General features: G+C 63.8%; 98 protein-coding genes (1 of these 98 running past the window's edge). 61 read left to right on the forward strand and 37 right to left on the reverse strand.

Annotation, left to right across the window (positions count from 1 at the left end):
- The first annotated feature begins 344 nt into the window (after positions 1-344).
- Positions 345-1,241, forward strand: a complete 897-nt coding sequence (locus CAG44_RS12540; RefSeq protein ID WP_085692245.1) for a formate/nitrite transporter family protein — start codon at positions 345-347, stop codon at positions 1,239-1,241.
- A 3-nt stretch (positions 1,242-1,244) separates the two neighbouring features.
- Here CAG44_RS12540 and CAG44_RS12545 read toward each other — a convergent pair whose 3' ends face one another.
- Positions 1,245-2,336 carry an MBL fold metallo-hydrolase gene (locus tag CAG44_RS12545; protein WP_085692246.1) on the reverse strand — a complete coding sequence of 364 codons (1,092 nt, stop codon included), beginning with the start codon at positions 2,334-2,336 and terminating at the stop codon, positions 1,245-1,247.
- Between the two features lie 130 nt (positions 2,337-2,466).
- Here CAG44_RS12545 and CAG44_RS12550 point away from each other — a divergent pair, with 130 nt between their 5' ends.
- Both CAG44_RS12550 and CAG44_RS12555 read left to right on the forward strand, forming a co-directional pair.
- Positions 2,467-3,540, forward strand: a complete 1,074-nt coding sequence (locus tag CAG44_RS12550; protein WP_085692311.1) for a diguanylate cyclase — start codon at positions 2,467-2,469, stop codon at positions 3,538-3,540.
- Positions 3,541-3,591: 51 nt separating this feature from the next.
- Positions 3,592-6,177, forward strand: coding sequence for an EAL domain-containing protein (locus CAG44_RS12555; protein ID WP_085692247.1), 2,586 nt, complete (start codon positions 3,592-3,594; stop codon positions 6,175-6,177).
- 134 nt (positions 6,178-6,311) lie between these two features.
- Here CAG44_RS12555 and CAG44_RS12560 read toward each other — a convergent pair whose 3' ends face one another.
- On the reverse strand, positions 6,312-6,641 hold the full coding sequence (locus CAG44_RS12560; protein WP_085692248.1) for a DUF2025 family protein: 330 nt from the start codon (positions 6,639-6,641) through the stop codon (positions 6,312-6,314).
- A gap of 121 nt (positions 6,642-6,762) precedes the next feature.
- Positions 6,763-7,671 carry a LysR family transcriptional regulator gene (locus tag CAG44_RS12565; RefSeq protein WP_085590170.1) on the reverse strand — a complete coding sequence of 303 codons (909 nt, stop codon included), beginning with the start codon at positions 7,669-7,671 and terminating at the stop codon, positions 6,763-6,765.
- Positions 7,672-7,783: 112 nt separating this feature from the next.
- Between CAG44_RS12565 and CAG44_RS12570 the strand changes: the two genes are divergently transcribed.
- Positions 7,784-8,542: an SDR family NAD(P)-dependent oxidoreductase gene (locus CAG44_RS12570; protein ID WP_085692249.1), complete on the forward strand. Its 759-nt coding sequence runs from the start codon at positions 7,784-7,786 to the stop codon at positions 8,540-8,542.
- Between the two features lie 202 nt (positions 8,543-8,744).
- On the opposite strand, the gene CAG44_RS12575 is transcribed toward CAG44_RS12570, so the two are convergent.
- The 7 genes from CAG44_RS12575 to CAG44_RS12595 form a co-directional block, all read right to left on the reverse strand.
- On the reverse strand, positions 8,745-9,602 hold the full coding sequence (locus tag CAG44_RS12575; protein WP_085692250.1) for an HlyD family secretion protein: 858 nt from the start codon (positions 9,600-9,602) through the stop codon (positions 8,745-8,747).
- Positions 9,603-9,614: 12 nt separating this feature from the next.
- Entirely contained in the window at positions 9,615-9,821 is a 207-nt protein-coding gene (locus CAG44_RS12580; RefSeq protein WP_025340345.1) for a DUF1656 domain-containing protein, read from the reverse strand.
- Complete coding sequence (locus CAG44_RS12585; protein ID WP_085692251.1) at positions 9,808-11,796, reverse strand: FUSC family protein; 1,989 nt, start codon at positions 11,794-11,796, stop codon at positions 9,808-9,810. The genes CAG44_RS12580 and CAG44_RS12585 overlap by 14 nt, the downstream gene beginning before the upstream one ends.
- Before the next feature lie 295 nt (positions 11,797-12,091).
- Positions 12,092-12,208 carry a cytochrome c oxidase subunit CcoM gene (gene ccoM, locus CAG44_RS29220; RefSeq protein ID WP_025340347.1) on the reverse strand — a complete coding sequence of 39 codons (117 nt, stop codon included), beginning with the start codon at positions 12,206-12,208 and terminating at the stop codon, positions 12,092-12,094.
- A 135-nt stretch (positions 12,209-12,343) separates the two neighbouring features.
- The gene (locus CAG44_RS28925) at positions 12,344-12,505 is read right to left on the reverse strand and encodes a hypothetical protein (protein ID WP_075046112.1); all 162 of its coding nucleotides are present in this window, start codon (positions 12,503-12,505) and stop codon (positions 12,344-12,346) included.
- A 67-nt stretch (positions 12,506-12,572) separates the two neighbouring features.
- Positions 12,573-12,902 carry an aspartate-semialdehyde dehydrogenase gene (locus tag CAG44_RS12590; protein WP_085692252.1) on the reverse strand — a complete coding sequence of 110 codons (330 nt, stop codon included), beginning with the start codon at positions 12,900-12,902 and terminating at the stop codon, positions 12,573-12,575.
- A gap of 63 nt (positions 12,903-12,965) precedes the next feature.
- Positions 12,966-13,661: a M949_RS01915 family surface polysaccharide biosynthesis protein gene (locus CAG44_RS12595; protein WP_025340349.1), complete on the reverse strand. Its 696-nt coding sequence runs from the start codon at positions 13,659-13,661 to the stop codon at positions 12,966-12,968.
- Between the two features lie 161 nt (positions 13,662-13,822).
- Here CAG44_RS12595 and rapA point away from each other — a divergent pair, with 161 nt between their 5' ends.
- Positions 13,823-16,669 (forward strand): RNA polymerase-associated protein RapA, encoded by a 2,847-nt coding sequence (rapA, locus tag CAG44_RS12600; protein WP_085692253.1) that lies wholly within the window; start codon positions 13,823-13,825, stop codon positions 16,667-16,669.
- A 319-nt stretch (positions 16,670-16,988) separates the two neighbouring features.
- Positions 16,989-19,253: a bifunctional diguanylate cyclase/phosphodiesterase gene (locus tag CAG44_RS12605; protein ID WP_085614179.1), complete on the forward strand. Its 2,265-nt coding sequence runs from the start codon at positions 16,989-16,991 to the stop codon at positions 19,251-19,253.
- Here the strand turns inward: CAG44_RS12605 and CAG44_RS12610 are convergent.
- A complete protein-coding gene (locus tag CAG44_RS12610) occupies positions 19,153-20,040 on the reverse strand; it encodes an NAD(P)-dependent oxidoreductase (protein WP_085692254.1) in 888 nt (295 codons plus the stop codon). The two genes, CAG44_RS12605 and CAG44_RS12610, sit on opposite strands and share 101 nt — an antisense overlap.
- A 263-nt stretch (positions 20,041-20,303) precedes the next feature.
- Positions 20,304-20,615 carry a DUF2288 domain-containing protein gene (locus tag CAG44_RS12615; RefSeq protein WP_025340353.1) on the reverse strand — a complete coding sequence of 104 codons (312 nt, stop codon included), beginning with the start codon at positions 20,613-20,615 and terminating at the stop codon, positions 20,304-20,306.
- Between the two features lie 359 nt (positions 20,616-20,974).
- Between CAG44_RS12615 and CAG44_RS12625 the strand changes: the two genes are divergently transcribed.
- The 8 genes from CAG44_RS12625 to nhaA all read left to right on the forward strand — a co-directional run bounded on the left by CAG44_RS12625 (position 20,975) and on the right by nhaA (position 29,814).
- Complete coding sequence (locus CAG44_RS12625; protein ID WP_085692255.1) at positions 20,975-22,090, forward strand: branched-chain amino acid ABC transporter substrate-binding protein; 1,116 nt, start codon at positions 20,975-20,977, stop codon at positions 22,088-22,090.
- A gap of 185 nt (positions 22,091-22,275) precedes the next feature.
- Positions 22,276-23,199, forward strand: a complete 924-nt coding sequence (livH, locus tag CAG44_RS12630; RefSeq protein WP_025340356.1) for a high-affinity branched-chain amino acid ABC transporter permease LivH — start codon at positions 22,276-22,278, stop codon at positions 23,197-23,199.
- Positions 23,196-24,452: a high-affinity branched-chain amino acid ABC transporter permease LivM gene (locus tag CAG44_RS12635; RefSeq protein WP_025340357.1), complete on the forward strand. Its 1,257-nt coding sequence runs from the start codon at positions 23,196-23,198 to the stop codon at positions 24,450-24,452. The genes livH and CAG44_RS12635 overlap by 4 nt, the downstream gene beginning before the upstream one ends.
- Positions 24,449-25,216 carry a high-affinity branched-chain amino acid ABC transporter ATP-binding protein LivG gene (gene livG / locus CAG44_RS12640; RefSeq protein ID WP_025340358.1) on the forward strand — a complete coding sequence of 256 codons (768 nt, stop codon included), beginning with the start codon at positions 24,449-24,451 and terminating at the stop codon, positions 25,214-25,216. The genes CAG44_RS12635 and livG overlap by 4 nt, the downstream gene beginning before the upstream one ends.
- Complete coding sequence (locus CAG44_RS12645) at positions 25,217-25,918, forward strand: ABC transporter ATP-binding protein (RefSeq protein WP_013973921.1); 702 nt, start codon at positions 25,217-25,219, stop codon at positions 25,916-25,918.
- A 49-nt stretch (positions 25,919-25,967) separates the two neighbouring features.
- A complete protein-coding gene (locus tag CAG44_RS12650; protein WP_371916771.1) occupies positions 25,968-26,615 on the forward strand; it encodes a COG3650 family protein in 648 nt (215 codons plus the stop codon).
- A gap of 103 nt (positions 26,616-26,718) precedes the next feature.
- On the forward strand, positions 26,719-28,326 hold the full coding sequence (locus tag CAG44_RS12655; protein ID WP_046614721.1) for an NAD(P)/FAD-dependent oxidoreductase: 1,608 nt from the start codon (positions 26,719-26,721) through the stop codon (positions 28,324-28,326).
- 312 nt (positions 28,327-28,638) lie between these two features.
- A complete protein-coding gene (gene nhaA, locus CAG44_RS12660) occupies positions 28,639-29,814 on the forward strand; it encodes a Na+/H+ antiporter NhaA (RefSeq protein ID WP_085590187.1) in 1,176 nt (391 codons plus the stop codon).
- A 69-nt stretch (positions 29,815-29,883) separates the two neighbouring features.
- Here the strand turns inward: nhaA and CAG44_RS12665 are convergent, their stop codons facing one another.
- Entirely contained in the window at positions 29,884-30,348 is a 465-nt protein-coding gene (locus tag CAG44_RS12665; protein WP_013973925.1) for a glycine zipper 2TM domain-containing protein, read from the reverse strand.
- A gap of 146 nt (positions 30,349-30,494) precedes the next feature.
- Between CAG44_RS12665 and CAG44_RS12670 the strand changes: the two genes are divergently transcribed.
- The gene (locus CAG44_RS12670) at positions 30,495-30,728 is read left to right on the forward strand and encodes a hypothetical protein (RefSeq protein ID WP_085590189.1); all 234 of its coding nucleotides are present in this window, start codon (positions 30,495-30,497) and stop codon (positions 30,726-30,728) included.
- 128 nt (positions 30,729-30,856) lie between these two features.
- Here CAG44_RS12670 and pdxH read toward each other — a convergent pair whose 3' ends face one another.
- The 5 genes from pdxH to dinG form a co-directional block, all read right to left on the reverse strand.
- Complete coding sequence (pdxH, locus tag CAG44_RS12675; protein ID WP_025340364.1) at positions 30,857-31,504, reverse strand: pyridoxamine 5'-phosphate oxidase; 648 nt, start codon at positions 31,502-31,504, stop codon at positions 30,857-30,859.
- 18 nt (positions 31,505-31,522) lie between these two features.
- Positions 31,523-32,500: an OmpA family protein gene (locus CAG44_RS12680; protein WP_085614187.1), complete on the reverse strand. Its 978-nt coding sequence runs from the start codon at positions 32,498-32,500 to the stop codon at positions 31,523-31,525.
- A 99-nt stretch (positions 32,501-32,599) separates the two neighbouring features.
- A complete protein-coding gene (locus CAG44_RS12685) occupies positions 32,600-33,745 on the reverse strand; it encodes a serine hydrolase domain-containing protein (protein ID WP_085692257.1) in 1,146 nt (381 codons plus the stop codon).
- A 257-nt stretch (positions 33,746-34,002) separates the two neighbouring features.
- Positions 34,003-36,237, reverse strand: a complete 2,235-nt coding sequence (locus tag CAG44_RS12690; RefSeq protein ID WP_085692258.1) for a beta-galactosidase — start codon at positions 36,235-36,237, stop codon at positions 34,003-34,005.
- A gap of 81 nt (positions 36,238-36,318) precedes the next feature.
- Complete coding sequence (gene dinG, locus CAG44_RS12695) at positions 36,319-38,463, reverse strand: ATP-dependent DNA helicase DinG (RefSeq protein ID WP_013973931.1); 2,145 nt, start codon at positions 38,461-38,463, stop codon at positions 36,319-36,321.
- A gap of 98 nt (positions 38,464-38,561) precedes the next feature.
- Here dinG and CAG44_RS12700 point away from each other — a divergent pair, with 98 nt between their 5' ends.
- A complete protein-coding gene (locus CAG44_RS12700) occupies positions 38,562-39,026 on the forward strand; it encodes a CopD family protein (protein WP_085692259.1) in 465 nt (154 codons plus the stop codon).
- Between the two features lie 150 nt (positions 39,027-39,176).
- Here CAG44_RS12700 and CAG44_RS12705 read toward each other — a convergent pair whose 3' ends face one another.
- The 4 genes from CAG44_RS12705 to CAG44_RS12720 all read right to left on the reverse strand — a co-directional run bounded on the left by CAG44_RS12705 (position 39,177) and on the right by CAG44_RS12720 (position 41,803).
- A complete protein-coding gene (locus tag CAG44_RS12705) occupies positions 39,177-39,935 on the reverse strand; it encodes a hypothetical protein (RefSeq protein WP_024087646.1) in 759 nt (252 codons plus the stop codon).
- Complete coding sequence (locus CAG44_RS12710; protein WP_025340369.1) at positions 39,928-40,203, reverse strand: DUF1145 domain-containing protein; 276 nt, start codon at positions 40,201-40,203, stop codon at positions 39,928-39,930. Before CAG44_RS12710 ends, CAG44_RS12705 begins: the two co-directional genes overlap by 8 nt.
- Before the next feature lie 98 nt (positions 40,204-40,301).
- The gene (locus CAG44_RS12715; protein ID WP_085692260.1) at positions 40,302-41,021 is read right to left on the reverse strand and encodes an OmpA family protein; all 720 of its coding nucleotides are present in this window, start codon (positions 41,019-41,021) and stop codon (positions 40,302-40,304) included.
- Positions 41,022-41,110: 89 nt separating this feature from the next.
- The gene (locus CAG44_RS12720) at positions 41,111-41,803 is read right to left on the reverse strand and encodes an OmpA family protein (protein ID WP_025340371.1); all 693 of its coding nucleotides are present in this window, start codon (positions 41,801-41,803) and stop codon (positions 41,111-41,113) included.
- A gap of 159 nt (positions 41,804-41,962) precedes the next feature.
- Between CAG44_RS12720 and CAG44_RS12725 the strand changes: the two genes are divergently transcribed.
- Genes CAG44_RS12725 through CAG44_RS12740 form a run of 4 tightly spaced genes read left to right on the forward strand, consistent with a single transcriptional unit; the run spans position 41,963 to position 43,629 of the window.
- Complete coding sequence (locus CAG44_RS12725; RefSeq protein ID WP_085692261.1) at positions 41,963-42,457, forward strand: DUF6231 family protein; 495 nt, start codon at positions 41,963-41,965, stop codon at positions 42,455-42,457.
- A gap of 2 nt (positions 42,458-42,459) precedes the next feature.
- Positions 42,460-42,936 (forward strand): YchJ family protein, encoded by a 477-nt coding sequence (locus tag CAG44_RS12730; RefSeq protein ID WP_085692262.1) that lies wholly within the window; start codon positions 42,460-42,462, stop codon positions 42,934-42,936.
- Between the two features lie 2 nt (positions 42,937-42,938).
- Positions 42,939-43,424, forward strand: coding sequence for an LEA type 2 family protein (locus tag CAG44_RS12735; RefSeq protein ID WP_085692263.1), 486 nt, complete (start codon positions 42,939-42,941; stop codon positions 43,422-43,424).
- A 7-nt stretch (positions 43,425-43,431) separates the two neighbouring features.
- Positions 43,432-43,629, forward strand: a complete 198-nt coding sequence (locus CAG44_RS12740; RefSeq protein WP_003258907.1) for an SEC-C metal-binding domain-containing protein — start codon at positions 43,432-43,434, stop codon at positions 43,627-43,629.
- 54 nt (positions 43,630-43,683) lie between these two features.
- Here CAG44_RS12740 and CAG44_RS12745 read toward each other — a convergent pair whose 3' ends face one another.
- Entirely contained in the window at positions 43,684-44,880 is a 1,197-nt protein-coding gene (locus CAG44_RS12745; RefSeq protein WP_085590197.1) for an MFS transporter, read from the reverse strand.
- Positions 44,881-45,035: 155 nt separating this feature from the next.
- On the opposite strand from CAG44_RS12745, the gene CAG44_RS12750 reads away from it, so the two are divergent.
- The 8 genes from CAG44_RS12750 (at position 45,036) to pdeM (ending at position 56,647) form a co-directional block, all read left to right on the forward strand.
- A complete protein-coding gene (locus CAG44_RS12750; RefSeq protein ID WP_085590199.1) occupies positions 45,036-46,376 on the forward strand; it encodes a PLP-dependent aminotransferase family protein in 1,341 nt (446 codons plus the stop codon).
- A gap of 103 nt (positions 46,377-46,479) precedes the next feature.
- Positions 46,480-48,921, forward strand: a complete 2,442-nt coding sequence (locus CAG44_RS12755; RefSeq protein WP_085692264.1) for a penicillin acylase family protein — start codon at positions 46,480-46,482, stop codon at positions 48,919-48,921.
- 105 nt (positions 48,922-49,026) lie between these two features.
- Positions 49,027-49,368: a hypothetical protein gene (locus CAG44_RS12760; protein ID WP_085692265.1), complete on the forward strand. Its 342-nt coding sequence runs from the start codon at positions 49,027-49,029 to the stop codon at positions 49,366-49,368.
- Between the two features lie 98 nt (positions 49,369-49,466).
- On the forward strand, positions 49,467-50,483 hold the full coding sequence (locus tag CAG44_RS12765) for a ligase-associated DNA damage response exonuclease (RefSeq protein WP_085692266.1): 1,017 nt from the start codon (positions 49,467-49,469) through the stop codon (positions 50,481-50,483).
- The gene (locus CAG44_RS12770) at positions 50,480-52,138 is read left to right on the forward strand and encodes an ATP-dependent DNA ligase (RefSeq protein WP_085692267.1); all 1,659 of its coding nucleotides are present in this window, start codon (positions 50,480-50,482) and stop codon (positions 52,136-52,138) included. The genes CAG44_RS12765 and CAG44_RS12770 overlap by 4 nt, the downstream gene beginning before the upstream one ends.
- A gap of 222 nt (positions 52,139-52,360) precedes the next feature.
- Positions 52,361-53,476: a succinylglutamate desuccinylase/aspartoacylase family protein gene (locus CAG44_RS12775; protein ID WP_085590209.1), complete on the forward strand. Its 1,116-nt coding sequence runs from the start codon at positions 52,361-52,363 to the stop codon at positions 53,474-53,476.
- Positions 53,477-53,543: 67 nt separating this feature from the next.
- Positions 53,544-55,997, forward strand: a complete 2,454-nt coding sequence (locus tag CAG44_RS12780; protein WP_085692268.1) for a ligase-associated DNA damage response DEXH box helicase — start codon at positions 53,544-53,546, stop codon at positions 55,995-55,997.
- Entirely contained in the window at positions 55,994-56,647 is a 654-nt protein-coding gene (gene pdeM, locus CAG44_RS12785) for a ligase-associated DNA damage response endonuclease PdeM (RefSeq protein WP_085590213.1), read from the forward strand. Before CAG44_RS12780 ends, pdeM begins: the two co-directional genes overlap by 4 nt.
- 10 nt (positions 56,648-56,657) lie before the next feature.
- On the opposite strand, the gene CAG44_RS12790 is transcribed toward pdeM, so the two are convergent.
- Together CAG44_RS12790 and dcd are read right to left on the reverse strand one after the other, a co-directional pair.
- On the reverse strand, positions 56,658-56,885 hold the full coding sequence (locus CAG44_RS12790) for a hypothetical protein (protein WP_046614742.1): 228 nt from the start codon (positions 56,883-56,885) through the stop codon (positions 56,658-56,660).
- Between the two features lie 93 nt (positions 56,886-56,978).
- Complete coding sequence (gene dcd / locus CAG44_RS12795; protein WP_003258001.1) at positions 56,979-57,545, reverse strand: dCTP deaminase; 567 nt, start codon at positions 57,543-57,545, stop codon at positions 56,979-56,981.
- Between the two features lie 328 nt (positions 57,546-57,873).
- Between dcd and CAG44_RS12800 the strand changes: the two genes are divergently transcribed.
- Positions 57,874-58,083 (forward strand): cold-shock protein, encoded by a 210-nt coding sequence (locus tag CAG44_RS12800; protein WP_003254922.1) that lies wholly within the window; start codon positions 57,874-57,876, stop codon positions 58,081-58,083.
- A gap of 185 nt (positions 58,084-58,268) precedes the next feature.
- Here the strand turns inward: CAG44_RS12800 and apbC are convergent, their stop codons facing one another.
- A complete protein-coding gene (apbC, locus tag CAG44_RS12805; RefSeq protein ID WP_016713757.1) occupies positions 58,269-59,363 on the reverse strand; it encodes an iron-sulfur cluster carrier protein ApbC in 1,095 nt (364 codons plus the stop codon).
- A 158-nt stretch (positions 59,364-59,521) separates the two neighbouring features.
- On the opposite strand from apbC, the gene metG reads away from it, so the two are divergent.
- The 7 genes from metG to CAG44_RS28930 all read left to right on the forward strand — a co-directional run bounded on the left by metG (position 59,522) and on the right by CAG44_RS28930 (position 65,283).
- A complete protein-coding gene (metG, locus tag CAG44_RS12810) occupies positions 59,522-61,561 on the forward strand; it encodes a methionine--tRNA ligase (protein WP_085590215.1) in 2,040 nt (679 codons plus the stop codon).
- A gap of 165 nt (positions 61,562-61,726) precedes the next feature.
- Complete coding sequence (locus tag CAG44_RS12815) at positions 61,727-62,275, forward strand: Rnf-Nqr domain containing protein (RefSeq protein WP_085692269.1); 549 nt, start codon at positions 61,727-61,729, stop codon at positions 62,273-62,275.
- Entirely contained in the window at positions 62,272-63,246 is a 975-nt protein-coding gene (locus CAG44_RS12820; RefSeq protein ID WP_085590219.1) for an RnfABCDGE type electron transport complex subunit D, read from the forward strand. Before CAG44_RS12815 ends, CAG44_RS12820 begins: the two co-directional genes overlap by 4 nt.
- Positions 63,243-63,842, forward strand: coding sequence for an RnfABCDGE type electron transport complex subunit G (locus CAG44_RS12825; RefSeq protein WP_085590221.1), 600 nt, complete (start codon positions 63,243-63,245; stop codon positions 63,840-63,842). The genes CAG44_RS12820 and CAG44_RS12825 overlap by 4 nt, the downstream gene beginning before the upstream one ends.
- A complete protein-coding gene (locus CAG44_RS12830; protein WP_025340387.1) occupies positions 63,835-64,359 on the forward strand; it encodes an NADH:quinone oxidoreductase in 525 nt (174 codons plus the stop codon). Before CAG44_RS12825 ends, CAG44_RS12830 begins: the two co-directional genes overlap by 8 nt.
- A 4-nt stretch (positions 64,360-64,363) precedes the next feature.
- Positions 64,364-65,002 (forward strand): endonuclease III, encoded by a 639-nt coding sequence (gene nth / locus CAG44_RS12835; protein WP_025340388.1) that lies wholly within the window; start codon positions 64,364-64,366, stop codon positions 65,000-65,002.
- 104 nt (positions 65,003-65,106) lie between these two features.
- Positions 65,107-65,283, forward strand: coding sequence for a PA3496 family putative envelope integrity protein (locus tag CAG44_RS28930; protein ID WP_003258006.1), 177 nt, complete (start codon positions 65,107-65,109; stop codon positions 65,281-65,283).
- A 43-nt stretch (positions 65,284-65,326) separates the two neighbouring features.
- Here CAG44_RS28930 and CAG44_RS12840 read toward each other — a convergent pair whose 3' ends face one another.
- On the reverse strand, positions 65,327-65,947 hold the full coding sequence (locus tag CAG44_RS12840) for a response regulator transcription factor (protein WP_023660944.1): 621 nt from the start codon (positions 65,945-65,947) through the stop codon (positions 65,327-65,329).
- A 365-nt stretch (positions 65,948-66,312) separates the two neighbouring features.
- Here CAG44_RS12840 and CAG44_RS12845 point away from each other — a divergent pair, with 365 nt between their 5' ends.
- Positions 66,313-66,795: a hypothetical protein gene (locus tag CAG44_RS12845; RefSeq protein ID WP_085590228.1), complete on the forward strand. Its 483-nt coding sequence runs from the start codon at positions 66,313-66,315 to the stop codon at positions 66,793-66,795.
- A 58-nt stretch (positions 66,796-66,853) separates the two neighbouring features.
- Here the strand turns inward: CAG44_RS12845 and CAG44_RS12850 are convergent, their stop codons facing one another.
- The gene (locus CAG44_RS12850; protein WP_013973956.1) at positions 66,854-68,071 is read right to left on the reverse strand and encodes an argininosuccinate synthase; all 1,218 of its coding nucleotides are present in this window, start codon (positions 68,069-68,071) and stop codon (positions 66,854-66,856) included.
- A 504-nt stretch (positions 68,072-68,575) separates the two neighbouring features.
- A complete protein-coding gene (locus tag CAG44_RS12855) occupies positions 68,576-69,535 on the reverse strand; it encodes an OmpA family protein (protein ID WP_085692270.1) in 960 nt (319 codons plus the stop codon).
- 130 nt (positions 69,536-69,665) lie between these two features.
- Between CAG44_RS12855 and pyrC the strand changes: the two genes are divergently transcribed.
- Positions 69,666-70,712: a dihydroorotase gene (gene pyrC / locus CAG44_RS12860; protein ID WP_085692271.1), complete on the forward strand. Its 1,047-nt coding sequence runs from the start codon at positions 69,666-69,668 to the stop codon at positions 70,710-70,712.
- Positions 70,713-70,771: 59 nt separating this feature from the next.
- On the forward strand, positions 70,772-71,383 hold the full coding sequence (gene rnt / locus CAG44_RS12865) for a ribonuclease T (RefSeq protein WP_230388460.1): 612 nt from the start codon (positions 70,772-70,774) through the stop codon (positions 71,381-71,383).
- A 159-nt stretch (positions 71,384-71,542) separates the two neighbouring features.
- Here the strand turns inward: rnt and CAG44_RS12870 are convergent, their stop codons facing one another.
- Positions 71,543-72,145, reverse strand: coding sequence for a peroxiredoxin (locus CAG44_RS12870; RefSeq protein ID WP_003254945.1), 603 nt, complete (start codon positions 72,143-72,145; stop codon positions 71,543-71,545).
- Positions 72,146-72,369: 224 nt separating this feature from the next.
- Between CAG44_RS12870 and CAG44_RS12880 the strand changes: the two genes are divergently transcribed.
- Together CAG44_RS12880 and bfr are read left to right on the forward strand one after the other, a co-directional pair.
- Positions 72,370-72,588, forward strand: coding sequence for a bacterioferritin-associated ferredoxin (locus tag CAG44_RS12880; RefSeq protein WP_003254947.1), 219 nt, complete (start codon positions 72,370-72,372; stop codon positions 72,586-72,588).
- Between the two features lie 201 nt (positions 72,589-72,789).
- Entirely contained in the window at positions 72,790-73,263 is a 474-nt protein-coding gene (bfr, locus tag CAG44_RS12885) for a bacterioferritin (RefSeq protein ID WP_003258014.1), read from the forward strand.
- A gap of 57 nt (positions 73,264-73,320) precedes the next feature.
- Here bfr and grxD read toward each other — a convergent pair whose 3' ends face one another.
- Complete coding sequence (grxD, locus tag CAG44_RS12890; protein ID WP_003254949.1) at positions 73,321-73,656, reverse strand: Grx4 family monothiol glutaredoxin; 336 nt, start codon at positions 73,654-73,656, stop codon at positions 73,321-73,323.
- A gap of 91 nt (positions 73,657-73,747) precedes the next feature.
- On the reverse strand, positions 73,748-75,856 hold the full coding sequence (locus tag CAG44_RS12895) for a molybdopterin-dependent oxidoreductase (protein ID WP_085692272.1): 2,109 nt from the start codon (positions 75,854-75,856) through the stop codon (positions 73,748-73,750).
- A gap of 394 nt (positions 75,857-76,250) precedes the next feature.
- Here CAG44_RS12895 and argF point away from each other — a divergent pair, with 394 nt between their 5' ends.
- Both argF and CAG44_RS12905 read left to right on the forward strand, forming a co-directional pair.
- Entirely contained in the window at positions 76,251-77,171 is a 921-nt protein-coding gene (argF, locus tag CAG44_RS12900) for an ornithine carbamoyltransferase (RefSeq protein ID WP_013973960.1), read from the forward strand.
- Positions 77,168-78,277: an ABC transporter ATP-binding protein gene (locus CAG44_RS12905; RefSeq protein ID WP_025340392.1), complete on the forward strand. Its 1,110-nt coding sequence runs from the start codon at positions 77,168-77,170 to the stop codon at positions 78,275-78,277. Before argF ends, CAG44_RS12905 begins: the two co-directional genes overlap by 4 nt.
- Before the next feature lie 138 nt (positions 78,278-78,415).
- Here CAG44_RS12905 and ybaK read toward each other — a convergent pair whose 3' ends face one another.
- Positions 78,416-78,886, reverse strand: a complete 471-nt coding sequence (gene ybaK, locus CAG44_RS12910; protein WP_085590236.1) for a Cys-tRNA(Pro) deacylase — start codon at positions 78,884-78,886, stop codon at positions 78,416-78,418.
- Positions 78,887-79,189: 303 nt separating this feature from the next.
- Between ybaK and CAG44_RS12915 the strand changes: the two genes are divergently transcribed.
- The 4 genes from CAG44_RS12915 (at position 79,190) to glpD (ending at position 84,451) form a co-directional block, all read left to right on the forward strand.
- On the forward strand, positions 79,190-80,041 hold the full coding sequence (locus CAG44_RS12915) for an MIP/aquaporin family protein (RefSeq protein ID WP_075046148.1): 852 nt from the start codon (positions 79,190-79,192) through the stop codon (positions 80,039-80,041).
- A gap of 51 nt (positions 80,042-80,092) precedes the next feature.
- Entirely contained in the window at positions 80,093-81,592 is a 1,500-nt protein-coding gene (gene glpK, locus CAG44_RS12920; protein ID WP_015271569.1) for a glycerol kinase GlpK, read from the forward strand.
- Positions 81,593-81,910: 318 nt separating this feature from the next.
- Positions 81,911-82,666: a DNA-binding transcriptional repressor GlpR gene (glpR, locus tag CAG44_RS12925; protein WP_025340394.1), complete on the forward strand. Its 756-nt coding sequence runs from the start codon at positions 81,911-81,913 to the stop codon at positions 82,664-82,666.
- Positions 82,667-82,918: 252 nt separating this feature from the next.
- A complete protein-coding gene (gene glpD / locus CAG44_RS12930; protein WP_025340395.1) occupies positions 82,919-84,451 on the forward strand; it encodes a glycerol-3-phosphate dehydrogenase in 1,533 nt (510 codons plus the stop codon).
- Between the two features lie 74 nt (positions 84,452-84,525).
- Here the strand turns inward: glpD and CAG44_RS12935 are convergent, their stop codons facing one another.
- A complete protein-coding gene (locus tag CAG44_RS12935) occupies positions 84,526-88,854 on the reverse strand; it encodes an NEL-type E3 ubiquitin ligase domain-containing protein (RefSeq protein WP_085692273.1) in 4,329 nt (1,442 codons plus the stop codon).
- 210 nt (positions 88,855-89,064) lie between these two features.
- Here CAG44_RS12935 and CAG44_RS12940 point away from each other — a divergent pair, with 210 nt between their 5' ends.
- The 8 genes from CAG44_RS12940 to CAG44_RS12975 all read left to right on the forward strand — a co-directional run bounded on the left by CAG44_RS12940 (position 89,065) and on the right by CAG44_RS12975 (position 100,412).
- The gene (locus tag CAG44_RS12940) at positions 89,065-93,219 is read left to right on the forward strand and encodes an NEL-type E3 ubiquitin ligase domain-containing protein (protein ID WP_085692274.1); all 4,155 of its coding nucleotides are present in this window, start codon (positions 89,065-89,067) and stop codon (positions 93,217-93,219) included.
- Between the two features lie 318 nt (positions 93,220-93,537).
- Positions 93,538-94,455 carry a glutamate/aspartate ABC transporter substrate-binding protein gene (locus CAG44_RS12945; RefSeq protein WP_013973968.1) on the forward strand — a complete coding sequence of 306 codons (918 nt, stop codon included), beginning with the start codon at positions 93,538-93,540 and terminating at the stop codon, positions 94,453-94,455.
- Positions 94,456-94,597: 142 nt separating this feature from the next.
- A complete protein-coding gene (locus tag CAG44_RS12950; RefSeq protein ID WP_025340399.1) occupies positions 94,598-95,344 on the forward strand; it encodes an amino acid ABC transporter permease in 747 nt (248 codons plus the stop codon).
- On the forward strand, positions 95,345-96,016 hold the full coding sequence (locus tag CAG44_RS12955) for an amino acid ABC transporter permease (RefSeq protein ID WP_075046155.1): 672 nt from the start codon (positions 95,345-95,347) through the stop codon (positions 96,014-96,016).
- On the forward strand, positions 96,013-96,747 hold the full coding sequence (locus CAG44_RS12960) for an amino acid ABC transporter ATP-binding protein (protein ID WP_003258023.1): 735 nt from the start codon (positions 96,013-96,015) through the stop codon (positions 96,745-96,747). Before CAG44_RS12955 ends, CAG44_RS12960 begins: the two co-directional genes overlap by 4 nt.
- 73 nt (positions 96,748-96,820) lie before the next feature.
- Positions 96,821-98,725, forward strand: coding sequence for an ATP-binding protein (locus CAG44_RS12965; protein ID WP_025340401.1), 1,905 nt, complete (start codon positions 96,821-96,823; stop codon positions 98,723-98,725).
- Positions 98,722-100,050, forward strand: a complete 1,329-nt coding sequence (locus tag CAG44_RS12970) for a sigma-54 dependent transcriptional regulator (protein WP_046614764.1) — start codon at positions 98,722-98,724, stop codon at positions 100,048-100,050. Before CAG44_RS12965 ends, CAG44_RS12970 begins: the two co-directional genes overlap by 4 nt.
- Before the next feature lie 26 nt (positions 100,051-100,076).
- A complete protein-coding gene (locus CAG44_RS12975; protein WP_013973973.1) occupies positions 100,077-100,412 on the forward strand; it encodes a GlpM family protein in 336 nt (111 codons plus the stop codon).
- A gap of 117 nt (positions 100,413-100,529) precedes the next feature.
- Here CAG44_RS12975 and CAG44_RS12980 read toward each other — a convergent pair whose 3' ends face one another.
- Positions 100,530-101,525 (reverse strand): alpha/beta fold hydrolase, encoded by a 996-nt coding sequence (locus tag CAG44_RS12980; RefSeq protein WP_085590245.1) that lies wholly within the window; start codon positions 101,523-101,525, stop codon positions 100,530-100,532.
- Positions 101,526-101,721: 196 nt separating this feature from the next.
- Here CAG44_RS12980 and metR point away from each other — a divergent pair, with 196 nt between their 5' ends.
- On the forward strand, positions 101,722-102,639 hold the full coding sequence (gene metR, locus CAG44_RS12985) for a transcriptional regulator MetR (RefSeq protein ID WP_003258025.1): 918 nt from the start codon (positions 101,722-101,724) through the stop codon (positions 102,637-102,639).
- On the opposite strand, the gene CAG44_RS12990 is transcribed toward metR, so the two are convergent.
- Positions 102,623-103,036 (reverse strand): NUDIX domain-containing protein, encoded by a 414-nt coding sequence (locus CAG44_RS12990; RefSeq protein WP_003258026.1) that lies wholly within the window; start codon positions 103,034-103,036, stop codon positions 102,623-102,625. The genes metR and CAG44_RS12990 overlap by 17 nt on opposite strands.
- Before the next feature lie 247 nt (positions 103,037-103,283).
- Here CAG44_RS12990 and CAG44_RS13000 point away from each other — a divergent pair, with 247 nt between their 5' ends.
- Both CAG44_RS13000 and CAG44_RS13005 read left to right on the forward strand, forming a co-directional pair.
- Positions 103,284-107,552, forward strand: a complete 4,269-nt coding sequence (locus CAG44_RS13000; protein WP_085692275.1) for a DEAD/DEAH box helicase — start codon at positions 103,284-103,286, stop codon at positions 107,550-107,552.
- A 245-nt stretch (positions 107,553-107,797) separates the two neighbouring features.
- Positions 107,798-109,417 (forward strand): FMN-binding glutamate synthase family protein, encoded by a 1,620-nt coding sequence (locus CAG44_RS13005; protein WP_085665438.1) that lies wholly within the window; start codon positions 107,798-107,800, stop codon positions 109,415-109,417.
- A 142-nt stretch (positions 109,418-109,559) separates the two neighbouring features.
- On the opposite strand, the gene CAG44_RS13010 is transcribed toward CAG44_RS13005, so the two are convergent.
- On the reverse strand, positions 109,560-110,978 hold the full coding sequence (locus tag CAG44_RS13010; RefSeq protein ID WP_075046161.1) for an amino acid permease: 1,419 nt from the start codon (positions 110,976-110,978) through the stop codon (positions 109,560-109,562).
- Between the two features lie 419 nt (positions 110,979-111,397).
- Here CAG44_RS13010 and CAG44_RS13015 point away from each other — a divergent pair, with 419 nt between their 5' ends.
- The 3 genes from CAG44_RS13015 to CAG44_RS13025 form a co-directional block, all read left to right on the forward strand.
- The gene (locus tag CAG44_RS13015; protein ID WP_085692276.1) at positions 111,398-114,547 is read left to right on the forward strand and encodes a transglycosylase domain-containing protein; all 3,150 of its coding nucleotides are present in this window, start codon (positions 111,398-111,400) and stop codon (positions 114,545-114,547) included.
- An 89-nt stretch (positions 114,548-114,636) separates the two neighbouring features.
- Positions 114,637-115,182, forward strand: coding sequence for a PadR family transcriptional regulator (locus CAG44_RS13020; protein WP_046614772.1), 546 nt, complete (start codon positions 114,637-114,639; stop codon positions 115,180-115,182).
- Positions 115,175-115,343 carry the 5' portion of a siderophore-interacting protein gene (locus CAG44_RS13025; protein WP_085692277.1) on the forward strand. Its footprint extends 593 nt past the window's final position, so 169 of the gene's 762 nt are visible here — the first part of the coding sequence; the start codon lies at positions 115,175-115,177; its stop codon lies beyond the right edge, outside the window. The genes CAG44_RS13020 and CAG44_RS13025 overlap by 8 nt, the downstream gene beginning before the upstream one ends.

Genomic DNA, 115,343 nt, shown 5'->3' on the forward strand with positions numbered 1-115,343 from the left:
ACTCACAAGCACCCACACGAATTGCTTGATTCGATTTGTTAAAGAGCGTTTGGTTAAGAGCTTTTCGTCTCAACCGAGGCGCGCATTCTACGCTTTCCTCATTTGCTGTCAAGCGTTTATTTTGAAGTTTTTTACAACCGGTTTCTTTCGAAACCCTTCAACCTCAACAACTTACCGCTTGCCTCGAAGCGTTCATCGCTGCGAGGAGGCGAATAATACGCGCTTTGAAATCAGAGTCAACACCTTGATCTGAAAAAACTTTCTGCCGGCGTTTGTCTCCTCGCCGGCAACTAATGAAAGCGCCGCGAATCTGTAGAGAAACACCACCACGGAGCGTAGCGGCCATGAGCGATGCGCAAAGCGAGAAAACCCCGGGCCTGTCGGCGGACGAGGAGCAGGAAGTCAGCCTTAGCCAGCCGCCCCGCGCGGCAGTACTGCACGAGATCATTCGGTACCAGGGCGACCAGGAACTGGAACGTACACTCGCCGCACTGTGGTGGTCGGCACTGGCCGCAGGCTTGTCCATGGGGCTGTCGCTCATGGCCATGGGCCTGTTCTACGCTCGTCTGCCGGAGGGGGACAGTGCTCAGGTGGTCGCCAGCATCGGCTACAGCGCTGGCTTCCTTGCAGTGATACTGGCGCGTCAGCAGTTGTTCACCGAAAACACCCTGACCGCCGTGTTGCCGGTAATGACCGCCCCCACCCTGGCCAACTTCGGGCGCCTGCTGCGCCTTTGGAGCGTTGTACTGCTTGGCAACCTCGCCGGCACCTTGCTGGTGGCCTGGGTAATGCTGGAACTGCCGATCTTCGACAGCAAGACCGACGTGGCCTTCCTGGAGGTGGGCCGCAAGGTCATGAAGAACGATATCAGCCAGATGTTCGCCAAAGGCATCGTATCGGGGTGGATGATCGCCACCATGGTCTGGATGATCCCGTCGATGGAACACGCCAAGATCTGGATCATCCTGATGATCACCTACCTGATGGCCCTGGGCGACTTCACCCATATCGTGGTCGGCTCGGTCGAGGTGTCCTATCTGGTCTGGGCCGGCGATGAAACCTGGAGCAGCTTCTGGCTGGAGTTCGCCCTGCCGACACTGGCGGGCAACATCATCGGCGGCAGCTTCATCTTCGGCTTGATCAGCCATGCACAGGTGCGCAGCGACAGCGGCAAACCGCCCTCACGGCTACTGAAAGAGGACCGGCCACCCTCCCCGCGCCGCAACAACGGCAACAAATGAACTTCAGCGTGCCGCTACCACGCGCTCGTTCGCCTGGCCGCGCTGACGCACGGGCCGCGGCTGCCACCAGTTCTGCCCGGCGTGCGGAGAGTCGAGGCTGACCCGCTCCCCCATCTGCGGCGTGCTCAGACGCACCTGCGCCTGGTTGGCCAACGCCAGGATGCGCTCGAACGGCTCCTGCCAGCCATGCATGGACAGGTCGAAGGTGCCGTTGTGAATCGGCAACAGCCAGCGCCCGCGTAGATCCAGATGGGCCTGCAGGCTCTGCTCCGGCTGCATGTGCACATCGGGCCAGGCGACGTTGTAGGCCCCGGTCTCGATCAGGGTCAGGTCGAACGGCCCGAAGCGCTCGCCAATCTGCTTGAACCCATCGAAGTAGCCGGTATCGCCACTGAAGAATACCCGCACATCCTCGTCGACGATCACCCACGACGCCCACAAGGTCCGGTTGCTGTCCAGCAGCCCACGCCCGGAAAAGTGCTGAGCCGGGGTGGCGACAAATCGCACACCCTCGACCTCGCTTTCCTGCCACCAGTCCAGCTGCCGCACCTTTGCCGGTGCTACGCCCCAGGTCATCAGCAGGTTGCCTACGCCCAGCGGCGCCAGGAACACACTGGTGCGCGGTGCAAGTTGGCGAATCGCCTGTTCGTCAAGATGATCGAAGTGATCGTGGGACAGTACCACCGCAGCCAACGGCGGCAACTGGTCCAGCGCCAGGGGCGGCGCATGGAAGCGCAGTGGGCCGGCCCACTGCACCGGCGAGGCGCGCTCGGCGAATACCGGGTCGGTAATAAAGAAGCGCCCGCGCAGCTTGAGCAATACCGTGGAATGGCCCAGGCGCCACAGGCTGCGGTCGGGCGCATCGAGCACCTGCTGGCGGGTCATGGGCTGGAGGCTGACCGGTGTGACCGGCCGGGTTTCCGGCGGTTTGCGCAGGAACAGGTACTTGAGCCCGATGCGCAGCTTCTTCAATACGCCATCCTGTGGCAACGACGCCTGATTGTGAAAGCGCCCTTCCCGCTGAGGCGCCGGCTCGCCGGCAGGGTTGGCCAAAGGGACCATCAGCAACACTCCGAGCAACAGGAATGCCTTCATGTTACCCCACAGTGATCGGATCAACCGTGAATTGGCTTGTAAGGTCATTTTTCGTCGATGAAACACTGTTCAACAATATTCATGCGAGTTATGCGATAAACGGTGCTTCAGCAGAAGAACGATGACCAAGATGGATAAACGCAGCGGCAAAGGCCTTTCATTCGCCAAACGCATCTACCTGCCGCGGGTCATCGGCCTGGGGATTGGCCTGTTCAGCGTCATGGCCGCCATGGCGCCGCTGTCACCGCCCACCTGGGCATGGCTGCTGGTACTGTTCAACGGCCTGGTGTGGCCGCATGTGGCCTACCTGTGGGCCGCCCGTTCGGCCATGCCCTACCAGGCAGAACAGCGCAACCTGGTGCTGGACTCCCTGATGGGTGGGTTCTGGACCGCCGCCATGCATTTCAATCCATTGCCCAGCGTGACCGTGCTGTCGATGATGACCATGAACAACGTCGCCGCCGGCGGCAAACGCATGGTCGTTCGCGGGATGCTGGCCCAGCTGACGGGCATGCTCGTCGCCATCCTGCTGCTGGGCCCCGGCCTGCAACTGAACGCGACGCCCCTGCAGGTCTACGCCTGCCTGCCGATGCTGACGCTCTACCCGCTGGCGCTGGGCTGGGTCTGCTACCAGTTGGCGATCAAGCTGGCCGACCACAAGCGCCGGCTGAGCACCCTGAGCCTCACCGACAGCCTGACCGGGCTGCTCAACCACGGCGCCTGGAAAGACCTGCTGCTGCTGAAGTTTCAGGCTTGCCAGCAGCAACAGGGGCACGCGGTGATTGCCCTGATCGACATCGACCACTTCAAGACCATCAACGACACCTTCGGCCACGTGGTCGGCGACTGTGTGCTGCGCCAGCTCGGCGCCGAGCTGCGGCGCAATCTGCGCGAAGGCGACCAGGCCGGGCGTTACGGTGGTGACGAATTCTGCGTGATCCTGCCGGACACCAGCGAGGCCCAAGCCTGCCAGGCCATGGAGCGCCTGCGCGAGCAGGTCGCCAGCTACCGTAACCCGCAGTTGCCGCACCTGCGCATCAGCCTGAGCATCGGCCTTTCGGCATTCGAGGCCGACCTGGAGTCACCCGAACACTGGCTCGAACAGGCGGACAAGGCGCTGTACACCGCCAAGCATGCCGGGCGCGACCAGGTCAATTTTGCCCACAGAGACGCTGCGGCGCTCAGGCTGGCCTATCCTGATTGAACCTCCTTCCTGACCAACTGGCGGGAGGCTGCCTGAAGGAGCCGCTCGCGCATGGCCAGGACCGCCAACCTTCCACCCGCCAGCCCCACACCACGCTTCCAGGTGCGTCGCCTGATTGCCGGCTTCAGCGCAGTTTTCGGCCTGGCCTGCCTGATCATCCTCGGCGCCCTGTTCAATATCGCGGGTACTCTTGACCATCAGGAACGCCAGCGCAGTGCCTCGCAGGCAACCAAGGCGCTGGAGCAACGGCTGCTCGCCTCGCGCCAGTTCCTGTCCAGCTATGCCGTGTGGGATGCTGCCTTCGAACACCTGGCGGGCCAGGCCGACTGGAAATGGGCCTACGAAGAAAAGAACGTGGGCGAGTCGCTGTACAGCGCCAGCGGCTATGAAGGGGTGTTCGTGGTGGAGGACGCTCGCACCACCTACGGTTTGTTCAAAGGCCAGCCTACCCAGGCAGCGGCCAATACCTATATTGATGCAGCGCTGCAGCCAATCATCGACCAGGCTCGGGCGGCGGCCATCCCACGTGAACAGATCACCCGTTTCGTCCTGTTCAACGGTTGGCCGGCAGTGCTCAGTGCCGCGGCGGTGCGCCCGGACCGGGATGTCACCGATAGCGAGGTGCGCCAGGCGCCGGTGATGCTGTTCGTCGACCAGCTCACCGAGGAAAAGCTGGCACAGCTGAGCAGCGGTGCCGGCCTGACCGGCATGCATGTGGAAAACGATGATGTGCGGGAGCATGGCCACCTGCGCATCGACCTCGGCGATACCGGCTACCACCTGTCCTGGAGCAGCCCGCTGCCAGGACACCAGTTGCTGCGCGCGGTGTTGCCGCCGCTGGCGGGTGCCTTGCTGATACTCGGCCTGGTCATGCTGTACCTGTTCCGCCATGCCTTGCGCAGTTCGCGGGCGATCGACCTCACGCTCGCCGATCTGCAGCAGAGCAACCAGGCCCTGGAGGCCAGCGAGCAGCGTTTTCGCGCGGTGGCCGAGTCGGCCTCCGACTGGATCTGGGAAACCGATCGGCAACAACGCCTGACCTACCTTTCGCAACGCTTCGTCAATGTCACTGGCTACCCGGTGGACGACTGGCTCGGCCACCCGCTCAATCAGTTGCTGGCCTGCGATACCACGCCGCTCTCGCCGTGGCTGGATGCCCTGGCCGCGGCCGACCCGCAACAACTGGCCAACCTGCGCTGCACCTACCGCGACCAGAATGGCCAGAACCGCTACTGCCGGATATCGGCCCGCGCCATCTGGTACGACGGCAAGCCCGTCGGTTTTCGCGGCACCGCCAGCGACATCACCGACGAAGTCGACGCTCATGCGCGCATCCAGCACCTGTCGCTGCACGACCCGCTGACCGGGCTGGCCAACCGCAACAAGCTCGCCCGGCACCTCGAGCAGGCCTTGTTGCGCGGCAGTGATTCGCCGCCACTGACCTTGCTGCTGCTGGACCTGGACAACTTCAAGCCGATCAACGACTCCCTCGGCCATGCCGCCGGTGACGCCGTGCTGCAGGAGGTAGCAACACGCCTGCGCGACAGCACCCGCGATGGCGACCTGGTCGCGCGCCTGGGCGGCGACGAGTTCCTCCTGGTACTTGGCGGCATGGACAACCGCAGCGAGATCGACCGCTTCTGTGCGCGCCTGATCAGCCTGCTGCAGCAACCGATCATCTTCGATAACCAGCCCCTGCACGTTGGCGCCAGTATCGGTGTCGCCCAGACCCGTACCCAGGGCTTCGATGCCGGCGAGCTGATTCGCTGCGCCGATATCGCCCTGTACCAGGCCAAGGCCGACGGCAAGTGCACCTGGCGCTATTTCGCTGCCGAAATGAACCAGCAGATCCAGTACCGCCGCCAACTGGAGAACGACATGCGGCGGGCCCTGCGCAACCAGGAATTCGAGCTGCACTACCAGCCGCGCTATCGCCTCAGCGACCTGCGCATCGTCGCGGTCGAGGCTTTGCTGCGCTGGCAGCACCCGCAGGAGGGGTTGCTGGGGCCGGACACCTTCATTCCGTTGGCCGAACAGAGTGACATCATTGTTGCGCTGGGCCGCTGGGTGCTGCGCGAAGCCTGCCGCACCGCCCATGACTGGCCCGCCGATGTACTGGTTTCCGTGAACCTGTCACCGGCGCAGTTCCTGCGCAGCGATGTGGTGGCCGATGTACGCGAGATCCTGCTGGAAACCGCCTTCCCTGCCCAGCGCCTGGAGCTGGAAATTACCGAGAACGTGATGCTCAATGACATCGAAGGCGCGCTGGGCACCATGCTGTCGCTCAAGGAGCTGGGCGTGCGCCTGAACATGGACGACTTCGGCACCGGCTACTCGTCGTTGGGCTACCTGCGCACCTACCCGTTCGACAGCATCAAGATCGACAAACGCTTCATCGGCGGGCTGAACAGCACCGCTGGCAGCGACCGCGCCGTGGTCCAGGCCATCATCAACCTGGGCGAAGCGATGGGGCTGACGGTGACGGCCGAAGGGGTGGAGAGCGAGCAGCAGCTCAAGGCATTGCAGAAGGACCGCTGCCATGAAGTGCAGGGCTATTACCTGAGCAGGCCGCTGGACAGTGCCGGGCTCGAGGCGTTGTTGCAGCAGGCATCCCAGCGTTCGGCGCCCTACCTGTAGCGTAAGTTTGAAAGCTTGCGCAGTCCTTGTGGGAGCGGGCGCGTCGAGGCGTCGAACCGCCGCGAACACCGGCGAAGCCGGTGCCATACACCGCGTTGCATTCTTCGCGGGCACGCCCGCTCCCACAGGGATTTTCAGCACGGCTGCTGCAAGCTGCGCTCTGCCACGATTTCCGGCAGGTCACGCCGGCGCAGGTAGGTGCGCAGCGGTTCACCGATGTTCAAACGGTCATCCACATGCTGCTCCAGCAACAGCGCCAGCCGTTCGCGGCACAGGGCCATGCGCTGCCCTTGCTCGGGCCGCCAGACAAACTCGCTGCAGGGCGTGATGCTGGCGTCGGCCACGTCCATGCCGAACGAATCTTCGGAAAAACGCACAATGTGCACACCGCGCTTGCCATGAAAACCGACGAAGCCCTTGAGCTGGTCGGCAGCGTTGCAGATGTCCTGGGAAGTGATGGCCATGACGTAACCTCGCAATGAAATCGGAAGATACGCACGCCAGGCGGGGTGGTTGCCTCTGCCGGGCAACTCGTGACTGGCAGCCTAACGCAAGCCGTCGCACAGGCGCCACGCTTTTCATCGATCAGCGGCCACCGTCGACCTGCGAATGCAGCACCTCGCCCAGCCACTGCATGAAGGCCTGCACCCGGCGTGGCACATGCCGTTGCCGGGCATACAACAATGATACTGGCATGGCCGGGGCCTGCCAGCCTTCCAGTACCGAAACCAGCTCACCGCGCTGCAGGTGCTCGGCCACGCCCACCGCCGGCACCTGGATCAACCCCAGCCCGGCCAGGCAGGCCGCCGAGTAGGCCTCGGCATTGTTGACCGTGACCACTCCGGCCATGGCCTGGAAGTGCAGTTCACCGCCCTGCAGGTATTCGAAACCAGCACTGCGCCCCCCAAGGGTGCGCACGTAATGCACCAGGTGGTGCTCGGCCAGGTCCTGCAGCGTGCGCGGCACGCCATGGCGGGCCAGGTAGGCAGGGCTGGCACAGTTGCGCATGCTCAGTTGCCCGACCGGGCGCGCCACCACGTCCAGGTCATGCAGGGCACCAATGCGCATCACACAATCGAAGCCTTCACGCAGCAGGTCGACCTGGCGGTCGGTGCAACTGAGCTCCACCTCCAGGCGCGGGAAGCGCTGCAGAAACTGCGGCAGCGCCGGGATGATGACCCGACGGGCCATCATGGTCGGCAGGTCGACCCGCAGGCGCCCGGCCAGCTCGGCATCGTCGGCGCAGAACAGGCTCTCGATCTCGTCCATGCCCGACAGCAGGTCCTTGCTGCGCTCGTACAGCAAGGCGCCATCCTGGGTTGCCTGCACCCGGCGGGTGGTGCGGTTGAACAGCTGCGTACCCAGCAAACGCTCCAGCGCCCTGACCTGCTCCGACACGGTAGAACGGGGTAGCCCCAGGCTCTCGGCAGCCAAGGTGAAACTGCTGACCTCACTGACCCGCACAAAGGTGCGCAACAACTCCAGCTTGTTCAATTCAGGCCTCATCTATCCGGTTTTACCGAACAGTATTTCCATATTTGCTGGATTTAACAGCACAACACCGACCAATAACCTGTGCTCATCAGCCCACCATGAGGTTTTCACCATGACCCGCAAGATTGCCCTGATCACTGGCGCCAGCCGCGGCCTGGGCCGCAACACTGCCGAACACCTGGCCGCACGCGGCATCGATGTCATCGGCACTTACCACAGCAAGGCCGAGGAAGCCCAGGCCGTGGCCGCGCGGCTGGAGCAGGCGGGGGTCAAGGCCGCCATGCTGCAACTGGACGTCAGCGACAGCGCCAGCTTTGCCGGCTTCGCCGAACGCCTGGGGGCAACCTTGCAGCAACACTTCGGTCGCGAGCGTTTCGACTTTCTGGTGAACAATGCCGGGATCGGCTTGAACGTGCCATACACCGAAACCAGCGAGGCACAGTTCGACCAGTTGCTGAACATCCAGCTGAAAGGACCGTTCTTCCTCACCCAGCGCCTACTGCCGCTGCTGGTCGACAATGGCCGCATCGTCAACATTTCCACTGGCCTGGCGCGCTTTGCGCTGCCGGGGTATGCCGCCTATGCCGCGATGAAGGGGGCGATGGAGGTACTGACCCGCTACCAGGCCAAGGAACTGGGGGCGCGTGGTATTCGCGTGAACATTCTGGCGCCGGGGGCGATCGAGACGGACTTTGGCGGCGGCGTGGTGCGGGATAACCGTCAGGTGAATGAATACATTGCCGGCAACACGGCGCTGGGGCGCGTGGGCTTGCCGGATGATATCGGGGCAGCGATTGCGCTGTTGCTGGAAGATGGCAATGGCTGGATCAACGGGCAACGGCTGGAGGTGTCGGGCGGGATGTTCCTCTGAATTCGGTTTTTCTGGGGCCGCTTTGCGGCCCATCGCCGGCAAGCCAGCTCCCACCTCGACTGCATCGACCTCAAGCATTGTGCAGTACCTGTGGGAGCTGGCTTGCCGGCGATGAGGCCAGGACAGGCAACACAGGACAGTTGCTCCCACCACCGCATGAGCCTGGCTTGCCAGCGATCGGGCCACAGAGTAGTCCCCTGCCTCATTGCTCATGCACCTGCACACTAGCCGTCATTCCCGCACTCAGGGTCACCCCCTCCGGCACCCGGTCCAGGCGGATCCTCACCGGTATCCGCTGCGCCAGGCGTACCCAGTTGAAGGTCGGCTCAACCTCCGGCAGCAACTGGCTGTCGGGGTTACTGTTGCGGTCGGTGATACCACGGCTGATGCTCTCCACATGCCCTTGCATCGGCTCGCCCGCGCCCATCAGCCAGACCTTCACCGCATCCCCCACACGAATGCGCGGCAGCTTGGTTTCCTCGAAGTAGGCCTGGATATAGAAGGTTGAATCGTCCACCAGGGCCATCACCGATTCCCCGGTGTTCACATAGTTGCCCTCGGCCAGGCGCAGGTTGGTGATTTGCCCGCTGCGCGGTGCCCGCACTTCACTGCGCGCCAGGTTGATTTTGGCAACCTGCAACTGTGCCTCGGCCTCATGCAGCTCACCGCGGGCGATGGCCGCATTGATCTGGGCGTTTTCCCGCAATTCGGCACTGATCGCCTCCGGCCCCAGGGCGGTACGCCGGGCCGCTTCACGCTCGCGCAGGCGCAGTTGCTGGGTGCGGGTCTCGGTCACCGCGCTGGCCTGGTCGAAGGCCGCCTGGAAGCGTTCGCGGTCGATGCTCATCAGCAGGTCGCCGGCCTTGACCTGCTGGTTGTCACGGGCCTTCAGCTCGCGCACCCAGCCGGACACATCAGGGGCGATCACCACCACATCGGCGCGCACACGGGCATCGCGGGTCCAGGGGGTGAGCATGTAGTACTGCCACAGCTGATAGCCGGCGAACACGGCAAGGGCCACCACACACAAGGTGACCAGGGTACGTACGGCCGCACGCATCGAAACACTCCTTTATAAAGCTCCCAGCAGTCGCACCACCAGGAACAACACACAAACGAACAACGCCGCGTCGAACAGCGCTTCATGCCAGATCCAGCGCCCCAACGGCGTGGCCTGCACCACCAGACGCAGCAACCCGGTAAGCACCAGCGCCAGCAACACATAAACAAGGAAGGGGCTGAACAGCACGCCGCCCACTTCCCACTCACGCAACCCCATGGGCTTCCTCCTGCCAGCGGCACCACTTGCCCCAGCTTTTCTGCAGTTGCAGCACCGCCCCTTCGGCCAACCGCAGCGGATCGCTGGAGGGTAGACGGCGCAAGGCGCCAATGAACTGTTCGCTGGCGGCATCCAGGCGCTGACCGCGCCCGGGCGCCGGCCCCTTGGCCAGCACGGCCTCTACCTGCTGCAGGTATTCGCGCTCGGCCCGCCCCAACGGGGCTTGGGCAACCGCCAGGCACATGCGCAGGTGCACCAGTTCGTCGCCGATATCCAGGCCGTGCAGGCCGTCGTCCCAGCGCTTGCGTTCGCTCTCGGGCAGTTCGCCGGCATGCCGCGCCAGTTGCATCAAGCGGTCAGCCATGCGCCCGCCAAACCAGCTGTCGGCCCCGCGCAGGTCGCGCCGGGTCAGGCGCACCAGGTCGTTCTGGGTCGCCGCACGCAGGCGCCGGCCCAGCCAGGCCGGGTGGCGGAACACCAACAAACGGAAGGCCATCACCGCCGCCGACACCCCCACCAGCATGGCCAAGGCACTGTTGAGCATGGTGGCCACGCCGAACTGCATGGCGTTGAGCGGCGACACCAGCACGATGAAGTGCAGGCAATAGGAGGTGGCCGTGGCCCCGGTCCGCGGGTGAGCCATGCCCAGCGCACCAAGAAACAGCGGCACGCCCATGCCCAGGCAGAGCATGGCGAAGCTGCTCCATTGCGGCAGCAAAATCTGCCCGACCAGAAACGCCGCAGGTATCGCCAGAAAGATCCCGCGCAAGAAGCTCAGGCCGATCTGCGCGCCGTTCTCGCGGCTGGCGAACAGGCTGCAGACCACGCAGGTCAGCACCAGGCCACCTGGTGCCGAAGGCCAGGCGGTGGCCAGCCAGAAGCCACTCATTACCAGAAAGGCCAGCGCACTGCGTGAGCCGAACAGCAAGGCCAGCGACCAGTCGCGGTGCGCGGCCAGGCCTTGGGACACATCTTTGGGCGCCCTGCCCGCCTCCACATCGTCCAGCGCCTGGCTGGCAGCCATGGCGTAATCCAGCAGCAGCGCCATGCGCGCCAGGCAGAAGTGCTCCGCCGGGCTGATCTGTTCATCGTGGGCAGCATCCCAGATGCGCTGGCGCAGCAACAACAGGCTCGGCTGGTCGGGCTTGCCCAGCAGTGCACGCACTTCCTCCAGCCAGGGTGCCAGGCGTTCGGCCTCGCGCTCATCAAGTTGCCGCCACTGCCGGCGCACCGAACGGGAAATGCGCAACAGCACCATCAGTTTCTGGCTCAGGCCACGAATGGCACGAGCGCGCTGGCGCCCGCGGTTGCCTTCGAACCAGGCGTGTTCGCGTTGGCTGTCGATGGCAACGATGCGCCCAAGGCTTTCCAGCAGGCCTTTGCGCGCCTCGTCTTCGCCGCCCAGCATGGCACTGGCGGCCTGCAGGCCGTTCTGCCAGGCCTGGCGGGCCTGCCCGCCCAGTTGCTGCTCTACCCGCATGGGCCAGAGCAAGGCACTGCTGGCGGTGGCACAGAAGATACCCAGGCAGATCTCGGTGCAGCGCGCCACGGCCTGGTCGAACACCTGCAATGGGTGGTCGATGGCCGGCAGGGCAATGATCGCCGCGGTGTAGCCTGCCAGCACGAAGGCATAGGCCCAGGCGCTGCGCAGTTGGGTGGAGGCGGCGGTGCACAGGGCCAGCCACAGGGCCAAGGTGAGCAGGAACAGCCATGGGGTCTGGGCAAACAGGCCGATGAACAGCACCGACGCAAACGTGCCGACCAAGGTACCGGCCAACCGCGCCAGGCCCTTCTGCACCACCATGCCTGACAACGGCTGGGCGACGATGAAAGCGGTCATCAGGGCCCAGGACGGTTGCTCCAGGCCCCAGCGCATCGCCAGCCACAGCGCCAGGCCGCCACCGAGCAGGGTCTTGATGGCGAACTTGAGGGCGAGGCTGCTGGGGGCGAACAGGGCCTGGAGGGTGATGGGCACGAGACGGACCTTGCGGGGATGGTCTTGTAGAAAGATAGACAATGGGGGAAAGGATAAAGCGGAAACGATTAATTAGCTAGCTAATCATCTTTGTTGTGGACAGGCTCTCCTGTGCTGCCCTCTTCGCAGGCATGCCCGCTCCCACATGGGACCGCGCACAGTCCAATCCTGTGAAGTCATTGTGGGAGCGGGCGTGCCCGCGAAGAGGCCAGTACAGGCAACACCAAAATTGCAGGCAAAAAAATGGGCGACCGAAGTCGCCCTAAATGCCTTGCGTGCTCGTGTACCCGGAAGGTCAGCGCGGCTTGCGCTTGTTCGAGTCCTTCCAGATGAAAATGCCCAGACCGGCAAAGAAGACGACCATCAACCCGACCGTTACCACTCCGGCGATAACCACGTTGTCGAAGAACATGCTGGCCTCCCCATTCGTTTGCCGTTGTCCGATGGGTGCAAGTTAACCAATGTGGGGGCGGGGAAAATTGATCGGTGTCAATGGTGCCCGGGGCCGGGCACGCGAGGCGGGTGCAGGGTTGACCTGCGTCAAGTTTCAGCGCTTCTTCGGCTTGCCCTTGGGCTTCTTTTTCTTGGCGGTGTTCAACGGCAGGGCCTGCTCGAACGCATTGCGCATCTCGTTCAGGCGCTTTTCCTTGAGGTCGTGGACGCGCTTGGCGCGTTCGGCATCGAAATCGATGAGGTTGTCTTGGCTCATGGGTGGGCTCGACGATCAACTGAGACTTGCATGATGAAGCCAGGCGCTGGCGCTGACCAGCCCCATGTCAGACTTCGATGTCCACCAGCAGCCCCTGGCGTACATGCTCGCCCATCAACGGCGCCACCGGCACGGTGTTGTCGGCGTTGACCTCGTCACCCGGCATTGCACTGTAGCGTTCGTCGTCGCCCTTCTGCCGACGTTGCTGCTGGCGGCGCTGCTCGTCGCGCAGCAGCAGCGCCTGCGCCTGCGGGTCACGCTGGTGCTTGAGATCGATGGCACTTTCACCGGATGCAGGCTGCGTCGGCACCACCGGCTTGATGTCGGGTGTCGGCTTGACCGGGTCCTGTTGCGAGGTCACCGGCGCGGCACTGAGCGGAATGATCGGTGGCAGCATGGACGTTCTCCTATGCCCTCTGTATCGGCAGGCGCGGGCTTACCTTGATGGCAGGCACAACACTTATTCGGCTTCGTCGTCAGGGTCGTCGTCGCTTGGCGGGCTGGCCTCGCTCCAGGGCCGCTTGTACACCTGCTGCCAGACCGCGTCCATGTGCTCGCGCAGCACCTGCGGCGCGGCCTTGAGCGAAGCGCTGTCCTCACGCTCACCGCCGATCGGCTCTTCACCCGCCGGGGTGATCAGCGACTGGCCGGTGATGCTGTAGCTGGCCTGCCCTTCGCGCATCTCGATGGCGATGTCGTGCGGGTCGATGCCACCGCCGCAGAAGGCATGGCTGGCGACCGTCACCTCGGCGACACCGTCCTTGTTCAGGTCGCCGACATCGCTTACGTCGTTATAGAAGTCCACGTCCAGGTCCAGGCCCGGGCAGGTGGTTTCCTGTTCGATCTGCCAGCGCGCCTTGAACGCGTCGTTTTCGGCGGTGCGCCCGTACAGCGTGGCCTTGAGTACCACCTTGTCCACTTCCTGCTCGCTTTCCGGGTCGCTGGCCTGGCCATCGCTGCGGCTCAATACCAGCAGGCCTTCACCGTCGCGGTCACGAAAGTGCACGCTCTTGATCGGTGTCTGCACGCCCAGTACCTCGAGCTGCTCGATCGGGATGGCGGGCAAGGTCTCGAAGTTTTTCTGCTCGCAGGCGGCCAGCAGCAACAGGCTGCCCACGGCCATCGAAGTGCTGATCCAGCGGTGCTTGGCAGACATGTTGATCCGGGGCCCTCGTCGGCAGCACGGTGGGGGGCGATGAAGCGGCTAGACTGTTGCTACCTATCGCACTTCGGCACCTTTCGATGCGCTCGGCACTTTGGTCTGACCGGCCGATCCGTTAACATAACCGGCTTTTTCATCGCGGGAGTTCAGGCAGTATGGCGCAGCAGTATCAACCGGGGCAACGCTGGATCAGCGACAGCGAAGCCGAGCTCGGCCTGGGTACCATCCTGGCGCAGGATGGCCGCCTGTTGACCGTGCTCTACCCGGCCACTGGCGACACCCGCCAGTATTCCCTGCGCAATGCGCCGCTGACCCGCGTGCGCTTCTCGCCAGGTGACCAGATCACCCACTTCGAAGGCTGGAAGCTGACCGTGCGCGAGGTCGAGGACATCGACGGGCTGATGGTCTACCACGGCCTGGACGGGCAGAACCAGCCGCGCACCCTGCCGGAAACCCAGTTGTCGAACTTCATCCAGTTCCGCCTGGCCAGCGACCGCCTGTTCGCCGGGCAGATCGACCCGCTGTCGTGGTTCAGCCTGCGCTACAACACCCTGCAGCACACCAGCAAGCAGATGCAGTCGGCACTGTGGGGCCTGGGCGGCTGCCGTGCCCAACCCATCGCCCACCAGTTGCACATCGCCCGCGAAGTCGCCGACCGCAGCGCGCCGCGCGTCTTGCTGGCCGACGAAGTGGGCCTGGGCAAAACCATCGAAGCCGGCCTGGTGATCCACCGCCAGCTGCTGTCGGGCCGCGCCAGCCGCGTTCTGATCCTGGTACCGGAAAACCTCCAGCACCAGTGGCTGGTGGAAATGCGCCGCCGCTTCAACCTGCAGGTGGCCCTGTTCGACGCCGAGCGTTTCATCGAAAGCGACGCCAGCAACCCGTTCGAGGATGCCCAGCTGGCGCTGGTGGCCCTGGAGTGGCTGGTCGACGACGAAAAGGCCCAGGATGCGCTGTTCGCCGCCGGCTGGGACCTGATGGTGGTGGACGAAGCCCACCACCTGGTCTGGCACGAAGACCAGGTCAGCGCCGAATATGGCCTGGTCGAACAGCTGGCCCAGGTGATCCCGGGCGTGCTGCTGCTCACGGCCACCCCCGAGCAGCTCGGCCAGGACAGCCACTTCGCCCGCCTGCGCCTGCTCGACCCCAACCGTTTCCACGACCTGGCCGCCTTCCGCGCCGAGAGCGAGCACTATCGCCCGGTGGCTGAAGCCGTACAGGAACTGCTCGACGAAGGGCGCCTGTCGCCCAAGGCCCACGCCACCATCCAGGGCTTCCTGGGTGCCGAAGGCGAAGCCCTGCTGGCCGCGGTCAGCGACGGCGATACCCAGGCCAGCGCGCGCCTGATCCGTGAGCTGCTCGACCGCCACGGCACCGGCCGCGTGCTGTTCCGTAACACCCGCGCGGCGATCCAGGGCTTCCCTGAGCGCCAGCTGCACCCTTACCCACTGGCCACACCCGAGCAGTACCGTGACCTGCCAGCCGGCGAACATGCCGAGCTATACCCGGAAGTCGCCTTCCAGGCCCAGAGCGAGGTGGCCGATGACGAGCGCTGGTGGCGTTTCGACCCGCGCGTCGACTGGCTGATCGACACCCTGAAGATGCTCAAGCGCACCAAGGTGCTGGTTATCTGCGCCCATGCCGAAACCGCGATGGACCTGGAAGACGCCCTGCGCGTGCGCTCCGGCATCCCGGCCTCGGTGTTCCATGAAGGCATGAGCATCCTCGAACGCGACCGCGCCGCCGCCTATTTCGCCGACGAAGAGTTCGGCGCACAGGTGCTGATCTGCTCCGAGATCGGCAGCGAAGGCCGCAACTTCCAGTTTGCCCACCATCTGGTGATGTTCGACCTGCCGGCGCACCCCGACCTGCTCGAACAGCGCATCGGCCGCCTCGACCGTATCGGCCAGAAGCACACCATCCAGCTGCATATCCCGTACCTGCAGGACAGCCCGCAAGAGCGCCTGTTCCAGTGGTACCACGAAGGCCTCAACGCCTTCCTCAACACCTGCCCTACCGGCAACGCCCTGCAGCATCAGTTCGGCCCACGCCTGCTGCCGCTGCTCGAAGGTGGCGAAAGCAAGGCCTGGGAAGCCCTGGTGGCCGATGCCCGCAGCGAGCGCGAACGCCTGGAAGCCGAACTGCATACCGGCCGTGACCGCCTGCTGGAACTCAACTCCGGCGGTGCCGGCGAAGGCCAGGCGCTGGTCGAGGACATTCTCGAACAGGACGACCAGTTCGCCCTGCCGATCTACATGGAAACCCTGTTCGACGCCTTCGGCATCGACAGCGAAGACCATTCCGAGAACGCCCTGATCCTCAAGCCGAGCGAGAAGATGCTCGACGCCAGCTTCCCGCTGGGCGACGACGAAGGCGTGACCATCACCTACGACCGTGGCCAGGCGCTGTCGCGCGAGGACATGCAGTTCCTCACCTGGGAGCACCCGATGGTGCAAGGCGGCATGGACCTGGTGCTGTCCGGCTCGATGGGCAACACCGCCGTGGCGCTGATCAAGAACAAGGCGCTCAAACCCGGCACCGTGCTGCTTGAACTGCTGTTCGTCAGCGAGGTGGTGGCACCGCGCAGCCTGCAACTGGGCCGTTACCTGCCACCGGCGGCATTGCGCTGCCTGCTCGACGCCAACGGCAACGACCTGGCGTCCCGCGTGGCCTTCGAAACCCTCAACGACCAGCTGGAAAGCGTGCCACGCGCCAGCGCCAACAAGTTCGTCCAGGCGCAGCGCGACGTGCTTGCCCAGCGCATCAGCAGTGGCGAGGCCAAGGTCATGCCGGCCCACGTCGAGCGCGTGGCCGAGGCCCAGCGTCGCCTGACAGCGGAAGCCGACGAAGAACTGGCGCGTCTGGTCGCGCTGCAAGCGGTCAACCCGAGCGTGCGCGACAGCGAGATCGAAGCGCTGCGCAAGCAGCGCGAAGAGGGCCTGGCGATGCTGGAAAAGGCCGCCCTGCGCCTGGAAGCCATTCGCGTGCTGGTGGCTGGCTAATACAGGTCAGACACCGCCGCCTTTGTGGGAGCGGCCTTGTGTCGCGAAAGGGCCGCAACGCGGCCCCAGAATTGACGCGCAATAGTTGAAATTGCTGGGGCTGCTTTGCAGCCCTTTCGCGACACAAGGCCGCTCCCACAGGCGGCCAATTTTCAGACCCCATTTACATATTCCAGGCTGCGATCAGGTTCATAACCAAATCGTAGGAATCAATGTGCCATTAGTCAGGAAGGGTTAAACACCTCTTCCTATACTGCCTCTGGACAGTCTGCACAGGGTTGTAGCGCAGACGAGTGAAAACTCGATCATGAGGCATTCCATGGAATGGCTGGGGCTGCAACTGTTCGCCGACCTGCCGGCAACCGGGCGCATCGTCATTGATTGCCGGCATGAACCGTTCCTGGTTCTGCTCGCCTACTTCGTCGCCTGTGCGGCCTGCTTCGCCACCCTGGACATGGCCGAGCGCCAATCCCACAGCGAAGACCCCACCGCCCACCGACAATGGAACATGCTCGGTGCCTGCTGCCTTGCTGGTGGCATCTGGGCCATGCACTTCATCAGCATGCTGGCCTTCCAGGCGCCAGTTGAAGTGCATTACGACGCGTCCCTGACCATCCTTTCGCTGCTCATCGCTCTGGCCGTCGCCTGGCTGGCCATGCACAGCCTCGACCGCAGCCAGATGCAAACACACCATTACCTGCAAAGTGCGGTACTGATCGGCCTGGGTATCATCGTGATGCACTTCGTAGGCATGGCCGCCCTGGAAACCGGCGCCCGCCAGTACTACCAGTCCGGCCTGCTGCTGGCCTCGGCCACCATTGCCCTGCTCACCAGCCTGACCGCGCTGTACCTGGCCCGCTACTTCCGCCATGGCAGCGGTACCCTGCACCAGGCCATGAAGTACGGCGCCAGCCTGCTGATGGCCGGCGGTATCGTCGCCACCCACTTCACCGCGATGTCGGCCATGACCCTGGTCATCCCGGCCGACACCGCCCTGCGCCTGCCCTCTGGTGACAACAGCCTGCAATTGGCGCTGGGCATCGGCTTCATCACCCTGCTGATCAGTGCTGCCAGCATCAGTACCGCGCTGGCCGACAAGAAGCTGCAAAGCAAGGAGCACGACCTGCGCCGGGTCAGCGTGCTGCTCAGCCAGCTCGACCAGGCCCGCGCGTCGCTGCAGCAGGCCGCGCACTACGATGCCCTGACCAGCCTGGTAAACCGCCGCGGTTTCAACCAGGTGTTCGCCGAACGCCTCGCCGAACACCAGGCCACGGAAAGCCACCTGGCAGTGATGTTCCTCGACATCGACCATTTCAAGCGCATCAACGACAGCCTCGGTCACGACGCCGGCGACGAACTGCTCAAGGTGATCGCCAGCCACATCAAGGCCGCCACCCGCAATCACGACCTGGTCGCACGCTTTGGCGGCGACGAGTTCTGCGTGGTCACCAGCCTCAACAACCGCGACGAAGCCCGCCACCTGGCCCAGCGCATCATGCAGAGGATGAAAGAGCCCATCAACCTGGGCGGCCGGCGCATGGTCATGACCACCAGTATCGGCATCAGCATCTTCCCCGACGACGGCACCACCGCCGAAGAGCTGCTCAAGCATGCAGACCTCGCCCTGTACCAGTCCAAGGGCAACGGGCGCAACAGCCTGAACTTCTTCAACGACAGCCTGAAGACCCAGGCCTCGATTGCCCTGCAACTGGAAGAGGAACTGCGGGTGGCCCTGCTCGAGGAGCATGGGCTGTGCGTGCACTACCAGCCGATCTTCGACCTGCGCAGCAGGCAAGTGGCCAAACTGGAGGCCCTGGTGCGCTGGCGACACCCGCAACACGGCCTGCTCGGGCCCGATCGTTTTGTCGCTATCGCCGAAGCCAACGGGCTGATCATCGACCTCGACCTGTGGGTGCTGCGCCACGCTTGCGCCGACCTGGCCTACCTGCAGCGCCACGGCCATGGCAACCTCAAGGTCACGGTCAATTGCTCGGCCGTCACCCTCAGCCACGACGAACTGCCCAACGAAGTGGAAAAGGCACTGTTCCACGCCGGTCTCGCGCCTCGGCAGCTGGAACTGGAAGTGACCGAGAACGCCCTGATGGGTGATATCCAGCGCACGGTCAACCTGCTCAAGCGCGTGCGCGCCCTGGGCGTGGCGCTGTCGATCGATGACTTCGGCACCGGCTACTCGTCACTGGCCTACCTCAAGCGCCTGCCGCTGGACGTGCTGAAGATCGACCGCAGCTTCCTGCAGGATGTGCCGGGCAGCCAGAAGGACCGCGAGATCGTCCAGGCGATCATCGTCATGGCGCATACCCTGCATCTGCAGGTGGTCAGCGAGGGCGTGGAAACCGCCGAACAGCTGGCGTTTCTCGAAGCCCACGGCTGCGACTACCTGCAGGGCTACCTGCTGGGCCGCCCGGAGCCGCTGGCCGAACTGCGCTCGCTGCTGGAGCGGCTGCAGCACCAGGGCGGCGTGTTCAGCCCTTGTTGCGATACAGCTCAACCAGGGTCGCCGGATCTTTTTGCAGGTAACCCTGGCTTGCGTGCAGGCGCATCAATTGTGCGGCAAGGCCACTGAGCGGCGTTGCCGAGCCTTGCTCGCGGGAAAACTTGACCGCGCCATCGAGGTCCTTGAGCAGCGTGCGCACGTGCCACTTGATCGGCTCGAAGCGGCTCTCGGCCATTTGCGGGGCGAGGATCTGCAACGGTTTGGAGTCGGCAAAACCGCCCGCCAGCGCTTCGGCGATCAGCGTCGCATCGACCCCGGACTGTTCAGCCAAGGCCACCACTTCGGCGATCACCAGGGCATTGCAGGCCACGATCATCTGGTTGCAGGCCTTGGTCACCTGGCCTGCGCCCACCGCCCCCATGTGCGTCACCCGCTGGCCGAGTACCTGCAGTACCGGGCGCGCCCGCTCCAGGTCGGCCGCCTCGCCACCGACCATGATCGCCAGGGTGCCGGCTTCGGCCCCCGGCGTGCCGCCGGAAACTGGCGCGTCCAGCCAGGCCATGCCGCACAGCGCTGCCAGTTCGGCGGCCATTTCACGGGTGGCGGTTGGCTCCAGGCTGGAGAAATCGATCAGCAACTGGCCGCCGCGCCCGCCCTGGGCGATGCCTTGCTCGCCGAACACCACTTCGCGGACCACGGCCGTGTCGGCCAGGCACAGCAGCAGCATGTCGCTGTCGCGGCACAGTTCGGCAGGGCTGCTGGCCAGGCGCGCGCCGGCGGCGACCAGTGCAGCGCACTTGTCCGGGCTGCGGTTCCACACGGTCAGCGGGTAGCCCGCTGCCAGCAGGCGCCGGCACATGGGCAGGCCCATCAGGCCGATGCCGGCGAATCCAAGCGAAGGTAGTTTTGAGTTCATCAATGACTCCGGACAAATTCGATATCGATCCGGGCCGCTTTGCGGCCTTCACGGGCGCGCCCGCTCCCACAGGACCAGCGCTGGCTGAAGAGCAGCATCTGACCTGTGGGAGCGGGCATGCCCGCGAAGGGCTGCAAGGCAGCCCCCATTACGCATCCCGTAAACTGTTACCGCCACGCCGAATTGTTACTTCCCTCTACCCGCCTTGAGCGCCCTCGAGCACCAAATCGGGGCTGCTGCGCATTTTCGCGCACCAAAAGCGATCACGCCTCTGCCGGGGGCTTCACCTGGATCACGATGAACGGCGAAACCACTACCGCCCAGATCTCTGGATCGCGGCTTTGCAGGTCATGGGCCTGCTCGGCGGTCACCGGCCCAACAGTGCCATCACTACGCCACTTGGCGAAGATCTCGCTGCGATTCTCGGCCATCGCCTCAGCAACGGCGATAAGGTCGAGGCTCGGGTCGACCCAAATCAGGTCACCCTTGGCCCAGAAACGCTCCAGCGCTTTCCACTCGATGATTGCCGTCTCGCCAAGCAATTTGGCATAGAGGGTGCTTGTTTGATCAGTCATGGGTGGTTTCCGCAAAAATCGGCCAATAAAAAAGGTCGGCATTTTTGCAGAAAAACCCGGTTTCAAATATGTAATTTGGTCGATTGATCCCGAACTTGTGGGGCGGGGTCGCAGATGCAGGCAGTTTGATGGCGCCTTTCTGTATCTTTGTGTCGACCATGCGACAACCCAGGAAGCAGGCACTTTTCGACCGCTTTTCAAGCGCTCGAACAGCGCTCTACACTGTACCGGTACAGTTCCGGGACATGTTCCGGGGGAAGGTGGGCTTGCGCGTTGGCATGGCCACGCCGCAAATCCCGCCCGGTCTGTAGCCCTGGCCGCCAGGACTATAAGAATTACAACAGAATGAGTGGAGCACTATGATCAAGATTTCCAAGCTGTTCGCCGCAATGGTTCTGGCAGGGGTAGCCAGCCATTCGTTTGCCGCCGATACCATCAAGATAGGGATTGCAGGTCCCAAGACCGGCCCTGTGACCCAGTACGGCGACATGCAGTTCATCGGCGCAAAGCAAGCCATCAAGGATATCAACGCCGCGGGCGGCGTGGATGGCAAGATGCTCGAAGCCAAGGAATACGACGACGCCTGCGACCCTAAACAGGCCGTTGCAGTCGCCAACAAAGTGGTCAACGACGGCGTCAAGTTCGTCATCGGCCACCTGTGCTCCAGCTCCACCCAGCCTGCGTCCGACATCTACGAAGACGAAGGCGTGATCATGATCACCCCGGCCGCCACCTCCCCGGAAATCACCGCCCGCGGCTACAAGCTGATCTTCCGTACCATCGGCCTGGACAGCGCCCAGGGCCCGGCTGCCGGCAACTACATCGCCGACCACGTCAAGCCGAAGGTGGTAGCCGTCCTGCACGACAAGCAGCAGTACGGTGAAGGCATCGCTACTGCGGTCAAGCAGACCCTGGAAGGCAAAGGCACCAAGGTTGCCGTGTTCGAAGGCCTGAACGCCGGTGACAAGGACTTCTCCTCGATCATCCAGAAGCTCAAGCAGAACAACGTCGACTTCGTCTACTACGGCGGCTACCACCCAGAGCTGGGCCTGATCCTGCGCCAGGCTCAGGAAAAGGGCCTGAAAGCCAAGTTCATGGGCCCGGAAGGCGTGGGTAACGACTCCATCTCGCAGATCGCCCAGAACGCCTCCGAAGGCCTGCTGGTGACCTTGCCGAAGTCGTTCGACGCGGACCCTGCCAACAAGAAGATCGTCGACGCCATCAAGGCTGACGGCAAGGACCCAAGCGGCCCGTTCGTGTTCCCGGCCTACTCGGCTGTCGAGCTGATCGCCCAGGGCATCAAGGCCGCCAAGTCCGAAGATACCGACAAGGTGGCAGCCGCCATCCACGCCGGCACCTTCAAGACCCCGACCGGCGAACTGTCCTACGACGCCAAAGGCGACCTGAAAGACTTCAAGTTCGTGGTCTACGAATGGCACTTCGGCAAGCCGAAGACCGAAGTCTCCCCTCAGTAACTGCGTGACTAATAGCTGACCGTAGAAGCCCACTGTGCGAGCAGTGGGCTTTGTTTTACGAGGTTCATGGGCCTGATCCCCGCGATCCGGGGGCGGGTTCACCTGAAAATCTTAAAACCGTCACCCGCGGTTTCCTGGCCTACCCCCGCCAGCGAAATGCAAATCAGGTTTTTAGGAGCGCTGTAATGCCTGAGATCTACCATTTCTTCCAACAACTGGTTAATGGATTGACCATCGGCAGCACCTATGCCTTGATCGCCATCGGCTACACGATGGTGTACGGCATCATTGGCATGATCAACTTCGCCCACGGCGAGGTGTACATGATCGGTTCCTACGTGGCCTTCATCGCCCTGGCGGGCCTGGCCATGATGGGTATCCATTCGCTGCCGATCCTGATGACCGTCGCCTTCGTCGCGACGATCTTCGTCACCAGTGCCTATGGCTACAGCATCGAACGGGTTGCCTACCGCCCCCTGCGCAACAGCAACCGACTGATCCCGCTGATTTCCGCCATCGGCATGTCGATCTTCCTGCAGAACACCGTCTTGCTTTCGCAAGACTCCAAGGACAAGTCCATCCCCAACCTGATCCCCGGAAGCTTCTCGTTCGGGCCGGGCGGCGCGGAGGAAGTACTGATCAGCTACATGCAGATCCTGGTGTTCGTGGTCACCCTGGTGGCCATGACCTGCCTCACCCTGTTCATCTCCCGTTCCCGCCTGGGCCGCGCCTGCCGCGCCTGTGCCGAGGACATCAAGATGGCCAACCTGCTGGGCATCAACACCAACAACATCATCGCCCTCACCTTCGTCATCGGTGCCGCCCTGGCGGCGGTGGCGGCCGTGCTGCTGAGCATGCAGTACGGGGTGATCAACCCCAACGCCGGTTTCCTGGTGGGCCTGAAGGCCTTCACCGCAGCGGTGCTGGGTGGCATCGGCAGCATCCCGGGCGCCATGCTCGGCGGGCTGGTGCTGGGCGTGGCCGAAGCGTTCGGTGCCGATATCTTCGGCGACCAGTACAAGGACGTGGTGGCATTCGGCTTGTTGGTTCTTGTCCTGCTATTCCGGCCGACCGGCATCCTGGGCCGCCCGGAGGTTGAAAAAGTATGAACAGAAATCTCAAACAGGCGTTCTTCAGCGCCTTGCTGGTATGGGCCGTGGCCTTCCCGGTACTGGGCCTGAAACTGAGCATCGACGGCATCAGCCTGTCCGTGCACAGCCAGGGCTCGTTCAACCTCAGCATCATTGCCCTGTGCTCGGTGCTGATGTTCCTGCGCGTGCTGTTCGACAAGCAGTGGAACTCGGTAATGGGCCGCCGTTCGGATCGCAAGCTGATCCCGCCGGCGGTCAGCAACTACCTGACCCTGCCGAAAACCCAGCGCTACGTGATCATGGGCCTGATCGTCGCGGCACTGGTGTGGCCGTTCTTCGGCTCGCGCGGTGCGGTCGACATTGCCACGCTGATCCTGATCTACGTGTTGCTGGGCCTGGGCCTGAACATCGTGGTCGGTTTGGCTGGCCTGCTCGACCTCGGTTACGTCGGCTTCTACGCCGTAGGCGCCTACAGCTACGCCATGCTCTCGCACTACCTGGGCTGGAGCTTCTGGGTATGCCTGCCGATCGCCGGCCTGATGGCCGCTACCTTCGGCTTCCTGCTCGGCTTCCCGGTGCTGCGCCTGCGCGGTGACTACCTGGCGATCGTGACCCTCGGCTTCGGCGAGATCATCCGCCTGTTCCTGCGTAACCTCACCGACTGGACCGGCGGCCCCAACGGCATCAGCAACATCCCCAAGCCAGAGCTCTTCGGCCTGACTTTCGAACGCCGTGCCGCCGAGGGCATGCAGACCTTCCATGAGTTCTTCGGGCTGGAATACAACTCGATCAACAAGGTCATCTTCCTCTACCTGGTGGCCCTGCTGCTGGCTCTGCTGGCGCTGTTCGTGATCAACCGCCTGCTGCGCATGCCGATCGGCCGCGCCTGGGAAGCCCTGCGCGAAGACGAGATCGCCTGCCGTGCACTGGGCCTGAACCCGACCGTGATCAAGCTGTCGGCATTCACCCTGGGCGCCTGCTTCGCCGGTTTCGCCGGCAGCTTCTTCGCTGCGCGCCAGGGCCTGGTGACGCCGGAGTCGTTCACCTTCATCGAGTCGGCGATCATCCTCGCCATCGTCGTGCTCGGCGGCATGGGCTCACAACTGGGCGTGATCCTCGCGGCCATCGTGATGATCCTGCTGCCCGAGCTGATGCGTGAGTTCAGCGAATACCGGATGCTGATGTTCGGTGCGCTGATGGTGTTGATGATGATCTGGCGTCCGCAAGGCCTGCTGCCTATGCAACGTCCACACATGGAGCTGCGTCGATGAGCCGCGAAATTCTGCAAGTCAGCGGCCTGAGCATGCGCTTCGGCGGCTTGTTGGCGGTCAACGGCGTGGGCCTGACCGTCAAGGAAAAACAGGTGGTGGCACTGATCGGCCCGAACGGTGCCGGCAAGACCACGGTGTTCAACTGCCTGACCGGCTTCTACAAGCCCAGCGGCGGCACCATCCTGCTCGATGGCCAGCCGATCCAGGGTCTGGCCGGGCACCAGATCGCCCGCAAGGGCGTGGTGCGGACCTTCCAGAACGTGCGCCTGTTCAAGGAAATGACCGCGCTGGAAAACCTGCTGATCGCCCAGCACCGCCACCTGAACACCAACTTCTTCGCGGGCCTGTTCAAGACCCCGAACTTCCGCCGCAGCGAGAAGGAGGCCATGGAGCGCGCGCAGTACTGGCTGGAGAAGGTCAACCTGACCGAGTTCGCCAACCGTACCGCCGGCACCCTCGCCTACGGCCAGCAGCGCCGCCTGGAAATCGCCCGCTGCATGATGACCCAGCCGCGCATCATCATGCTCGACGAACCGGCAGCGGGCCTGAACCCGAAGGAGACCGAAGACCTCAAGGCGCTGATCGCCTACCTGCGTGAGTCGCACAACGTCACCGTGCTGCTGATCGAGCACGACATGAAGCTGGTGATGAGCATTTCCGACCATATCGTGGTGATCAACCAGGGCACCCCCCTGGCCCACGGCACGCCGGAAGAGATCCGCGACAACCCTGACGTGATCAAAGCCTACCTGGGGGAAGCGTAAATGCTGAAGTTCGAGAACGTTTCCACCTTCTACGGCAAGATCCAGGCGCTGCACAGCGTCAACGTGGAGATCAACCAGGGCGAGATCGTTACCCTGATCGGCGCCAACGGTGCCGGCAAGTCGACCTTGCTGATGACCCTGTGCGGCTCGCCGCAGGCGCACAGCGGCAGCATCAAGTACCTGGGTGAAGAACTGGTCGGCCAGCCGTCCTCGCACATCATGCGCAAGAGCATCGCGGTGGTGCCGGAAGGCCGCCGCGTGTTCTCCCGCCTGACCGTCGAGGAAAACCTGGCGATGGGCGGTTTCTTCACCGACAAGGGCGATTACCAGGAGCAGCTGGACAAGGTGCTGCAGCTGTTCCCGCGCCTGAAGGAGCGTTATATCCAGCGTGGCGGCACCATGTCCGGTGGCGAGCAGCAGATGCTCGCCATTGGCCGGGCGCTGATGAGCAAACCCAAGCTGCTGCTGCTCGACGAGCCCTCGCTGGGCCTGGCGCCGATCATCATCCAGCAGATCTTCGACATCATCGAACAGCTGCGCCGTGATGGCGTGACGGTGTTCCTGGTGGAGCAGAACGCCAACCAGGCGCTGAAGATCGCTGACCGGGCCTATGTGTTGGAGAACGGCCGGGTGGTGATGCAGGGTACTGGGGAAGCACTGTTGACCGACCCGAAGGTACGCGACGCGTACCTGGGGGGTTGACCGGGAAAAGGGCCATCTACTGGCCCTTTTTTCTACCTGTCAGAAATGTATTGCCTGTACTGGCCCTATCGCCGGCTGCCAGCTCATGGCTGACGCCCCCAGCGACCCGAACATCGGCACCACGCGCATGCAGGGCGAGTTGCGTGCTGCCGGTGGCCAGCTGCTGTTCAAGCCGTGCAGCGAAAACCGCACTTTCGTGATCAACGACGTCGCCGCCACCGGCATCCTGCAGGAGGCCGCCAACCTCGCCAAGGACGCCAACGACAAGCTGTTCGCCGACGTCCGTGGCCGCCTCACCGGCAGCAGGCAGGCCAACAACGACGGCCAGCTGGAAGTTCGCCGCCTGTACCGCCTGGAACCTTCCACCCGCGCTTGTGAAGACCCCAACTTCAAACAGCTGACCCTGCGCGCCAACGGCCATGAGCCGGAATGGGACATCAAGGCCAGTGGCAAAGGCATGGTGCTCAACCGCGTCGGCCAGGACCCCCTGCCCCTGCCCTTCCTGGAAGAAGAAGTGCCCGGCGGCGGCCTGACCCTGACCAGCGAAGCCAACGGCCAGCACGTGGAGCTGTGGGTCGCGCCACAACGCTGCGTAGACACCGCCACCGGTGCCATCCACCACCTGCGCGCCGAACTGCGCATCGACGGCAAGACCCTGCAGGGCTGCGGTTACTACGGCGGTGCGCGCGACAACTGATCGCCGGGCGCTTTTATCCTGCCAGTCGGGGCGGCGAACAGCTTATACTTGGCGGTTTGTGTAAAGCCGCCGGCCGCCCATGGCCGGGATACTGGACCCTGCCATGCTACGAATCACCGAACTGAAGCTGCCCCTGGACCATCCCGACGAAGCCCTGCGTGAAGCCATCGTCCAGCGCCTGGGCATCCGCGACGAGCAACTGCTCAGCTTCAACCTGTTCAAGCGCAGCTACGATGCGCGCAAGAAGAACAGCGAACTGCTGTTCATCTACACCATCGACCTGGAAGCCAGCAACGAAGCCGAACTGCTCAGCAAGTTCGCCGACGATCGCAACATCGGCCCGGCGCCAGATGTGACCTACAAGTTCGTCGGCCAGGCCCCTGCCGACCTGCAGGAGCGCCCGATCGTGGTCGGCTTCGGCCCGTGCGGCATCTTCGCCGGCCTGTTGCTGGCACAGATGGGCTTCAAGCCGATCATCCTCGAGCGCGGCAAGGAAGTGCGCCAGCGCACCAAGGACACCTGGGGCCTGTGGCGCAAGAGCGTGCTCAACCCCGAGTCCAACGTGCAGTTCGGCGAAGGCGGCGCCGGTACCTTCTCCGACGGCAAGCTGTACAGCCAGATCAAGGACCCGCAGCACCACGGCCGCAAAGTGCTGGAAGAGTTCGTCAAGGCCGGTGCGCCGGACGAGATCCTGTACATCAACAAGCCACACATCGGCACCTTCCGCCTCACCGGCATGGTCGAGCAGATGCGTCAGGACATGATCGCCCTCGGCGCCGAAGTGCGCTTCCAGCAGAAGGTCACCGACCTGCTGATCGAGGATGGGCAGCTGACCGGCGTGGTGCTGGAGAGCGGCGAACAGCTGCACTCGCGCCATGTGGTGCTGGCCCTGGGCCACAGTGCCCGCGACACCTTCCGCATGCTGCACGCCAAGGGCGTGTACATGGAAGCCAAGCCGTTCTCGGTGGGTTTCCGCATCGAACACCCGCAAACGCTGATCGACAAGGCGCGCCTGGGCAAGTACGCCGGTCACCCGAAACTTGGTGCCGCCGACTACAAGCTGGTGTACCACGCCAAGAACGGCCGTTCGGTGTACAGCTTCTGCATGTGCCCGGGCGGCACCGTGGTCGCCGCCACCAGCGAGCCAGGCCGGGTGGTTACCAACGGCATGAGCCAGTACTCGCGTAACGAGCGCAACGCCAACTCCGGCATCGTCGTCGGCATCGACCCCGAACGCGATTACCCGGGCGGCCCGCTGGCCGGCATCGAGCTGCAGGAGCGCCTGGAAGCCCACGCCTATGTGATGGGCGGCAGCAACTACCAGGCACCGGCGCAGCTGGTAGGTGACTTCGTCGCCGGCCGGCCGTCGACTGCGCTGGGCAGTGTCGAGCCGTCCTACAAACCGGGCGTGACCCTGGGCGACCTGGCGCCAAGCCTGCCGGACTTCGCCATCGAGGCCATTCGCGAGGCACTGCCGGCGTTTGACCGGCAGATCAAGGGCTACAACCTGCATGATGCAGTGTTGACCGGGATCGAGACCCGCACCTCGTCGCCGCTGCGAATTACCCGCGGTGAGGACTTCCAGAGCCTGAACCTGAAGGGGCTGTTCCCGGCGGGTGAAGGGGCTGGGTATGCGGGCGGGATCCTGTCGGCAGGTGTCGATGGCATTCGTATCGCCGAGGCGGTGGCGCGGGATATGCTCGGTCTCTGAGCCTTTATTGCCTGCCAAGGCCCTTTCGCGGGCTCGCCCGCTCCCACAGGTGCCGCGCCAGATCTGAATGTGGCGCGGTACCTGTGGGAGCGGGCAAGCCCGCGAATAGGCCCTGACAGGAATCAGAATTATCCAACCCAGAGATCAGACTCTCCCTCCCCCTTCCTTCCCCATCTGCATCTAGGCTTCCCTCAGCCCAGCCAGTAACAACATATAACAAAAACGAATATAGTTTTTGTTTGAAAGCATATCGTCACAGGCTAGGGTGTACGCCCGTTCCATCGTCAACTGCTCATGGAGAGCCTATAGCCCGTGCGTAGCCTGTTCACCCGCTTCTTCCAGCTCGAAGCCGCCAGCGGCCTGCTGCTGATCGCTGCGGCCATCCTGGCCCTGGTCATCAACAACTCGCCGCTGTCCTACCTGTACAGCGGCCTGCTCGACGTCCCCGTCGCCGTCCAGGTCGGCGCGCTGCACATCGCCAAACCGCTGCTGCTGTGGATCAACGACGGCCTGATGGCCCTGTTCTTCCTGCTCATCGGCCTGGAGGTCAAGCGCGAGGTGGTCGACGGCCACCTGTCCAAGCCCTCCCAGGTGATACTGCCTGCCACCGCCGCCGTGGGCGGCATGGTGATACCGGCACTGATCTACTGGTTCATCAACCGTGACAACCCGGCGGCCGTGGCCGGCTGGGCGATCCCCACCGCCACCGACATCGCCTTCGCCCTTGGCGTACTGGCCTTGCTGGGCAAGCGCGTGCCGGTGTCGCTGAAACTGTTCCTGATGACCCTGGCGATCATCGACGACCTGGGTGCGATTATCGTCATTGCCCTCTTCTACTCGGGCACCCTGTCGAGCGTGTCGCTGCTGCTGGCCGCCGCCTGCCTGGTAGTGCTGGTGGCCATGAACCGGCTTGGCGTGGTCAAGCTTGGGCCGTACATGGTCGTTGGCCTGATCCTGTGGGTCTGCGTGCTCAAGAGCGGTGTGCATGCCACCTTGGCCGGGGTTGCCCTGGCCCTGTGCATCCCGCTGCGCACGCGCCATGCCGAACGCTCGCCACTGCTCGCCCTGGAGCACGCCCTGCATCCTTGGGTCGCCTACGCCATCCTGCCGCTGTTCGCTTTCGCCAATGCCGGTGTATCGCTGGCAGGCATGACCGTAGAAAGCTTCACCCACCCGGTGCCACTGGGCATCGCCGTCGGGCTGCTGCTGGGCAAGACCGTGGGTGTCTTCGGCCTGACCTGGGTCGCGGTCAAGCTGCGCCTGGCCGCGCTGCCTGCAGGCGCCAGTTGGGGGCAATTGCTGGGCGTGGCAATACTTTGCGGTATCGGCTTCACCATGAGCCTGTTCGTTGGCTCGCTCGCCTTTGTGCCTGGCAGCAGCGATTACGCCGGAATGGACCGCATGGGTATTCTCACCGGCTCGTTCTTCGCCGCCGTGATCGGCTATGCGATAACCGCCATGGCCAGCCGCAAGCCCAACGTCGGCTGACCTGGCCGCAGCGTGAAAAAACCCCGACTGGCGAGCGCCATGTCGGGGTTTTGTCTTGTTGGGCTACGGTCAGTGCGTGACGCGGCTGGTGCCATCGACAGTCATGATGCGCACGCGGTCGCCAACGCGGAAGATCTCGTTCTGCTGCACGGCCTGCACATAGGCACGCATGCTGCCATCATCCTCACGCACGGTAATTTCGACACCCTGGGTACGAGTCAGGCCTTCTTCGGCGGCGGAACCGGCCAGGCCACCGGCAACGGCACCAATCACGGCGGCGACGATGCTGCCACGGCCCCCACCCACGGCGCTGCCGGCCACGCCACCGACGATGGCGCCAGCACCACCGCCGATCGGGGTCTTGGTGCCTTCGATCTTGACCGGGCGCAGGGACTCGATGGTGCCCATGCGCACGGTTTGCACGCGGCGGGCCTCATCACGGGAGTAGCTGTCACCGGTCAGGCTCGAGGCACAGCCACCCAGCAACAGCGACATGGTGGTAAAGGTCGCCACCAGCAAAGCGGATTTACGCATGGGTAAAGTCTCCATAAGTCAGGTGCTCATTAGACGCTGCACGTTGACGGCTGTCACGGTACAAACGTAATAAAATTGTTTTCATTCAGCCAAGGGACAGCCTGCGTGGCTGTGTCGAGGCCTTTCAAGTGAGACCAAGGATAGCCATGGATTACTTCATCGTCGTGGTCACCACCGTTGCGGGGTTGTACTTCCACTGGTGGCTGTATGTGCGCATGCGCCGCTGGATGGACCGTGACCTGGCGTTGTCGCTGGCTGGGGCGGACCCTGCAAAACGCACGTATATGCTGGAAAGGCTGGAGCAGGCGCGGGTGGAGAAGGTGGGGCGCAAGCAGTTGGCGGGGTGGTTGGAGCGGGAGGCTGCGGGGTATCCGGGGTAGCCTTGGAGATTGCTGGGGCCGCTTTGCGACCCTTTCGCGACACAAGGCCGCTCCCACAGATTGGGTCTGCGCTGTACCTGTGGGAGCGGCCTTGCGTCGCGATGGGCTGCGCAGCAGCCCCCGGAATCTCAGGGCGCCAACCGCTCCCGCAGCCACTGCCCATCCACCAGTCGGTAGTTCAGTCGGTCATGCAGGCGGCTGGCCCGCCCCTGCCAGAACTCGATGCGTTCAGGCAGCAAACGATACCCACCCCAATGTTCCGGGCAATGCGGCTGGGTGTCGGAGAAGCGCGCCTCGGTGGCTTTGACCAGCCCCTCCAGCTCCTCACGGCCGGCAATCACCTGGCTCTGCGGCGAAGCCCAGGCCCCCAGGCGGCTGCCCAACGGGCGCACCTGGTAGTAGGCGTCCGACTCCTGGGGCGTGACCTTTTCCACCCGCCCTTCGATGCGCACCTGGCGCTCCAGTGCCGGCCAGAAGAAGGTCATGGCGGCGAAAGGGTTTACCAATAGTTGCTGGCCCTTGGCACTATCGTAGTTGGTGAAGAAGGTGAAACCACGCTCATCGAGCCCCTTCAGCAGCAAGATACGGCAGTGAGGGCGGCCTTCACCATCGACAGTGGCCAAGGTCATGGCGTTGGCTTCCACCGGTACCTGCTCGGTTTTCACCGCATCGGCGAACCACTGGTGGAACAGGGCGAACGGCTCCCCCGGGGCCTGGGCTTCGGCCAGGCCATCACGGGTGTAGTCGCGGCGCATATCGGCCAGGGATTGGGTCATTGCTGCGTTCCTTGACGATCAGTTGGTCTTCGCAGGGCTGTTGGCAGCTACTTTCTTGTCAGTGGTAGCTTTCTTGGCGACGGGCTTGGCCGGCGCGGCTTTTTTCTTGGCCGTGGTCTTGGCTGGCGCCTTGGCCTTGGCTTTGGTTACAGGCTTCTTCGCAGCAGCCTTGGTGGCCGGCTTGCTGTCGGCAGGCTTGGCGGCAGGCGCCTTGACGTCCTGCACCGCCACCATCGGGGCCCGCGCCGGGGCGGCTTGCTGGTACTTGGCCAGCAGGGCGACCATGGTGTTCTGCGGGGTCAGCAGCATTTCCACACGGCGGTTCAGGGCACGGCCCTCGGCGCTGTCGTTGGCGGCGCGCGGCATTTCCGAGCCCATACCCTTGAGGTTCAGGCGATCACGCTGCAGGCCGCTGAGGCGGAAAATGGCCGACACCGAAGCGGCGCGCTCCAGGCTGAGCTTCTGGTTGGCGGCAGCGACACCGCTGCTGTCGGCATGGCCGAGCACCAGCACGGCGGTCTTGGCATCGCCCTCGACAGTCTTGGCCACACGAGTGATCGGGCCCAGGGTCATCGGCAGCAGCATGTTCGGACGATCAGGGTTGTACGAGCTGTCCACCGGGATGGTTACGGCCAGCACGTTGTCACGGCGCTCCAGTTCCAGCTTGCTGCCCTTGATCGCCTCACGCAGCTTGGGCTCGTACTCGTCCAGCCAGGCCTGGGTGGCCTTCTGGTCGATCTTCGGTACCACCGGCCCCTTTGCCTGCTTCTCTTCACCGCCGAACGGCCACCACCAACGGCTGGCGTTGTCGGACTTGGCGTCGGCCTTGGCCACGTTTTCCGTGACGGCTTGCTTCACTTCCTGCTCGGCAACCTTGTCCGAACCGAAGGGCCACCAGCTCGAGGCGCTGTCCTTCGAGCCGTCCTGGGGGTGACTGGCGCAGCCGGTAACGGCGGTCAGGCACAGGGCGAGTGCTAAGGTTTTGTGTGAAGACATCAGCGATACACCATGAAATAGAAAGAAATTTTGCCTACGCCTTTCAGGCGTTGGCATTGAGGATAGTCAAAGGGGTGGGGCAACACCCGCATTACCCGATCAAAGGCAACTGGCAAGGACGCGTACCAGTTTCTGGGCTCGCGGGTCCATGAGCACATAAGGGCCGAGGGTATTGACCACGAAACCGAAGGCCACATCGTGTTCCGGGTCAGCGAAACCGACCGAGCCACCGGCACCTGGGTGGCCGAAGGCGCGGGCCCCGAGGCCGAAGGTGGCATTGGCCACGTCGGGCTGGTCGAGCATGCAGCCCAGGCCAAAACGGGTTTGGGTGAGCAGGGTGCGATCCTGGCCGTGGCTGTGCTCACGGGTCAGTTCGTCGAGCAGTTCGGATTCGAGCAGGCTGCCGTCCAGCAACCCGGCATAGAAGCCCGCCAGGCTGCGTGCATTGCCATGGCCATTGGCCGCTGGCTGCTGCATGCGCCGCCACTCCGGCTTGTTGGTACTGGTCAGGATCGCCGGCGGGTTGGTGAAGGCACGGGTCGACAGGGCCTCGGGCTCGCGCATGGTCACCTGCAGCAGGCGCTGCGCCGCAGCGTCCCCGGCGTTGCCCTTGCCACGGGCGATGTGCGCCACGCGATAAAACTCATCGTCCGCCAGGCCGACATGAAAATCCAGCCCCAACGGCCGAGCGGTACGGGCCACGATCGAGTCGCCGGGGCCACGGCCGTCGGCACGGCGGATCAGCTCGCCGATCAGCCAGCCGTAGGTAATGGCGGCATAGCCGTGCTCGGTGCCGGGTGTCCACCAGGGCGTTTCGGCAGCCAGCGCATCGACCATGGCCTGCCAGTCATACAGCGCTTCGGCCGGCAGCAGCTCACGGATGGCCGGCAAGCCGGCACGGTGGCTGAGCAGCTGGCGCAGGGTGATCGCCTGTTTGCCTGCCTGGGCGAACTCGGGCCAGTAGTTGGCCACCGGCGCATCGAGCGCCAGCTTGCCCTCGCCGACCAGTTGCAGGGCGGTGACAGCGGTGAAGGTCTTGGTGCAGGAGAACAGGTTGGCGATGGTATCGCTGTGCCAGGCCTGCTGGCCGTCCTTGTCGGCACTGCCGGCCCACAGGTCGACCACGGTTTCGCCACCAACCTGGATGCACAGCGCGGCGCCACGCTCCTGGGGATCATCGAACAGCGCGGCGAAGGCTTCGCGCACTGCTTCGAACTTCAGCTCATAGTGACCCTGGATCTGCACCCGCTGTTCTCCGTACGACCAATTCCGAAAATGGTGTGCATTGTTTCAGTAGTTGCGTGTTTTGCAAACTGGCTTGGGCCAAGTGGTCGCGACGAATGGTAGCCAGGAGGAACGGTGCTCCTGTAGGAGCGGCCTTGTGTCGCGATGGGCTGCGCAGCAGCCCCAAGATCTCAGCCGCAATGCACAAATTGCCGGGGCTGCTGCGCAGCCCATCGCGACACAAGGCCGCTCCTACACCAGACCGCGTCAGCCGGTTGCTAGGGCGCCGGTTTTTCCAGTTGGGCGCGCAGCTGGCTCATTGCCTGCAAGTTGCTCTTGCGCACGGCATCGACAAACCCCGGATATGGCATATCGGTGATCGCCACCAACCCGAGGTGGCCGTTCTCGCCATCGAGCAGGCGGCCGCTGGCCGGCTGGTCGAGGTACTGGAACCAGTGCGCGCCAACGATCATCGGCTGCGCCAGGGCCGCCTTGAGGAAGTTGCCGTAGGCCGGGCCACGGTCTTCTTCCCGCGCCACTTCCAGCGGCCCCGGCCAGAACGGCCCGCGATCGCGCGAGCCGAACTGGAACTCGGACACCAACACCGGCTTGTCCAGCTCGGCCAGGCGGGCGAAGTCGTAGCCATCCTGCGGCTTGAGGGTATAGAAGTTGAAGCTGAGCACATCGCAGAACTCTGCGCAGGCCTTGACCGCCTCCGGCGTGCTGACGGCATAGCGGCCCCCCAGCAGCAGGTGATTGGGCGCATGCCACTTCAACGAGTCGGCAATGGTCCTGAAGTAGGTTTCGGCGAACACCTGCTGGAAGTGCTGGTAGTCACGCTCGATTTCCGGGTGCTCCGGGTCGGGCAACGGTGCCTCGAAGCCCGGGTCCTCCATCAGTTCCCAGGCGGTCAGCTCGATGCCCCAGGCCTTGGACAGCCCTTCCTGGTTGCGGTACTTGTCACGCAACTGCTTGAGGAAGGCGCGCTTGGCCGGTACATCGGTGGTCAGGCGCAAGGTACCGTAGGCCAGGCCGTAACGCGCCTTCGGGTCGCTACCGGGGGCGGCCCAGGCCAGTTCGTTGTCGGCGAAATAGCCGATCAGCCAGGGGTCGTCACGGTGATCGCGGGCGGCAATGGCCACGGCGCGCTCGGTAGCCATGGCAAAACGCGGGTCGAACGGGTCGGGCATGCGGCCCCACCAGTCCATGCCGGTGCTGATGCTGGCGTAATCCCCCACGATCGATAGCGGCAAGGTGTACGGCATGCGCCTGGCTTGGCCCAGGGCCGGCTCGCTCCAGTTGCCGACCGTGTTGAAACCCCAGGCCTGCAGGCGGTCGAGCGCATGCGCCTGCCAGCGGGCGGTATCCAGCGCAAATGGTGGGCAGTTGGCCGGCTGCCCTTCTACCGCAGGCGGGCAGGGTTTGCCATAGGTGCGCTGCAGGTTGGCGGCATAGAAATCGAACCAGCGCCCCTGTTTGAAGTTGCGTCCTTGCGACGAGGGGTTGCCGTCGTCGTTGTTGCCTTCGCCATAGAATGCGGCCAGTGCATCACCCTCGCCCGGCAACGCCTTGAACATCCCTTCACGCCCGGCGACGTAGGTACGCCCGCCATCCGCGGCCACGGCATTCACCCCCAGGGAATAGAATGGATGCCCCTCGGGCGTTACCAGGTACCAGCGGCCGTCACGCTTTTCGGTGCGGAAGAAGCCTTTGGCCTCGAACGCCGGCCCGGCCAGGAGGCCACCGTATGCATCCAGCTGCTGCTTGCCACGCTCTGCCAGCCAGCCTTTGAGCTGTTGCTGCTCGCGTGCATCGGCCGCCTTGAGCTGCTCGTCATTGGCAACCTTTTCAGGCCAATGGCCGCGGGTGGACTGGCCATAGGCATCGATCAGCTCATGGTAGGCCGCCTTGTAGGCCTGGTCGTCATCCTGGATTCCGACCCGCTCGATCAGCAGGTTCTGCGCCACCTTGGGGTTGGGGATACTCAGGCTGACCGACGTCACCTGCTTGAGGTCGACCGCGCCGGCGCTGCTGGTCAGCAGCAGGCGCTGGCCGCCATGGTTCCAGGGCATGGGCGGGCCGGCACGCATGCCCTGGCTCAGCGGCGAGCTGGCCGTCAGCGGTACCATCACGGTTTGCGCAGGACCGGCCGGAAGGTCGATGCGGCTGGTCAACGTGCGGCCATCACTGCCCTGCACCATGACGTCCACGGTCAGCGCCCAATCCATCGCGCTTTGCAGGCGCAAGGTCAGGAACTGACCGCCGGACCAGTCCCACACACCGCTTTGCGGGCTCAGCCGCAGGGTCGGCCGCTGGGCTGGGTTGAACACCACGCGCCGCAACACTTCGCCTTCGGCCGTCTGCTCCGCGTTGTACTGCGGCATGCCGGCATCCTCGGTCGCCACGTTGACCACCGAGGCCGGGCGCACGAAGCTGAACAGCGTCTGCTGCCCAGCCAGCAAGGGCGAGCTGAACAACAGGGCGAAAATGGCGGGCAGGGTACGGCGGACCATAAGGCTGGGGCTCTCCTTCAGGGCCCTCATGGCCCACGACTGAGTAATGGACATCGCGCCGGAGCAAGTGTGCTCCGGCGGTCAGGAAATCTCCCGCCGGAACGGCGGCAGCGCATTGAGAATAGCCTTGCCGTAGCGCTGGGTGACCAGGCGCCGGTCAAGCAAGGTGATGACACCGCGATCCTGTTCGGTTCGCAGCAGGCGGCCGCAGGCCTGGATCAGCCGCAGCGAGGCGTCGGGCACGGCAATTTCCATGAACGGGTTGCCGCCGCGAGCTTCGATCCACTCGGCCAACGCCGCTTCGACCGGGTCGTCGGGCACGGCGAAGGGAATCTTGGCGATCACCACGTGCTCGCAGTAGGCACCCGGCAGGTCGACACCCTCGGCAAAGCTGGCCAGGCCGAACAGCACGCTGTGCTGGCCATCGTCGACACGCGCCTTGTGCTTGTTCAGGGTTTCCTGCTTGGACAGGTTGCCCTGGATCAGCACCAGCTTGCGCCAGTCACGGTCCAGGCCATCGAACACGTCCTGCATCTGCTTGCGCGAGGAGAACAGCACCAGCGCGCCGCGGGCATCTTCGACGATGTTCGGCAGTTCGCGGATGATCGCTGCGGTATGCGCCGCCGCATCCCTCGGGTCGGCCTTGAGGTCGGGGACCCGCAGCAGGCCGGCATCGCCATGCACGAACGGGCTGGGCACCACGCAGGTGACCGCGTCACGCGGCAACCCCGAGCGCATGCGGAAGCGGTCGAACTTGCCCAGCGCGGTCAGCGTCGCCGAGGTCACCAGCGCGCCATGGGCCACGCTCCACAGGCTGCGGCGAAGCATTTCGGCGGCCAGGATGGGGCTGGCGTTGACTTCGATGTCGAACAGCGCACCGCTCTCGGCCAGGGTCAGCCAGCGGGCCATGGGCGGGCTGTCTTCCGGGTCTTCAGCGGTAAAGGCCGTCCACAGCTCCCAGTTGCCCTGGGCACGGGTGACCAGGCTACCGAACAGTGGGTACCACTCCTCGGCCTGGTGGCTGGCGATGCCGATGTTGACCTCACCATCCATGCCTTCCTTGAGCAGGTCGGCCAGGCGGGTGAACAGGTCGTTGAGGCGGGCAAAGCCCTTTTTCAGCTCGATGCCCACTTCGCGAATCTGCTCCGGCACCACGCCGCCTTCGAAGCGGTAGCGCGGGCGCTCACGGCCTTCGTTGTCCTCGCTGGGGCGGAAGTCGGCAACCTGCTCGCACAGGGTGAACATGAACTGCTGCTGGGTGCGCACTTCCCGCGCAAGCTCCGGCACCTGTTCGATGTACTTGCCCAGGTCACCGGGCAGCGGGTGCTGGGCCAGCAGCTTGGTCAGGTTCTTGGCGGTCTGCTCCAGCCAGTCGGCAGTGGAGCGCAGGCGCGAATAGTGGGCGAAATGGCCGATGGCCTTGTCCGGCAGGTGGTGGCCTTCGTCGAACACGTACATGGTGTCGCGCGGGTCGGGCAATACCGCGCCGCCGCCCAGGGCCAGGTCGGCCAGCACCATGTCGTGGTTGGTGACGATCACGTCGACCTTGCCCATGCCTTCGCGGGCCTTGTAGAACACGCACTGCTGGAAGTTCGGGCAATGACGGCCGGTGCACTGGCTGTGGTCGGTGGTCAGACGCGCCCAGTCCTGGTCTTCGAGGGCTTCGGGCCAGCTGTCGCGGTCACCGTCCCAGCGGTTGCCGGCAAGCTTCTCGATCATGCTGTTGAACAGCTTCTGGCTGCGCTCGTCGACTTCGATGTGGAAGCCTTCTTCCTCGAACAGCTGGGCGGTGGCCGATTGGGCGTGGCCTTCCTGCAGCAGGATGTCGAGCTTGGACAGGCACAGGTAGCGGCCACGGCCCTTGGCCAGGGCGAAGCTGAAGTTCAGCCCGCTGCTGCGCATGAGGTCGGGCAGGTCCTTGAAGACGATCTGCTCCTGCAGCGCCACGGTGGCGGTGGCGATCACCAGGCGCTTGCCGGCGGCCTTGGCGGCCGGAATGGCAGCCAGGCTGTAGGCCACCGTCTTGCCGGTACCGGTGCCCGCCTCCACTGCCACCACGGCAGGCTCGCCGGCACGGCGGCCTTCTTCGTCGCAGGCGATGTCGCCAAGCACCTTGGCCACTTCGGCGATCATCAGGCGCTGGCCATAGCGCGGCTTGAGGCTCTTGGCTTCGAGAAAACGCGTATAGGCGCCCTGGATGGTGGCTTTGAGTTCGTTGCTGATCATGGTCTGCAGGCGCCCGGCGGGCTGGATATATTTTCAGTGTTTCGCATGGGGCGGCTATCATACCCCGCTATTGCCCTTTATGCCGCATGGAGATCCGGATGCTTGCCTTTGCCCTGCCCTACACAATGCATGTCCTGGCCGCCCTGGTGTGGGTCGGCGGCATGTTCTTCGCCTGGCTGGTGCTGCGCCCGGCAACGGTTGCAGCCCTTGAAGGGCCTGCCCGGCTGCGCTTGTGGGTGGAAGTTTTCCGACGCTTCTTCGGTTGGGTCTGGCTGGCCGTGGCGATTTTGGCGATAAGTGGTATCGGCATGTTGCACATGCGCTTCAGCGGCTTCGAGACTGCACCGAAGTATGTGCAGGTGATGATCGGTGGGGGCATCGCCATGTTTGCCCTGTTCATGCGCATTCAGGCGTTGCTGCTGCCGGAGCTGAGGGCGGCGGTGCAGGCCGAGGACTGGCCGGCAGGTGCGGCAGTGCTGGGGCGGATTCGGCGGATGGTGGGGATCAACCTGCTGCTGGGCCTGGCGGTGGTAGCCGTGGCCAGTTCGCGGCTGATGCTCTGACAGGATCTGCGCGGCCCCTGTAGGAGCGGCCTTGTGTCGCGATGGGCTGCGCAGCAGCCCCGGCAATTTGTGCGAAGGCGCTGAAATCCTGGGGCTGCTGCGCAGCCCATCGCGACACAAGGCCGCTCCTACAGGGGGCGCGGCAAGGCTTCAGAGGCGCTGCAGAATCAGCTCACCTGCAGCCCCGGCCAACCCAGGCTGGCCCGGCTGCCCCGGCCGGCCGTTGGCGCCGGCGTCTGTGCGGTACACCAGGCAACCCTTGCTAGCCCCGCCCTTGCCGGCCTTGCCTGCAGCCCCGGCCTTGCCCGGTGCGCCGCCGTCCAGGCGCACCACGATGCGTTCTTGCGGGAAGCCCTGCGGCACGCTCAAGCGGATGCGCCCACCCGGCGCACCATCGTGCCCGTTGCCGCCGTCATCGCCATTGGCACCGCGGCTGGCCTGGCCCCAGGTGCAGCCACCGGCCTGGCCGTTGGCGCCATCGAGCCCCACGTACCCCGGCGCACCGGCACCGCCACGGGCATCGATGGCCAGGCGCTCGGCATCCACTTCAGCCAGTTTCAGGTCCAGGCTGCGGCCCGACCGGGCTCCCCGCTGGTAAGTACCCGCCGCTCCCGGCGCACTGAATTCGCTCCCCTCACCCAGCCGCGCACTGCGCGCCTCGATCAGCAACGGGCTATCGGAAGGTGCAATGGCGATACGTGCATCGCGCCCCAACTCCAGCTGGTCGACCTTCAACTCAGCGAGCGTGGCAGGCAGCAGCAGGGTTGCGGCATCGGCGACACGCAACTGGGCCAGGTGCACGCTTGCCGACTTGTCGGGCAGGCGCAGCATGGAATTGGCAGCAACCTCCAGGCTTTCGGCCTGGGCCAGGGGAGCGGCCAACATGGCCAGCAACATCAGATTACGCATTTCGCGGCGCCTCCTGCACACGGGGGATGGACATGACATGGAAGATACCCGTCAACAGGATCTGCAGACGATCGAACCAGCGGTGGCTGCGCCCGCGCAGGCTGCCATTGAAGAACAGCACTTCGAGCAGGTGCAGGCCCAGCAAGGTGATGCCGGCGGCGTTGATCAGCAGATTGAAGGGCAAGGGTTGTGGCATCAACTGATTGAACAACACCACACCCCAGAAAGCGACTGTCAGGACCTTGCCCAAGCCCAGGATGAACTTCATATCCCGCCCCCATGGATTGTTGTTATGTCGAGACGGCCCGTTCGAGCGGGCCGTGCGACCAACATTAACTGCAATGCCAGGACAGGCGCCAGCACCACTCAGTTGAGGTGCAGTTCCACCCGTCGGTTGCGGGCGCGGCCCTCCTCGCTTTCGTTGTCGGTGAGCGGTTCACTCTCGCCGCGCCCCTGGCTGGTGACCTTGCCCGCCTCCAGCCCCTGGCTGATCAGGTAAACGGCCACGCTGCTGGCGCGGCGTTCGGAAAGTGCCTGGTTGTAGCTGTCGGAGCCTACGTTGTCGGTATGCCCGATCACGCTTACTTTCGCCACCGTCGGTGAATCGAGCTTCGCCACCAGGCCTTGCAGGCGCTGCTGGGCCGCCGGAGTCAGCTCGGCGGAATCGAAGGCGAACATCACCGCGCCGTTGTCATCCAGGATGATCACCTCTGGCGACGGTTCAGGTTCAGTGGCGGGCTGTGATGCGGGGTACACCTTCAACGGGCAACCCATGTGGTCGACCGCAGTGTTGGCGGGGGTATCGGGGCAACGATCGCGGCGGTCGAAAATGCCATCGCCATCTTCGTCGCCATCCTGGGCGTAACAGATCAGGCCCCCTGCAATGGCGCCAAGGGCACCGCCGCCAGCCGCCCAGCTCGAACTTTCGATGGCGCCCAGGCCACCACCGACCAGGCCGCCGAGCAGGCTGCAGATGGGCCAGGTCCTCTGGTTGAGCGGCGCGCTGCCATCGCTGTGGGTGGCGCAGCCCGCGAGCAGGCTGGCAGCCACCAACAGCTGCAGCGCCGCCTTCGACGTCACACTCATGCTGAATGCTCCTGTGTCATTGGCCACGGACGGCTGACCGCCGTGAAGACGCGCCCGCACCACTGCTCAAGGCACGGGCGCACGCGTTTCTATCGCTGGATCTTGATCTCGGTACGGCGGTTCATGGCGCGCCCATCGGCCGTGGCGTTGTCTGCCACCGGCTGGGTTTCACCGGCACCGACCACCGACACGAAGCTGCTGCGCGGCACACCGCTCTCGACCAGGTAATCGGTCACCGAGTGGGCACGGCGCTCGGACAGTTTCTGGTTGTAGCTGTCGGAGCCGACGCTGTCGGTATGGCCGCTGACGCTCAGGCGGGCGGACGGCGCTTCCTGTTTCAGGCGCGTGGCAATGGTGTTGAGGCGCTCCTTGTCGCTGGCGGTCAGGCGCGCAGAGTCGAACTCGAAGTGCACATCGCGGATGACGATGACCTCTTCCTTCTGCACCACCACTTCCTCGACCACCGCGGCTGGCTCCGGCGGGCAGCCGTTGGCATCGACCTGCACACCGCGCGGAGTACCTGGGCACTTGTCACGGCTGTCCGGCACGCCGTCGCCATCCTCGTCGCCATCGCCATGGGCCCAGCAATAGCCCGCCGCCAGGCCACCGCCCAGCAACGCGCCCCAACCAGCCCAGCTGGAGCTCTCGATGGCGCCCAGGGCAGCGCCGCTTACACCCCCGACGGCGGCACATTTCGGCCAGTCGGTCTTTTGCAAACCTGCACAACCAGTCAACACACTGGTGAGCAGAACCAGGGGTATCGCTGTGCGTACTATGCTCATTTCATTGCTTCTCCTAGGGGGAATCGGCATAAGGCCGATTTCAGGGAGTAAAGACCGAGCATCTGATCCCTGCCACCAATAAGCCACGACACAGTCACATGCCTCTTTGCCCGCACGCTGCGGCCCGCTAGTCTTGGACGACTTCAACGAGGATTGCCAATGACCGACGGTTTTTCCCAGCGCACCCCGCAGCAGGCCCTGGCGGCCCTGCTCGAGCGCTTCACCCCGCAACGCCTGCTGCTGGTGGGCACGCGTTTCCCGGCGCTGGACGCCTTCGCCCAGGCGCACCCACAGGTAACCATCGCCACGGCCGCCCCTGGCCCGCTGCCGGCCGAACTGGCAGCCCAGCGCTTTGACCTGGCGGTACTGGTGGACTGCCTGGAGCACCTGCCCAAACGCACCGGCCTGGAATTGCTCGGCGGCATTCGCAACCTCAATGCCAACCGGGTCGCGGTGCTGGCCGACCTGGCCGCCTGTGGCTGGCAAGACACCGATTTCTTTGCCCTGGCCCTGTCGGCCAGCGAGAAATTCCGCCGTGACCAGCAGGTATTGAGCCTGTTCACCTATGATTTACATGACTACAAGCAGGTACCGGACTGGCTGAATGCCAAGTTCTGGGCCAACCCTGAAAACTTCGGCAAGTACTGGTGGTGATGATGAGTGTCTCGGTCTGCCCTTGTGGCAGTGGCAACCTGCTCGACGCCTGCTGCGGGCATTACCATGCCGGCACCCCGGCACCGGATGCCCAGGCGCTGATGCGCTCACGCTACAGCGCTTACGTGCTGGGCCTGGTCGACTATCTGGTGGCCACCACCCTGCCCGCCCAGCAAGCCGGCCTGGACCGTGCCGCCATGGCCGCCTGGAGCGCCCAGAGCACCTGGCTGGGCCTGGAGGTGGAAAGCGAAAAGGTGCTGGGCGGCCAGCCGGAGCACGGTTTTGTCACCTTCACTGCACGCTGGCACGACCAGGAGGGTGACCATCAGCACCGCGAGCGCTCGGCATTTGTCCAGCATGCCGGGCGCTGGTACTTCATCGACCCCACGGTCGGGCTCAAGGCCGGGCGCAACGACCCCTGCCCCTGCGCCAGCGGCCAGAAGTTCAAGAAATGCTGCGCCAGTTACGTGGGTAGCTGAACATGATCGCCCGCACCCGCCCGCTGCTGCTCGCCACCTTGATGGCATGGCTGGCACTGCTGGCGGGCTGCGCCAGCTGGGGCAGTGACGACTGGCGCGAACCCGAGGTGCACCTGGTCGAGGTGGAGACGGTCAAGGCCAGGTTGCTGGAGCAGGAATTCGTGCTGCATCTGCGAATCGACAACCCCAATGACAGCCGCCTGTTCATCCGCAACCTGTCGTATGCCATACGCCTCAACGACCTGTTGCTGGTGCAGGATGAAACCAGCGTGTGGCGCAGTGTCGGCGGGCATGCCCAGCGTACTTTCAAGATCACCGCGCGGACCAACCTGTGGCAGCACCTGAAACCACTGGCCAAGCTGCTGAAAAGCGAACAACCGCTGCACTACAGCCTGCAGGGCGAACTGGCGACCGGGTTGCTCATCCATCGGGACCTGCACTTGTCGCGCAGTGGTGAGATAATCCCCGGTGATTACAAACTGGAGTAACCCTGCAATGTCCCAGCAACCCCACGTTCATGGCCCTGACTGCAACCACGATCATGATCACCACCACGATCATGGCCATGTACACGGCCCGCACTGCAACCACGGCCACCAGGAGCCGGTACGCAACGCCCTGAAGGACGTTGGCCGTAACGACCCGTGCCCGTGCGGTAGCCAGAAAAAGTTCAAGAAGTGCCACGGCGCCTGACCTGAACAGCGCTTGCGCGTCCCTGCCGCGGGCCGCGCAGTGGGTAGCCGGGGCCTAGCTGGCCCTGGCAGGCCCTGAAACCTTGCGCTGCAGCAACCCTGCGGTGGCCATGAGCAGCACGATGCACAGGGCCATGCAAATGGCATTGGTGCCATCCCAACCGACCGTACCCAGCAACAGCGACGGGCTGAATGCGCCAATGGTCGCGAACACCGCAATGGCCAGATCGTTCTTCCCCTGCATCTGCATCGCTGCCGGGCTGTTTTGCAGCGTCTGCGCCAACAGCGCCCCACCGCCCACGTAGGTCAGGTTCCAACCCAGGCCCAGGGCTATCAGTGACAAGGTCATCATCGCGTAGCTGTGCGACCACATGTTCATGGCCGTGCAACCGATCAGCAGGCCCAGGCCGAGACAGATGGTGGCCCGGATGCCGAGCTTGTGGATGATGGCGCCGGTGAAGAACGACGGCGCAAACATGGCAATCACATGCCATTGAATCGCCAGGCGAACGTCGGAAAAGTCCTCATGCATGTATTTCATGTGCATGGACGCCTGGATCATCAGCAAATTCATGATCCCGTAGCCCAGCGCGGCCACTGCCATGGCCACGGCAACCACCGGGCTCAGCGGCTCGGCGGTCGTGCCAGCCGGTTTCGCTGCACGGTCGTTACTGGCGGTGCCGGTATCGCCGGGCAGGCAGGCCGCTGTCAGCAACGACATCACCGCCAGGCCGACAAAAGCGGCGTAGCACAGCGAAAACAGCGGATACCCACCAACGTCCCTCAGCCACTCGGTGAGCGCCGGCCCGACCACGGCAGCGATCACCCCACCGGCCACCACCAGGGAAAGCGCCTTGGGCTTCAGGTTCTGGGCCAGATTGTCGGTGGCCGCGAAGCGATTGAAGTTGGCAAACGCAATGTAGATGCCCAATGCCGAATGGCTGATCACCAGCGTCGGGAAGTGCTGGTACTGCACAGCCAGGTAACCACTGATGCCAGACACCGCCAAAGGGATCGAGCCCAGCATGAAGGCGCGCTTGCGGCCAATACGGCTCATCAGCCTGGAGACCGGATAGGTGGCCAGCATCAGGCAGAGGAACTGGAAACCATAGGGCACGGTGGACCACGTGGCGGCAGGCGCCAGCGCCGCCCCGACAATGGCCGCCATGGTCACGGACATGACCGCAGTCGTCAGGTTGATCGATTGCGCGGTGAAATACAGGTACGTGCGCCGCGGAAGTGTGCTCGACATAGCGTGTGCTCACGGTTGGTGGACGGGTCGATTTCGGTATTGGGAAAGATGCCGACAGGTGCATGGTCGCATCTGCCGCGCCCTGAAATTCGAACAGTCGACGCGCTTTCCGGTTAACTGTTAGGCTATTTTTTCTAACAGCTGCTGGACCCGCCATGCGCCCGCACAGCCTTCATGACCAGTTGAAACAGCGCCTCGAAGCCGGCGAATGGCTGCCCGGCCAGCGCATGCCGTCCATCCGCAAGCTGACGGCGGCGGTTGGCTGCAGCTACCACGATGTCGTCTCCAGCTATGCCCGGCTGGTCAGCGAAGGTGTGTTGACTGCCATTCCTGGCCGCGGCTACTTCGTCGCCAGCCACACACGGCAAACCGGCGCAGTGGATGCGCCCGCAGGCATGGCCGGCGACCCACTGTTCAAGCTGCTGCAGGGGGGCCAGCACTACATCAAACTGGGCAGCGGCTGGCTGCCACCCGCCTGGCGTGACACCGAGCTGCTGGCCAAGGCGATTCGACGCACTGCGCGGCTGGAGCAGAGCTCGCTGGCGGAATATGGCGACATCCAGGGCTACCTGCCCATGCGCAAACAGCTGTGCGTGCACCTGAAACGCCTGACCCGTGTCGATGCCCGGCCAAGCCAGTTGCTGACTACACTGGGCGCCACACAAGCGCTGGACCTGGTGGCGCGGTTGTTGATCAAGCCAGGCGATCACGTGTTCGTCGACGAGCCCGGCAACGGCAACCTGATCAAGCTGATCCAGTTGGCCGGCGGCCACGTGGTCGGGGTGCGCCGAACCCAGGACGGACCAAGCGTGGAAGACATGAAGGAGCACCTGGCCAGGCACAAGGTCAAGGCGTTCTTCTGCAACAGCACCTTCCACAACCCGACCGGCGGCAACATCAGCCCGCACAATGCCTTCAGCGTCCTGCGCCTGGCGGTGGAACACGACTTCTTCGTGGTCGAGGACGATGTCTACGGCGACTTCAGCCCGGGTGTGCGCCAGACCTTTGCCGAACTGGACAACCTTGAGCGGGTCATCTACATCGGCAGCTTCTCGAAATGCCTGTCCGCTTCATTGCGCGTGGGCTACATCGCCTGCTCGGCAGAGCTGATAGAGCCGCTGACGCGCCTGAAACTGCTGACCTGCGTGGCGGTGCCGGCGTTTTGCGAACGCTTCGTCAACACCATCTTGTCCGACGGCACCTATGCCCGGCACATGCAAGACCTGCAGCAGCGTCTGATCCGGCAGCAGGCGCAGACCCAGCAGTTGTTGCGGGCGCGTGGCTGGCAGTTCGACATAACGCCCCAAGGCGGCATGTTCCTGTGGGTCTACCACCCCGAACTGGCCGACCTGCAGCCTTTCATGCGTCGCCTGGAACAGCACAAGGTGCTATTGATGCCAGGCTCGGCCTTCGCCGTCAGCCGTGACTATCAACGCCTTGCTCGCATCAATTGCACGCACTTTTCCGACGCCGTGGCCGAACATTTCAAGGTTTGAGTCGGCACTGGCAAATAAACCGCCCAGGGACCTTGCACGGCGCCTGCGCGCTCACTACCTTAGCGCCTTTCGAAACCCGCCACGCCTTGCAGGAGCCCTTGTCATGGCCGCCTCCGCCTTTCCTCCATTCCGCCCGCGGTTCGCAACCGCTGCCACGCTGCTCGGCATGCTCGGGCTGGCCGGCTGCCAGACGGGCGGCTACCAGGGCAGCGTGCCACCGACCAGCGGCGTGCAGCCGCTCAAGGGCCTGGCGCAGAACGTCTCGGTACGGCGCAACGCAATGGGCGCACCACTGATCGAAAGCAGCAGCTTCCATGACGCCCTGTTCAGCCTGGGCTATGTGCATGCCGGCGACCGCATCGAGCAGATGGTCGCCATGCGCCTGCTGGCCCAGGGCCGCCTGGCAGAACTGGCCGGCAGCGACGCGCTGGACATCGACCGCCTGATGCGCGCGGCCAACCTCAAGCAGAGCGCCGCCCAGCAGTACGCCGACGCGTCGCCACGGCTCAAGCGCTTCTTCGAAGTGTATGCACGCGGGGTCAACGCCTACCTGTTCCGCTACCGCGACAAGCTGCCCGCCGGCCTGGCCAGCAGTGGCTACCGCCCCGAATACTGGAAGCCCGAAGACTCGGCGCTGATCTTCAGCCTGTATGCCTTCAGCCAGTCGGTGAACCTGCAGGAAGAACTGAGCGCCCTGACCCTGGCGCAGAAAGCCGGCAGCGACAAGCTGGCCTGGCTGCTACCCGGTGCCCCGGACGAGCCGTTGGCCGACGCCGAAGTGGACAAGCTCAAGGGCCTGAACCTGGCCAGCCAGTTGCCGGGGCTGCCGGCCCTGGCAGCTGCCAGCCAGAAGCTGGCCGACCTCGACCTTCTGGGCAGCCCGGGCTCGGCCAACCTGGCCCTGGCGCCGCAGCGCAGCCGCAGCGGCAAGAGCCTGCTGGCCAGCGACAGCCGAGCCGCCTGGGCCCTGAGCCCGGTGCAGATCCACACCGGCAAGTACCAGGTCGCCGGCCTGTCGTTGCCCGGCCTGCCGATCGTGCTGGCCGGCTACAACGGCAAGCTGGCCTGGAGCAGCAGCGCGGTCATGGCCGACAACCAGGACCTGTACCTGGAGCAACTGCGCCACCAGGGCAGCCAGTTGAGCTACCTGGCCGACGGCAAATGGCTGCCGGCCCGCGCCCGTAGCGAAACCTTCTTCGTCCGCGGCCAGCGCCCGCTGCGCGAGGTGATGTACGACACCCGCCACGGCACCCTGCTGGCCCAGCCAGGCAATGCCAGCCTGGGCCTGGCACTGAACCTGCCACAGTTCAAGGGCGACCGCAGCCTGGATGCGCTGTTCGACCTGACCCGCGCCAAGAGCGTGGAGCGTGCTTTCGACAGCACCCGTGAAGTGACCGCCGCCGCCCTCAACTTCGTCTTCGCCGAACCCGAGCACATCGGCTGGCAAGTCAGTGGCCGCTACCCCAACCGCCGCGAAGGCCAGGGCCTGCTGCCCTCGCCGGGCTGGGACGGGCGCTACGACTGGGACGGGTATGCCGACCCGATGCTGCACCCTTACGATCAGGACCCGCCCGCCGGCTGGATCGGCCACGCCAACCAGCGCAGCCTGCCGCGTGGCTATGGCATGCAGCTGTCCAGCACCTGGTACTACCCCGAGCGCGCCGAGCGCCTGGCCCAGCTGGCCGGCAATGGCCGCCACGACAGCCGCAGCCTGATGGCCCTGCAGAACGACCAGACCACACTGCTGGCCGACAAGCTCAAGCAGATGTTCGACGCCCCGGGCATGGCCCAGCCGCTCAAGCAGGCGATCGACGCCCTGCCCGCCGCACAGCGCGACAAGGCCAGCGACGCGCTGGCCCGGCTCAAGGCCTTCGATGGCCGCCTGAGCCCGGTGTCGGCCGATGCCGCACTGTACGAACTGTTCCTCCAGGAAGTCGCCCGGCAAACCTTCCTCGACGACCTGGGCCCGGAATCCGGCCCGGCCTGGCAGGCTTTCGTCAGCAATGCGCGGTTGTCGTTCTCGGCGCAGGCCGACCACCTGCTGGGCCGCGACGACAGCCCGTTCTGGGATGACCGCAGCACCCCGCAGAAAGAAGACAAGCCGGCAATTCTCGCCCGCAGCCTGGCTGGCGCGGTGGATGCCGGCACCGCGCAACTGGGCGCCGACCGCCGCGCCTGGCAGTGGGGCAAGCTGCACCAATACCGCTGGCCTGCACCGGCCTACCATGGCCTGGGCGACGCCCTCGGCCGCTCGCCGCTGGCTGCCGGTGGCGACTTCACCACCCTGGCCCTGACGCCATACGCCTGGGGCAGCGACTTCGACACCCGCCTGCCGGCCTCGGCGCGGATGATCGTCGACTTCGGCCAGGCCGAGCCGTTGCAGGTACTGACCAGCAGCGGGCAGTCCGGCAACCCGGCCAGCACGCATTACAGCGACGGGCTGGATGCCTGGTTCAAAGGGCGCTTCATGAGCCTGCCACTGCAGCAGCAGAACTTCGGGCGGGCGTATGGCAACCAGCGTTTGACGTTGGTGCCTGGGCGCTAGTGGAGCCTTTCCTGCTTACCGGCAGCCGCCCAGCTACCTAGCATCCTCGGTGCCGCACTGTTCCCGGACAGGTGCGGCACACTTTCCATCAAGAGGATGATGAACATGGCTAAAGAAACCCTGAAAATTGAAATTTCCTGGCCTGATACGCTCAAAGTTCCAGCTGGCGCTACCGTCAATGCACAACTTTGGGTGGGAACTGCAATCGCCGACTACCGCATGATCAGCGACGGAGATGCCTGCGCCCCTGCGGTTACTTCACCCGTCACCCTGGAAATCACTTACGACACCGAGGACCTGCTGCCAAACAGCGTCGATACCACTTGGGATCACTTCCGTGCTTCGCCATATTTGATGCATGACGGCAAACGCCTGAACATCGCCCGCGTCGCCAAGATCTGTATCGAAGAAGCCCGAAAAACGGGCTGGAAGGTCGCTATTTCCTGACGCGGGTCTGGCAGCCCTCGAGAGGGCTGCCTCACACATAGAACTTGTCGCGGGCCTCGACACTCTGACCTAGCAAGCCCTACTCCAGACGTTGAGCCATGGACCTCGTCATCGCCCGCCCCGAAGGCCTGTACTGTCCGCCCGGTGATTTCTACATCGACCCCTGGCGGGCAGTGGAGCGTGCCGTCATCACCCACGGCCACGGCGACCATGCCCGCGTCGGCAACCGCCATTACCTCACCGCCGCCCCAGGCGCCGGCATCCTGCGCAGCCGCCTGGGCCAGGACATCAACCTGCAAACCCTGCCGTACGGCGAACGCCTGCTGCACCATGGCGTAACCCTGAGCCTGCACCCGGCCGGGCATGTACTGGGCTCGGCGCAAGTGCGCCTGGAGTACCAGGGCGAGGTCTGGGTCGCCTCCGGCGACTACAAAGTGGAACCCGACGGCACCTGCACGCCGTTCGAACCGGTGCGCTGCCACACGTTCATCACCGAATCGACCTTCGGCCTGCCCATCTACCGTTGGCCCAGCCAGGGCGAGATCTTCACCGGCATCAATAACTGGTGGCGCGCCAATAGCGAACAGGGCAAAGCCAGCGTGCTGTTCTGCTATGCCTTCGGCAAGGCCCAGCGAATCCTCCACGGGCTGGACGCCAACATTGGTCCTGTCCTCGTGCATGGCGCTGTCGAACCACTCAACCGGGTGTACCGGGACGCTGGCGTCTACCTTCCGCAAACCCGCTATGTGGGCGATATCCCACGCAACGACCCGCTGCTGCGCCAGGCACTGGTCCTGGCACCGCCTTCGGCGGGTGGCAGCAGCTGGATGCGCCGTTTCGGCGACTACAGCGATGCCTTTGCCAGTGGCTGGATGCTGTTGCGCGGCACCCGCCGCCGGCGCGGGGTAGACCGAGGTTTCGTGCTCTCGGACCATGCCGATTGGCCGGGGTTGCTCTGGGCCATCGGCCAGACTGGCGCAGAACGCGTGATGGTCACCCATGGCTCGGTCAATGTGCTGGTGCGCTACCTCATCGAACAAGGCCTCGATGCCCGCGCCTTCGTGACCGAGTACGGCGAGGAAGATGACGTGGTAGCCGCGGAGCCAGACGCATGAAAGCATTCGCCGAGCTGTACCTGAGGCTGGATGCGACTACCTCCAGCACTGCAAAGCTCACGGCGCTACGCGACTACTTCAGCACCGCCCCGGCTGGGGATGCCGCCTGGGCGGTGTACTTCCTGGCAGGTGGCCGCCCTCGCCAACTGGTGCCTACACGCGTGCTGCGGGAGCTGGCCGGCAGATTGGCGGGGCTGCCTGACTGGCTGTTCGAGGAATGCTACCAGGCCGTTGGCGACCTGGCCGAAACCATTTCCCTGCTGGTACCGGAAAGCCACCACCCTGGCGACGACGGCCTCGCCCGCTGGGTCGAAGCCCATCTGTTGCCATTGCGTGGCCTGCCGGTCGAGGAGATACAGCAACGCCTGCCGCCTCTTTGGGCCCAGTTGGACCGCCCCAGCCTGATGCTCTGCCTGAAACTCATCACTGGCAGCTTTCGCGTGGGGGTATCGAAGCTGTTGGTCACTCGCGCCCTCGCACAACTGGCCGGGCTGGATGCCAAACGCGTGGCCCAGCGCCTGGTTGGCTACACCGACATCAGCCACCGCCCGACGGCAGCCAGCTATCAACGGCTGATAGCCCCGGAATCAGACGATGAACATAGCCAGCGTGGCGGCCAGCCCTACCCGTTTTTTCTGGCCCACCCCCTGCAGGTAGCAACCGAACAGCTCGATGCACTGCTCGGGCCGCCAAGCGAATGGCAGATCGAATGGAAATGGGATGGCATTCGCGCCCAGGTGGTCAAGCGCGAAGGCCAGCTGTGGGTCTGGTCGCGCGGTGAGGAACTGGTCACCGAACGCTTCCCCGAATTGCACAGCCTGGCGCAGACGCTACCCGACGGTGTCGTGCTCGATGGCGAGATCCTGGTGTGGAAACCCGGCAGCTCAGCGGCTGAACTGGCTGTACAACCCTTTGCCATGTTGCAGCAGCGCCTGGGTCGCAAGACCTTGGGCAAGAAGCTGCTGAGCGACGCGCCGGTCGTGCTGCAGGCCTACGACCTGCTGGAATGGCAAGGCGAGGACTGGCGCAGCCGGCCGCAGCATGCACGCCGCCAACAGCTGGAACACGTGCTTGAGGAGCACCCATTGGCCCCGGTGTTGCTCTCGCCTCTACTCGAAGGCCGGGACTGGGCCGACCTTGCCTGCCAGCGCGAACAGTCCCGCAGCCTGGGGGTGGAAGGGCTGATGCTGAAACAGCGCGAGGCCTTGTATGGCGTGGGGCGCACCAAGGACATGGGCACCTGGTGGAAGTGGAAGATCGACCCGTTCAGCGTCGATGCCGTGCTGATCTATGCCCAGCGCGGCCACGGCCGGCGGGCCAGCTTGTACAGCGACTACACCTTCGCCGTGTGGGACGCGCCAGCCGGTACGCCGGGGCGGGCACTGGTCCCCTTTGCCAAAGCCTATTCAGGGCTCAGTGACGAAGAGATGCGCAAGGTCGACGCCATCATCCGCAAGACCACGGTTGAAACCTTCGGGCCGGTGCGCAGCGTGACGCCGACGCTGGTGTTCGAGCTTGGCTTCGAGGGCATCGCGCTGTCCAGGAGGCACAAGAGCGGCATTGCCGTGCGCTTTCCGCGGATGCTGCGCTGGCGGCTGGACAAGCCAGTGGAAGAAGCGGATGACCTGGCTACATTGCAGGCGCTGCTGGCCTGAAATCAATTCGATACCGGGTTGGCTTTTTCGCGGGCTCGCCCGCTCCCACAGGTTCATCACAGGCCCGAGGATTGTGAGGTTCCTTGTGGGAGCGGGCGCGCCCGCGAAGAAGCCGACGCGGTAATCGGGGCGCAATCGAAGGAGGCGCAAGCCCGAAAACTGTGCTTCCATCTCTGTGCCGACTGTGTCGCAGACCGTTTTCGCCACGCACCCAGGACCACCATGCACCATTCAACTCACGACCTGCTCTCGCCCGTTCCGGGCATTACCCGCCAGTTGCACAGCTTCCACTTCGGACCTCGCGGTGGCGGCAAAGTCTATATTCAGGCCTCGCTGCATGCCGACGAGCTGCCCGGCATGCTGGTGGCCTGGCACCTCAAGCGCCGCCTGGGTGAACTGGAACAGCAAGGCCGCCTGCAGCGCGAGATCATCCTGGTGCCGGTGGCCAACCCGGTCGGCCTGGAACAAGTGCTGCTGGACGCGCCGCTGGGACGTTTCGAACTGCAAAGTGGCGAGAACTTCAACCGTAACTTCGTCGACCTTTCCGACAGCATCGGCGACCAGATCGAAGAACACCTGACCGAAGACCCGGCACACAACCTCGCACTGATCCGCGAATACCTGCGCCGGGGGTTGGACGCACACCCGGCGCGCACACCGCTGCAGGCCCAACGCCTGATACTGCAGCGCCTGGCCTGCGATGCCGACATGGTGCTGGACCTGCACTGCGACTTCGAGGCGGTCGAGCACCTGTACACCACGCCAGACGCCTGGCCGCAGATCGAACCGCTGGCCCGCTACCTGGGTGCCCAGGCAAGCCTGCTGGCCACCGATTCGGGCGGGCAGTCGTTCGATGAATGCTTCAGCCTGGTGTGGTGGCAGTTGCAGCAACGCTTCGGCAAACGGTTCCCGATTCCGCTGGGCTGCTGCTCGGTCACCGTCGAGCTGCGCGGCCAGGCCGATGTCAGCCACGACCTGGCCAGCAAGGACTGCCAGGCGATTCTCGATTTCCTGACCCATGCGGGGGTCATCGAAGGCGCAAGCCCGGCCCTGCCCGACTTGCGCTGCCCGGCCACGCCGCTGGCCGCCGTCGAACCGGTGATAACGCCACTGGGCGGGCTGCTGGTGTACCACGCCCGGCCAGGCCAGCACCTGGAAGCGGGCCAGTTGATCGCTGAAGTCATCGACCCGCTCAGCGACCGGGTGACTGCCATCCACAACAGCCAGCCCGGCCTGCTGTATGCACGTAACGTACGGCGCATGGCTACCGCAGGCATGGTCATCGCCCACGTCGCAGGCGAGCAGGTGTGCCGCAGCGGCTATCTGCTGGCAAACTGATCCGGTAAAACCATTGCACCTGGCTGGTTGTCTGTAGAAACACAGCCACCGAAGGACCCTATGCCCCATGCCCGCCGCCACCGACCTCGCCAAGGCCTGGTTCGCCAAGCGTGGCTGGAAGCCTTTCGCTTTCCAGCGCCGTGTATGGGCAGCCGTGGACCGGGGCGAATCCGGCTTGCTGCATGCCAGTACCGGTGCCGGCAAGACCTACGCGGTATGGCTCGCCGCGCTGCGGGCCTTCAAGGCCGAAGCCCAGGGGCGTCTGGCTGCACCGTTGCAGGTGGTGTGGGTTACTCCCATGCGTGCCTTGGCCGCCGACACCGCTCGCGCGCTGCAGTTGCCGCTGGACGACCTGGGCCTGCCCTGGAGCGTGGGCGTTCGCAGCGGCGACACCGGCAGCGCCGAACGTGCCCGGCAAGCACGGCGCCTGCCCAGCGTACTGGTCACTACCCCTGAAAGCCTTACGCTGCTGTTGACCCGGGCACAAGCCCGCGAAGACTTCGCCACGCTGCGCCTGGTAGTGGTGGACGAATGGCACGAACTGCTGGGCAACAAGCGCGGGGTACAACTGCAACTGGCGCTGGCCCACCTGCGCCACTGGCACCCGAGCCTGCCGACATGGGGCCTGTCCGCCACCCTCGGCAATCTTCAACATGCGCTGGACGTATTGCTGCCACAAGGCGGCTTGCTGGTACAAGGCCGACAAGACAAGCCGCTGCAGGTCGATACCCTGCTGCCAACGGCTATCGAGCGCTTCCCCTGGGCCGGGCACATGGGTTTAAAGATGCTCGACCAGGTCAGCCGGGAGATCGATGCCAGCACCAGTTGCCTGGTATTCACCAACACGCGGGCGCAGGCCGAACTCTGGTACCAGGCCCTGCTCGAAGCACGCCCCGACTGGGCCGGCCTGATTGCCTTGCACCATGCCTCGCTGGCCCGCGATACCCGTGACTGGGTCGAGCGCAGCCTCAAGCAAGGCAGCCTGAAGGCAGTGGTCTGCACCTCCAGCCTGGACCTGGGGGTGGACTTCCTGCCCGTGGAGCGAGTACTGCAGATCGGTTCCGCCAAGGGCATTGCCCGCCTCGTGCAACGGGCCGGGCGCTCCGGCCACGCGCCGGGGCGGCGCTCCCGGGTTACTCTGGTGCCCACCCACAGCCTGGAACTGGTGGAAGCAGCCGCCGCCAGGCAGGCCTTGGCAGCCGGGCACATAGAGGCCCGTCATTCGCCGCGCTTGTGCATGGACGTGCTGGTGCAACACCTGGTCAGCATGGCCCTGGGCACTGGCTTTCACCCGGAGCAGTTACTGGCCGAAGTGCGCAGCACCTGGGCCTTTCGCGAGTTGCGCGACAGCCAGTGGCAATGGGCGCTGGACTTCGTCTGCCATGGCGGCAGTTCACTCAGCGCCTACCCGGACTACCAGCGCGTCGAGCGCCAGGCCGACGGTGCTTACCGGGTTGCCAGCGAACGCCTGGCACGTCGCCACCGCATGAGTATCGGTACTATCGTCAGCGACGCCAGCCTGCAGCTCAAGTACTGGAGCAAGGGCGGCGGAGGCAAGGCGCTGGGCAGCGTCGAAGAGGCGTTCATTGCCCGTTTGCGCCCTGGCGATACCTTGGTGTTCGCCGGGCGAGTGCTGGAACTGGTGCGCGTGGAAAACATGACCGCCTACGTGCGCCGCAGCACCGCGCGCAAGGCAGCGGTCGCTCGCTGGAATGGTGGCCGCATGCCGCTTTCCAGCGAACTGGCCGACGCACTGGTCGAGCAGCTTGGCGCAGCATCCCAGGGGCGCTTCCAAGGCCCGGAGATGCGTGCAGTGCGCCCTCTGCTGACCTTGCAGGCGCTATGGTCGGCGCTGCCCACCCCCGGCACGCTGCTGGCCGAGACCTTCAAGTCGCGCCAAGGTTGGCACCTGTTCCTGTACCCGTTCGCCGGACGCATGGCCAACCTTGGCCTGGCCAACCTGATTGCCTGGCGAGTAAGCCGCGTGCAGCCGCTTTCGGTTTCGATTGCCGTCAATGACTACGGGTTCGAACTGCTCAGCCCGGGCAACGTGGACTGGGCAACGCATCTGCCACAGGCGCTGGTTACCGAACACCTGCTGGAGGATGTGCTGGCCAGCCTCAATGCTGGAGAAATGGCATTGCGCCGTTTTCGCGAGATCGCGCAGATTGCCGGGCTGGTGTTTGGCGGGTATCCGGCGGCGCAGAAAAGCCTGAGGCAGATCCAGGCCTCCAGCGGTTTGTTATATGAGGTATTTCGCAAGCACGACGCCGGCAACTTGCTGCTGGCTCAGGCACGGGACGAAGTGCTGAATGAGGAACTGGAGATCGAGCGGCTGCACCGTCAATTGCTGAAAATGGGGCAGTTACGGCTGGAGCTGCGCCAGCTTGAGCGGCCCGGGCCGTTGGCATTTGCCTTGCTGGTGGAAGGCATGCGCGAAACGTTGAGCACCGAGAAACTGGCGGACCGGATTGCCAGGATGGTCGCGGAACTGAACAGTGCGGCGGACGCTACGGAATGACCAACTTCCTATCCATCGAACACCATGGCCAGGTGCTCTGGCTGCTTTCGGACAAGGCCATCTACTGGCCAGCCCGTCGTGCCCTGCTGGTGGCCGACGTGCACATCGGCAAGGCAGCAAGCTATCGCGCCCTGCACCAACCGGTACCACGCGGCACCACCGAAGCGACACTCGAGCGCCTGGATGCATTGCTGGCCGCGCATGATTGCGAGCAACTGATCGTTCTTGGCGATTTCCTGCATGCCCGAACAGCGCGGGCGCCGGCAACGCTCACCAGGCTGCAGACATGGAGGGAACGGCACAAGGCCCTGAAAATCGTGCTGATACGCGGCAATCATGATCGCAACGCCGGTGATCCACCCGTGACGCTCGAAATAGAAGTCATGAACGAACCCTGGCTGCTTGAACCCTTCGCGCTCCAGCACGACCCCGAACCGCACCCCAGCCACCCGGTACTGGCAGGCCATGTACATCCGGTATTTGTACTGCGTGGCAAGGCTCGGCAACGCCTGCGACTGCCCTGCTTCCTGATCGATGGCCAAGTCAGCCTGTTGCCGGCGTTCGGTGAATTCACCGGGGGTTGGGAAATCGCGCCCACGAGCGCCAGCCGGGTGTACCTGGCAGGGGCAGACCGTGTCTGGGCGCTCTAGCCGAGTTCACTCAGGCTACAGGCGCCGGAGGAGGCTCATCAGGCAAGGTTGGCTCGCCCGGTTCCATGGGTGGTGTTTCACCGGGCTCCGGCGGTTGCGGGGTATCCGGGTCAGGCTGGTGGGGCACGCCGCCCGCCTGCATGGGCAGCGGGTGTGCCAGCAGTGACCATGGCAGCAACCCGACGTGATTGGGCTGCAGAACTGCCAGCTTGGCACTGATTGCGGGGTGGAGTTTCATTGGCTGCTCCTGACAAGGCCGCTGCGCATCATGCGCACCGGCGTTATCCAGTTGGAGTGCCAAAGGCGCGGGGAATTCCCCGCGCTCGTCGGCTCAGGTACGCGGCAGGGTGACGCCGCGCTGGCCCTGGTACTTGCCGCCACGGTCCTTGTACGACACTTCGCATTCTTCGTCGGACTGCAGGAACAGCATCTGGGCCACACCTTCGTTGGCGTAGATCTTCGCCGGCAGCGTGGTGGTGTTGGAGAACTCCAGTGTCACATGGCCTTCCCACTCGGGCTCGAGCGGGGTGACGTTGACGATGATGCCGCAACGGGCGTAGGTGCTCTTGCCCAGGCAGATGGTCAGCACATCACGCGGAATGCGGAAATACTCGACGGTGCGCGCCAGGGCGAAGGAGTTCGGCGGGATGATGCATACGTCGCTCTTGATGTCGACGAAACTGCCGGCATCGAAGTTCTTCGGGTCGACGGTGGCCGAATTGATGTTGGTGAACACCTTGAATTCGTCGGCGCAGCGCACGTCGTAGCCGTAGCTGGAGACGCCGAAGGAGATCACCCGGCTGTCCTGTTCGCCGCGCACCTGGCGCTCGACGAACGGTTCGATCATGCCGTGTTCCTGCGCCATGCGGCGAATCCACTTGTCCGATTTGATGCTCATGGCGGGGTGTCCTGAAGAGTTGCGAGGTGAAAATTCGAGACGCGCATCTTACCGGTCCCGGCGCCCAGGTTAAAGTTCCATGCCTCATCCCGCGCCGGGCGGGGGCTGCAGCCGCCGTCGATCCGAATTTGCGTAAAGCGTCTTCTGACCATTGGCAGGTTGCGGAAAGTGGGGTAAGGTGGCGCCACTGTGCTGCACGTGACACCGAGAATCTCTAGTTTGATGCACGATCCTGATCGGCCCATCGCTGAATTTTCTGCTCTCTTTGCGCTCAGTCCCGGCCAGGGTTTTTCCTGACCGTTATCAAATTGTCCAAGGAGACAGAAAAATGTCCAACCGTCAATCCGGTGTTGTTAAGTGGTTCAACGATGAGAAAGGCTACGGCTTCATCACCCCTCAGTCGGGCGACGACCTGTTCGTGCACTTCAAAGCCATCCAAGCTGACGGCTTCAAAACCCTGAAAGAAGGCCAGGCTGTTACTTTCGTCGCTACCCGCGGCCAGAAAGGCATGCAGGCTGAAGAAGTTCAGATCGCCTAAGTCGATCGAAGCTTCCTAGCTTTCAAAAAACCCGCCTTCCGGCGGGTTTTTTTATGCCTGGCCGAAAGACCGAGTCGGCCTCTTCGCGGGTAAACCCGCTCCCACAGGGACAGCGCGGTACTTGAAGGCTGCGCTGTACCTGTGGGAGCGGGTTTACCCGCGAAGCAGGCGACTCGGTCTGCCAGTCAATCTTCGCTGATGGTAATGCTAGGCATCGCCGGCGCAGCAGCTTCCTGCAGCACGATCCGCGCGCCCACCTGCCGGGCCAGTTCCTGATAGACCATGGCAATCTGGCTTTCCGGCTCGGCGATCGCCGTCGGCTTGCCACTATCGGCCTGCTCGCGGATCAGCATCGACAGCGGCAACGACGCCAGCAGGTCGACGCCATACTGGCTCGCCAGCTTCTCGCCACCGCCTTCGCCGAACAGGTGCTCGGCATGGCCGCAGTTCGAGCAGATGTGCACGGCCATGTTCTCCACCACGCCCAGCACCGGGATGTTGACCTTGCGGAACATCTCCACGCCTTTCTTGGCATCCAGCAAGGCCAGGTCCTGTGGGGTGGTGACGATCACCGAACCGGCCACCGGTACCTTCTGCGCCAGGGTCAGCTGGATGTCACCGGTGCCCGGCGGCATGTCGATCACCAGGTAATCCAGGTCGTCCCAGGCGGTCTGGGTCACCAACTGCAGCAGCGCGCCGGAAACCATCGGGCCACGCCATACCATCGGCGTGTTGTCGTCAGTCAGAAACGCCATGGACATGACTTCCACGCCATGGGCCTTGATCGGCACGAACCACTTCTGCTCGCGAATCTGCGGGCGGGTGCCTTCGGCGATGCCGAACATCACGCCCTGGCTGGGGCCATAGATATCGGCATCGAGAATACCCACCCGCGCACCCTCGCGGGCCAGCGCCAGGGCCAGGTTGGCCGCGGTGGTCGACTTGCCAACACCGCCCTTGCCCGAGGCCACGGCGATGATGTTCTTGACGTTGGCCATTGCCGGCACCTGGGCCTGGGCCTTGTGCGCGGCCACCACGCAGTCGATCGACACCTGGGCACTGCTGACGCCCTCGAGGTTGCCGATGGCGGTCTGCAACACCTGGGCCCAGCCGTTCTTGAACAGCCCTGCGGCATAACCCAGCTGCAACTGCACGCTGACCTGCCCGCCCTGGATATCGATGGCGCGCACGCAGCCGGCGCTGACCGGGTCCTGGTTCAGGTAGGGGTCGGTGTACTGGCGAAGCACGCCCTCGACGGCGGCACGGGTGACGGCACTCATGGAGACTCCCAATGGCAAACTGAATGTAAAACAGACGCCTATCCTAACCCGTCAATCGTCAGCAGATGCGCATGCGGGGTGAAATATCTTCGCCAGCCCTTTATAGTGGCCGATCAACCTCATTTTTACCCCGTCGCCAGATAAGTAGCCGAGCCACCATGTCCGAGCCACGTCAGATTCTCGTCACCAGCGCCTTGCCCTATGCCAACGGATCGATCCACCTTGGCCATATGCTCGAGTACATCCAGACAGACATGTGGGTCCGCTTCCAGAAGCTGCGCGGCAACCAGTGCATCTACGTCTGCGCCGACGACGCCCACGGTTCGGCCATCATGCTGCGCGCCGAGAAGGAAGGCATCACCCCGGAACAGCTGATCGCCAACGTCCAGGCCGAACACAGCAGCGACTTCGCCGACTTCCTGGTGGATTTCGACAATTTCCACTCCACCCACAGCGAAGAAAACCGCGAGCTGTCGAGCCTGATCTACGCGCGCCTGCGTGACGCCGGGCACATCGCCACCCGTTCGGTGACCCAGTACTTCGACCCGGAAAAGGGCATGTTCCTCGCCGACCGCTTCATCAAGGGCACCTGCCCCAAGTGCGCGGCCGAAGACCAGTACGGCGACAACTGCGAGAAATGCGGCGCCACCTACGCGCCCACCGAGCTGAAAAACCCCAAGTCGGCGATCTCCGGCGCCACCCCGGTACTGCGTGATTCCCAGCACTTCTTCTTCAAGCTGCCGGACTTCCAGGCCATGCTGCAGCAGTGGACCCGTAGCGGCACGCTGCAGGACGCGGTAGCCAACAAGCTGGCCGAATGGCTGGACTCGGGCCTGCAGGAATGGGACATCTCCCGCGACGCGCCGTACTTCGGCTTCGAGATTCCGGGCGAGCCAGGCAAGTACTTCTACGTGTGGCTAGATGCACCGATCGGCTACATGGCCAGCTTCAAGAACCTCTGCGCACGCCGCCCGGAGCTGGACTTCGACGCGTTCTGGAACGAGGGCTCCAAGGCCGAGCTGTACCACTTCATCGGCAAGGACATCGTCAACTTCCACGCCCTGTTCTGGCCAGCCATGCTCGAAGGCGCCGGCTTCCGCAAGCCGAGCGCGGTCAACGTGCACGGCTACCTGACCGTGAACGGCGCCAAGATGTCCAAGTCGCGCGGCACCTTCATCAAGGCCCGCACCTACCTCGACCACCTGCAGCCGGAATACCTGCGTTACTACTACGCGGCCAAGCTGGGCCGTGGCGTCGATGACCTGGACTTGAACCTGGAAGACTTCGTGCAGAAGGTCAACTCCGACCTGGTCGGCAAGGTGGTCAACATCGCCAGCCGCTGCGCCGGTTTCATCCACAAGGGCAACGAAGGCGTGATGGTGGCTGGCGATGCCGCACCGGAGCTGACCGAAGCCTTCCTGGCGGCCGCCCCGTCGATCGCCGACGCCTATGAAGGCCGCGACTTCGGCCGTGCCATGCGCGAAATCATGGCGCTGGCCGACCGCGCCAACGCCTGGATCGCCGACAAGGCCCCATGGTCGCTGGCCAAACAGGAAGGCAAGCAGGATGAAGTGCAGGCCATCTGCGCCCAAGGCATCAACCTGTTCCGCCAACTGGTGATTTTCCTCAAGCCGGTGCTGCCGGTGCTGGCTGCCGACGCCGAGGCCTTCCTCAACGTGGCACCGCTGACCTGGAACGACCACCAGTCGCGCCTGGAAAACCACCAGCTGAACCCGTTCAAGGCGCTGATGAGCCGTATCGAACCGGCCAAGGTCGAAGCCATGGTCGCCGCCAGCAAGGAAGACCTGCTGGCCGCCGAAGCCAAGGCCCCGGCCGGCAACGGCGAACTGGCCAAGGACCCGCTGTCGGCGGAAATCGAGTTCGACACCTTCGCAGCCGTCGACCTGCGCGTGGCACTGATCGTCAAGGCCGAGGCCGTGCCGGGTGCCGACAAGCTGCTGCAACTGACCCTGGACATCGGTGACGAGCGCCGCAACGTGTTCTCCGGCATCAAGTCGGCCTACCCCGACCCGTCCCAGCTGGAAGGCCGCCTGACCATGATGGTGGCCAACCTCAAGCCACGCAAGATGCGCTTTGGCGTATCCGAAGGCATGGTCATGGCGGCCGGGCCTGGCGGTGAAGAGATCTACCTGCTGAGCCCGGACAGCGGTGCCAAGCCGGGCCAGCGCATCAAGTAACAAAACCTGCTGGACCTTGTGGGAGCGGGCGTGCCCGCGAAACTGACTACGCGGTGCATCGCACCGGCGTTGCCGGTGTTCGCGGGCACGCCCGTTCCCACAATGACTCCGGCACCTTGATGCCAAACCCGGACAATCGCCCCGATTCCCGGCTATCGTCATCTCATGAGCGACTACATCCTGGTCCTGATCAGCGCTGCGCTGGTCAATCACCTGTGCCTGCAACAACAGCCATTACCCAGGCTGCACCTCCACGTGCACGGCCTCGCCTGCGCACTGTGCATTGCCTTGGGCGTGATCGGCGCACAACTACTGGTGCGCGGGGTGCTTGCCCCGCTGCAGGCCCAGGACCTTGCCCTGTTCCTGTTGTTGCCCTGGCTGGCCGTGCTCGCCTGGGGCGTGCCATGGCTGCTGACAAGGTGGCGCCCGAGCTGGCCGGTGACGCAACTGCCCGCACTGCTGTTGAGCAACGCGGTAGTACTGGGGTTGACCCTGCAACAGGCAAGCGACGACAGCACATGGCTCGCTACCTTGCTGCAAGGCCTGCTGGCCGGCGGCGGCTTCTGGCTGGCGTTGGTGCTGTTCGCCGACCTGCGCCAGCGCAGCGCTCATGCCGACGTCCCGGGGGCAATGCGCGGCCTGCCCATCGAACTGCTTGGGGCCGGGGTAATGGCCATGGCGTTTTCCGGCTTCAACGGGCTTTTCGCCCAATGACCGCCAAGCCCGACCCGCGGCTACGCACCAGCATGGGCTTGGTGTTGCTGGCCTGCGTACCTGGCCTGTTGGCGCTGTTCTGGCTGCACGGCTGGAGTTTGCTACTGAACCTGTTGCTGTGCTCCAGCGCCGCGCTGCTGTGCGAGGCGCTGTTGCTTACCTTGCGAGCACAACCGCTGCGCACGGTGCTGAACGACGGCAGCGCGCTGGTGACCGCCGTGCTGCTGGCCGCCGCCCTGCCCACCCTGGCGCCCTGGTGGTTGCCTGTGGTCGCAGCCAGTGTTGCCATCGGCATCGGCAAACAGGCCTTTGGCGGGGTCGGGCGCAACCTGTTCAACCCGGCCATGGTCGGCTACGCCTTCGTGCTGCTGAGCTTCCCGTTGCAGATGAACCATTGGCCAGGGCCGGCACCAGGCCTGCTCGACAGCCTGCAGCTGGTGTTCGCCGGCGGCGAGCAGATCGATGCCTGGGCCCGGCCGACACTGCTCGACGGCCTGCGCCACAACCGCAGCCTGACCATCGATGAACTGTTCGCCAGCCACCCGGGCTTCGGCAGCATCGGTGGGCAGGGCAGCGAATGGGTCAACCTGGCGTTCCTGCTGGGCGGCCTGTTTTTGCTGCAACGCAAGGTGATCAGCTGGCATGCGCCGGTTGGCCTGCTGGCAGGGTTGTTCCTGTTCAGCCTGCTGGGCTGGAATGGATCGGGTTCGGACTCCAACGGCTCCCCCCTGCTGCACCTGTTCTCCGGCTCGACCATGATGGCGGCGTTCTTCATTGCCACCGAACCGGTATCCGGCCCCCGGCAGGAGTGGGCGAAGCTGGGGTTTGGCCTGGGGGCGGGCCTGCTGATCTACCTGATCCGCACCTGGGGCAGCTACCCGGACGGTACGGCGTTCGCCATCCTGCTGATGAACCTCATGGCGCCGAGCCTCGAACGCCTGGCTTTGCAGCGCCAGCAGGTTGCACGATGAAACGCCTGGTACGTGATGTGGGCCTGCTGCTACTGACCGGGGTACTGGCACTGTCGGCCACCCTGGCCTGGCGACACTGGACCAGCGCGGCCATCGCCGACGCCGAGAAGCAACTGAATAGCCGTCAGCGGCTGGCAGTGCTGTCAGAAGGCAGTTACGACAACCAGCCCTTGGACAGCCCGCTGCCCAGGCCCGCCGCACAGCGGCCAAACAGCCGTATCCTGGCAGCTTACCGGGCGACGCTGGCGGGCAAGCCGGCCGCCATCATCCTGGTCACCCAGGCCCAGGGCTATGCCGGGCCGATCGTGCTGAGCGTGGCCATCACCGCGGACGGCCGGCTGATCGGCAGCCAGGTAGTCGAGCAACAGGAAAGCCCCGGGCTGGGTGCACGCCTGGGTGATCCGCAACTGAACTGGCTTGGGCAATTTGCCAACCGCCAGTTGGGCGATCGCTGGGCGCTGAAGCGCGACCAGGGCGACTTTGACCAGTTGGCAGGCGCAACCGTGACCTCACGGGCGGTGATCGGCGCGCTGCAGGAAGCGCTGAGCTACTTCGATGAGCAGCGCAGCGTATTGCTGGAGGGCATGCATGAATAGGTTCTGCCTGCTCGGCGCAAGCCTCGTGCCCCTGCTGGGCGCCACCCGAACACTGAGCGAAGGCGCCACCATCGGCGTGTGTGCGGTGCTGATGAGCAGCCTTCACCAACTGTTGCTGGCGCCCCTGCGCCAGCGGCTTGCCACCTGGACCTATGTGCTGGCCAGCCTGCTGCTGTTGGCGGCCCTGGCCAGTTGCCTGCAACTGGCACTGCGTGCCTGGCTGCTGCCAGTGGCACTTGCCCTCGGCCACTATCCCGCACTGCTGTGCCTGCAATGCCTGGCCACTGACCACCTGCTGCCCGATCAAGGGCGCTGGCGCCTGCTCGCTGGCCACCTTTGCGCACTGCTTGCCACATGCCTGCTGCTCGGCGCCAGCCGCCAATGGTTGGCCGACGGTACCGGCCTGCACCTGGCCAGCCTGGCCCCGGGCGCCTTGCTACTGCTCGGACTGCTGTTGGCCTTGTACAATCGCCTGCGTCCGGGCCCCGCCCAACCACGTCGTCAAGGAAAGCTCTGATTTCATGAATGCCGCCAAACGCCTGGAGATCTTTCGCAGGCTGCACGAAGACAACCCAGACCCGAAAACCGAGCTGGCCTACACCACCCCGTTCGAACTGCTGGTCGCCGTGACACTGTCTGCGCAGTCCACCGATGTCGGCGTCAACAAGGCCACCGCACGCCTGTTCCCGGTCGCCAACACCCCCGAGGCCATCTATGCGCTGGGCGTCGAAGGCCTGAGCGAGTACATCAAGACCATTGGCTTGTACAACAGCAAGGCCAAGAACGTCATCGAAGCCTGCCGACTGCTGATCGAACGCCATGGCAGCCAGGTACCGCAAACCCGCGAAGCCCTGGAGGCGCTGCCCGGCGTGGGCCGCAAGACCGCCAACGTAGTGCTCAACACGGCGTTCCGCCAGCCAACCATGGCGGTGGATACCCATATCTTCCGGGTCAGCAACCGCACGGGCATTGCGCCAGGCAAGACGGTGCTGGAAGTGGAGAAAAAGCTGATCAAGTTCGTGCCGAAGGACTACCTGCTCGACGCCCACCACTGGCTGATCCTGCACGGGCGCTATGTGTGCCAGGCACGCAAGCCGCGCTGCGGCAGTTGCCGGATCGAAGACTTGTGCGAGTACAAGCACAAGACCTCCGACGATTGAGTCGATAGCTGGAAACCACCTGCAGCGATTGAAAAAATCTTTTTTACCAGCGTCTGCTTTCTGGTTATAAGGACGGCCAATGGCCCCTTGGCTTGGAGCGACTCATGAGTAGCGATAAAGACGACCTGTCGATCGAAGATGATTTTGTTGCCGCGGATGACGAAGCGGAACCCCAGGTGGAAACCGCAAAGACCAACCTGAGCAAGCGCCGCACCATCGATAATATGCTGGAAGAAAGGCGCCTGCAGAAGCAGCTGGCCGACTTCGACTACGATCTGTAACCCTGGCAAAGCCTCCTGGCTGGAGGCTTTACGGCCTTGGCGGTCAGTTCAACCCTTGCCGCTGCGCCAGCTCGATCAGGTCGACCAGCGAGCGCGCATTGAGCTTGAGCAACAGGCGCGACTTGTAGGTACTGACCGTCTTGTTGCTGAGGAACATGCTGTCGGCAATCTCTTTGTTGGAACGCCCTCGCGCCAGCTGTTGCAACACGGTCATCTCGCGCGCCGAGAGGCGGTTGACCATATCCGTCTCGCTTCCGCCCCTGCCACGTGACACATGCAAGGCCTGGTTGGGGAAGTAGCTGTAGCCCGACAGTACGGCCTTGATGGCGCTCAGCAGCTCGGTGAGTTCCTGCTGCTTGCACACATACCCCGCCGCCCCCGCCTGCATGCAGCGCATCGAGAAGTTGCCGGGGGCCTGCGATGTCAGCACCAGCACCTTGCTGCCCGGGCTGAAAGTTGTCATGCGACCGATCACCTCCAGGCCATCCAGCTTGGGGATACCGATATCGAGCACCACGATATCCGGCAGGTGTTGCCGTGTGAGTTGCAGCGCAGCCACCCCGTTGTCGGTTTCCGCCACGACGTCATACCCATGCCGCTCCATCAGCATGCGTACGGCCAGGCGTATGACCGGATGATCATCCACGATAAGCACTTTATTCATGCGATATCCATTCATTGCTTTTGCTTTGGCCCGCCAAGATAACCTACAGAACGCTTACTGGCGCGGTGATTTACCGGCGAAATATATGAACAGATAGAACCTACAACACTTACAGAAATTTCCTACACTCAACTGATGCACTTGTAACAATCAAATTCTCTGTTACCGAATGAACGGTATCACCGGCCGATAAAAGTGCACCAGTTGAAAGCCGGCCGACACCTCAGGAAATATTCAGCTCAAATGCGCTGAACAAACACCGTCATCAGGATTTCGAGCGATTATTCTCACCCGGGAAACAATCCAGTCTTTAGTTGAGCATCGCCGTAAGGCAAAGATGTGCAAAATCGCTGGAGACGACCCATATGCACCAAGTACAGCCTGTCGCCCCGCTGACGATCATTGCTATCTTCGCTGGGATTATCGAAGCCTCCGCCCTTGCCACATTGCCGTTTCTCAGCGAGTCCAGCCAAAAGCTCTATACCTGGTTCCTGGTGGGCTTCCCATTCTTCCTGACGGCACTGTTCTTCCTCACGCTCAACTTCAATTACAAGTCGTTCTACGACCCTTCATCAAACAGGACGGCAAATGACAACCCGTCGACACAGAGCGATGTGGCCAAACATGCAATGCCCGGTAATACCAGCGAAGCGCTGCAGGGTGAGCCTGTCACATTCATGTTTTCCGGCCCGGATGCCTATCGCATGATGGAGCAGCAATTGTTGTCCGCCCTTGCCCAACCGCCTCAGCAAGCGCGCACGTGGCGCTTTTGCAACCTGGATAGACGCCAGTGCGCACAACTATCGATCAGCTCGCTTGATGGACAGCAGGCGAGCGACGGCCATTGATATCACAGACAAAAAAAACCCCGGCCTGGGCCGGGGTTCTTGCTGCACATGCCAGCGATCAGAGCAGCGAACGGCCCTTGTTGGCAGCAATGCGCATACGCAGGGCGTTGAGCTTGATGAAGCCCGCTGCGTCCGCCTGGTTGTAGGCGCCGCCATCTTCCTCGAAGGTAGCGATGTTGGCATCGAACAGCGAGTCGTCCGACTTGCGGCCGACAACGGTGACGTTGCCCTTGTACAGCTTCAGGCGTACCACGCCGTTCACGTTGACCTGCGAAGCGTCGATCATCTGCTGCAGCATCAGACGCTCCGGGCTCCACCAGTAGCCGGTGTAGATCAGGCTGGCGTACTTCGGCATCAGCTCATCCTTCAGGTGAGCGACTTCGCGGTCCAGGGTGATCGACTCGATGGCACGGTGGGCCTTGAGCATGATGGTGCCGCCTGGGGTCTCGTAGCAGCCACGCGACTTCATGCCGACGTAACGGTTCTCGACGATGTCCAGACGGCCGATGCCATTGGCACCACCGATACGGTTCAGGTCGGCCAGGACGGTGGCCGGGGTCTTCTCGACACCGTCGATGGCAACGATGTCACCGTTGCGGTAGGTCAGCTCGATGTAGGTAGCCTGGTCTGGGGCGTTCTCGGGCGAGACGCTCCAGCGCCACATGTCTTCTTCGTGCTCGGTCCAGGTATCTTCCAGGACACCGCCTTCGTAGGAGATGTGCAGCAGGTTGGCGTCCATCGAGTACGGCGACTTCTTCTTGCCGTGGCGCTCGATCGGGATGCCGTGCTTCTCGGCGTAGTCCATCAGCTTCTCGCGGGACAGCAGGTCCCACTCACGCCATGGGGCGATTACCTTGACGCCTGGCTTCAAGGCGTAGGCACCCAGTTCGAAACGCACCTGGTCGTTGCCTTTGCCGGTGGCGCCGTGGGAAATGGCGTCGGCGCCGGTTTCGTTGGCGATTTCGATCAGGCGCTTGGCGATCAGCGGACGGGCGATGGAAGTACCCAGCAGGTACTCGCCCTCGTAGACGGTGTTGGCGCGGAACATCGGGAACACGAAATCACGCACGAATTCTTCGCGCAGGTCGTCGATGTAGATCTCTTTAACGCCCATTGCCTGGGCCTTGGCACGAGCCGGCTCGACCTCTTCGCCCTGACCCAGGTCAGCGGTGAAGGTCACCACTTCGCAGTTGTAGGTATCCTGCAGCCACTTGAGAATCACCGAAGTATCAAGGCCGCCGGAATACGCCAGTACGACCTTTTTTACGTCCGCCATGCCATCACTCCACGGGGTTGTACGGAAAGGGATCGATTCTAACGACGTTACGGATAAATTTACAGTGGGGCGACAGCTTCTGACGACAAAGCGACAGGAAGTTTCGGAAGGGCGACGGGAGAATAGTATCAGGGCCCCAAGGTGAATGCCTTGACCTGTTCAGCGCCTATGAGATCGAGCGCCGCCCGTGCGGCGCATCGCCGGCAAGCCGGCTCCCACATCTGTTTCGGGCCAGTTACTCCTGCCTCCTGCGCACTCGCACACTGGGTGCATGGCTGGAGATTGCAGAAGAGCAGCAGCACTACCTTCGATATCGTGTCGTACAAACAAGGGCTCGCGCGCGCCAGGCACAGAAGAGACTGGCCCGAAACAGATGTGGGAGCCGGCTTGCCGGCGATGCGCCGCGCGAGCGGCGCTCGGTCTCACAGGCGCCAAAAATGTTGTGGCGGACACCTGTAGGCCCTGATGCAATCCCCTGCCATGTACCCGGCAACCAACCCGATCTCAGGGCGCCTTCGCCCCCGGCGCGGCAGCAGCCGGACTGGCTGGCGCTGGCGTCGGAGCAGCAGGCGCCGCCTGCTCAACCGGCTTCTCCACCGGTTTTTCAACCACCGTCACCCGATCCAGTTCAATATTCACCCGACGGTTACGCGCCCGGTTGGCAGCATTGGTGTTCTTCGCCAATGGGTAACGCTCGCCATGGAAGCGCACGGTAATCTGCTCTTCCGGAACGCCATGGGCCTTGAGGTAGTCGGCCACCGCCAGTGCCCGGCGGCGCGACATGTCGCGATTGGTCAGGCGGTTGCCACTGTTGTCGGAGTGGCCGTTGAGCTCGACATGGTTCACCGTCGGGTCGGCCTTCATGTAGTCGAGGATCACGTCCAGCCGCGCCTTGGCCGCACCATCCAGCTCGAAGCCGCCCCCGGGGAAGCCCACTTGGGTCTGGCGCACCTGGTCGTAATTCATCGGCAGCAGCTTGCCGGCACAGGCCTGATAGTCGCTGTAGGCCTTGGCGAAGCTGACCGGTAGCACACGCACTTCCATCGGCCTGCCCGCCTCGCCGGCATAATTGCGTACCACCGTGCTGCGCCCATCGAGCAGGCCGTTGATCAGGCGGCTGGCCTGGCCCTGGGACGAACTGAACAGCACCCCGGTGCGGGCCATGCGCACGCTGCCCAGGTTGATGTCGCTGCGCCCGGGTTGCCACGGCGCAGCGGCTGCCAGCAATGTTGCCGTGCCCGCACCCAGTACATTGCTGTCCGAGCGCAGCTGGAACACCGGCTGCTCGCCCGCGCGGCGCACGAACTCGCCACTGCCGAAACCGTCGATCGGCTGGATCAGTCGGCATTCGAACTGGTCACCCTCGACCTTCCAGGCGATGTTCTCCATGCGCGTCTGGAAGGTCAGCGCGCCGGCCGGCAGGCTGGCGAACAGGGTCAACAGGGCTAGGTAACGCTGGCGCACGGGCGGCTCCACAAATTCTGACGGCTTACCTGCAGGCTATCGGACGCCTGCCGGAAAACTTGATAGCCGTGCTCCACCCAGGGTTTTCCGGTAGCATTGGGGCTTGAGTTCGACCCGCCTGGAATCCCCAATGTCCGATCGCCTGACCCTCCTGCGTCCCGACGACTGGCACATCCATCTGCGCGATGGTGCCGTCCTGCCCCACACCGTTGGCGACGTGGCGCGTACTTTCGCCCGTGCCATCATCATGCCCAACCTGGTTCCGCCGGTACGCAATGCCGTCGAGGCCGGCGCCTACCGTGAGCGCATCCTGGCCGCCCGCCCGGTCGGCAGCCGCTTCGAGCCGCTGATGGTGCTGTACCTCACCGACCGCACCAGCCCCGAGGACATCCGCGCGGCCAAGGCCAGCGGTTTCGTGTACGCCGCCAAGCTGTACCCTGCCGGCGCCACCACCAACTCCGACTCGGGCGTGACCAGCATCGACAACATCTTCCCGGCCATCGAGGCGCTGGCGGACGTTGGCATGCCGCTACTGGTGCATGGCGAAGTGACCCGCAGCGAGATCGACGTGTTCGACCGCGAGAAGCGCTTCATCGACGAGCACATGCGCCGTGTGGTCGAGCGCTTCCCCACGCTGAAGGTGGTGTTCGAGCACATCACCACCAGCGATGCCGCGCAGTTCGTCACCGAGGCCCCGGCCAACGTAGGCGCGACCATCACCGCGCAGCACCTGCTGTACAACCGCAACCACATGCTGGTTGGCGGCATTCGCCCGCACTTCTACTGCCTGCCGATCCTCAAGCGCAACACCCACCAGGTGGCGCTGCTGGACGCGGCCACCAGCGGCAACCCGAAGTTCTTCCTGGGTACCGACTCGGCCCCGCACGCCCGTCACGCCAAGGAAGCCGCCTGCGGTTGTGCCGGTTGCTACACCGCCTACGCGGCAATCGAGATGTACGCCGAAGCATTCGAGCAGCGTAACGCGCTGGACAAGCTGGAAGGCTTCGCCAGCCTGCACGGCCCGGCGTTCTACGGCCTGCCGGCGAACACCGACACCATTACCCTGGTCCGCGAGGAGTGGACCGCCCCGGACAGCCTGCCGTTTGGCGAGCAGACCGTGGTCCCGCTGCGCGCCGGCGAAAAACTGCGCTGGCGCCTGCTGGAGGAAAACGCGTGAGCGAAGACCTCTACGAAGACGACCTGGACACCCAAGGCAGCAGCGGCTCGCGCCACCCGATGGCCGAGCGCTTCCGCGGCTATCTGCCGGTAGTGGTAGATGTTGAAACCGGCGGCTTCAACAGCGCTACCGATGCCCTGCTGGAAATTGCCGCTGTCACCATCGGCATGGACGAAAAGGGCTTCCTGTTCCCCGAGCACACCTACTTCCACCGGGTGGAGCCATTCGAGGGCGCCAACATCGAGGCGGCCGCGCTGGAATTCACCGGGATCAAGCTGGACCACCCGCTGCGCATGGCGGTCAGCGAGGAAAGTGCACTGACCGACATTTTCCGCGGCGTACGCAAGGCGCTCAAGGCCAATGGCTGCAAGCGGGCGATCCTGGTCGGCCACAACAGCAGCTTCGACCTGGGCTTCCTCAATGCGGCGGTAACGCGCAATGACCTGAAGCGCAACCCGTTCCACCCGTTCTCCAGCTTCGACACCGCTACCCTGGCGGGCCTGGCCTACGGCCAGACCGTACTGGCGCGGGCCTGCCAGAGCGCCGACATCGACTTCGACGGGCGTGAGGCGCATTCGGCGCGTTATGACACCGAGAAGACGGCCGAGCTGTTCTGCGGCATCGTCAACCGCTGGAAAGAGATGGGCGGCTGGCGCGATTTCAACGATTGAGTTGAAAGAGCATTCGCGGGCATGCCCGCTCCCACAGGTACTGCAGTGGCCTCAGCCATTGTGCGATTTCTGTGGGAGCGGGCAAGCCCGCGAAGAGGCCGGCACAGGACGGCACAAAAAAACCGGCCACAAGGGCCGGTTTTTTCATGCGCTTGGCAATTACAGCTTGCCAGCGTTCTCGCTCAGGTAGGCAGCAACGCCTTCCGGCGAAGCGTTCATGCCTTTGTCGCCTTTTTTCCAGTTGGCAGGGCAAACTTCGCCGTGCTCTTCGTGGAATTGCAGGGCATCGACCAGACGCAGCAGCTCGTCCATGTTGCGGCCCAGTGGCAGGTCGTTGACGATCTGCGAACGGACAACACCGTTGGTGTCGATCAGGAAGGCACCACGGAAGGCCACGCCGCCTTCGGACTCGACGTCGTAGGCCTTGCAGATTTCGTGGGTCATGTCGGCAGCCAGGGTGTATTTGACCTGGCCGATACCGCCGTTGTTGACCGGGGTGTTACGCCAGGCGTTGTGGGTGAAGTGCGAGTCGATCGACACGCCGATCACTTCCACGTTGCGCGCCTGGAAGTCAGGGATGCGGTTGTCCAGGGCGATCAGCTCGGACGGGCAGACGAAGGTGAAGTCCAGCGGGTAGAAGAACACCAGGCCGTACTTGCCCTTGATGGCCGAAGCCAGGTTGAAGCTGTCGACGATCTCGCCATTGCCCAGCACGGCCGGAACGGTGAAATCGGGGGCTTTCTTACCAACGAGTACGCTCATTGTAATCTCCTGATGAGGGTGAAAAACCGTTTGCCGGGCCAGACGGGCTTGCCCGACATCCAACAAAGGCCGACCATCATACACGGCTTCTGGTGACAGGCCGACTCCAACGACGAAGCAACCGCCGGTCGCTCAAGCACGGCCCTTTCAGAAACTCCTTTGACAAGCATTCTCATTAACATTAAGCTCCACCCCATCGAGCCCACCAACGATGGTCAGCCTTTATGTATGTGTGTCTTTGTGTCGGCGTTACCGACGGACAGATCCGCGATGCGATCTATGAAGGATGCTGCAGCTACAAGGAAGTGCGAGCCGCGACCAATGTCGCCAGCCAGTGTGGCAAATGTGCCTGCGTGGCCAAGCAGGTGGTCCGCGAGACCCTGACCGAGCTCCAGGTCAGCCAGGCAGCCCTGCCCTACCCCGTGGAATTTACCGCGGCCTGAAAACCCAGAATTCGAAGAACCGGACCTTGCGTCCGGTTTTTTTATGCCCGCAATTCAATAAGTTAGCGCTCCAACGCGGTTCACAAACATTCTTATTTCCATTAATTTTCACTTATTATTCAAGAACTTAGGTTTGACACTCCTAAGTATCGGGCTCAAACTTCACTGTATTGGCACACTTCTACAGGGCAGGAACCCGAAATGAAAGGCGACGTAAGCGTCATCCAGCATCTCAACAAGATCCTCGGAAACGAGCTGGTCGCGATCAACCAGTACTTCCTGCACGCACGCATGTACGAAGATTGGGGCCTGAACAAACTCGGCAAGCATGAGTACAAGGAATCCATCGACGAGATGAAGCACGCTGACAAACTGATCAAGCGTATTCTCTTCCTCGAAGGCATCCCCAACGTCCAGGACCTGGGCAAGCTGCTGATTGGCGAGCACACCAAGGAAATGCTCGAGTGCGACCTGAAGATCGAACAGAAAGGCCTGGTCGACCTGAAAGCAGCCATCGCCCATTGTGAAACCGCTGGCGACTTCGGCTCGCGTGACATGCTCGAAGACATCCTCGAGTCCGAGGAAGAACACATCGATTGGCTGGAAACCCAACTGGGGCTGATCGACAAGATTGGTATCGAAAACTACCTGCAGTCGCAGATGGGCGAAGAATAAATATTCGCCCCATGAAAAAACCCGCGATCAGCGGGTTTTTTCATGCTTGCCGGAAATTCAGGCCTCGGAAGCCTTGGCCTTGGCAGCCGCTTCCTTGATCAGGGTCTGCAGCTCACCCTTTTCGAACATTTCCAGCATGATGTCGCTGCCGCCGACCAGCTCACCGGCTACCCACAGCTGCGGGAAGGTCGGCCAGTTGGCGTATTTTGGCAGGTTCGCACGGATTTCCGGGTTCTGCAGGATGTCGACGTAGGCGAACTTCTCGCCACAACCCATCACGGCCTGCGATGCACGCGCAGAGAAGCCACACTGCGGGGCATTCGGCGAGCCTTTCATGTAAAGCAGAATGGTGTTGTTGGCAATCTGCTCTTTGATCGTTTCGATGATATCCATGTAGCACCTCGGCTGAACTTTCCGACGCGGTCGTCGGCACGGTGACGCATTGTAACGGAAAGCCGAGCAGCATGCTCGGCCTTACCGTTCCTTACGCGGCCTCTACCTGCACGGGTACGCCATTGAGGGCGGCATTGCCGGAAACCTGATCACGCAGGCGCTCATCGGTGAGGTCGTTGGCGCTCACGCCAGGTTGCGCCTGGGCGGTCTGCATGTGCACGCCCCGACGAGAGTGACCGAAGCCATGGGGCAGGCTGACCACGCCCGGCATCATGTCCTCGCAGGCCTGCACCTCGACTTCAAGGTCCCCGGTACGCGAGCGGATACGAACCCGCTGACCGTCCTGCAGCTGCCGCTGCTGCAGGTCCTGCGGGTGCATCAACAACTGATGTCGCGGTTTGCCTTTCACCAGCCGATGAAAATTGTGCATCCACGAATTGTTGCTGCGTACATGGCGACGGCCGATCAGCAGCAGTTCGCCCGGCGTCGGAGGGGCTTGTTGCGCCAACCGCCCCAGGTCATCCAGCAGCACCTGGGGCGCCGCTTCGACAGCCTTGCTGGCAGTCGTCAGGCGCGCTGCGAGGTTGGCGCGCAATGGCCCCAGGTCGAGGCCATGCGGGTGCTCGTCCAGCGCTGCCAGCGATAACTGCCAGGGTGTCGCTTCACCATAGCGCCCCTTGCGCAGGGCCAAGTCGATCATCTGCGCTGGCGCCCAGGTCGGCTTCAACTCCAGCTCGGCACGTTTGGCGAACGCTTGTGCCAGCCCGACGAAAATCTCCCAGTCATGCAATGCCCCTTCGGGCTTGGCCAGGATCGCCCGGTTGAAGCGGGTCACGTTGCGCACGGCCAGCAAGTTGAACGTGGAGTCGTAATGGTCGTTTTCCAGCGCCGAGGTGGAGGGCAGGATCAGGTCGGCATGGCGGGTGGTTTCGTTGATGTACAGGTCGATGCTGAGCATGAACTCCAGCCCTTCCAGCGCCACATCCAGCTGGCGGCCGTTGGGCGTGGACAGTACGGGGTTGCCAGCCACCGTCACCAGCGCGCGCACCTGCCCTTCGCCGGGTGTCAGCATTTCCTCGGCCAAGGCCGCCACGGGCAGTTCGCCGCCGTACTCGGGCAAGCCCGACACCCGGCTCTGCCAAGCGTTGAAATGGCCACCCGAGGTGGTCGCCACCAGGTCGACGGCAGGCTCGGTGCACAACGCGCCGCCTTCACGGTCAAGATTGCCGGTCACCAGGTTGATCAGTTGCACCAGCCAGTGGCAAAGGGTGCCGTAGGCTTGGGTCGAAACCCCCATGCGGCCGTAGCACACCGCTCTGTCGGCCGCGGCGAAGTCCCGTGCCAGCTGGCGGATGTCTGTCGCGGCAATGCCACAGTGCGCACTCATGGCCTCCGCGCTGAACGGCGCGATCGCTTCGCGCACCTGCTGCAGGCCGGCGACCGGCAAGTGCGAGCCGCGCGCCAGGCCTTCAGCGAACAGGGTGTTGAGCAAGCCGCACAACAAGGCCGCATCCCCTCCAGGGCGAATGAACAGGTGACTGTCGGCCATCGCCGCCGTTTCGCTGCGCCGCGGGTCCACCACCACCAGGCGCCCACCCCGGGCCTGCAGCGCTTTCAGGCGCTTTTCCACGTCCGGCACGGTCATGATGCTGCCGTTGGAGGCCAGCGGGTTGCCGCCGAGGATCAGCATGAAACCGGTCTGATCGATGTCCGGGATCGGCAGCAGCAGGCCATGGCCGTACATCAGGTGGCTGACCAGGTGCTGCGGCAACTGGTCCACCGAGGTGGCAGAGAAGCGGTTGCGGGTTTTCAGCAGGCCCAGGAAGTAGTTGCTGTGGGTCATCAGGCCGTAGTTGTGCACGCTCGGGTTGCCTTGGTACACCGCCACGGCATTGCGCCCATGGGCCTGCTGGACCGCCCACAGCCTGTCGGCGGCCAGGGCAAAGGCCTCGTCCCAGCCGATGGCCTGCCAGTGCTCGCCCACCCGCTTGTGCGGTTGGCGCAGGCGGTCGGGGTCGTTCTGGATGTCCTGCAGGGCCACGGCCTTTGGGCAGACATGGCCGCGGCTGAACGGGTCCTGGGGGTCGCCCTTGATCGAACTGATCAGCGCCCGCCCGTCGTCGTCATGGCTGACTTCGATGTTCAGCCCACAGATCGCTTCGCACAGGTGACAGGCACGGTGATGCAGGGTCTTGGTCATGGCCGCCTCTGCCTTGTTGTCATGGAGGATGTGTAGAGGGTTGAACATCGACTATGCGCCCAGCCCCCGCCGCCGGCCAGCGCGCTTCGCGGCGTGAATCCACCGACATCAGGCACACGATTTGCGACAGCCATTTGCCAAATTGCCGGCAAGCCGTGTACAACCCTCTGTAGCAAATAAAAAACAGCACTGCCCGTCGGGTAAAGACACCCTTTGCAACACCCTTTGATACTGGGCAGCTGTTTCCCCTCTTGGCTTCAGGCGACATTTACTTATAGTATTGCGCCTTTCCCTATTTCGTCCGCCCCCGTGCGGCTTACGCCGCAGGTCACTCCCGTTGTCAAAAAAAACCATACGGTCGACCTGCATACCGTTGCAGATAAGGTAGTCAATCATGAGCGCTAGGCACTTTCTCTCCCTGCTGGACTTCACCACCGACGAATTGCTCGGGGTGATCCGCCGCGGCATCGAGCTGAAGGACCTGCGCAAGCGAGGCGTGCTGTTCGAGCCGCTGAAGAACCGCGTGCTGGGCATGATCTTCGAGAAGTCCTCGACCCGTACCCGCGTGTCGTTCGAGGCCGGCATGATCCAGCTCGGCGGCCAGGCCATCTTCCTGTCCCCGCGCGACACCCAGCTGGGCCGTGGCGAGCCGATCGGCGACAGTGCCATCGTGCTGTCGAGCATGCTCGACGTGGTGATGATCCGTACCCACGCCCACAGCACCCTGACCGAATTCGCCGCCAACTCGCGTGTGCCGGTGATCAACGCGCTGTCCGACGAGTCGCATCCGTGCCAGCTGCTGGCCGACATGCAGACCTTCCTCGAACACCGCGGCTCGATCCAGGGCAAGACCGTGGCCTGGATCGGCGATGGCTTCAACATGTGCAACTCGTACATCGAGGCAGCCAGGCAGTTCGACTTCCAGCTGCGCATCGCCTGCCCGGAAGGCTACGAGCCGGACCCACGCTTCATGGCCATTGGTGGTGACCACGTGCAGATCGTGCGTGACCCGAAGGAAGCCGTGCGCGGCGCCCATCTGGTGACCACGGATGTCTGGACTTCCATGGGCCAGGAGGAGGAAACTGCACGGCGCCTGGCGCATTTCGCGCCTTACCAGGTCACCCGCGAACTGCTCGACCTGGCGGCACCCGACGCCCTGTTCATGCACTGCCTGCCAGCCCACCGTGGTGAGGAAATCAGCCATGACCTGCTCGACGACCCACGTTCGGTCGCCTGGGACCAGGCTGAAAACCGCCTGCATGCACAGAAGGCCCTTCTCGAATTCCTTGTAGAACCGGCTTACCACCACGCATGAGTCAACCCCTACTGCTCAACCTGCGCAACCTCGCCTGCGGCTATGGCGACCAGCGCATCGTCCAGAACCTCAATCTGCACCTGAACGCAGGCGACATCGGTTGCCTGCTGGGTTCATCCGGTTGCGGCAAGACCACCACCCTGCGCGCCATCGCCGGTTTCGAACCCGTGCACGACGGCGAGATCCAGCTGGCTGGCGAGGTCATTTCCCGGGCTGGCTTCACCCTGGCCCCGGAAAAACGCCGCATCGGCATGGTGTTCCAGGATTACGCGCTGTTCCCGCACCTGACCGTGGCACAGAACATTGCCTTCGGCATCGCCAAGCACCCGCGCCAGGCCGAGGTCATCGAAGAGATGCTCGAGCTGGTCAAGCTGGGCGGCCTGGGCGGGCGCTACCCGCATGAACTGTCCGGCGGCCAACAGCAACGGGTCGCCCTGGCCCGTGCGCTGGCACCGGAGCCGCAACTGCTGCTGCTCGACGAGCCATTCTCCAACCTCGACGTGGAGCTGCGCCGGCGCCTGAGCCATGAGGTTCGCGACATTCTCAAGAGCCGCGGCACCAGCGCCATCCTGGTGACCCATGACCAGGAAGAGGCCTTTGCCGTCAGCGACCAGGTTGGCGTGTTCAAGGAAGGCCGCCTGGAACAGTGGGACACGCCCTACAACCTTTACCACGAGCCGCAGACGCCGTTCGTGGCCAGCTTCATTGGCCAGGGATATTTCATCCGTGGGCAGATGATCAGCCACGAAGCGGTCAATACCGAGCTGGGTGAACTGCGCGGCAACCGTGCCTACATCATGGCGCCGGGCAGCTCTGTGGATGTGCTGCTGCGCCCTGACGATATCGTCCACGCACCGGGCAGCGCGCTGCAGGCGAACATCGTCGGCAAGAGCTTCCTTGGGGCATCGACCCTGTACCGCCTGCAGTTGCCGACCGGCAGCCAGCTGGAGGCGATCTTCCCTAGCCATAACGACCATCAGGTCGGTGAGGATGTGGGGATTGCGGTCAAGGCCGATCACCTGGTGCTGTTCCCGGTTCCGGGCAGCGTTGCGGCGCAGTTGCCGCGGCAGGAGAACGGCGTTCGCCGATACAGTTCGGCGACCTGATTCGACATTCTGGGGCCGCTCTGCGGCCCTTTCGCCGGCAAGCCAGCTCCCACAGAATCACCACATGCCCTGAAGGCAACGCTGTACCTGTGGGAGCTGGCTTGCCGGCGATGGGCTGCAAAGCAGCCCCCAAGATTCTCAGCCTCTACCAATCCCGGCAAACTTGCCCTGGGTGTACTCAGCCAGCACCACGGCCGCCAATTCCACTTCCAAGCCACGCCGCCCGGCGCTGACATGGATGGTTGCAAAGTTCTGCGCCGAGTCATCGATGAAGGTGCGCAGGCGCTTCTTCTGCCCCAGCGGGCTGATCCCGCCCACCAGGTACCCCGTGGCCCGTTGCGCAACCGCCGGGTCGGCCATCTCGCACTTTTTCACCCCGGCAGCATGGGCCAGGGCCTTGAGGTCGAGCGTACCCACCACAGGCACCACCGCCACCAGCAATTCACCCTTCTCACTGCTCGCCAGCAAGGTCTTGAACACCTGCTGTGGGTCGAGACCGAGCTTTTCCGCCGCCTCCAGGCCATATGACGCCGATTTGGGGTCATGTTCGTAACTGTGCACACGATGCTCGGCACGGTGTTTCTTCAACAGGTCTAGGGCGGGGGTCATGCGGGGGCTCCGGTCGGGGACAGCTCGGCGGCTACTTTAGGACAATTCCCACACCGCAGCCAGCGAACCGCAACTGCGCGCCTCTAGTACGCGGATCCGCACCTGAAACCAGCATCCAGATCGTGACCAGCCGTTCACTTTCGACCTTTGACATCAGCGTTTCTTGTCTATATTTTTTCGTTTCTGAATAAATGATGCACTTTTAAGGTGCGTTTCCTACATCTGCCTGGGGTCAACGGGGATAGACTCCGGGCGTTGCTGTCGAGCGCCACGCGCCTCACAACAAAAAAAACGAGGTCATACATGACGACTGCTCTACGCCAACCCGCGCTGTCAAGCCAATGCCTGGCCGAGTTCCTCGGCACTGCTCTGCTCATCTTCTTCGGTACCGGCTGCGTCGCCGCGCTCAAGGTCGCGGGCGCCAGCTTCGGCCTTTGGGAAATCAGTATCATCTGGGGCGTGGGCGTCAGCATGGCGATCTACCTCACCGCCGGTGTTTCCGGCGCGCACCTGAACCCTGCGGTGAGCATCGCCCTCACCCTGTTCGCCGGTTTCGACAAGCGCAAGCTGCCCTTCTACATGCTGGCCCAGGTATGCGGCGCATTCTGTGGCGCAGCGTTGGTCTACACCTTGTACAGCAACCTGTTCTTCGATTTCGAACAAACCCACGCCATGTTGCGCGGTAGCGAAGCCAGCCTGGAACTGGCCTCGGTGTTCTCCACCTATCCGCACCCATCGCTGTCCACCGGCCAGGCGTTCCTGGTCGAAGTGATCATCACCGCCATCCTGATGGCCGTGATCATGGCCCTGACCGACGACAACAATGGCCTGCCGCGCGGCGCCATGGCTCCGCTGCTGATCGGCCTGCTGATCGCCGTGATCGGCAGCGCCATGGGCCCGTTGACCGGCTTTGCCATGAACCCGGCCCGCGATTTCGGACCCAAACTCATGACCTTCCTGGCCGGTTGGGGCGAAATCGCCTTCACTGGCGGTCGGGACATGCCTTATTTCCTGGTTCCGGTGTTCGCACCGATCCTTGGCGCCTGCCTGGGCGCCGCGACCTATCGCGGCCTGATCGCCCGCAACCTGCCAATGGCAGCCGCCGTGAACCCTGAGACAAATGACAATCGCCAGGGCGATACTCAAGTCAATTGACGCCGGCATCACGCCCAGCCCTGAACCCCTATTTTCGCAAGGCCTACGACCATGACAGACACCCAGGATAAGAACTACATCATCGCCCTGGACCAGGGCACCACCAGTTCGCGGGCCATCATTTTCGACCGCGACGCCAATGTGGTGGGTACCTCCCAGCGCGAATTCGCCCAGCACTACCCGCAGGCGGGCTGGGTCGAGCACGACCCGATGGAAATCTTCGCCACGCAGAGCGCGACCATGGTCGAGGCCCTGGCCCAGGCGGGCATCAGCCACGCTCAGGTCGCCGCACTGGGTATCACCAACCAGCGTGAAACCACCGTGGTATGGGACAAGGAAACCGGCCGCCCGGTGTACAACGCCATCGTCTGGCAGTGCCGCCGCAGCACCGAGATCTGCGCCCAGCTCAAGCGCGACGGCCATGAAGACTACATTCGCGAAACCACCGGCCTGGTCACCGACCCGTACTTCTCCGGCACCAAGCTGAAGTGGATCCTCGACAATGTCGAGGGCGCCCGTGAACGCGCCGAGCGCGGCGAACTGCTGTTCGGCACCATCGATACCTGGCTGATCTGGAAGTTCTCCGGCGGCAAGGTGCATGTCACCGACTACACCAACGCCTCGCGCACGCTGATGTTCAACATCCACAGCCTGCAGTGGGACGACAAGCTCCTGGAAATCCTCGGCATCCCACGGCAGATGCTGCCCGAGGTACGCCCTTCCTCCGAGGTCTATGGCCACACCAAGAGCGGCATCGCCATTGCCGGTATCGCCGGCGACCAGCAGTCGGCGCTGTTCGGCCAGATGTGCGTGGAGCCGGGCCAGGCCAAGAACACCTATGGCACCGGCTGCTTCCTGCTGATGAACACCGGCGACCAGGCGGTGAAGTCGTCCCATGGCCTGCTCACCACCATCGCCTGCGGCCCGCGAGGCGAAGTGGCCTATGCGCTGGAGGGCGCGGTGTTCAATGGTGGTTCCACCGTGCAGTGGCTGCGTGACGAATTGAAGATCGTCAACGACGCACTGGATACCGAATACTTTGCCAGCAAGGTCAAGGACAGCAACGGCGTATACCTGGTGCCTGCCTTCACCGGCCTGGGTGCCCCGTACTGGGACCCATATGCCCGTGGTGCACTGTTCGGCCTGACCCGTGGCGTGAAGGTAGACCACATCATCCGCGCCGCTCTGGAATCGATCGCCTACCAGACCCGCGACGTGCTCGACGCCATGCAGCAGGACTGCGGCCAGCGCCTGTCCGAGTTGCGCGTGGACGGCGGTGCGGTGGCCAACAACTTCCTCATGCAGTTCCAGGCCGACATCCTCGGCACCTGCGTGGAGCGGCCGAAGATGCGCGAAACCACCGCGCTGGGTGCGGCCTACCTGGCAGGCCTGGCCTGTGGCTTCTGGAGCGGCCTGGACGAACTGCGCGACAAGGCGATCATCGAGCGCGAGTTCAGCCCGCAGCTGGATGAAACGCAGAAAGAGAAGCTGTATGCCGGATGGAAGAAGGCAGTCGACCGTACCCGTGACTGGGAAGATCACGAGGCCTGATCCCTGGCGCGATAGCTTGCCCAAATCCTGTGGGTTTAGTTTGCCGGCTTGATTGGGGCTGCTTTGCAGCCCTTCGCGGGCTTGCCCGCTCCCACAGGAATCGAGCATTTTCTGAGCCTCGCGCTAAACCTGTGGGAGCGGGCAAGCCCGCGAAGGGCCGCAAAGCGGCCCCAATTTGCTTAACTGACCGGTATTGGGGGACGACGGGGTGCCGCAGCAGGGGACCGCGTGAAACAGCAGGCCCGATAGTCTACTGGTCGTAGTCCGCGTCCTACGGCATCATTGCAGCATTTGTCCGGCAGCCCCAAAGGACCGCCCATGAATCTGCCCCCTCGCCAACAACAAATCCTCGAACTGGTGCGCGAACGCGGTTACGTCAGTATCGAAGAAATGGCGCAGCTGTTCGTCGTCACACCGCAAACCATCCGCCGTGATATCAACCAGCTGGCCGAGCTCAATCTGCTACGCCGCTACCACGGGGGCGCGGCCTACGACTCGAGCATCGAGAACACCGCCTACGCCATGCGCGCCGACCAGATGCGTGACGAAAAGCAACGCATCGCCGAAGCCGTTGCCCGACAGATTCCCGACCATGCCTCGCTGTTCATCAATATCGGCACCACCACCGAATCCATCGCCCGGGCGCTGCTCAACCACAACCACCTGAAAGTCATCACCAACAACCTGCACGTGGCCGCGATCCTTGCCGCCAAGGACGATTTCGAAGTGCTGGTGGCAGGTGGCACGGTGCGCCGTGATGGCGGTGTTGTCGGCCAGGCCAGTGTCGACTTCATCAACCAGTTCAAGGTCGACTTCGCCCTGGTGGGCATCAGCGGCATCGACGAAGACGGCAGCCTGCTCGATTTCGACTATCAGGAAGTGCGGGTGTCCCAGGCGATAATTGCCAATGCCCGTCAAGTGGTCCTTGCCGCCGACTCCAGCAAGTTCGGGCGCAACGCCATGGTGCGCATGGGCTCGATCAGCCTGGTCGACTGTCTGGTGACCGACCAGGCGCCAACCCCCGCCCTCACCCAGCTGCTGAACCAGTACAAGATCCGGCTTGAGGTGGTTTGAGGGCTGACAGGCGCATGCCGCAAGGCTTGTCGCGCCTGTGAGATCGAGCGCCGCCCGCGCCGCGCTCGATCTCATAGACGCCACACCTTTCAAACCGATCATCCAAAATTTTCGTAAATGTTCATTTCATTGTCATCTGATCAGTTTTTTCTATAAAGACTGACTGGCGACCAGCTTTCTGTTGCGCTAGTATTTTCGAAAACGAACATCAATGTTCATATTCGATGTGAACAGCCCCAGGAGGCCTTGCCCGTGTCCCAGCCCGTTTCGTCCCAGCCCCCAGTCGCCGACTGCTATGACCTCGCCGTGATCGGCGGCGGCATCAATGGCGTGGGCATTGCTGCCGACGCCGCCGGGCGTGGCCTCAAGGTATTCCTCTGCGAAAAGGACGACCTGGCCCAGCACACCTCGTCGGCCAGCAGCAAACTGATCCACGGCGGCCTGCGCTACCTGGAGCACTACGAGTTCCGCCTGGTGCGTGAAGCCCTGGCCGAGCGCGAAGTGCTGCTGGCCAAAGCCCCGCACATCGTCAAGCCGATGCGCTTCGTGCTGCCGCACCGCCCGCACTTGCGCCCGGCCTGGATGATTCGCGCCGGCCTGTTCCTCTACGATCACCTGGGCAAGCGCAAGCGCCTGGGTGCTTCGCGCAGCCTGCGCTTCGGCCCGGGCTACCCGCTCAAGCCTGCAATCAGCCGTGGCTTCGAATATGCCGACTGCGCGGTGGACGATGCCCGCCTGGTAGTGCTGAATGCGATGGCCGCACGGGAAAAAGGTGCCCATATCCATACCCGCACTCGCTGCCTGCGCGCGGAGCGTGTGGATGGCCTGTGGCAAGTGGAGTTGCAGCACGCTGACGGCCGCCTGCAGACCATTCGCGCCCGCGCCCTGGTCAACGCTGCCGGCCCGTGGGTTGCCAGCTTCATCAAGGATGACCTCAAGCTCGATGCCCCTTACGGCATCCGCCTGATCCAGGGCAGCCATATCATCGTGCCGCGCATGTACGAAGGCGAACACGCCTACATCCTGCAGAACGAGGACCAGCGCATCGTCTTCTGCATCCCGTACCTGGAGCGCTTCACGCTGATCGGCACCACCGATCGCGAATACAGCGGCGACCCCGCCAAAGTCGCGATCACCGAGCAGGAAACCGATTATCTGCTCAAGGTGGTCAACGCCCATTTCAACCACCAGATCAGCCGCAGCGACATCGTGCACACCTATTCCGGCGTGCGCCCACTGTGCAACGACGAATCGGACAATCCGTCCGCGGTCACCCGCGACTACACCCTGGCGCTGTCCGCCAGTGAAGGGCAAGCGCCGTTGCTCTCGGTTTTCGGTGGCAAGCTGACCACCTACCGCAAACTGGCCGAGTCGGCCATGGCCGAGCTCAAGCCACACTTCCCACAGATGCGCGGCAGCTGGACCGCTGGCGCGCCGCTACCAGGTGGTGAGCAGATGACCACGGTGCAGGCTCTGGTCGATGCGGTGCTGGCGCGTTGTGGCTGGTTACCGGTCGATATCGCCAGGCGCTGGGTGCTGACCTATGGCAGCCGCGTATGGCAGTTGCTGGATGGCGTGCAAGGGCCGGAAGACCTGGGCCAGGCCATTGGCGGTGGGTTGTTCGGCCGGGAGGTGGACTACCTTGCACACAACGAATGGGCATGCAGCGCTGAAGACATTCTCTGGCGTCGCACCAAGCTGGGCCTGTTCACCAGCACCGGCGAGCAACAGGCGCTAGCAGACTATCTGCAACGAGAGCAGCAGGCGCGCACCCAAGCGGCGTGACCGTGGCCTGCCCGCACCCACGGAACGGCGAGCAAGCCATCCGTGAGTGCGCACCGGGTGCGTAACCGCTGCAGTCACAGGTTCAACCGGTCATAAGCTTCCCTGGCCAACGTGCTTATCAAGTCACGTTCGGCAACCTGATAATCACTCATGACCGTCCTGCCGCGTTGTACGTGGGTCCATTCATCGATGCGCTGCGCGGCCAGGTCCGCCTCGATCTGTTCCAAACGCAGGTCGAAGCGCTGCCGCACCTCGTCGAAGCGACCCGGGTAACGCTGGCGCACATGCACCTCCCAGAACGGGCGCTGGGCGAGCGAGACGATCAGCTCCTCTCGGTTTTCCATTTCCAGCACACTATTCTGAACGCTGCGCAGGTCCTGCTCGGTGACTCTCGCGAATTCTTCGAAGTGCATCGTGTCCGGCACGATTGGCAGGTCAAGCGGCTGCCGCAGGCGCAGCCTGAAAAAAAGCCTCGTTTCGATATCGTCCACGATCGACGCATCCACTCTGCGCAACTGCCTGATGTGCGCAGCGGCGAACCGGTCGACGGCATCCAGGCGAGCCAGTTGCCGCCCCAGACGAACCAGCCCTCCTTCCAGTTCCGCTGGTGGAACACGGCTGCTCACCCGCTCCGCCAGCAAGCTCAACTCCAGTTGCTCCAGAATCAACAGCATCTGGTCTTCGCAGGTGCGGGGGGACGAGGCCTCGGCAAACACCCGCAACCGCAGCTGTTCATGTTGCTCGCATGCCTGAAGGATGCGCCAGATGCGTTTACGGAAATAACCGGGATGTTCATGAAAATCGTCGCTGTCGAGGAAGTCCGCAAGGAACTGGAACAGCCCTTGCGCATCGGGCTCCTGATGTAACGACTCCCACAATGCGGCCCTGGGCGCTTTCAATGCACCGTCTTTGCCGACCCAGGCATCGCGGACAGCCTGGTCAACAGCACGATGGCGGAACGAGCCACCACCCCTGCTGCCGGCGCGGTCAACACCGGCAGCCCGATCAAGCGCGGCCTCGCCCTGGGCATCGAGCGGGTTGTCATGCAGGCTGAACGACTGCAATCGCTCGCCCAAGCCGTTCAGTTCCTGGCGCAACTGGCGAATACGGTTTTGCCTCAAGTCCACATGCCCACGCAGGATCACGTCCGCGGGCGTCGTCTCCAGGTCTGCGTCGCGCAGCCGAACATCAGTAAGTTGGTGCAAGCCGGTCAGCACAGGCGCGCGCCCCAACGGGTTGTGGCTCAGGTCCAGCATCGTCAGCCGCCCCAGGCTGGCCAGGCGCCGTTCACTGGCGACATTCATCACGATACGGTTGCCGGAAAGGTTCAAACGCAGCAGACGCGACAGTCGCTCGAGCCCGACAGGCACTTGCTCGAGACGATTGCCAGCGAGGTCCAACTCGATCAGGTTGCCGAAACGTGACAGGAAGTCTGCACCGACTTCGCTCAGGTTCATGTTGCGCAGCACCAGCCTGCTGACGTGTCCGAAATCCAGCCCAGCGGGCAACACCGGCAGGGAGCCAAGCCGCTCTCCGTCGATTGTCAGAACATATTCGCCGGCGTGATTGGTTATTTTCCGCCGCCAGCTTCGCCGTACCTGCCGGGCCACCCTGCGTCGCCTGGCATACTCAATTACCCCTGGAGCCTCGGCGCACCAGGCATGCAACGCCTCCCGCAACCGGGAAAGCTGCTGCTGGAGCTGGCTGAAGTGCTCCCATAGCCCTGTCGAATGTTGCATGAGCCCCGCCAGGTAAGCGTCCATCTGCTCATCGGTCAACGTCGGGAAAACCTGGTGAATACCGCTTCTGATTGCCTGCCGGCTGCTTTCGGCACGGCCACTGAGAGGGTACCCGATACGCCCGTCGGCAAATCTGTGCACCGGGCGCAGCCCCTGCCCGACCGGCGCCAAGCCGATCAGCCGCGCGGCCCGTTCACGGTCGGCAGCGGCCAGGGTAGCCAGGGAATCACGCAGGCCCTGCTCCCCTTCGATACCGCCGAGCAACCCTTTCTGATCGTCCTCGAGCAGGCGCAGCAGCACTTGTGAAAGCTCCAGATTCTGGCTGGCAGCGTCAGCAAGATGGTATCCCTGCTCGCCTCTGACGATGCAACGCACGTCAGCAGCTTGCTCGGCACCGAAAGCCATCAAGAGCCGGCCATTTAGCTGCGCCTCACGCAGCTCCACGCGAACCGATTCCGGCCACGGGGCGGCTTCCGATACGAGCCCCAACGCCAAGGCCTCGCTGTCTGCATTGGCCGCGCGCAGCAGGCGCACGCCGGCGCAGGCCCGATCGAGACGACTGTCATGCAGTAGCCAGCGCGCACGTTCCGCCAGCGCCAGCGGTACTCGCTGACCTTGGGCCAGGTTATCAAGTTGCACACCAGAAGCCTGGCCAACCAACTCGTCCAACGCGTGCGCAGACAACGTGGGGAAGTCACGCACAAGCACGGCAGCTGCCTCGGCACTGGGCTTGGGTTGGCGCTCGGTGAAGACGCGATCAAGCGCTGCCCCCCGTAACAATGGCATCTGCTCATGCAATTGATGGAACTCGAAGGCGTCCAGCAAACGGCCCGGAGCCGGAGCATTCTCTACACGCAGCCGGCGAAGCTGCTCCAGCTTCAGGCCGGTGATCTGCAACAGCTGGTGCGCCGTGTCATCAGGCACTTCTGCCAGGCTCGCCGCCAGGCGCCGCATCAGGCGAGCAGCGCCCTGCCAACGCTGAGGCTGCTCGAGCGCATGATGCCAACCACCGCCGTTGTCCTCCACCCACGGCGCAAATGCCTCGGCGCGGTCCGGGTGACGAATACGCGGTATCCCGTCCTGCGGATCGTCCCAGACCTGAAAGGCCGATTCTTCACTGCGCAGCAGACGGTAATCGGAAGCGCCCCCAGCGTCGGCCAATTTCGCCTCGGCAGCATCCACGCCATATCCTTCGAGACTTGGCGAACACAGCCTTACCTTGCCCAGGCCATCAGATAACGGTACGAGGCCATCGACGAAGGCGACTCGCTTCAAGCCTTGGATCACTGCCGCACCGCCCTTGGCAAGGAGCAGACCGGTGGCGACGTTTTCCGCCACACCAAAAAGGTGGTCCAGCGCACCCTCGCGATCCCCGATACGCCAGTCCTGGTAGCCCTCATAGACTTCAGAAGCCACCTGCACCGCAGCCACCGCCAGCAATGCCTCCCCAAGCACCGGCACGAACAGGCCCGCCAGGTTGAGCAGGTCCAACCCCAGTGATGCATAGGCATTGAACCGCTCGTTGCGCGCCTGCTGGTCTTCGTCGCCCGTGGGCACGGCGAGCAGGCGGGCATCGTCGTAGATCTTGCCTATCTGCAAGCGTCGCAGGTGGACGTACAGCGGTTCACTGACAGCCAGGTGGCGACCGTCGAGTTCGATAGCCGAACCCGCTCTCTTCGCCAGGCGCTCGGTCAACAGGGTAAAGAAACGGCCTCGGTCCCGCTCACTGACAAACCGAGCGAAGAATGCACGGTAGCCCGGGCTCTGCAAACGAACGGCCAGTGCGGCGTAAAGGGCTTGCCAGGTTGCAAACCGAGCGACAGGGGTGATCGGATCGCCGGGAATCCAGGCAATGACCCCCTCGATACCATCGCCGCCTGCCTGTGCCACCTCAAGGGCCACTACACCGCGGATGCATTTCCCCAGCAGATAGAGCTGCCGCGCCGTGGTCACCTGGGGCAATGCCGGCACCACCGGGGTTTCAGCCAACAAGGGCAACAGTTGCAGATAGCTGCGTTCGTCCAGCGCGCCCTTGAACAAAGCCATGTACACAGCGACCTGAAAATGCGCGCGCTGATTGTCTTCGAACAGTTTGTGTACCTCGCGCTCGGCCTGACCTGGCGCGGCGCCTTGTGGATCACTCGGCTTCAGGTAGGTATCGAGCTTGGCCTGATATCTTCCACCCACATCCAGTTGCCGGCACAGCTTCGCGAACGCCTCGAAGTTCAATGGCAGCCTGCTGCCATTCCCGTCCAGGAAATAGGCTTTTCGCAGGGAGTCAGCCTTTGTCTCGTTGACGTGATAGTTGTGCAGCGCGGCGGTCAACAAATTGCGTGTAGACCAACTGACAGGGTATGCCTTGCGTATCCCCGGCTGCACGGATGGCTGGAACTTCGATTCCTGCTGGAACACCTGCCAACGCCACGCCTGCTCATTGCTGACCCCGGCTTGCTGCAGGCCAGCGGTAAGCAGTTGCCGGGCAAACGCTTCCAGCGATGGAATCTTGTGTAGCACCTCGCCCAGGTTACGGGTGGTCTGTTCCTGTTTGCGCAAGGCCTTCAGGAAAGTGCTCCGTCGGTCGGCTGGGGCATGCGTGAGCCAATCGGGCAACTGGCGGGCAATCAGCGTATCGATCGAGTCAGGGGGGAATTCAACGGATGTCATGTGGTGTCTCCAGCGGCAATGGGCGGCCACCTCAACACCTGCGCACCGGGTATGGGCACTAGATAATGCTCATGGTTCGAACCTTGATTTCCCGGCTGGCCGTCAACGCCCCTGGCGGCACCACAGGCAGCTCAGCGCAGCACTATCTACCGCCAAGCCAGGTTCCCAGCGTGATGCTCTGGTGGCTTTTTCAGCCCTGGAGATCACCACGTGCCGCCCATCGAAAGTATCCCGTCCGACTCCATCGACCATCTGATCGCGCAGCAGCTTCCTGACTGGTTGACCCGCGCGGACACACAGCACCGTGAAGCCTTTCGCGAGGCCTTGAGCGAACAGCAGCAGGCAGCCGACAGCCTCAAGCATCTGCTTGCCTCGATACCGGATATTGAACAGTTCGCCGTCCCTCTGCTCGAAGGCGCCTTGCTTGCAGAAGGGCTTGGCGAGATCGACCCTCGGTCTGCATACGTGGTCATCAGCGAAGCGTTTCAGTTGCCCTCTGCTGCAGAAAAACTCTACCAACCCACCATCACCTACACCACACGACAGAGCCTGCTAGCCGCCGCGCTACACAACTTCGAAGCACACGAAACCCAGCCTTGGTGGCAGCGCAAGGCGTATCTGGTAGACGAAAAGGGCAGGCGCCTGGCGATGACGTTCGAGCGCTTTGCCAGCCTGTGCCGCACGCTGGACATCGGCGGACGATACCAAGCCCTTCTGAACCGCATCCTCAAACCCAGAGCAGGCCGAGGCCAACCAGCGGATCAGGCGCGAATCAAGGTGGAACAGCAGTTTCAGCTCGGTATTCGTTCGCGCATGCGAGCCGCGCTTCATGAAGGCAGGCTCAAGGGCCAACTGGATGAGCAGGATCTGCTGCGGTTGCTTCCCGTGCTTGCGACCCCTGCCCAGCCGGTGCATGGCAAAGGCAGCCTGATCCCGCGCCAACTGTATCTGCTGGGCAAGTGCATGGTCGGCATCATCGCGCTCGAATGGCGACCGCTGCCAGATTCCGCCCTCGATGAGATTATCGTCTGGATCCCTGATGACCCTGACCGAAGCCTGCGTTTCTACGACTCGTGGCGCGAGCTCTACGACGACCTTGCCAGGCGCCTCGAACACCGGTCGTTCCAGACCTTTCTGCGGCGTTTCGTCAAGGCGCAGGACAGGAGCGAGTTCGACCAGGCGCTCTCGCGGGCCCTGGCTGCATCGCCAAAGGAGCACACCCCGGAACTAGACGGGCGCAACCTTGCCGTGAGCGGTGATGTGTTCGCCCACGTGCAGGCGTTGCTGATCACCAGGATCTTCGACGATGCCGCCTACCTGGCCGTAGCGACCGATCAGGAAGACCGTCTAAGCAGGCACAAGCGCTTGCAGGCCATGCTCGGCGCAGGGCTGGACCTGCTGGGGCTGGTTGCATTCGTCGTACCCGTCGTAGGCGACCTGATGCTGGTGCTGAGCGCTGCGCAAATGTTGGACGAGGTCTACGAAGGCTATCAGGACTGGCAACTGGGTGATCGCCAAGGGGCTCTGGATCACCTGTTCACCGTGGCCCAGGGCCTGGTTTTAGCCGGCGCCAGCGCAGGCGCGATAAAGGCAATACGGCGTGTACCTTTTGTCGACGGGTTGGCCCCAAGGCCGCTACCTGAAGGCAAAATCAAACTGGCTCGCTCTCCTCACTACTTCCCATCCGAGGAAAACGCGTCGGTACTGCTGCAGGGGTTGCAAGGCAACCACCTGGGTGAACTTCAGGAGTCGAGCGCCAGCATGCTGCTGGATGTCACCGGTTTTTCCACGGAGCAATTACGCCAACTGTGCCAGGAACACGCCTCACCGCCAGCGCGGCTGCTCGACATCCACGAACGTATCGCATTGCATACCGACCACCCGGGGCTACGCGGCTTGGCCTTCGAAGAGCAATTGCTCGCCCGTCGCCAGGCCGTTTCCGATGAGCAGAAAACACTGATGAATGCCTTCAGGTACCTCTCACCGAGGGGGGCCCAGGAAGTCATCGAGCACAGCAGCTCCTCACAGCTGGAAAAACTTCAGGCAACCGGGCGTGTGCCGTTGGGCATGGCGGAACGTGCCCGCTGGTATGAGCGGGACAGCCGTATCGACCGGGCTTGCCTTGGCATGCGCCTGGCGGCGCTGGGTACAGCCGACAGCGAAAAACTGGCGATGGGGCTGATCGAGCGCCAAGCACCCTGGCCGGCCGCATTGCGTGTGGAACTGCGTGAGGGTCACCGGAAAGGTCGCCTGTTGTATGCAAGCCCAGATACGCAGAACAGCCAGGTGTCGATCATCGTGCGACAACCAGACGGCTACAGGCTGGCCAATGACGCGAATCACCTGGCCAGCGGTACCTTGCTCGAAACGGTACTGCGCACCTTTGACGAGCAGCAGAAAACCAAGCTTGGAAACCGCAATTTGCAGGCCAGGCAGCTCCGTCAGCAACTCCTTGTGGCCGCGGTGCAGGATCGGCAACGCACGGCGGAAATCCTTGGGCTACCCCGGATCGGTGCCAATCTGCGGCCGCCCAGGCGCTTTGCCGATGGAAGACTTGGATACCCACTCAGCGGTGGCGGCGAAAGCAGCAGGCAGGCCATTCGCCAAGGCATCCATCAGATCTTCCCGACACTGAGCGAACTGCAACTGGACGCCTACCTGAACGCCGTGCGTCAGCGAGGCGAAAACCTGTGGAGCCATTATCAGATGCTGCAACGCCAGCTTGGCGAACTACGCGAGACGCTACGGGCCTGGCAGGCCGACTGGCAGTCGCCGGTCGACGCCATCCGCCGCCGCCGTATCGTCGATGCCCTCCGCCGCAGCTGGCGGCGCAAGCTGGTGGATGGCAACGACCAGTACGAGTTGTTCATAGACGGTGAGTCCGTACCGACACTGCCAGCGTTGCCAGCAGGCATCGAATACGGGCATGTGCGCCGGCTGACATTGCGCGACATGCATCTGGAACACATCGATGCCCAATTCCTAAGGCGTTTTCCCAACATCGTCGATCTGGACCTCAGCGGCAACCGGCTGACCCAGGTGCCCGAGGGTATCGAAAGCCTTACCCAGCTCCGACGCGTGAACCTTGGCAACAACCGGATCACCCTGGACCAGACGGCAAGCAACCGCCTGGCCCAACTGCAGCGCCTCGATACGCTGATACTGAGCTACAACCCGCTCAATGGTTTGCCTGACCTGTCGGCGTTGCCGCATGTGCGTGACCTGCAGCTGCGCGCCACGGGCCAGGCAGACATCAGCCAGATTCACCAGTTGATAACGATGCGCGCCCATGTCGATCTGCGCGACAACAGGATCAGCGAGCTACAGCGGGAAATGCGCGGGCTGCGCCTGCGTCTGCAGCGTCTCAACCTGCACGACAACCCCTTGAGCGAAAGCAGTATCGAGTACCTCGACGAAGCGCGCGGCGTCACCGATGCCGGTGGCAGGGGCAGCGCCAGCTACACACATGGGGTGATCGACGAGGACACCCGCGCCAATTGGATAGCGTCCAGGAACGAGCTGCTCCGCGCTCAACGCGAGGCAGCCTGGGACCGCCTGATAGAGGAGCCTGGTTCGGCAGGCATGTTCCGGTTCCTGGCCGACTTCGCCCAAAGCGAGGACTTCCAGGACAATCCTCGCCATTATCGTCGGCGCGCCTGGCATATCCTGGAAGCCTGCGAAAACAACGAAGCGCTGCGTGAACAGTTGTTTCGCGAGGCCGATGGACCACGCAGCTGCGATGACCGCCTGCTGCTGATGCTCAACCAGATGGAAGTCGGCGTCATGGCTTATCAGGGCGTCGAAGGCGTACCTGCTGCAATGAGAGAAACAAGCTTGCTGCACCTGGGGGAGCAGTTGCATCGCCTCGACCTGCTGGATGCCATTGCCAATCGCCATGTCCAGCGCTTGCGCCAGGCAGGGCGCAGGACGGATGAAATCGAAGTCCGCCTGTTCTATCGCTTGCGCCTTGCAGACGCCCTCGACCTGCCAGTACCGCCCGATGAAATGCATTTCGCTTCGTACGCGCATGTGACGTCCGCAGACCTGAACGATGCGCAACTGGAAGTGCTGGGCACCTACGAATCGTTACCCATGCTGGATGCGCTCGCCGCCCGCCCCTATTGGCAAACCTACCTGCGTGAAGCCTATGCGGAGCGTTTCGAGGCGATGGCCGGGCCTTACCACGATCGGATGGAAGCGCTCGAAGCGCAGGCCACGGCGGGCCAGGAAGGCGACTACGAAGAACGCGCCAGATCACTGATGCACGAACTGGCGGCAGAAGAATCAACCTTGATTCGCCGTTTGACGGCCGAGGCGTGGGCACGTGCCAGGTTGGCTGACGTGGACCGCCCGCTTCAGCGCTGATCCTCGAACGCTGCCCGGTCAGGCTGCCTGGACCGTGGCCTGACCGGGTTGGTAGCGGCAGCGTGTGACGAGATATGCGTTCGGATTTCCGAATGACCGAAAACAATTCGTTCGGAAATGCGCACGAAACTCACCGTCATACAATGGTCAAAAAAGATTGATTCCCAGCAAATTCGCGGCGTTATCATCGAACACAGGGCTTGGCACGACTCATGCTCTACACTTGGTAGCCGAATGCAATCGTTTATTTCTGTATTCGTTGAACGAAGAGTCCGCCAACGGCTCCATAAAAAAAACAAACACGTCGAGGAAAATTTGATGCGCATCGTTCGTCAATTGCTGGGCGCCGCCATCGCGGCCGCTGTGATCGCTTCGCCGGCCATGGCCGAAGAACTGACCGGCACCCTGAAGAAGATCAAGGATTCGGGCACCATCACCCTGGGCCACCGCGACTCCTCCATCCCGTTTTCCTACCTGGCCGGCAAGCCCGAGCCCGTGGGCTACTCGCATGACATCCAGATGGCTGTCGTCGACGCCCTGAAGAAGCAGCTGGGCACGGACATCAAGGTCCGCTACAACCTCGTCACCTCCCAGACCCGCATCCCGCTGGTGCAGAACGGCACCGTGGACCTCGAGTGCGGCTCCACCACCAACAACGTCGAGCGCCAGCAGCAGGTCGGCTTCTCGGTCGGCATCTTCGAAGTCGGTACCCGCCTGCTGACCAAGGTCAAGGACGGTCAGCCGGCATACAAGGACTTCCCGGACCTGGCCGGCAAGAACGTGGTGACCACCGCCGGTACCACCTCCGAGCGCATCCTCAAGGCGATGAACGCCGACAAGCAGATGAAGATGAACGTGATTTCCGCCAAGGACCACGGTGAAGCCTTCAATATGCTCGAAAGCGGCCGCGCCGTGGCCTTCATGATGGACGACGCCCTGCTCGCCGGCGAAATGGCCAAGGCTCGCAAGCCGTCGGACTGGGTCATCACCGGTACCCCGCAGTCGTACGAAATCTACGGCTGCATGGTGCGCAAGGATGACGCGGCCTTCAAGAAAGCGGTCGATGACGCCATCGTCGGCTACTTCAAGTCGGGCGAAGTCAACAAGAGCTACGACAAGTGGTTCCAGCAGCCAATCCCGCCAAAGGGCCTGAACCTGCAGTTCCCGATGAGCGACGAGCTTAAGAAACTGATCGCCGAGCCGACCGACAAGGCTGCGGACGAGAAGAAGTCCTGACTCTCAGATAGTGGCCTGGTGCTCAACAGCACCAATCAATACTGCAGGCCACTCATTAGTGTCTAACCTTTCATCCGAGGGCGCCAAGCGCTCTCGGATGCTCGAAGGTGCCCGTGAAACAATCGTCTGAGGGGAAATCCCGATGAATTACAACTGGGACTGGGGCGTGTTCTTCAAGTCCACCGGCGTGGGCAGCGAAACCTATCTGGACTGGTATGTCACCGGCCTGGGCTGGACCATCGCCATCGCCATCTCCGCCTGGATCATCGCCTTGCTGCTGGGCTCGGTCCTCGGTGTCATGCGTACCGTGCCGAACCGTGTGGTAGCAGGTATCGCCACCGCCTACGTGGAGCTGTTCCGCAACGTACCGCTGCTGGTGCAGCTGTTCATCTGGTACTTCCTGGTGCCGGACCTGCTGCCAGAAGGCCTGCAGGAATGGTTCAAGCAGGACCTCAACCCGACCACCTCGGCGCTGATCAGCGTGGTCATCTGCCTGGGCCTGTTCACCGCCGCCCGCGTGTGCGAACAGGTGCGTACCGGCATCCAGGCGCTGCCCCGTGGCCAGGAAGCCGCCGCCCGCGCCATGGGCTTCAGCCTGTCGCAGATCTACACCAACGTGCTGCTGCCGCAAGCCTACCGGATCATCATTCCGCCGCTCACCTCGGAATTCCTGAACGTGTTCAAGAACTCGTCGGTGGCGTCGCTGATCGGCCTGATGGAACTGCTGGCACAAACCAAGCAGACCGCCGAATTCTCGGCCAACCTGTTCGAGGCCTTCACCCTGGCCACGCTGATCTACTTCACCCTGAACATGGGCCTGATGCTGCTGATGCGCATGGTCGAGAAGAAAGTCTCGGTGCCCGGCCTGATTTCCGTAGGGGGCAAATAAATGGACATGGATTTCAGCGAAATCATCCCGGCCCTGCCTGCCCTGTGGGAAGGCATGGTCATGACCCTGCAGCTGATGGTCATGGGCGTGGTCGGCGGCATTGTGCTGGGGACCATCCTGGCCCTGATGCGCCTGTCGTCGAGCAAGCTGCTGTCGAACGTGGCCGGCGCCTACGTCAACTACTTCCGCTCGATCCCGCTGCTGCTGGTAATTACCTGGTTCTACCTGGCGGTACCGTTCGTGCTGCGCTGGATCACCGGCGAGGACACCCCGGTGGGTGCCTTCACCTCCTGCGTGGTGGCATTCATGATGTTCGAGGCCGCGTACTTCTGCGAAATCGTCCGCGCCGGCGTGCAGTCGATCTCCAAGGGCCAGATGGGCGCCGCCCAGGCGCTGGGCATGACCTACGGCCAGACCATGCGCCTGATCATCCTGCCCCAGGCCTTCCGCAAGATGACCCCGCTGCTGCTGCAGCAGAGCATCATCCTGTTCCAGGACACCTCGCTGGTATACACCGTGGGCCTGGTGGACTTCCTCAACTCGGCACGCTCCAACGGCGACATCATCGGGCGCTCCCATGAGTTCCTGATCTTCGCCGGTGTCGTGTACTTCCTCATCAGCTTCTCCGCTTCGTGGCTGGTCAAGCGCCTGCAAAAAAGGATCACCGTATGATTTCCATCAAGAACGTCAACAAGTGGTACGGGGACTTCCAGGTACTGACCGACTGCAGCACCGAGGTCAAGAAGGGTGAAGTGGTGGTGGTATGCGGCCCGTCGGGCTCGGGCAAGTCCACCCTGATCAAGTGCGTCAACGCCCTGGAGCCGTTCCAGAAAGGTGACATCGTGGTCGACGGCACCTCGATCGCCGACCCCAAGACCAACCTGCCCAAGCTGCGTTCGCGCGTCGGCATGGTGTTCCAGCACTTCGAGCTGTTCCCGCACCTGTCCATCACCGAGAACCTGACCATTGCCCAGCGCAAGGTGCTTGGCCGCAGCGAAGCGGAGGCGACCAAGAAGGGCCTGGCCCTGCTCGACCGTGTCGGCCTCGGTGCCCACGCCAAGAAGCACCCCGGCCAGCTGTCCGGCGGCCAGCAGCAGCGCGTGGCGATCGCCCGCGCCCTGTCGATGGACCCGATCGTCATGCTGTTCGACGAACCGACCTCGGCGCTGGACCCGGAAATGGTCAACGAAGTACTGGACGTGATGGTCGAACTGGCCCACGAAGGCATGACCATGATGTGCGTGACCCACGAAATGGGCTTCGCCCGCAAGGTGGCCAACCGCGTGATCTTCATGGACAAGGGCAACATCATCGAGGATTGCCAGAAGGAAGACTTCTTCGGCAACCCGAGCGCCCGCCACGAGCGTACCCAGCACTTCCTCAGCAAGATCCTGCAACACTGATTTTGCTTCAATGAAGCGGTCGGCGCCGCTGCCCTTTCGGGCAGCAGGCGCTGGTCGTGACAAGGCCACTGTGATGAAATGCGATCCTTCGCTTCTTCTCCCTGCCAAGCCTGCCGTGAAATCCCGCCTGCTCCGCCAATTGCTGTTGCCGCCACTGATCATCCTGCTGATGGTCGGCCTGGGAATGGCTGGCTACCTGATCAGCGAGAGCAACGGTATCCGCACCCTCAGCGAAAACGGCGAGCGCCAGCTGGAGCTGCACGCGCGCACGGTCGAGAGCGAAATCAGCAAGTACACCTACCTGCCGAGCCTGCTGGAACTGGAAGACAGCGTCTCGCACCTGCTCACCGACCCTGATGGCGGCTCGCGGCAGATCGTCAACGAATACCTCGAAGGCCTGAACCGGCGCAGCCGCAGCCGGGCCATCTTCGTCCTCGACACCAATGGCCGGGTCCAGGCCACCAGCAACTGGCGCGATGCCGACTCGTTCCTCGGCGAAGACCTTTCATTCCGTGCCTACTTCCAGACCGCCGTGCGCGGCGAACCCGGGCGTTTCTACGGGATCGGCAGCACCACCGGCGAGGCCGGCTATTACCTGGCCCACGGCCTGGAGGAGCACGGCAAGATCATTGGCGTGGCGGTGATCAAAGTGCGCTTGGACACCCTCGAGGAGCGCTGGCAGCGTGCCCGCCTGGAAGCGTTCGTCAGCGACGAGAACGGCATCATCATCCTCTCCAGCGACCCGGCCCGGCGCCTGAAGTCGGTACGCCCGCTGACCCCGCAGATCAAGGAGCGCCTGGCCCGTAGCCTGCAATACTACTGGTGGCCGCTGAACGAGCTGCAGCCCCTGGCCCGTGAAACCCTGGCCGACGGTGTGGAAAAGCTGACCTTCCCGGCCAACAGCGAAACCGCACAGGGCAAGGCCCGCGAAATGGCCTACCTGGCCCAGACCCGGCGCCTGGTCGACACGCCCTGGCATTTCACCCTGCTGACCCCGCTGCAGGACCTGCGCCGCGAATCCATGGTACAGGGCATCCTGGTGGGCGTGGCCTTCGCCTTGTTGGCGATCCTCGGCATCGCCTGGAACGAACGGCGCAAGGTCATCGCCACCCGCCTGGCAGCCCGCGAGGCCCTGCAGGAAGCCAACAGCCAGCTGGAGCGACGGATTACCGAACGCACGGCCGACCTGCGTGCCAGCAACGAACGCCTCAAGGGCCAGATTCGCGAGCGCCGGCATGCCGAGCAGACCTTGCGGCACGCCCAGGATGAGCTGGTACAGGCCGGCAAGCTGGCCGCCATCGGGCAGATGTCCACCAGCATTGCCCACGAACTGAACCAGCCACTGGCCGCGCTGCGCACGCTGTCCGGCAACACCGTGCGCTTCCTCGAGCGCGGGGCACTGGAAACCGCCAGCACCAACTTGCGCACCATGAACGACCTGATCGACCGCATGGGCCGCATCACCGCCAGCCTACGCTCGTTCGCCCGACGCAGTGACGACAGCGGCCAGGCCTCGCTGGCCAAGGCGGTGGACGCTACCCTGCAGGTGCTGGCCAACCGCATCAGCGCCTGTCACCTGCAGCTGCACAATCAGTTCGAGGACCAGCAGCTGGCCATCGACCAGACCCGCCTGGAGCAGATCCTGGTCAACCTGATCGGCAACGCCCTGGATGCCATGGCCGCCCAGCCGCTGCCGCAACTGTGGCTGGAAGGCGAGCTGCAGGGCGACAAGTACCGTTTGCAGGTGCGCGACAATGGCCACGGCATCGACGCCGAGGCGCGCAAGCACCTGTTCGAACCTTTCTTCACCACCAAACCGGGCGAACACGGCCTGGGCCTGGGCCTGACCCTGTCGGCGAGCCTTGCCGCCGCCGCCAAGGGCAGCCTCAACGTCGAGCACCCCGCCAGCGGCGGCACGGCCTTCGTCCTGGCCCTGCCCCTGGTCTCACCCCCTAGCGAATCGGCAGAGCACCCATGAACCAAGCGCCTCTTACCGTCCTGATCGTCGAAGACGACCCGCATGTGCTGCTCGGCTGCCAACAGGCGCTGGCCCTGGAAGACATCGCCTGCGAAGGCGTGGGCAGCGCCGAGCAGGCGCTGGAGCGCATCGGCGACGACTTCGCCGGCATCGTCGTCAGCGATATCCGCCTGCCGGGCATCGATGGCCTGGAGCTGCTCAACCGCCTCAAGGCCCGCGACCGCAGCCTGCCGGTGGTACTGATCACCGGCCACGGCGATATCGACATGGCGGTCGGCGCCATGCGCAATGGCGCCTACGACTTCATGGAAAAACCCTTCTCCCCGGAGCGCCTGGTCGACGTGGTGCGCCGCGCCCTTGAGCAGCGCGGGCTGTCGCGCGAAGTGGTGGCCCTGCGCCGCCAGCTGGCCGAACAAAGCAGCCTGGAGGGGCGCATCATTGGCCGCTCGCCGGCCATGGAGCACCTGCGCGAACTGATCGCCAACGTCGCCGATACCTCGGCCAACGTGCTGATCGAAGGCGAAACCGGTACCGGCAAGGAACTGGTCGCCCGCTGCCTGCACGACTTCAGCCGCCGCCAGGGCCAGCCGTTCGTGGCACTGAACTGTGGCGGCCTGCCGGAAAACCTGTTCGAAAGCGAGATTTTCGGCCACGAAGCCAACGCCTTCACCGGTGCCGGCAAACGCCGCATCGGCAAGATCGAACACGCCAACGGCGGCACGCTGTTCCTCGACGAAGTGGAGAGCATGCCGATCAACCTGCAGATCAAGCTGTTGCGCGTGCTGCAGGAGCGCACCCTGGAGCGGCTGGGCTCGAACCAGAGCATTCCAGTGGACTGCCGGGTGATCGCGGCCACCAAGTCCGACCTGGATGCCATGGGCCAGAGCGGCCAGTTCCGCAGCGACCTGTATTACCGGCTGAACGTGGTGACCCTGGAGCTGCCGCCGCTGCGCGAGCGCCGCGAAGACATCCTGCAGCTGTTCGAACACTTCCTGCAGCAGTCGGCCCTGCGCTTCGACCGCGAAACGCCTGCGCTGGACAGCCAGACCTTGTCGCGCCTGATGGCCCACGACTGGCCGGGCAACGTGCGTGAACTGCGCAACGTCGCCGAACGCTATGCCCTCGGCCTGCCAGCGTTCAAGAAAGGCCCCAGCGGTGGTGCCAGCCAAGGTTTGGGCTTTGCCGAAGCGGTGGAAGCGTTCGAGCGCAACCTGCTCGGCGATGCCCTGCAACGCACCGGTGGCAACCTGAGCCAGGCCAGCCAGGAGCTGGGCATGGCCAAGACCACGCTGTTCGACAAAGTGAAGAAATACGGCCTCGGCTGACCTCAACCCCAACCTGGAAAGACAACGTGGACCTGGTATTCAAAGCTGCCCTGGGCGCTGGCGTGGTGGTGCTGCTGGCGGTGCTGTCGAAGACGCGCAATTACTACATCGCCGGGCTGGTGCCGCTGTTCCCCACCTTCGCCCTGATTGCCCACTACATCGTCGGCAAAGGGCGCAGCATTGCCGACCTGAAGACCACCATCCTGTTCGGCATGTGGTCGATCATTCCGTACTTCGTGTATCTGGCGACCTTGTATGTACTGGTCGACCGCATGCGCCTGGAGGCATCGCTGGCATTGGCCACGGTGGCCTGGCTGATGGCCGCGACCGTGTTGGTGACCTTGTGGGTGCGGATGCACTGAGTTGCATCGGCGTAGACTTCTTCGCGGGCACGCCCGCTCCCACAGGTATTGCACATGATTGAAAGCGGGTGCATTCCCTGTGGGAGCGGGCGTGTCCGCGAAGAGGCCAACGCCGATTCAGAGCCCTGCGATATGCGTGACATCCTGCCGATGTGCCTGCAGGTAAGGCAACACCGCCCCCAGCAACGGCGCCTTGAACGGCTCCTGGAAGCGGTGCGCCAACCCCGGTATCAAGCGCAGCTGGCTGCCCTGGATATGCGCCGCCAGATGCACGCCATGCATCACCGGCAGCAACGGGTCGGCCGTGCCATGCACTACCAGGGTCGGCACCCGCAACTGGTTCAGCAACTCGACCCTGCTCGGCTCGGCCAGTATCGCCATGATCTGGCGCTTGGCCCCCTCCGGGTTGAACGCCCGGTCATAGGCCACCGCCGCCTGCTGCAGCAAGGCCGCACGGTCGTCACGCACCTCGGGGCTACCCAGCGCCGCCAGCAGGTCGGCCTGCTGTTCGATGGCCACTTCGCGGTTCGGCGCGCTGCGCCGGGCCAGCAACTGCACCAGCGCCGGATCCGGCGCTGGCAACCCCGCCGCCCCTGAACTGGACATGACCAGCGTCAGGCTGCGCACGCGCTCGGGCGCCATGGCGGCCAGGTGCTGGGCAATCATGCCGCCCATGCTCACCCCCAGCACATGAAACTGGCGCACGCCCAACGCATCCATCAGGCGCAGGCCATCGTCCGCCATGTCGGTCAGCGTATAGGGCGCAGCCACCGGCAAGCCCAGCTTGTAGCGCAGCAGTTCGACCGCGAGGTTGGCCGACGGTGGCAGCTGGCTCCAGCGTGACAGGCCGACATCGCGGTTGTCATAGCGAATCACCCGAAAGCCCTGGCGGCACAACGCTTCGACCACGTCGTCCGGCCAGTGGATCAGCTGCCCGCCAAGGCCCATCACCAGCAGCAAGGCCGGGTCGCGTGGCGCACCGACGCTCTGATACACCAGGCTGACCGCACCCAGTTCGGCACGCTGCACCGGCACGTGGGCGTCACAACGCTGTTCAGCGAAACTCGCAGGTACGCCGAATACAAAGAAAAGAAAAAGCCAAAAAGCCCGCATGAAAGAAACACCAGAATGCAGATCCCCAGTAGAGCGCGAGTCTGATGAATTCTGTTCGGGCGCGCTGCCACAGTTCAGTGACAGTTTGATGACTCCCGCCAGGCGGTGCGGCGGTACGCCCAGTCGACAGGCGCGGCAACATGAGGGAAACTCAACTCATTCCCTGTTTCCTCAAGTCCATACACCGGAGTCAGCTGTGCTGGAGATCCGTCACCTGAAAACCCTTCATGCCCTGCGCGAGGCCGACAGCCTGGTGGAGGCCGCCGAGCGCCTGCACCTGACCCAGTCGGCGCTGTCGCACCAGTTCAAGGAGCTGGAAGAGCGCCTGGGCCTGCCGCTGTTCGTGCGCAAGACCAAGCCGATCCGCTTCACCAGCGCCGGGTTGCGCCTGCTGCAACTGGCCGATGCCACCCTGCCGCTGCTGCGCGGCGCCGAACGTGACATCGCGCGCCTGGCCGGTGGCACCGCCGGGCGCCTGCACATGGCCATCGAATGCCACAGCTGCTTCCAGTGGCTGATGCCGACCATCGACCAGTTCCGTGACGCCTGGCCGGAGGTGGAGCTGGACCTGGCCTCCGGCTTTGCCTTCGCCCCACTGCCGGCCCTGGCCCGCGGTGACCTTGACCTGGTGGTGACCTCCGACCCGCTGGACCTGGCGGGCATCACCTACGTGCCGCTGTTCACCTACGAGGCGATGCTGGCGGTGGCCAACCAGCATCCGTTGGCCAGCAAGCCCTACATCGTGCCGCAGGACCTGCTTGACCAGACCCTGATCACCTACCCGGTGGAGCGCGACCGCCTGGACATCTTCACCCGCTTCCTGGAGCCGGCCGACATCGAGCCCGCCGCGGTGCGCACCTCGGAGCTGACGGTGATGATGATGCAACTGGTGGCCAGCGGCCGTGGCGTGTGCGGCATGCCGCACTGGGCGCTGCACGAGTACAGTTCGCGCGGGTATGTGAAGGGCAAGCGCCTGGGTGAAAAAGGCCTGTTCGCCACGCTTTATGCCGCCGTGCGCACCGACATGCTCGATGCGCCATACATGCGCGACTTCCTGCTGACGGCGAAGGACACCTCGTTCGCCACCCTCGATGGTGTCAGCGCGGTGCGCTGACGGCCTGGCGGTATAGCGGCAGGATCAGGTCGCGGGTCAGGGGTGCCAGCTGCATGGCGGGTGCCTGGTCAGCGGCCAGCCACACCACCTCCTCGATCTCCGCGGCCGGCAGCACGGCTGCGGCGCTGTCGACACGGAACAGTTCGGCCTGTACCTCGAAGCCCGGCTCGTTGGCGGCCGGGGCGCTGAACTGGCCCAGGTGCACGGCCTGGGCCGGGTCGATGTGCAGGCCCAGCTCCTCATGCAGCTCACGCACCAGCGCCTGCACCGGGGTTTCGCCAGCATCGATCTTGCCACCGGGCTGCATGAAGGCCTGGGTGCCGCGTTTGCGTACCAGCAGGGTGCGGCCTTGGGGGTCGATCAGCAGGGCGGCGGCGATGCGGATGGTGTTGGGCATGGGCTGGGCTCACCTGAAACAATGGCCGGGGAGGATCCCATGGGGTTCCTGGCCTGACAAGGCCAGTGTTTCCTGTGCCGGCCCTTTCGCGGGCGCGCCCGCTCCCACAAGTCCTCCACAGCTCTTGAGAGCAACGCAGTACCTGTGGGAGCGGGCATGCCCGCGAAAGGGCCGGCACAGGATAGAGCCGACCGGCCAGACGAACGGCCCCTTGCCAACCCGCCCCACACCCTCCATAACCAACAACATGAACCTGCCCGCCAAACACCACCCGGTGCTCGAGCTGTTCCACCCCGCCGTGCGCACCTGGTTCCGTCGCCACTTCGCCACGGTGACCGATGCCCAGGCCCAGGCCTGGCCGTTGATCCATGCGGGCCAGTCGATGCTGCTGGCCGCGCCGACCGGTTCGGGCAAGACCCTCAGCGCGTTCCTGGCCGTGCTCGACGAACTGTTCCGCCAAGGCCTGGAGCACCAGGGCGAGCTACCAGCGCAAACCCAGGTGGTCTACGTTTCGCCACTCAAGGCGCTGTCCAACGATATCCGCCTGAACCTGCAAGCCCCGCTCGAAGGCATCAGCCAGGCCATCGCGGACCAGGGCCTGAACGCCCCGCGCATCACCACCGCCGTGCGCAGCGGCGACACCCCGCAGAAGGAGCGTGCCGCCATGCGCAAGCTGGCGCCGCACATCCTGGTGACCACCCCCGAATCGCTCTACGTGCTGATGGGCTCGGCTTCTGGCCGTAAAGGCCTGGCCAGCGTGCACACGGTGATCGTCGACGAAATCCATGCCCTGGCAGGCAATAAGCGGGGCGCCCACCTGGCACTGACCCTGGAGCGCCTGCAGGCCCTGTGCAACCGGCCGTTGCGGCGCATCGGCCTGTCGGCCACGCAACGCCCGGTCGAGCGGGTGGCGCAATTTCTGGTCGGCAACGGCCGCCCCTGCGCAATCGTCGATGTCGGCCATGCTCGGCAGCGCGACCTGGCCATCGAGGTGCCGCCAGTGCCACTGGGTGTAGTGATGGCCACCGATGTCTGGGGCCTGATCTATGACCGCCTGGCCACCCTGGCGCGCGAACACCGCACCACCCTGGTGTTCGTCAACACCCGACGCCTGGCCGAGCGCATCACCCGCCACCTCAGCGACCGCCTGGGCAAGGAGGCGGTTGCCGCGCACCACGGCAGCCTGGCCAAGGAGCTACGCCTGGATGCCGAACAACGTCTGAAGAACGGCCAACTGCAGGTGCTGGTGGCCACTGCATCGCTGGAGCTGGGCATCGATATCGGCGACATCGACCTGGTCTGCCAGATCGCTTCGCCAGGCTCGATCGCGGCCTTGCTGCAGCGGGTCGGCCGTGCCGGACACCAGGTCGATGGCGTGCCCAAGGGGCGCTTGTTCCCGACCTCGCGCGATGACCTGATCGAATGCGTGGCCCTGCTCGACTGCATACGCCGGGGCGAGCTGGATGAACTGCACATTCCCCGGGCGCCGCTGGACGTGCTGGCCCAGCAGATCGTCGCCGAAGCCAGCAACCAGCCCTGGCACGAACAGGCCCTGTTCGACTGCCTGCGCCAGGCCACACCCTACGCCGACCTCGACCAGCAACATTACCAGGCCCTGCTGCGCATGCTCGCCGAGGGCTACAACGGCCGCCAGGGCGTGCGCAGTGCCTACCTGCACCGCGATGCGGTGAGCGGCACCCTGCGTGGCCGCCGCGGCAGCCAGCTGACCGCCCTGACCAGCGGCGGCACCATCCCCGACAACGCCGACTACGCCGTGCTGCTCGAACCCCAGGCGCTGAACATCGGCAGCGTCAACGAAGACTTTGCGGTGGAAAGCATCGCCGGCGATATCTTCCAGCTGGGCAATGCTTCCTATCGCATCCTGCGCGTCGAACCGGGCCGGGTGCGGGTGGAGGATGCCCATGGCCTGCCACCGACCATTCCATTCTGGCTGGGCGAGGCGCCAGGGCGCAGCGACGAGCTGTCTGCCGCGGTGGCCCGGCTGCAGGCGCAGATCGACCAACAGCTGGCTGACAACAACCAGGCCGAGGTGCTGGCATGGTTGCAGGCCACCTTCGAACTGGACGAAGCCGCCGCTGGGCAGCTGCTCGACTACCTGGCCCGCACCCGCGAAGTGCTCGGCGCCCTGCCCTCGCAGGACACGCTGGTGATGGAGCGCTTCTTCGATGAGTCCGGCGGTACTCAGCTGATCATCCATTCGCCCTACGGCAGCCGCATCAACCGCGCCTGGGGCCTGGCCCTGCGCAAGCGCTTCTGCCGCACCTTCAACTTCGAGTTGCAGGCGGCGGCCAGCGAGGACGCCATCGTGCTGTCGCTGTCCTCCAGCCACAGTTTCGAACTGGACGACGTGTGGCGTTACCTGAACAGCCGCAGCGCCGAGCCGATCCTTGTCCAGGCGCTGCTCGATGCGCCGCTGTTTGGCGTGCGCTGGCGCTGGAACGCCAGCGTGACCATGGCCCTGCCGCGCTTTGTCGGCGGTCGCAAGGTGGCACCACAGATCCAGCGGATGAAGAGTGAAGACCTGATTGCCGCCGTATTCCCCGATCAGATCGCCTGCCTGGAGAACATCGTCGGCGAGCGGCAGATTCCCGATCATCCGCTGGTCGAGCAAACCCTCGACGACTGCCTGCACGAGGCGATGGACAGCGAAGGCTGGCTGGCGCTTTTGCGGCGTATGGAAAGCGGCACGGTGCGCCTGCTGTGCCAAGATCTGCCCGCCCCTTCGCCGCTGGCGGCGGCCATCCTCAATGCACGACCCTATGCCTTCCTGGATGACGCGCCACTGGAAGAACGGCGCACTCAGGCGGTGCTCAACCGGCGCTGGAGCGAAGTGCAGAGCGGCGACGACCTGGGCGCGCTGGACGCCGATGCCATTGCCGCCGTCGCAGCCGAGGCCTGGCCACAACCGGGCAATGCCGACGAAATGCATGAAGCGTTGATGGGCCTGGGGGCCATCAGCCAGGACGAAGTACAGGGCAATGCCAGCTGGGAGCTGCTGCTCAGGCAGTTGGCCAAGGCCGGCCGGGCCTTGCGCCTGGTGGATGAAAAGCTGTGGTTGGCGCGTGAGCGGTTGAGCCTGCTGCAAGTGCTGTATCCCGGCTCCCGGGTGGAACCTGCGTTGCAGGCACTGCCAGGCTTCGATCAGGCCATCGAGCCAGACATTGCGCTGGTCGAACTGCTGCGAGCCCGCCTTAGCGGCCATGGCCCGCTGACCCGTGCGCAGATTGCGGCAGCACTTGGCAAACCGCTGCCGGCCATCGAACAGGCCCTGGCCCGCCTGGAGGCCGAAGGCTATGTGCTGCGTGGGCATTTCAGCCCCGGCGCAAGCGAATTGCAGTGGTGCGAGCGCCATTTGCTGGCGCGCATTCACCGCTACACGGTCAAACGCCTGCGTCGGGAGATCGAGCCGGTCAGCCTGCAGGACTTCATGCGCTTTCTGTTCGACTGGCAGCACCTGGCTGACGACACGCGCCTGCGCGGCCCGCAAGCCGTGGCCGAGGTACTTGGCCAGTTGCAAGGGTTCCCGAGTGCAGCCGGAGCCTGGGAGGCCGAACTGCTGCCGGCACGTATCAAGGACTACAGCCCGCACTGGCTCGACGATGCCTGCCGTAGCGGGCAGTTCGCCTGGAGCCGGCTGGCGGCGACCGTGTCGAGCAACACCTTGTCGAGCACACCGCTGGTGCTGTTGCCGCGCGAGCATCTTGGGTTGTGGCGCAGCCTTGCTCCCGTGCCAACCTTGGATAGCCTCGGCGCACGGGCGCAACGCGTCCACGAGGTGCTGAACGCACATGGCGCGCTGTTCTTCGACGAGCTGACACACGATGCCCACCTGCTGCCCAGCGAACTGGAAACGGCCTTGCAAGAGCTGGTAGGCGCAGGCCTGGTAGGGGCCGACAGCTTCACCGGCCTGCGCAGCCTGATCACCCCGGCGGCGAAACGCACATCACGCAACAGCCGACGCGGCCACCCGCCGCTGTCCAGCAGCATGTCCCATGCCGGGCGCTGGGCCTTGCTGCGCAGGGGCGCTGTAGACGACAGCCAGCGCCTGGAGCACATCGCCCGGGCCCTGCTTCGGCGCTATGGCGTGGTGTGCTGGCGCCTGCTGGAGCGCGAAAGCGATGTGCTGCCGCCCTGGCGCGAACTGCTGCGCTGCTATCACAGGCTGGAAGCGCGTGGCGAGATTCGTGGCGGGCGTTTCATTGCCGGGCTGGCCGGCGAACAGTTCGCCCTGCCGGAGGCGGTGGGGCTGCTGCGGCAGGTGCGCAAGCGTGAATTGGACGGGGCACTGGTGGTGGTGAGTGCCAGTGACCCGCTGAACCTGATCGGGTCGCTGCTGCCGGGGGTAAAAGTGCCGGCGGTGAGTGGCAACCGCCTGTTGTATCGCGACGGGGTGCCGGTGGCGGTGCGGGTGGCCGGGCACTATTCGTACCTGGTCGAAGCGCCGACACAAGAGCAGGAAAGCTGGCGGCAGAAGCTGCTGCGCGACACTATCTGAATGCTTTTTTGCGGTACTGGCCCTATCGCCGGCAAGCCAGCTCCCACCTCGACCGCATCGACCTTGAGCCATGCTCTATCCCTGTGGGAGCCGGCTTGCCGGCGATAGGGCCAGTACAGCCAGCACAAGGCTTGGCGAGAATGATTTTCGCTACCCCGATTTTAATTTGCACAGCCGTGCAACTTGGCTATGGTCGGGGTTTGCCCCAGGCCCTGAGCCTGACCGCGCCATCGCAAGGACCCTGTATGAGCCTGTCACTTCTCAGTCGCTATGCCTTCTTCGCCGCCTGTGTGCTGTTCACCCTGGCGAGCCTGCCCTTCACCCACCACGAATGGTTGTGGCCGTTCACCCTGAGCACCGCCATCCTCAGCCTGATCGGCCTGTTCGACCTGTTGCAGCAACGCCACGCAGTACGCCGCAACTACCCGATCCTGGGCAACATCCGCTATCTGGTCGAGGCCATTCGCCCGGAAATCCGCCAGTACCTGCTGGAGGCAGACAGCGACGCCCTGCCGTTCTCCCGCGCCCAGCGCTCGCTGGTGTATGCACGGGCGAAGAACGAAGCCTCGGACAAGCCCTTCGGCACCCTGATCGACGTGTACGAGTCCGGCTTCGAATTCATCGGCCACTCCATGCGCCCGGCGCCATTGGCCGACCCGGCCAGCTTCCGGGTCATCGTCGGCGGGCCGCAGTGCAGCCAGCCATACTCGGCGTCGATCTTCAACATATCGGCGATGAGCTTTGGCTCGCTCAGCGCCAACGCCATCCGCGCCCTCAACCAAGGCGCCAAGCTGGGCAATTTCCACCATGACACCGGCGAAGGCAGCATCAGCCCCTATCACCGCGAGCACGGTGGCGACCTGGTCTGGGAACTGGGCAGCGGCTATTTCGGCTGCCGCACGCCGGACGGGCGCTTCGACCCCGAACGCTTCGCCACCCAAGCGCGCAGCCCGCAGGTGCGGATGATCGAGATCAAGATGAGCCAGGGCGCCAAGCCCGGCCATGGCGGCATCCTGCCCAAGCACAAGGTGACCCGGGAAATTGCCGAAACCCGCGGCGTGCTGATGGGCGAAGACTGCATATCGCCATCGCGCCACAGCGCCTTCTCCACCCCCATCGAGATGATGCAGTTCATTGCCCAACTGCGTGAACTGTCTGGCGGCAAACCGGTAGGTTTCAAGTTCTGCCTGGGCCACCCGTGGGAGTTCATGGGCATCGCCAAGGCCATGCTGGAAACCGGCATCCTGCCCGACTTCATCGTCGTCGACGGCAAGGAAGGCGGCACAGGCGCAGCGCCGGTGGAGTTCACCGACCACATTGGCGTACCGCTGCGCGAAGGGCTGCTGTTCGTGCACAACACCCTGGTCGGCCTGAACCTGCGCGACAAGATCAAGCTGGGCGCCAGCGGCAAGATCGTCAGCGCGTTCGACATTGCCAGCGTGCTGGCCATTGGCGCCGACTGGGCCAACTCGGCGCGCGGCTTCATGTTCGCCATCGGCTGCATCCAGTCGCAGAGCTGCCACACCAACAAGTGCCCGACCGGTGTGGCCACGCAAGACCCACTGCGCCAACGGGCGCTGGTGGTGCCGGACAAAGCCCAACGGGTGTTGAACTTCCATCATAATACCTTGCGTGCCCTGGCCGAAATGCTTGCGGCAGCGGGCTTGGAGCACCCGGCGCAGCTGGAGGCCAAGCACCTGGTACGGCGCATCTCGGCCACCGAGATCAAGCTGTTCTCGCAGATGCATGTGTTCCTGAAGCCGGGGGAGCTGCTGACTGGCGAGGTGAACGGGCAGTTCTATTCGCGCATGTGGCAGCTGGCGCGGGCGGACAGCTTCGAACCGAACAGCGAAGTGGCAGCCTGATAGAACCCTGGGGCTGCTACGCAGCCCATCGCGACACAAGGCCGCTCCTACAGGCGACCGCGACCCATGCAGCTGGCGCGGTCGCCTGTAGGAGCGGCCTTGTGTCGCGAAAGGGCCGCAAAGCGGCCCCAGCCATTTCAGATCAGGAAGCAGTACTGGCTACACCCTGCGCGTCTTTCGGCGCCAGGCGGAACGCGTAGTACAGCACCGTCAGCAGCACCAGGAACGCCGGGCCGATGTACAGCGCCACGCGGGTGTCCTCGAAGTACGCCATCAGGCCGACCACCAGCACCAGGAAGGCCAGTGCCAGGTACGAGCTCAGCGGCCACAACCACATACGGTACTTCAGTGCCTTGCGCTCGGCAGTGGTGAGGCCGGCACGGAACTTCAGCTGCGCCAGCAGGATCATCACCCAGGTCCAGATCGCGCCGAAGGTGGCGATCGAAGTCACCCAGACGAAGACCTTCTCCGGCACCAGGTAGTTGGCCAGCACGCCCAGCAGCAGCGCGCCGATCGACAGCAGCAGCGCGTTGCGCGGCACGCCGTTCTTCGACGTACGGGCGAAGGCCGCCGGGGCCTGGCCGTTCTGCGCCAGGCTGTAGAGCATGCGCCCGGTGCTGAAGATGCCGCCGTTGCACGACGACAGCGCTGCAGTGATGACCACGAAGTTGATGATGCCAGCGGCGGTCTTGATGCCCAGGCGCTCGAAGGTCATGACGAACGGGCTGCCCTGGCTGCCGATTTCGTTCCACGGGTAGATCGACAGGATCACGAACAGCGCACCGACATAGAACAACAAAATGCGCCAGAACACCGAGCCGATGGCCTGTGGGATGGTCTTTTGCGGGTTGCGTGCTTCACCGGCGGTCAGGCCGATCATTTCCACGCCCAGGTAGGCGAACATCACCATCTGCAGCGACATCAGCACGCCGGTCACGCCATTGGGCATGAAGCCGCCGTTGCTCCACAGGTTGGAGATACCCACTGCCACGCCGTCATTGCCGAAGCCAAAGGCAATGATGCCGATGCCGCCAAGGACCATGGCGATGATGGTCACAATCTTGATCAGGGCGAACCAGAACTCGAACTCACCAAACGCCTTGACGGCCACCAGGTTGACCGCCCCCATGCTGCCCAGCGCCGCCAGGGCCCAGATCCAGCGAGGTACGTCGGGGAACCAGATGCCCATGTAGATGGCCACCGCGGTGATTTCGGCAACGCAGGTCACCAGCCACAGGAACCAGTAGTTCCAACCGGTGAGGAAGCCCGCCAGCGGGCCGAGGTAGTCCTGGGCATAACGGCTGAACGAGCCGGCGACAGGGTTGTGCACGGCCATTTCGCCAAGGGCGCGCATGATCACCAGAATGGCCAGGCCGCCGATGATGTAGGACAGCATGATGGCGGGGCCGGCCATTTCGATGGCCTTGGCCGAACCGAGGAAAAGACCGACACCGATACAGGCGCCCAGCGCCATCAGGCGGATGTGCCGTTCGCCCAGTTCACGCTTGAGCGGGCCGCCTTCGGTGGCCTGGCCGTGGGCAGGGTGGTTGCCGACTGGCATAGCAATACAACCTCATTTTGTTATTGGATTTGACCTTCGTGCAGCACCGGCCAGGCCGATAGGCGTGGCGTTGGCTTGCCGAGCTGGCCTTGTGGGCCGGCCCGTGTGCCGGAATAGAGCGCCCGGCAAGGCGAAGGGGGCGAGCAGTATAGGAAGACCGTTGTAGGGGTTTTCACTGTAAATATGCAGAAATTTGGCGAGAACTCGGGCTCTGTGGGAGCTGGCTTGCCTGCGATCGGGCGCAAAGCGGCCGCAAAATTTCCTGGCCACCATAGCAATATCGCCTGACGAAAAAACCCACACCAAAGCCGCATAGCCCTACGCCACTTTTCTCCGTCTCTTACAAATTTTTCACCTGACCCGCTCAACGTCTAAGCTTCAGACAAGCAAGACGAAAATACCTGGCCGGATAGAAGACTATGGGCGCACTGTGGCAATCGGAACCAAGCAGAACGGAAGCACCCGAGATACCTCCGGCCGAGACGCCACAACCCAAGTCCCCCCGTCAGCGTCGGCTATGGTGGCGGCTGATCATCCTCATCCTGCTGGTGGCGCTGGTGGCCATCGGCTTCGCTGCGTATGACGAATTCCGCACCTCCAACCTGCAGTCGCGGGAATTCAGCAAGCTGGCCAGCACCCTCACCTATTCGCTGCAACCAGGCCCCAGCGATGCCATCGTCTACCCCGGCGAAGGGCCGTTCGACAAACGCCTGGGCTACAGCGCGCTGGGCGAATTCCTGCCGCGCCTGCTCAAGCGCGACTACCTGATCAGCGAGCAGGTGAAGTTCTCGCCGGCGTTGATGAACTACGTCGATCATGGGCTGTTCGCCCCCTATATCGAGAAAATCCAGGCTGGCCTGTCGATCACCGACTGCCGCGGCGACATGCTGTACCAGTACAACTACCCGCAACACCTGTACCCGGACTTTGCGGCGATCCCGCCGGTGATCGTCAACAGCCTGCTGTTCATCGAGAACCGCGACCTGCTCGACACCAAGGACCCGCGCAACAACCCGGCCGTGGACTGGCCGCGCTTCGCCAAGGCCGCCTACAGCCAGGTGGCCAAGTACCTGGCCCTGCCCGGCCAGTCCGCTGGCGGCAGCACCCTGGCCACGCAGCTGGAAAAGTACCGCCATTCACCGGACGGCCTGACCGTTTCCGGCGCCGAGAAGATCCGCCAGATGATTTCCGCCAGCGTGCGCGCCTACCAGGGCGGCCCTGACACCACCGAGGCGCGCCAGCGCATCGTGCGGGACTACCTCAACAGCGTGCCGCTGTCGGCAGTGCCTGGGCATGGCGAAGTGCATGGCATGGCCGAGGGGCTGCGGGTGTGGTACGGCGCCGACTTCGACCAGGTCAACCAGGCCCTGAACTCCACCGCCAGCGACCCCGAGAGCATGGCCGCACGCGGCCTGGCCCTGCGCCAGGTGCTGTCACTGATGATTGCCCAGCGCCGGCCGTCGCACTACCTGTCCAAGGGGCGGCTCGAACTGGCCGAACTGACCGACGCGCACATCCGCGTGCTGGCCGCCAACAAGGTCATCGAGCAGCCACTGGCCGACGCTGCACTGGCCAGCAAGGCGGTATACCGCGACTGGGTGGCGCAACCGACCATCGTGCCGATCGTCACCAACAAGGGCATCAGCCTGGCACGCAACCGCCTGGCGGCCATGCTCAACCGCCCGCTGTACGACCTCGACCGGCTCGACGTGTCGGCCACCAGTACCCTGCAGTCCGACCTGCAGCTGCAGGTCAGCCAGTACCTGAAAAACCTTGCCGACCCTGAATTCGCGGCGCAGATCGGCCTGATCGGCGAACGCCTGCTTACCGCCAAGACCACCGATCAAGTGAGCTACAGCTTCACCTTGTTCGAGCGCACCGCCGACGGCTCGCGGGTGCGGGTGCAGACCGACAGCACCGACCAGCCATTCGACATCAACGAAGGCAGCAAGCTGGAGCTGGGTTCCACCGCCAAGTTGCGGGTGCTCACCACCTACCTGGAGATCATCGCCGAACTGCACGACAAGTACGCCGGCAAGCCTGCCGCCGAGTTGAAGAAAGTCGAAGTCGCCGAACTCGACCGCATCAGCCAGTGGTCGCTGGAATGGCTGGCGCAGAACAGCAAGAACCAGAGCCTGGACGCGATGCTCGATGCAGCGCTGGAACGCAAGTATTCGGCCAACACCGGCGAAGCCTTCTTCACCGGCGGCGGCATGCATGTGTTCAACAACTTCCGCAAGGAAGACAACAGCCGCAACCCAACCCTCAAGGATGCATTGCGCGAGTCGATCAACCTGCCGTTCATCCGCCTGATGCGCGACCTGGTGCGCTACGTGACCTACCAGCAGCCGTACAACCGCGTGCCGCTGCTCAAGGACGACTCCGACCCGCGCCGCCAGGAATACCTGGCCCGTTTCGCCGACAAGGAAGGCACCAACTACCTGATGCGCTTCTGGAAGAAATACCAGCGCAAGACCTCGCAGCAGCGTCTGGACACCTTCCTCGACAGCATGCGCGTGACCCCACAACGGTTGGCGGCCGTGCACCGCTACCTGTTCCCCGAGGCTGGCCAGGAAACCTTCAACGCCTTCGTCCGCGCCCACCTCAAGGGTGACAAGATCGTCCTGGGCAAACTGACCGATGGCCGCCTGTCGGAGATGTACGACGCCTACGGCCCGGGCAAGTACGACCTGCCCGACCAGGGCTATATCGCCAAGGTCCACCCGCTGGACTTGTGGCTGTTGGGTTACCTGCTGAAGAACCCAGGTTCGACCTTGACCGAAATGGTCAATGCCAGCCGCTTCGAGCGCCAGGAGGTATACGGCTGGCTGTTCAAGAGCCGCCATCAGGGCGCCCGTGACAGCCGCATTCGCACCATGGTCGAGATCGAAGCGTTCCTCGACATTCACCAGCGCTGGAAGCGCGTGGGCTATCCATTCGACCACCTGGTGCCCTCGCTGGCCACCGCCATCGGCAGCTCGGGCGACCGCCCCGCTGCCCTCTCCGAACTGGTCGGCATCATCCAGAACGACGGCGTGCGCCTGCCGACCTTGCGGATCGACACCCTGCACTTCGCTGCCAACACGCCTTACGAAACCAAGCTGGTCACCGACCCGGACCGGGGTGTGCGGATTCTGCCGGTCGAAGTGGCGCGCGCCCTCAAAGGCGCCATGTCGCAGGTGGTGGATGCGGGCACCGCGCGGCGTATTTCCGGCAGTTTCAAGCTGCAGGACGGCACGCCACTGGTGATGGGCGGCAAGACCGGTACCGGTGACAACCGCATCGAAAGCTTTGGTGCTGGCGGCCGGCTGATCGGCTCACGCTCGCTGAACCGTACCGCCACCTTCGTGTTCTTCCTGGGCGACAACCACTTCGGCACCTTGACCGCGTTCGTGCCGGGGCGCTCGGCAGAGGCCTTCAAGTTCACCTCGGCGCTGCCGGTGCAGGTACTCAAAGGCATGGCTCCGATTCTCATGCCATACCTGCAACCGGGCAATCCGAATGAGTGCAAAGCGCCGCAGGTGGCCATGCACACAGCCACGCCGCAAGGGGATACATCGAACAACTAGATGATAATCATCTGCAATTGAGGGCTTGTCTTTAGATATATCTTGAGTAATATCTTACGATATATCGCAAACGACGGAGCCCTGCCCCCATGCGCGAACATACCCCCCATGACCCCTTCGAGCGGCGCCCAGGTCGTGGCGAACGCGGCCCGCGCGTCTTCGCCCCCGGCGACCTCAAGCTGCTGATGCTGGCCCTGCTCGCCGAGCAGCCAGGCCACGGCTACGACCTGATCCGCCAGATCGAAAACCTGTTCGACGGCAGCTACAGCCCAAGCCCCGGGGTGATCTACCCCACCCTCAACTTCCTCGAGGAGGCCGAGCTGATCAGCGGCCAGGTGCAGGGCAGCAAACGCCTCTATGCCATTACCGAAGCCGGCCGCACCGCCCTGGCCGAACAGGCCGTCGCACTGGACGGCGTGCGCATGCGCATCGAAGTCAGCAAGCGCGCCCTGCGCGGCCACGACCGCCCACCAGAGATTCATGAAGCGGTCGGCAACCTGCGCCACGCACTGCACATGCACAGTGGCCGCTGGACACCGGAAGAAATCGAGCGGGTCCGCGACCTGCTCAACCACACCGCCAAGGCCATCGCCTCCGGGCCGGCCGAACCTGTCAGGGAGACACCCCATGAGTGACACCATTCACCGCGTCAACCACGAAATCCGCCAACGCCATCTGCAGGTGCTGCGGGTCACCGAACTGACCCCGCGCATGCGCCGCATCACCCTCGGGGGTGCCGAGCTGCAAGGCTTCACCAGCGTGGGCAGCGACGACCATATCAAGCTGCTGTTCGCCG

This window comes from Pseudomonas sp. B13(2017), assembly GCF_002113245.1.
GTDB classification, from domain to species: domain Bacteria; phylum Pseudomonadota; class Gammaproteobacteria; order Pseudomonadales; family Pseudomonadaceae; genus Aquipseudomonas; species Aquipseudomonas putida_Z.

Bases quoted from the DNA above. Each gene is read 5' to 3' on its own strand.
- CAG44_RS12540 (WP_085692245.1), top strand. From the start codon at position 345: ATGAGCGATGCGCAAAGCGAGAAAACCCCGGGCCTGTCGGCGGACGAG.
- CAG44_RS12545 (WP_085692246.1), bottom strand. From the start codon at position 2,336: ATGAAGGCATTCCTGTTGCTCGGAGTGTTGCTGATGGTCCCTTTGGCC.
- CAG44_RS12550 (WP_085692311.1), top strand. From the start codon at position 2,467: ATGGATAAACGCAGCGGCAAAGGCCTTTCATTCGCCAAACGCATCTAC.
- CAG44_RS12555 (WP_085692247.1), top strand. From the start codon at position 3,592: ATGGCCAGGACCGCCAACCTTCCACCCGCCAGCCCCACACCACGCTTC.
- CAG44_RS12560 (WP_085692248.1), bottom strand. From the start codon at position 6,641: ATGGCCATCACTTCCCAGGACATCTGCAACGCTGCCGACCAGCTCAAG.
- CAG44_RS12570 (WP_085692249.1), top strand. From the start codon at position 7,784: ATGACCCGCAAGATTGCCCTGATCACTGGCGCCAGCCGCGGCCTGGGC.
- CAG44_RS12575 (WP_085692250.1), bottom strand. From the start codon at position 9,602: ATGCGTGCGGCCGTACGTACCCTGGTCACCTTGTGTGTGGTGGCCCTT.
- CAG44_RS12580 (WP_025340345.1), bottom strand. From the start codon at position 9,821: ATGGGGTTGCGTGAGTGGGAAGTGGGCGGCGTGCTGTTCAGCCCCTTC.
- ccoM (WP_025340347.1), bottom strand. From the start codon at position 12,208: ATGTTCTTCGACAACGTGGTTATCGCCGGAGTGGTAACGGTCGGGTTG.
- CAG44_RS28925 (WP_075046112.1), bottom strand. From the start codon at position 12,505: ATGAGCCAAGACAACCTCATCGATTTCGATGCCGAACGCGCCAAGCGC.
- CAG44_RS12590 (WP_085692252.1), bottom strand. From the start codon at position 12,902: ATGCTGCCACCGATCATTCCGCTCAGTGCCGCGCCGGTGACCTCGCAA.
- CAG44_RS12595 (WP_025340349.1), bottom strand. From the start codon at position 13,661: ATGTCTGCCAAGCACCGCTGGATCAGCACTTCGATGGCCGTGGGCAGC.
- rapA (WP_085692253.1), top strand. From the start codon at position 13,823: ATGGCGCAGCAGTATCAACCGGGGCAACGCTGGATCAGCGACAGCGAA.
- CAG44_RS12605 (WP_085614179.1), top strand. From the start codon at position 16,989: ATGGAATGGCTGGGGCTGCAACTGTTCGCCGACCTGCCGGCAACCGGG.
- CAG44_RS12610 (WP_085692254.1), bottom strand. From the start codon at position 20,040: ATGAACTCAAAACTACCTTCGCTTGGATTCGCCGGCATCGGCCTGATG.
- CAG44_RS12615 (WP_025340353.1), bottom strand. From the start codon at position 20,615: ATGACTGATCAAACAAGCACCCTCTATGCCAAATTGCTTGGCGAGACG.
- CAG44_RS12625 (WP_085692255.1), top strand. From the start codon at position 20,975: ATGATCAAGATTTCCAAGCTGTTCGCCGCAATGGTTCTGGCAGGGGTA.
- livH (WP_025340356.1), top strand. From the start codon at position 22,276: ATGCCTGAGATCTACCATTTCTTCCAACAACTGGTTAATGGATTGACC.
- CAG44_RS12635 (WP_025340357.1), top strand. From the start codon at position 23,196: ATGAACAGAAATCTCAAACAGGCGTTCTTCAGCGCCTTGCTGGTATGG.
- livG (WP_025340358.1), top strand. From the start codon at position 24,449: ATGAGCCGCGAAATTCTGCAAGTCAGCGGCCTGAGCATGCGCTTCGGC.
- CAG44_RS12645 (WP_013973921.1), top strand. From the start codon at position 25,217: ATGCTGAAGTTCGAGAACGTTTCCACCTTCTACGGCAAGATCCAGGCG.
- CAG44_RS12655 (WP_046614721.1), top strand. From the start codon at position 26,719: ATGCTACGAATCACCGAACTGAAGCTGCCCCTGGACCATCCCGACGAA.
- CAG44_RS12665 (WP_013973925.1), bottom strand. From the start codon at position 30,348: ATGCGTAAATCCGCTTTGCTGGTGGCGACCTTTACCACCATGTCGCTG.
- CAG44_RS12670 (WP_085590189.1), top strand. From the start codon at position 30,495: ATGGATTACTTCATCGTCGTGGTCACCACCGTTGCGGGGTTGTACTTC.
- pdxH (WP_025340364.1), bottom strand. From the start codon at position 31,504: ATGACCCAATCCCTGGCCGATATGCGCCGCGACTACACCCGTGATGGC.
- CAG44_RS12680 (WP_085614187.1), bottom strand. From the start codon at position 32,500: ATGTCTTCACACAAAACCTTAGCACTCGCCCTGTGCCTGACCGCCGTT.
- CAG44_RS12690 (WP_085692258.1), bottom strand. From the start codon at position 36,237: ATGGTCCGCCGTACCCTGCCCGCCATTTTCGCCCTGTTGTTCAGCTCG.
- dinG (WP_013973931.1), bottom strand. From the start codon at position 38,463: ATGATCAGCAACGAACTCAAAGCCACCATCCAGGGCGCCTATACGCGT.
- CAG44_RS12700 (WP_085692259.1), top strand. From the start codon at position 38,562: ATGCTTGCCTTTGCCCTGCCCTACACAATGCATGTCCTGGCCGCCCTG.
- CAG44_RS12705 (WP_024087646.1), bottom strand. From the start codon at position 39,935: ATGCGTAATCTGATGTTGCTGGCCATGTTGGCCGCTCCCCTGGCCCAG.
- CAG44_RS12710 (WP_025340369.1), bottom strand. From the start codon at position 40,203: ATGAAGTTCATCCTGGGCTTGGGCAAGGTCCTGACAGTCGCTTTCTGG.
- CAG44_RS12715 (WP_085692260.1), bottom strand. From the start codon at position 41,021: ATGAGTGTGACGTCGAAGGCGGCGCTGCAGCTGTTGGTGGCTGCCAGC.
- CAG44_RS12720 (WP_025340371.1), bottom strand. From the start codon at position 41,803: ATGAGCATAGTACGCACAGCGATACCCCTGGTTCTGCTCACCAGTGTG.
- CAG44_RS12725 (WP_085692261.1), top strand. From the start codon at position 41,963: ATGACCGACGGTTTTTCCCAGCGCACCCCGCAGCAGGCCCTGGCGGCC.
- CAG44_RS12730 (WP_085692262.1), top strand. From the start codon at position 42,460: ATGAGTGTCTCGGTCTGCCCTTGTGGCAGTGGCAACCTGCTCGACGCC.
- CAG44_RS12735 (WP_085692263.1), top strand. From the start codon at position 42,939: ATGATCGCCCGCACCCGCCCGCTGCTGCTCGCCACCTTGATGGCATGG.
- CAG44_RS12740 (WP_003258907.1), top strand. From the start codon at position 43,432: ATGTCCCAGCAACCCCACGTTCATGGCCCTGACTGCAACCACGATCAT.
- CAG44_RS12745 (WP_085590197.1), bottom strand. From the start codon at position 44,880: ATGTCGAGCACACTTCCGCGGCGCACGTACCTGTATTTCACCGCGCAA.
- CAG44_RS12750 (WP_085590199.1), top strand. From the start codon at position 45,036: ATGCGCCCGCACAGCCTTCATGACCAGTTGAAACAGCGCCTCGAAGCC.
- CAG44_RS12755 (WP_085692264.1), top strand. From the start codon at position 46,480: ATGGCCGCCTCCGCCTTTCCTCCATTCCGCCCGCGGTTCGCAACCGCT.
- CAG44_RS12760 (WP_085692265.1), top strand. From the start codon at position 49,027: ATGGCTAAAGAAACCCTGAAAATTGAAATTTCCTGGCCTGATACGCTC.
- CAG44_RS12765 (WP_085692266.1), top strand. From the start codon at position 49,467: ATGGACCTCGTCATCGCCCGCCCCGAAGGCCTGTACTGTCCGCCCGGT.
- CAG44_RS12770 (WP_085692267.1), top strand. From the start codon at position 50,480: ATGAAAGCATTCGCCGAGCTGTACCTGAGGCTGGATGCGACTACCTCC.
- CAG44_RS12775 (WP_085590209.1), top strand. From the start codon at position 52,361: ATGCACCATTCAACTCACGACCTGCTCTCGCCCGTTCCGGGCATTACC.
- CAG44_RS12780 (WP_085692268.1), top strand. From the start codon at position 53,544: ATGCCCGCCGCCACCGACCTCGCCAAGGCCTGGTTCGCCAAGCGTGGC.
- pdeM (WP_085590213.1), top strand. From the start codon at position 55,994: ATGACCAACTTCCTATCCATCGAACACCATGGCCAGGTGCTCTGGCTG.
- CAG44_RS12790 (WP_046614742.1), bottom strand. From the start codon at position 56,885: ATGAAACTCCACCCCGCAATCAGTGCCAAGCTGGCAGTTCTGCAGCCC.
- dcd (WP_003258001.1), bottom strand. From the start codon at position 57,545: ATGAGCATCAAATCGGACAAGTGGATTCGCCGCATGGCGCAGGAACAC.
- CAG44_RS12800 (WP_003254922.1), top strand. From the start codon at position 57,874: ATGTCCAACCGTCAATCCGGTGTTGTTAAGTGGTTCAACGATGAGAAA.
- apbC (WP_016713757.1), bottom strand. From the start codon at position 59,363: ATGAGTGCCGTCACCCGTGCCGCCGTCGAGGGCGTGCTTCGCCAGTAC.
- metG (WP_085590215.1), top strand. From the start codon at position 59,522: ATGTCCGAGCCACGTCAGATTCTCGTCACCAGCGCCTTGCCCTATGCC.
- CAG44_RS12815 (WP_085692269.1), top strand. From the start codon at position 61,727: ATGAGCGACTACATCCTGGTCCTGATCAGCGCTGCGCTGGTCAATCAC.
- CAG44_RS12820 (WP_085590219.1), top strand. From the start codon at position 62,272: ATGACCGCCAAGCCCGACCCGCGGCTACGCACCAGCATGGGCTTGGTG.
- CAG44_RS12825 (WP_085590221.1), top strand. From the start codon at position 63,243: ATGAAACGCCTGGTACGTGATGTGGGCCTGCTGCTACTGACCGGGGTA.
- CAG44_RS12830 (WP_025340387.1), top strand. From the start codon at position 63,835: ATGAATAGGTTCTGCCTGCTCGGCGCAAGCCTCGTGCCCCTGCTGGGC.
- nth (WP_025340388.1), top strand. From the start codon at position 64,364: ATGAATGCCGCCAAACGCCTGGAGATCTTTCGCAGGCTGCACGAAGAC.
- CAG44_RS28930 (WP_003258006.1), top strand. From the start codon at position 65,107: ATGAGTAGCGATAAAGACGACCTGTCGATCGAAGATGATTTTGTTGCC.
- CAG44_RS12840 (WP_023660944.1), bottom strand. From the start codon at position 65,947: ATGAATAAAGTGCTTATCGTGGATGATCATCCGGTCATACGCCTGGCC.
- CAG44_RS12845 (WP_085590228.1), top strand. From the start codon at position 66,313: ATGCACCAAGTACAGCCTGTCGCCCCGCTGACGATCATTGCTATCTTC.
- CAG44_RS12850 (WP_013973956.1), bottom strand. From the start codon at position 68,071: ATGGCGGACGTAAAAAAGGTCGTACTGGCGTATTCCGGCGGCCTTGAT.
- pyrC (WP_085692271.1), top strand. From the start codon at position 69,666: ATGTCCGATCGCCTGACCCTCCTGCGTCCCGACGACTGGCACATCCAT.
- rnt (WP_230388460.1), top strand. From the start codon at position 70,772: ATGGCCGAGCGCTTCCGCGGCTATCTGCCGGTAGTGGTAGATGTTGAA.
- CAG44_RS12870 (WP_003254945.1), bottom strand. From the start codon at position 72,145: ATGAGCGTACTCGTTGGTAAGAAAGCCCCCGATTTCACCGTTCCGGCC.
- CAG44_RS12880 (WP_003254947.1), top strand. From the start codon at position 72,370: ATGTATGTGTGTCTTTGTGTCGGCGTTACCGACGGACAGATCCGCGAT.
- bfr (WP_003258014.1), top strand. From the start codon at position 72,790: ATGAAAGGCGACGTAAGCGTCATCCAGCATCTCAACAAGATCCTCGGA.
- grxD (WP_003254949.1), bottom strand. From the start codon at position 73,656: ATGGATATCATCGAAACGATCAAAGAGCAGATTGCCAACAACACCATT.
- CAG44_RS12895 (WP_085692272.1), bottom strand. From the start codon at position 75,856: ATGACCAAGACCCTGCATCACCGTGCCTGTCACCTGTGCGAAGCGATC.
- argF (WP_013973960.1), top strand. From the start codon at position 76,251: ATGAGCGCTAGGCACTTTCTCTCCCTGCTGGACTTCACCACCGACGAA.
- CAG44_RS12905 (WP_025340392.1), top strand. From the start codon at position 77,168: ATGAGTCAACCCCTACTGCTCAACCTGCGCAACCTCGCCTGCGGCTAT.
- ybaK (WP_085590236.1), bottom strand. From the start codon at position 78,886: ATGACCCCCGCCCTAGACCTGTTGAAGAAACACCGTGCCGAGCATCGT.
- CAG44_RS12915 (WP_075046148.1), top strand. From the start codon at position 79,190: ATGACGACTGCTCTACGCCAACCCGCGCTGTCAAGCCAATGCCTGGCC.
- glpK (WP_015271569.1), top strand. From the start codon at position 80,093: ATGACAGACACCCAGGATAAGAACTACATCATCGCCCTGGACCAGGGC.
- glpR (WP_025340394.1), top strand. From the start codon at position 81,911: ATGAATCTGCCCCCTCGCCAACAACAAATCCTCGAACTGGTGCGCGAA.
- CAG44_RS12935 (WP_085692273.1), bottom strand. From the start codon at position 88,854: ATGACATCCGTTGAATTCCCCCCTGACTCGATCGATACGCTGATTGCC.
- CAG44_RS12945 (WP_013973968.1), top strand. From the start codon at position 93,538: ATGCGCATCGTTCGTCAATTGCTGGGCGCCGCCATCGCGGCCGCTGTG.
- CAG44_RS12950 (WP_025340399.1), top strand. From the start codon at position 94,598: ATGAATTACAACTGGGACTGGGGCGTGTTCTTCAAGTCCACCGGCGTG.
- CAG44_RS12955 (WP_075046155.1), top strand. From the start codon at position 95,345: ATGGACATGGATTTCAGCGAAATCATCCCGGCCCTGCCTGCCCTGTGG.
- CAG44_RS12960 (WP_003258023.1), top strand. From the start codon at position 96,013: ATGATTTCCATCAAGAACGTCAACAAGTGGTACGGGGACTTCCAGGTA.
- CAG44_RS12965 (WP_025340401.1), top strand. From the start codon at position 96,821: ATGAAATGCGATCCTTCGCTTCTTCTCCCTGCCAAGCCTGCCGTGAAA.
- CAG44_RS12970 (WP_046614764.1), top strand. From the start codon at position 98,722: ATGAACCAAGCGCCTCTTACCGTCCTGATCGTCGAAGACGACCCGCAT.
- CAG44_RS12980 (WP_085590245.1), bottom strand. From the start codon at position 101,525: ATGCGGGCTTTTTGGCTTTTTCTTTTCTTTGTATTCGGCGTACCTGCG.
- CAG44_RS12990 (WP_003258026.1), bottom strand. From the start codon at position 103,036: ATGCCCAACACCATCCGCATCGCCGCCGCCCTGCTGATCGACCCCCAA.
- CAG44_RS13000 (WP_085692275.1), top strand. From the start codon at position 103,284: ATGAACCTGCCCGCCAAACACCACCCGGTGCTCGAGCTGTTCCACCCC.
- CAG44_RS13005 (WP_085665438.1), top strand. From the start codon at position 107,798: ATGAGCCTGTCACTTCTCAGTCGCTATGCCTTCTTCGCCGCCTGTGTG.
- CAG44_RS13010 (WP_075046161.1), bottom strand. From the start codon at position 110,978: ATGCCAGTCGGCAACCACCCTGCCCACGGCCAGGCCACCGAAGGCGGC.
- CAG44_RS13015 (WP_085692276.1), top strand. From the start codon at position 111,398: ATGGGCGCACTGTGGCAATCGGAACCAAGCAGAACGGAAGCACCCGAG.
- CAG44_RS13020 (WP_046614772.1), top strand. From the start codon at position 114,637: ATGCGCGAACATACCCCCCATGACCCCTTCGAGCGGCGCCCAGGTCGT.